General features: G+C 61.4%; 102 protein-coding genes and 4 pseudogenes (1 of these 106 running past the window's edge). 57 read left to right on the top strand and 49 right to left on the bottom strand.

Going from position 1 to position 115343, the window contains the following annotated elements; all coding sequences use genetic code 11:
- Positions 1–196 precede the first annotated feature (196 nt).
- Both GUY40_RS06560 and GUY40_RS06565 read right to left on the bottom strand, forming a co-directional pair.
- Entirely contained in the window at positions 197–1093 is an 897-nt protein-coding gene (locus tag GUY40_RS06560; protein ID WP_166568279.1) for a GlxA family transcriptional regulator, read from the bottom strand.
- A gap of 215 nt (positions 1094–1308) precedes the next feature.
- Positions 1309–2349 carry an NADP(H)-dependent aldo-keto reductase gene (locus GUY40_RS06565; protein ID WP_166568139.1) on the bottom strand — a complete coding sequence of 347 codons (1041 nt, stop codon included), beginning with the start codon at positions 2347–2349 and terminating at the stop codon, positions 1309–1311.
- 247 nt (positions 2350–2596) lie between these two features.
- Here GUY40_RS06565 and rplM point away from each other — a divergent pair, with 247 nt between their 5' ends.
- The 7 genes from rplM (at position 2597) to GUY40_RS06600 (ending at position 7552) form a co-directional block, all read left to right on the top strand.
- On the top strand, positions 2597–3025 hold the full coding sequence (rplM, locus tag GUY40_RS06570; protein WP_166568140.1) for a 50S ribosomal protein L13: 429 nt from the start codon (positions 2597–2599) through the stop codon (positions 3023–3025).
- Between the two features lie 14 nt (positions 3026–3039).
- Positions 3040–3432, top strand: coding sequence for a 30S ribosomal protein S9 (rpsI, locus tag GUY40_RS06575; RefSeq protein WP_166568141.1), 393 nt, complete (start codon positions 3040–3042; stop codon positions 3430–3432).
- 263 nt (positions 3433–3695) lie between these two features.
- The gene (petA, locus tag GUY40_RS06580) at positions 3696–4289 is read left to right on the top strand and encodes a ubiquinol-cytochrome c reductase iron-sulfur subunit (RefSeq protein WP_166568142.1); all 594 of its coding nucleotides are present in this window, start codon (positions 3696–3698) and stop codon (positions 4287–4289) included.
- The gene (locus tag GUY40_RS06585; protein ID WP_166568143.1) at positions 4289–5500 is read left to right on the top strand and encodes a cytochrome bc complex cytochrome b subunit; all 1212 of its coding nucleotides are present in this window, start codon (positions 4289–4291) and stop codon (positions 5498–5500) included. The genes petA and GUY40_RS06585 overlap by 1 nt, the downstream gene beginning before the upstream one ends.
- A complete protein-coding gene (locus tag GUY40_RS06590) occupies positions 5500–6282 on the top strand; it encodes a cytochrome c1 (protein WP_166568144.1) in 783 nt (260 codons plus the stop codon). Before GUY40_RS06585 ends, GUY40_RS06590 begins: the two co-directional genes overlap by 1 nt.
- Positions 6283–6487: 205 nt before the next feature.
- Positions 6488–7102: a glutathione S-transferase N-terminal domain-containing protein gene (locus GUY40_RS06595; RefSeq protein ID WP_166568145.1), complete on the top strand. Its 615-nt coding sequence runs from the start codon at positions 6488–6490 to the stop codon at positions 7100–7102.
- A 15-nt stretch (positions 7103–7117) separates the two neighbouring features.
- Positions 7118–7552, top strand: coding sequence for a ClpXP protease specificity-enhancing factor (locus GUY40_RS06600; protein ID WP_166568146.1), 435 nt, complete (start codon positions 7118–7120; stop codon positions 7550–7552).
- A 164-nt stretch (positions 7553–7716) separates the two neighbouring features.
- On the opposite strand, the gene GUY40_RS06605 is transcribed toward GUY40_RS06600, so the two are convergent.
- From GUY40_RS06605 to arcD (GUY40_RS06630), 6 genes are all read right to left on the bottom strand, one after another.
- Positions 7717–9225 (bottom strand): sigma-54-dependent transcriptional regulator, encoded by a 1509-nt coding sequence (locus GUY40_RS06605; protein ID WP_166568147.1) that lies wholly within the window; start codon positions 9223–9225, stop codon positions 7717–7719.
- Between the two features lie 209 nt (positions 9226–9434).
- On the bottom strand, positions 9435–9794 hold the full coding sequence (locus GUY40_RS06610) for a DUF5064 family protein (protein WP_166568148.1): 360 nt from the start codon (positions 9792–9794) through the stop codon (positions 9435–9437).
- A 58-nt stretch (positions 9795–9852) separates the two neighbouring features.
- Positions 9853–10782, bottom strand: coding sequence for a carbamate kinase (arcC, locus tag GUY40_RS06615; RefSeq protein WP_166568149.1), 930 nt, complete (start codon positions 10780–10782; stop codon positions 9853–9855).
- A 10-nt stretch (positions 10783–10792) separates the two neighbouring features.
- Entirely contained in the window at positions 10793–11803 is a 1011-nt protein-coding gene (locus GUY40_RS06620) for an ornithine carbamoyltransferase (RefSeq protein WP_166568150.1), read from the bottom strand.
- A 69-nt stretch (positions 11804–11872) separates the two neighbouring features.
- The gene (arcA, locus tag GUY40_RS06625; RefSeq protein ID WP_166568151.1) at positions 11873–13129 is read right to left on the bottom strand and encodes an arginine deiminase; all 1257 of its coding nucleotides are present in this window, start codon (positions 13127–13129) and stop codon (positions 11873–11875) included.
- A gap of 33 nt (positions 13130–13162) precedes the next feature.
- A complete protein-coding gene (arcD, locus tag GUY40_RS06630) occupies positions 13163–14590 on the bottom strand; it encodes an arginine-ornithine antiporter (RefSeq protein WP_166568152.1) in 1428 nt (475 codons plus the stop codon).
- 427 nt (positions 14591–15017) lie between these two features.
- Between arcD (GUY40_RS06630) and arcD (GUY40_RS06635) the strand changes: the two genes are divergently transcribed.
- Positions 15018–16445 carry an arginine-ornithine antiporter gene (arcD, locus tag GUY40_RS06635; protein ID WP_166568153.1) on the top strand — a complete coding sequence of 476 codons (1428 nt, stop codon included), beginning with the start codon at positions 15018–15020 and terminating at the stop codon, positions 16443–16445.
- A gap of 199 nt (positions 16446–16644) precedes the next feature.
- Here the strand turns inward: arcD (GUY40_RS06635) and GUY40_RS28710 are convergent, their stop codons facing one another.
- From GUY40_RS28710 to gap, 9 genes and pseudogenes are all read right to left on the bottom strand, one after another.
- Positions 16645–17400, bottom strand: a complete 756-nt coding sequence (locus tag GUY40_RS28710) for a methyl-accepting chemotaxis protein (RefSeq protein ID WP_371924737.1) — start codon at positions 17398–17400, stop codon at positions 16645–16647.
- 150 nt (positions 17401–17550) lie between these two features.
- Positions 17551–18846, bottom strand: a pseudogene (locus GUY40_RS28715) (chemotaxis protein); the annotation flags it as partial.
- A gap of 62 nt (positions 18847–18908) precedes the next feature.
- Positions 18909–19301, bottom strand: coding sequence for a YbaN family protein (locus tag GUY40_RS06645; RefSeq protein ID WP_166568155.1), 393 nt, complete (start codon positions 19299–19301; stop codon positions 18909–18911).
- A 162-nt stretch (positions 19302–19463) separates the two neighbouring features.
- On the bottom strand, positions 19464–20075 hold the full coding sequence (locus GUY40_RS06650) for a biliverdin-producing heme oxygenase (protein WP_166568156.1): 612 nt from the start codon (positions 20073–20075) through the stop codon (positions 19464–19466).
- A gap of 97 nt (positions 20076–20172) precedes the next feature.
- Complete coding sequence (locus GUY40_RS06655; RefSeq protein WP_166568157.1) at positions 20173–22782, bottom strand: TonB-dependent receptor; 2610 nt, start codon at positions 22780–22782, stop codon at positions 20173–20175.
- A 118-nt stretch (positions 22783–22900) separates the two neighbouring features.
- On the bottom strand, positions 22901–23866 hold the full coding sequence (locus GUY40_RS06660; protein WP_371924727.1) for a FecR domain-containing protein: 966 nt from the start codon (positions 23864–23866) through the stop codon (positions 22901–22903).
- Between the two features lie 111 nt (positions 23867–23977).
- Positions 23978–24514 carry a sigma-70 family RNA polymerase sigma factor gene (locus GUY40_RS06665; protein ID WP_166568158.1) on the bottom strand — a complete coding sequence of 179 codons (537 nt, stop codon included), beginning with the start codon at positions 24512–24514 and terminating at the stop codon, positions 23978–23980.
- A gap of 88 nt (positions 24515–24602) precedes the next feature.
- The gene (locus GUY40_RS06670) at positions 24603–25067 is read right to left on the bottom strand and encodes a methylglyoxal synthase (RefSeq protein WP_166568159.1); all 465 of its coding nucleotides are present in this window, start codon (positions 25065–25067) and stop codon (positions 24603–24605) included.
- 20 nt (positions 25068–25087) lie between these two features.
- Positions 25088–26089: a type I glyceraldehyde-3-phosphate dehydrogenase gene (gene gap, locus GUY40_RS06675; protein WP_166568160.1), complete on the bottom strand. Its 1002-nt coding sequence runs from the start codon at positions 26087–26089 to the stop codon at positions 25088–25090.
- 264 nt (positions 26090–26353) lie between these two features.
- On the opposite strand from gap, the gene edd reads away from it, so the two are divergent.
- The 11 genes from edd (at position 26354) to GUY40_RS06730 (ending at position 39751) form a co-directional block, all read left to right on the top strand.
- Complete coding sequence (edd, locus tag GUY40_RS06680) at positions 26354–28180, top strand: phosphogluconate dehydratase (RefSeq protein ID WP_166568161.1); 1827 nt, start codon at positions 26354–26356, stop codon at positions 28178–28180.
- Complete coding sequence (locus GUY40_RS06685; protein ID WP_166568162.1) at positions 28177–29154, top strand: glucokinase; 978 nt, start codon at positions 28177–28179, stop codon at positions 29152–29154. The genes edd and GUY40_RS06685 overlap by 4 nt, the downstream gene beginning before the upstream one ends.
- Positions 29155–29253: 99 nt before the next feature.
- On the top strand, positions 29254–30636 hold the full coding sequence (locus GUY40_RS06690; RefSeq protein WP_166568163.1) for a DUF2235 domain-containing protein: 1383 nt from the start codon (positions 29254–29256) through the stop codon (positions 30634–30636).
- Positions 30637–30712: 76 nt separating this feature from the next.
- Positions 30713–31438 carry a response regulator gene (locus tag GUY40_RS06695; RefSeq protein WP_166568164.1) on the top strand — a complete coding sequence of 242 codons (726 nt, stop codon included), beginning with the start codon at positions 30713–30715 and terminating at the stop codon, positions 31436–31438.
- Between the two features lie 19 nt (positions 31439–31457).
- Positions 31458–32885 (top strand): ATP-binding protein, encoded by a 1428-nt coding sequence (locus tag GUY40_RS06700; RefSeq protein ID WP_166568281.1) that lies wholly within the window; start codon positions 31458–31460, stop codon positions 32883–32885.
- Positions 32886–33014: 129 nt separating this feature from the next.
- Positions 33015–34277 carry an ABC transporter substrate-binding protein gene (locus GUY40_RS06705; RefSeq protein ID WP_166568165.1) on the top strand — a complete coding sequence of 421 codons (1263 nt, stop codon included), beginning with the start codon at positions 33015–33017 and terminating at the stop codon, positions 34275–34277.
- Positions 34278–34444: 167 nt separating this feature from the next.
- Positions 34445–35353 (top strand): carbohydrate ABC transporter permease, encoded by a 909-nt coding sequence (locus GUY40_RS06710; protein ID WP_166568166.1) that lies wholly within the window; start codon positions 34445–34447, stop codon positions 35351–35353.
- On the top strand, positions 35346–36191 hold the full coding sequence (locus GUY40_RS06715; protein WP_166568167.1) for a carbohydrate ABC transporter permease: 846 nt from the start codon (positions 35346–35348) through the stop codon (positions 36189–36191). Before GUY40_RS06710 ends, GUY40_RS06715 begins: the two co-directional genes overlap by 8 nt.
- 3 nt (positions 36192–36194) lie before the next feature.
- A complete protein-coding gene (locus GUY40_RS06720) occupies positions 36195–37355 on the top strand; it encodes an ABC transporter ATP-binding protein (protein ID WP_166568168.1) in 1161 nt (386 codons plus the stop codon).
- 57 nt (positions 37356–37412) lie between these two features.
- Positions 37413–38774 carry a carbohydrate porin gene (locus GUY40_RS06725; protein WP_166568169.1) on the top strand — a complete coding sequence of 454 codons (1362 nt, stop codon included), beginning with the start codon at positions 37413–37415 and terminating at the stop codon, positions 38772–38774.
- Positions 38775–38896: 122 nt separating this feature from the next.
- Complete coding sequence (locus GUY40_RS06730; protein ID WP_166568170.1) at positions 38897–39751, top strand: D-hexose-6-phosphate mutarotase; 855 nt, start codon at positions 38897–38899, stop codon at positions 39749–39751.
- Here the strand turns inward: GUY40_RS06730 and GUY40_RS06735 are convergent.
- Positions 39744–40604 (bottom strand): MurR/RpiR family transcriptional regulator, encoded by an 861-nt coding sequence (locus GUY40_RS06735; protein WP_371924738.1) that lies wholly within the window; start codon positions 40602–40604, stop codon positions 39744–39746. The two genes, GUY40_RS06730 and GUY40_RS06735, sit on opposite strands and share 8 nt — an antisense overlap.
- A 213-nt stretch (positions 40605–40817) precedes the next feature.
- On the opposite strand from GUY40_RS06735, the gene zwf reads away from it, so the two are divergent.
- Genes zwf through GUY40_RS06750 form a run of 3 tightly spaced genes read left to right on the top strand, consistent with a single transcriptional unit; the run spans position 40818 to position 43682 of the window.
- Positions 40818–42287: a glucose-6-phosphate dehydrogenase gene (zwf, locus tag GUY40_RS06740; protein ID WP_166568172.1), complete on the top strand. Its 1470-nt coding sequence runs from the start codon at positions 40818–40820 to the stop codon at positions 42285–42287.
- Complete coding sequence (gene pgl, locus GUY40_RS06745) at positions 42274–42987, top strand: 6-phosphogluconolactonase (RefSeq protein WP_166568173.1); 714 nt, start codon at positions 42274–42276, stop codon at positions 42985–42987. Before zwf ends, pgl begins: the two co-directional genes overlap by 14 nt.
- Before the next feature lie 17 nt (positions 42988–43004).
- Positions 43005–43682: a bifunctional 4-hydroxy-2-oxoglutarate aldolase/2-dehydro-3-deoxy-phosphogluconate aldolase gene (locus GUY40_RS06750; RefSeq protein WP_166568174.1), complete on the top strand. Its 678-nt coding sequence runs from the start codon at positions 43005–43007 to the stop codon at positions 43680–43682.
- Between the two features lie 323 nt (positions 43683–44005).
- On the opposite strand, the gene GUY40_RS06755 is transcribed toward GUY40_RS06750, so the two are convergent.
- Positions 44006–44236 (bottom strand): DUF3820 family protein, encoded by a 231-nt coding sequence (locus GUY40_RS06755; protein WP_166568175.1) that lies wholly within the window; start codon positions 44234–44236, stop codon positions 44006–44008.
- 202 nt (positions 44237–44438) lie between these two features.
- On the opposite strand from GUY40_RS06755, the gene GUY40_RS06760 reads away from it, so the two are divergent.
- The gene (locus GUY40_RS06760) at positions 44439–44894 is read left to right on the top strand and encodes a PA2169 family four-helix-bundle protein (RefSeq protein ID WP_166568176.1); all 456 of its coding nucleotides are present in this window, start codon (positions 44439–44441) and stop codon (positions 44892–44894) included.
- A gap of 386 nt (positions 44895–45280) precedes the next feature.
- Here GUY40_RS06760 and GUY40_RS06765 read toward each other — a convergent pair whose 3' ends face one another.
- Entirely contained in the window at positions 45281–48370 is a 3090-nt protein-coding gene (locus GUY40_RS06765; protein WP_166568177.1) for a multidrug efflux RND transporter permease subunit, read from the bottom strand.
- Positions 48367–49533 (bottom strand): efflux RND transporter periplasmic adaptor subunit, encoded by a 1167-nt coding sequence (locus GUY40_RS06770; protein ID WP_166568178.1) that lies wholly within the window; start codon positions 49531–49533, stop codon positions 48367–48369. The genes GUY40_RS06765 and GUY40_RS06770 overlap by 4 nt, the downstream gene beginning before the upstream one ends.
- Positions 49534–49637: 104 nt before the next feature.
- Here GUY40_RS06770 and GUY40_RS06775 point away from each other — a divergent pair, with 104 nt between their 5' ends.
- Positions 49638–50078 (top strand): hypothetical protein, encoded by a 441-nt coding sequence (locus tag GUY40_RS06775; protein ID WP_166568179.1) that lies wholly within the window; start codon positions 49638–49640, stop codon positions 50076–50078.
- A gap of 143 nt (positions 50079–50221) precedes the next feature.
- Here the strand turns inward: GUY40_RS06775 and GUY40_RS06780 are convergent, their stop codons facing one another.
- Both GUY40_RS06780 and norR read right to left on the bottom strand, forming a co-directional pair.
- Positions 50222–51121, bottom strand: a complete 900-nt coding sequence (locus GUY40_RS06780) for a chemotaxis protein CheV (protein WP_166568180.1) — start codon at positions 51119–51121, stop codon at positions 50222–50224.
- Positions 51122–51195: 74 nt separating this feature from the next.
- Entirely contained in the window at positions 51196–52749 is a 1554-nt protein-coding gene (norR, locus tag GUY40_RS06785) for a nitric oxide reductase transcriptional regulator NorR (RefSeq protein WP_166568181.1), read from the bottom strand.
- A gap of 153 nt (positions 52750–52902) precedes the next feature.
- Between norR and hmpA the strand changes: the two genes are divergently transcribed.
- The 9 genes from hmpA (at position 52903) to alaC (ending at position 62748) form a co-directional block, all read left to right on the top strand.
- Positions 52903–54084, top strand: a complete 1182-nt coding sequence (hmpA, locus tag GUY40_RS06790) for an NO-inducible flavohemoprotein (protein WP_166568182.1) — start codon at positions 52903–52905, stop codon at positions 54082–54084.
- Between the two features lie 134 nt (positions 54085–54218).
- Positions 54219–54734, top strand: coding sequence for a disulfide bond formation protein B (locus GUY40_RS06795; RefSeq protein WP_166568183.1), 516 nt, complete (start codon positions 54219–54221; stop codon positions 54732–54734).
- 551 nt (positions 54735–55285) lie between these two features.
- Positions 55286–56233, top strand: coding sequence for a ubiquinol oxidase subunit II (gene cyoA / locus GUY40_RS06800; protein ID WP_166568184.1), 948 nt, complete (start codon positions 55286–55288; stop codon positions 56231–56233).
- A gap of 3 nt (positions 56234–56236) precedes the next feature.
- The gene (gene cyoB, locus GUY40_RS06805) at positions 56237–58258 is read left to right on the top strand and encodes a cytochrome o ubiquinol oxidase subunit I (protein WP_166568185.1); all 2022 of its coding nucleotides are present in this window, start codon (positions 56237–56239) and stop codon (positions 58256–58258) included.
- A 3-nt stretch (positions 58259–58261) separates the two neighbouring features.
- Positions 58262–58885, top strand: coding sequence for a cytochrome o ubiquinol oxidase subunit III (gene cyoC, locus GUY40_RS06810; protein ID WP_166568186.1), 624 nt, complete (start codon positions 58262–58264; stop codon positions 58883–58885).
- Positions 58885–59217, top strand: coding sequence for a cytochrome o ubiquinol oxidase subunit IV (gene cyoD / locus GUY40_RS06815; RefSeq protein ID WP_166568187.1), 333 nt, complete (start codon positions 58885–58887; stop codon positions 59215–59217). The genes cyoC and cyoD overlap by 1 nt, the downstream gene beginning before the upstream one ends.
- 10 nt (positions 59218–59227) lie before the next feature.
- Positions 59228–60115: a heme o synthase gene (cyoE, locus tag GUY40_RS06820; RefSeq protein ID WP_166568188.1), complete on the top strand. Its 888-nt coding sequence runs from the start codon at positions 59228–59230 to the stop codon at positions 60113–60115.
- Positions 60116–60271: 156 nt separating this feature from the next.
- A complete protein-coding gene (locus GUY40_RS06825) occupies positions 60272–61402 on the top strand; it encodes a hypothetical protein (RefSeq protein WP_166568189.1) in 1131 nt (376 codons plus the stop codon).
- Between the two features lie 137 nt (positions 61403–61539).
- Positions 61540–62748 (top strand): alanine transaminase, encoded by a 1209-nt coding sequence (gene alaC / locus GUY40_RS06830; RefSeq protein ID WP_166568190.1) that lies wholly within the window; start codon positions 61540–61542, stop codon positions 62746–62748.
- A 128-nt stretch (positions 62749–62876) separates the two neighbouring features.
- Here the strand turns inward: alaC and GUY40_RS06835 are convergent, their stop codons facing one another.
- Genes GUY40_RS06835 through GUY40_RS06865 form a run of 7 tightly spaced genes read right to left on the bottom strand, consistent with a single transcriptional unit; the run spans position 62877 to position 69415 of the window.
- Positions 62877–63932 carry an ABC transporter substrate-binding protein gene (locus GUY40_RS06835; protein ID WP_166568191.1) on the bottom strand — a complete coding sequence of 352 codons (1056 nt, stop codon included), beginning with the start codon at positions 63930–63932 and terminating at the stop codon, positions 62877–62879.
- A 13-nt stretch (positions 63933–63945) separates the two neighbouring features.
- Positions 63946–65082 (bottom strand): FAD-binding oxidoreductase, encoded by a 1137-nt coding sequence (locus tag GUY40_RS06840; RefSeq protein WP_166568192.1) that lies wholly within the window; start codon positions 65080–65082, stop codon positions 63946–63948.
- Positions 65079–66434 carry an NAD(P)/FAD-dependent oxidoreductase gene (locus GUY40_RS06845; RefSeq protein ID WP_166568193.1) on the bottom strand — a complete coding sequence of 452 codons (1356 nt, stop codon included), beginning with the start codon at positions 66432–66434 and terminating at the stop codon, positions 65079–65081. Before GUY40_RS06845 ends, GUY40_RS06840 begins: the two co-directional genes overlap by 4 nt.
- The gene (locus tag GUY40_RS06850; RefSeq protein ID WP_166568194.1) at positions 66431–66721 is read right to left on the bottom strand and encodes a (2Fe-2S)-binding protein; all 291 of its coding nucleotides are present in this window, start codon (positions 66719–66721) and stop codon (positions 66431–66433) included. Before GUY40_RS06850 ends, GUY40_RS06845 begins: the two co-directional genes overlap by 4 nt.
- 1 nt (position 66722) lies before the next feature.
- Positions 66723–67517 carry an ABC transporter permease gene (locus GUY40_RS06855; RefSeq protein WP_166568195.1) on the bottom strand — a complete coding sequence of 265 codons (795 nt, stop codon included), beginning with the start codon at positions 67515–67517 and terminating at the stop codon, positions 66723–66725.
- Positions 67518–67520: 3 nt separating this feature from the next.
- Positions 67521–68390 carry an ABC transporter permease gene (locus tag GUY40_RS06860; RefSeq protein WP_166568196.1) on the bottom strand — a complete coding sequence of 290 codons (870 nt, stop codon included), beginning with the start codon at positions 68388–68390 and terminating at the stop codon, positions 67521–67523.
- Positions 68387–69415: an ABC transporter ATP-binding protein gene (locus GUY40_RS06865; RefSeq protein ID WP_166568197.1), complete on the bottom strand. Its 1029-nt coding sequence runs from the start codon at positions 69413–69415 to the stop codon at positions 68387–68389. The genes GUY40_RS06860 and GUY40_RS06865 overlap by 4 nt, the downstream gene beginning before the upstream one ends.
- 246 nt (positions 69416–69661) lie before the next feature.
- Between GUY40_RS06865 and GUY40_RS06870 the strand changes: the two genes are divergently transcribed.
- A complete protein-coding gene (locus tag GUY40_RS06870) occupies positions 69662–70489 on the top strand; it encodes an IclR family transcriptional regulator (protein ID WP_166568198.1) in 828 nt (275 codons plus the stop codon).
- Between the two features lie 4 nt (positions 70490–70493).
- Here the strand turns inward: GUY40_RS06870 and GUY40_RS06875 are convergent, their stop codons facing one another.
- The gene (locus tag GUY40_RS06875; RefSeq protein ID WP_166568199.1) at positions 70494–71543 is read right to left on the bottom strand and encodes an alkene reductase; all 1050 of its coding nucleotides are present in this window, start codon (positions 71541–71543) and stop codon (positions 70494–70496) included.
- Between the two features lie 66 nt (positions 71544–71609).
- The gene (locus GUY40_RS06880; protein ID WP_166568200.1) at positions 71610–71912 is read right to left on the bottom strand and encodes a helix-turn-helix transcriptional regulator; all 303 of its coding nucleotides are present in this window, start codon (positions 71910–71912) and stop codon (positions 71610–71612) included.
- Positions 71913–72068: 156 nt separating this feature from the next.
- Here GUY40_RS06880 and GUY40_RS06885 point away from each other — a divergent pair, with 156 nt between their 5' ends.
- On the top strand, positions 72069–72668 hold the full coding sequence (locus GUY40_RS06885) for an ACP phosphodiesterase (protein WP_166568201.1): 600 nt from the start codon (positions 72069–72071) through the stop codon (positions 72666–72668).
- Positions 72669–72811: 143 nt separating this feature from the next.
- On the opposite strand, the gene GUY40_RS06890 is transcribed toward GUY40_RS06885, so the two are convergent.
- The gene (locus tag GUY40_RS06890) at positions 72812–73597 is read right to left on the bottom strand and encodes a lysophospholipid acyltransferase family protein (protein ID WP_166568202.1); all 786 of its coding nucleotides are present in this window, start codon (positions 73595–73597) and stop codon (positions 72812–72814) included.
- Positions 73597–74352 (bottom strand): L-ornithine N(alpha)-acyltransferase, encoded by a 756-nt coding sequence (gene olsB / locus GUY40_RS06895; RefSeq protein WP_166568203.1) that lies wholly within the window; start codon positions 74350–74352, stop codon positions 73597–73599. Before olsB ends, GUY40_RS06890 begins: the two co-directional genes overlap by 1 nt.
- 132 nt (positions 74353–74484) lie before the next feature.
- On the opposite strand from olsB, the gene GUY40_RS06900 reads away from it, so the two are divergent.
- From GUY40_RS06900 to GUY40_RS06930, 7 genes and pseudogenes are all read left to right on the top strand, one after another.
- Positions 74485–75378: an acyl-CoA dehydrogenase gene (locus GUY40_RS06900; protein ID WP_166568204.1), complete on the top strand. Its 894-nt coding sequence runs from the start codon at positions 74485–74487 to the stop codon at positions 75376–75378.
- Positions 75379–75414: 36 nt separating this feature from the next.
- On the top strand, positions 75415–76509 hold the full coding sequence (locus GUY40_RS06905) for a serine hydrolase (protein ID WP_256675659.1): 1095 nt from the start codon (positions 75415–75417) through the stop codon (positions 76507–76509).
- The gene (locus tag GUY40_RS06910; RefSeq protein WP_166568205.1) at positions 76506–76820 is read left to right on the top strand and encodes an amidase; all 315 of its coding nucleotides are present in this window, start codon (positions 76506–76508) and stop codon (positions 76818–76820) included. The genes GUY40_RS06905 and GUY40_RS06910 overlap by 4 nt, the downstream gene beginning before the upstream one ends.
- Before the next feature lie 69 nt (positions 76821–76889).
- The gene (locus GUY40_RS06915; protein WP_166568206.1) at positions 76890–77471 is read left to right on the top strand and encodes a YceI family protein; all 582 of its coding nucleotides are present in this window, start codon (positions 76890–76892) and stop codon (positions 77469–77471) included.
- Position 77472: 1 nt separating this feature from the next.
- Positions 77473–78630 (top strand): phosphatidylserine/phosphatidylglycerophosphate/cardiolipin synthase family protein, encoded by a 1158-nt coding sequence (locus GUY40_RS06920; protein ID WP_166568207.1) that lies wholly within the window; start codon positions 77473–77475, stop codon positions 78628–78630.
- A 36-nt stretch (positions 78631–78666) separates the two neighbouring features.
- Positions 78667–79167, top strand: a pseudogene (locus tag GUY40_RS06925) (DJ-1/PfpI family protein); the annotation flags it as partial.
- Between the two features lie 9 nt (positions 79168–79176).
- Positions 79177–79299 (top strand): annotated as a pseudogene (locus tag GUY40_RS06930) (ribbon-helix-helix domain-containing protein); the annotation flags it as partial.
- A gap of 76 nt (positions 79300–79375) precedes the next feature.
- On the opposite strand, the gene GUY40_RS06935 reads toward GUY40_RS06930, so the two are convergent.
- Positions 79376–80899 (bottom strand): fumarate hydratase, encoded by a 1524-nt coding sequence (locus GUY40_RS06935; RefSeq protein ID WP_166568208.1) that lies wholly within the window; start codon positions 80897–80899, stop codon positions 79376–79378.
- 360 nt (positions 80900–81259) lie between these two features.
- On the opposite strand from GUY40_RS06935, the gene GUY40_RS06940 reads away from it, so the two are divergent.
- Together GUY40_RS06940 and GUY40_RS06945 are read left to right on the top strand one after the other, a co-directional pair.
- A complete protein-coding gene (locus GUY40_RS06940; RefSeq protein ID WP_166568209.1) occupies positions 81260–82366 on the top strand; it encodes a GGDEF domain-containing protein in 1107 nt (368 codons plus the stop codon).
- The gene (locus GUY40_RS06945; protein WP_166568210.1) at positions 82359–83273 is read left to right on the top strand and encodes an iron-sulfur-binding ferredoxin reductase; all 915 of its coding nucleotides are present in this window, start codon (positions 82359–82361) and stop codon (positions 83271–83273) included. The genes GUY40_RS06940 and GUY40_RS06945 overlap by 8 nt, the downstream gene beginning before the upstream one ends.
- Before the next feature lie 136 nt (positions 83274–83409).
- On the opposite strand, the gene pyk is transcribed toward GUY40_RS06945, so the two are convergent.
- Complete coding sequence (gene pyk / locus GUY40_RS06950) at positions 83410–84861, bottom strand: pyruvate kinase (protein WP_166568211.1); 1452 nt, start codon at positions 84859–84861, stop codon at positions 83410–83412.
- Between the two features lie 153 nt (positions 84862–85014).
- Here pyk and GUY40_RS06955 point away from each other — a divergent pair, with 153 nt between their 5' ends.
- The 3 genes from GUY40_RS06955 to sbcB all read left to right on the top strand — a co-directional run bounded on the left by GUY40_RS06955 (position 85015) and on the right by sbcB (position 87372).
- Complete coding sequence (locus GUY40_RS06955; protein ID WP_166568212.1) at positions 85015–85389, top strand: tetratricopeptide repeat protein; 375 nt, start codon at positions 85015–85017, stop codon at positions 85387–85389.
- A 120-nt stretch (positions 85390–85509) separates the two neighbouring features.
- Positions 85510–85869, top strand: coding sequence for a PilZ domain-containing protein (locus GUY40_RS06960; protein WP_166568213.1), 360 nt, complete (start codon positions 85510–85512; stop codon positions 85867–85869).
- A 72-nt stretch (positions 85870–85941) separates the two neighbouring features.
- The gene (sbcB, locus tag GUY40_RS06965; RefSeq protein ID WP_166568214.1) at positions 85942–87372 is read left to right on the top strand and encodes an exodeoxyribonuclease I; all 1431 of its coding nucleotides are present in this window, start codon (positions 85942–85944) and stop codon (positions 87370–87372) included.
- Positions 87373–87459: 87 nt separating this feature from the next.
- Here sbcB and mvaT read toward each other — a convergent pair whose 3' ends face one another.
- On the bottom strand, positions 87460–87837 hold the full coding sequence (gene mvaT, locus GUY40_RS06970; RefSeq protein ID WP_166568215.1) for a histone-like nucleoid-structuring protein MvaT: 378 nt from the start codon (positions 87835–87837) through the stop codon (positions 87460–87462).
- Positions 87838–88177: 340 nt separating this feature from the next.
- On the opposite strand from mvaT, the gene purU reads away from it, so the two are divergent.
- Positions 88178–89029, top strand: a complete 852-nt coding sequence (purU, locus tag GUY40_RS06975) for a formyltetrahydrofolate deformylase (RefSeq protein WP_166568216.1) — start codon at positions 88178–88180, stop codon at positions 89027–89029.
- Positions 89030–89290: 261 nt separating this feature from the next.
- Here the strand turns inward: purU and GUY40_RS06980 are convergent, their stop codons facing one another.
- From GUY40_RS06980 to GUY40_RS28725, 5 genes and pseudogenes are all read right to left on the bottom strand, one after another.
- Complete coding sequence (locus GUY40_RS06980; RefSeq protein WP_166568217.1) at positions 89291–90277, bottom strand: lysylphosphatidylglycerol synthase transmembrane domain-containing protein; 987 nt, start codon at positions 90275–90277, stop codon at positions 89291–89293.
- Positions 90274–91047: a DUF2334 domain-containing protein gene (locus GUY40_RS06985; protein ID WP_166568218.1), complete on the bottom strand. Its 774-nt coding sequence runs from the start codon at positions 91045–91047 to the stop codon at positions 90274–90276. Before GUY40_RS06985 ends, GUY40_RS06980 begins: the two co-directional genes overlap by 4 nt.
- On the bottom strand, positions 91040–92161 hold the full coding sequence (locus tag GUY40_RS06990) for a glycosyltransferase family 1 protein (protein ID WP_166568284.1): 1122 nt from the start codon (positions 92159–92161) through the stop codon (positions 91040–91042). Before GUY40_RS06990 ends, GUY40_RS06985 begins: the two co-directional genes overlap by 8 nt.
- A 129-nt stretch (positions 92162–92290) precedes the next feature.
- Positions 92291–93055 carry a methyl-accepting chemotaxis protein gene (locus GUY40_RS28720; RefSeq protein WP_371924739.1) on the bottom strand — a complete coding sequence of 255 codons (765 nt, stop codon included), beginning with the start codon at positions 93053–93055 and terminating at the stop codon, positions 92291–92293.
- A gap of 93 nt (positions 93056–93148) precedes the next feature.
- A pseudogene (locus GUY40_RS28725) lies at positions 93149–94180 on the bottom strand (cache domain-containing protein); the annotation flags it as partial.
- A 187-nt stretch (positions 94181–94367) separates the two neighbouring features.
- Here GUY40_RS28725 and GUY40_RS07000 point away from each other — a divergent pair.
- Complete coding sequence (locus GUY40_RS07000) at positions 94368–95855, top strand: helicase HerA-like domain-containing protein (RefSeq protein ID WP_166568220.1); 1488 nt, start codon at positions 94368–94370, stop codon at positions 95853–95855.
- 229 nt (positions 95856–96084) lie between these two features.
- On the opposite strand, the gene GUY40_RS07005 is transcribed toward GUY40_RS07000, so the two are convergent.
- Positions 96085–97557, bottom strand: a complete 1473-nt coding sequence (locus GUY40_RS07005) for an inorganic phosphate transporter (protein ID WP_166568221.1) — start codon at positions 97555–97557, stop codon at positions 96085–96087.
- Positions 97558–97912: 355 nt separating this feature from the next.
- Positions 97913–98113 (bottom strand): hypothetical protein, encoded by a 201-nt coding sequence (locus GUY40_RS07010; protein WP_166568222.1) that lies wholly within the window; start codon positions 98111–98113, stop codon positions 97913–97915.
- 690 nt (positions 98114–98803) lie between these two features.
- On the opposite strand from GUY40_RS07010, the gene pcaR reads away from it, so the two are divergent.
- The 7 genes from pcaR to pcaC all read left to right on the top strand — a co-directional run bounded on the left by pcaR (position 98804) and on the right by pcaC (position 105641).
- Positions 98804–99646 (top strand): pca regulon transcriptional regulator PcaR, encoded by an 843-nt coding sequence (gene pcaR, locus GUY40_RS07015; protein WP_166568285.1) that lies wholly within the window; start codon positions 98804–98806, stop codon positions 99644–99646.
- 335 nt (positions 99647–99981) lie between these two features.
- Complete coding sequence (locus GUY40_RS07020) at positions 99982–100839, top strand: CoA transferase subunit A (protein WP_166568223.1); 858 nt, start codon at positions 99982–99984, stop codon at positions 100837–100839.
- Positions 100836–101618 carry a CoA-transferase subunit beta gene (locus GUY40_RS07025; RefSeq protein WP_371924740.1) on the top strand — a complete coding sequence of 261 codons (783 nt, stop codon included), beginning with the start codon at positions 100836–100838 and terminating at the stop codon, positions 101616–101618. The genes GUY40_RS07020 and GUY40_RS07025 overlap by 4 nt, the downstream gene beginning before the upstream one ends.
- Positions 101615–102820 (top strand): 3-oxoadipyl-CoA thiolase, encoded by a 1206-nt coding sequence (pcaF, locus tag GUY40_RS07030; RefSeq protein ID WP_371924730.1) that lies wholly within the window; start codon positions 101615–101617, stop codon positions 102818–102820. The genes GUY40_RS07025 and pcaF overlap by 4 nt, the downstream gene beginning before the upstream one ends.
- Positions 102821–103071: 251 nt before the next feature.
- A complete protein-coding gene (locus GUY40_RS07035; RefSeq protein ID WP_166568226.1) occupies positions 103072–104436 on the top strand; it encodes a 3-carboxy-cis,cis-muconate cycloisomerase in 1365 nt (454 codons plus the stop codon).
- A gap of 10 nt (positions 104437–104446) precedes the next feature.
- Positions 104447–105238 (top strand): 3-oxoadipate enol-lactonase, encoded by a 792-nt coding sequence (pcaD, locus tag GUY40_RS07040; RefSeq protein ID WP_166568227.1) that lies wholly within the window; start codon positions 104447–104449, stop codon positions 105236–105238.
- Positions 105239–105248: 10 nt separating this feature from the next.
- A complete protein-coding gene (gene pcaC / locus GUY40_RS07045; RefSeq protein ID WP_166568228.1) occupies positions 105249–105641 on the top strand; it encodes a 4-carboxymuconolactone decarboxylase in 393 nt (130 codons plus the stop codon).
- A 99-nt stretch (positions 105642–105740) separates the two neighbouring features.
- Here the strand turns inward: pcaC and GUY40_RS07050 are convergent, their stop codons facing one another.
- The 4 genes from GUY40_RS07050 to GUY40_RS07065 all read right to left on the bottom strand — a co-directional run bounded on the left by GUY40_RS07050 (position 105741) and on the right by GUY40_RS07065 (position 113284).
- Positions 105741–106997, bottom strand: coding sequence for an OprD family porin (locus GUY40_RS07050; protein WP_166568229.1), 1257 nt, complete (start codon positions 106995–106997; stop codon positions 105741–105743).
- Between the two features lie 531 nt (positions 106998–107528).
- Positions 107529–108974, bottom strand: a complete 1446-nt coding sequence (locus GUY40_RS07055) for an AdeC/AdeK/OprM family multidrug efflux complex outer membrane factor (protein WP_166568230.1) — start codon at positions 108972–108974, stop codon at positions 107529–107531.
- The gene (locus tag GUY40_RS07060; RefSeq protein ID WP_166568231.1) at positions 108971–112123 is read right to left on the bottom strand and encodes an efflux RND transporter permease subunit; all 3153 of its coding nucleotides are present in this window, start codon (positions 112121–112123) and stop codon (positions 108971–108973) included. Before GUY40_RS07060 ends, GUY40_RS07055 begins: the two co-directional genes overlap by 4 nt.
- Before the next feature lie 3 nt (positions 112124–112126).
- On the bottom strand, positions 112127–113284 hold the full coding sequence (locus tag GUY40_RS07065; protein ID WP_166568232.1) for an efflux RND transporter periplasmic adaptor subunit: 1158 nt from the start codon (positions 113282–113284) through the stop codon (positions 112127–112129).
- Between the two features lie 244 nt (positions 113285–113528).
- Here GUY40_RS07065 and GUY40_RS07070 point away from each other — a divergent pair, with 244 nt between their 5' ends.
- On the top strand, positions 113529–114161 hold the full coding sequence (locus GUY40_RS07070; protein ID WP_166568233.1) for a TetR family transcriptional regulator: 633 nt from the start codon (positions 113529–113531) through the stop codon (positions 114159–114161).
- A 58-nt stretch (positions 114162–114219) separates the two neighbouring features.
- Here GUY40_RS07070 and GUY40_RS07075 read toward each other — a convergent pair whose 3' ends face one another.
- On the bottom strand, positions 114220–115343 hold the 3' portion of the coding sequence (locus tag GUY40_RS07075) for an MDR family MFS transporter (RefSeq protein WP_166568234.1). It continues 397 nt past the right edge of the window; only the last 1124 of its 1521 coding nucleotides appear in the window; its start codon lies beyond the right edge, outside the window; it ends in the stop codon at positions 114220–114222.

Below are 115343 nucleotides of genomic sequence, written 5' to 3' on the forward strand. Positions count from 1 at the left end.
GCTCAACCAATGTTGGCCAGAAGCCGAAGACGGCTTCCTCGAATAGGCCTGATACATAGATGCAAGCCGGGCAGCAGTGTTTGAAAGTGGGTTGACTGAGGAGGCGAGTCCATACATAGGAGCAGGGCTAGCCCGCGATGGGCTGCGAAGCAGACCCTGGGGCCGCTGCGCACCCCATCGCGGGCAAGCCCTGCTCCTACGCAGCCTGCACAAACTGCTGCCGATACCGGTTCGGCGACAGCTCGGTGTGCTGGCGGAACAGCCTGGCGAAGAAGCTGGCGTCGTCGTAGCCGACTTCATAGCTGATCGTCTTGATGCTCTTGCGAGTGCCCGACAACAAGCCTTTCGCCGTCTCGATACGCAAGCGCTGCAGGTAATGCAGAGGCTTGTCGCCGGTGGCGGTCTGGAAGCGACGCATGAAATTGCGGATGCTCATGCCGTGATCGCGCGCCACGTCTTCGAAGCGGAACTTGTCGGCGAAGTGCTCCTCCAGCCATTGCTGGATCTGCAGGATGATCAGGTCTTGATGCAGTTTCTGGCCACCAAACCCCATCCTTCCCGGCGTGTAGCTGCGCTGAACCTCGTAGAGGATGTCGCGGGCCACCGCCTGGGCGACGTTGGGGCCGCAGAAGCGTTCGATCAGGTAGACGTACAGGTCGCACGCCGAGGTGGTACCGCCCGCGCAATACAGGTTGTCGGCGTCTGTGAGGTGTTTGTCCTGGTTGAGCTGGACGTTCGGAAAGCGCTCTTCAAAGGTCTTGAAAAAGCGCCAGTAGGTGGTCGCTTCCTTGCCATCGAGCAGGCCAGCCTCGGCCAGCCAGAACACTCCGGTGGCTTCGCCGCAGAGCACCGCGCCGCGGGCATGTTGCTGGCGCAGCCAAGGCAGGACTTCGGGGTAGCGGCGGCACAGGGTATCGAAGTCTTCCCAGAAGGCCGGCAGGATGATCACGTCGGCATCGCCGAGCTCACCGTCGACCGGCAACACCACATCGCTGAAGCTGCGCACCGGTTCGCCGTCAGGGCTGACCAGGCGTGTTTCGAACATCGGTTTCAGGCCCTGGCCCGATTGCTTGCCGTACCGCAGGCTGGCCATGTGAAAGAAATCCTTGGCCTGCATGAGTGTGGAGGCGAACACTTTATCAATGGCCAGGATGCTGACGCGTCGCAGGGACGCCGTATTTGGATTCAACGTCATTTCTTTATTCTTATAGGGGATAGTGGTCAATGCACGGCTGGATCGTCTTATTTTTTGGCGCAAGTGTCCAGTGCCGATGCATCGAGGGGCCGTGGCCCCCGATAAACCCAGGCTTATGGCGCAGGGTTTGGCTGCTGCTGATGAATCGCCTCGATGGCGCTCAGCACTTCCTCTGACAGTGTGAGTTCGGCGCTGGCCAGGTTGCTCTCCAGCTGTTCGAGCGAGGTGGCGCCGATGATGTTGCTGGTCACGAACGGCTGGGCGGTGACAAACGCCAGCGCCATCTGTGCCGGGTCCAGGCCGTGCTCGCGGGCCAGCGCAACGTAACGGCTGCAGGCGGCTACCGATTGTGGGTTGGAGTAGCGCTGGAAGCGGCTGAACAGCGTCAGGCGACCCTGGGCCGGGCGGGCGCCGTTCTCGTACTTGCCCGAGAGCATGCCGAAGGCTAGTGGCGAGTACGCCAGCAAGCCGCATTGCTCGCGAATGGCGATTTCTGCCAGGCCCACCTCAAAGCTGCGGTTGAGCAGGTTGTAGGGGTTCTGGATCGACACCGCGCGCGACCAGCCACGGCTTTCGGCCAGCTGCAGGAATTTCAGGGTGCCCCACGGGGTTTCGTTGGACAGGCCGATATGGCGGATCTTGCCGGCCTTGACCTGCTCGTCGAGCACTTGCAGGGTTTCTTCCAGCGGCGTGAAGTCGGCGTCGGCCTGGTGCTGATAGCCCAGCTTGCCGAAGAAGTTGGTGCTGCGTTCCGGCCAGTGCAACTGGTACAGGTCGATCCAGTCGGTCTGCAGACGCTTGAGGCTGGCGTCCAGGGCTGCGACGATGTTGTGGCGGTCATGCTTGAGCTGGCCGTCGCGGATATGACTGATGCCGTTGCCGGGGCCGGCGACCTTGCTGGCCAGGATCCAGTCGGCGCGATCGCCGCGCTCCTTGAACCAGTTGCCGATGATGCGTTCAGTGCTGGCGTAGGTCTCCGGACGTGGCGGCACCGGGTACATCTCGGCGGTGTCGATGAAATTGATGCCGGCATCCTTGGCGCGCTCGATCTGGGCAAATGCCTCGGCCTGATCGTTCTGCTCGCCCCAGGTCATGGTGCCCAGGCACAAGGCGCTGACGGAAAGATCGGTGCGACCCAGCGTGCGGTAGTCCATTTGCATCTCCCTAAAGGCAAAAGCTCATAAAAGCAGGTTGATATTTTTTCCGCAATCTGGATAATCGTGCAGCTCTCTGTGGTGGGAGTGATGCCCCGCCTCAAGAAGAATCTTGCCGTGTATTGGACGCGCTGACCCGAGCCCCCGATAGCGTCTGTATCCGGCTGCCTTTGACTTGTCAAAGTAAGCACTATTCAGTAAGATCCGCCGTCTTAATTTTGCTGGGCGGCCCCTGAGGCTATAGAGAATGAAAACTTTTACTGCTAAACCGGAAACAGTAAAGCGCGACTGGTTCGTCGTTGACGCTGCTGGTCAGACCCTGGGTCGTCTGGCCACCGAAATCGCCAGCCGTCTGCGTGGCAAGCACAAGCCTGAGTACACCCCTCACGTTGACACCGGCGACTACATCGTCGTGATCAATGCCGAGCAGGTACGTGTTACTGGTGCCAAGACCACTGACAAAATGTACTACTCCCACTCCGGTTTCCCAGGTGGCATCAAGGAAATCAACTTCGAGAAGTTGATCGCCAAAGCCCCTGAGCGCGTGATCGAGACCGCGGTCAAAGGCATGCTGCCTAAGAACCCGCTGGGTCGTGACATGTACCGTAAGCTGAAAGTCTATGCGGGCGCTGCTCACCCTCACGCTGCTCAGCAGCCCCAAGAACTGAAGATTTAACGGAATAGTTCATTATGTCGGCGACTCAAAATTACGGCACTGGCCGTCGCAAGACTGCAACCGCACGCGTTTTCCTGCGTCCGGGCACTGGTAACATCTCCATCAACAACCGTTCTCTGGACGTGTTCTTCGGTCGCGAAACTGCCCGCATGGTAGTTCGTCAGCCGCTGGAACTGACTGAAACCGCTGAGAAGTTCGACATCTACGTCACCGTTATCGGTGGTGGTGTCAGCGGTCAAGCCGGTGCGATCCGTCACGGTATCACCCGCGCACTGATGGACTACGACGAAACCCTGCGTAGCGCACTGCGCAAAGCTGGCTTCGTGACTCGCGACGCCCGTGAAGTAGAGCGTAAGAAAGTGGGTCTGCGTAAAGCGCGTAAGCGTCCGCAGTACTCCAAGCGTTAATTCGCTGCTACATTCAAAAGAGCCCGATTCTGAAAAGAGTCGGGCTTTTTTTATGGGCGATGGAAATTATCTTCAATTTTACTGTGGCAACTTGCCGCAGGCTCGCAAGCCAAGTGCTATAAGGGGTGCAGCCGTTCGTCTCAGGTAATTACCTTGTCAAAACAAGGGCTTTTATTTACCATTCGGCAGATTTTATGCAGTTCCGGCAATTACCAAGTAGATGCCTGTTTTAACAGGCCACAAAGCTGATGGGAGAGGACTGAATGAGCAATGACGGCGTGAATGCAGGCCGACGTCGCTTCCTCGTGGCAGCCACGTCCGTGGTGGGTGCTGCAGGAGCGGTGGGGGCTGCGGTCCCGTTCGTGGGGTCATGGTTCCCGAGTGCCAAGGCAAAGGCTGCTGGTGCACCGGTGAAGGTCAACATCAGCAAGATCGAGCCGGGACAGCAAATGATTGCTGAATGGCGCGGTCAGCCGGTGTTCATTGTTCGTCGAACCGAAGAGATCCTCACCAACCTGGGCAAGATCGAAGGTCAACTGTCCGATCCCGAGTCAAAGAGTTCAGTCCAGCCTGAGTATGTCGACCCCAAGGTCCGCTCCATCAAGCCACAAGTCCTGGTACTGGTCGGTCTGTGCACCCACTTGGGCTGCTCGCCGACCTTCCGTCCGGAAGTGGCGCCCGCGGACCTGGGCAAGGATTGGGTCGGTGGCTATTTCTGCCCGTGCCACGGCTCCCACTATGACCTTGCAGGTCGCGTCTACAAGTCGCAGCCGGCGCCCCTGAACCTGCCGGTTCCTCCGCACACTTACGAGTCGGATGACCTTGTCGTCATCGGCGTCGATCAGGAGAAAGCGTGATGAGCAAGTTCATGGATTGGGTCGACGCCCGCTTCCCGGCGACCAAAATGTGGGAAGACCACCTCAGCAAGTATTACGCCCCCAAGAACTTCAACTTCTTCTACTTTTTCGGCTCCCTGGCCCTGTTGGTGCTGGTCAACCAGATCGTAACGGGCATCTGGCTGACCATGAGCTTCACCCCCTCGGCGGAAGAGGCGTTCGCCTCCGTCGAGTACATCATGCGTGACGTCGAATACGGCTGGATCCTGCGCTACCTGCACTCCACCGGCGCTTCGGCGTTCTTTGTCGTGGTGTACCTGCACATGTTCCGCGGCCTGCTGTACGGCTCCTACCAGAAGCCGCGCGAGCTGGTGTGGATCTTCGGCATGTTGATCTACCTGTCATTGATGGCCGAAGCCTTCATGGGTTATCTGCTGCCGTGGGGCCAGATGTCCTACTGGGGCGCCCAGGTGATCATCTCGCTGTTCGGGGCCATTCCGGTGATCGGTGGCGATCTTACCCAGTGGATCCGCGGTGACTACCTGATTTCCGGCATTACCCTGAACCGCTTCTTCGCCTTGCACGTGATCGCGCTGCCGATCGTGATCCTCGGTCTGGTCGTGCTGCACATCCTGGCGCTGCACGAAGTGGGTTCGAACAACCCCGATGGCGTCGACATCAAGAAGCACAAGGACGAAAACGGCGTCCCGCTCGACGGCATTGCCTTCCACCCGTACTACACCGTGAAAGATATCGTCGGTGTCGTGGTGTTCCTCTTCGTGTTCTGCGCAGTCGTGTTCTTCTTCCCGGAAATGGGCGGCTACTTCCTCGAAAAACCGAACTTCGAGCAGGCCAACGCCTTCAAGACCCCTGAGCACATTGCGCCGGTCTGGTACTTCACGCCGTTCTACGCCATCCTTCGGGCGATTCCGGACAAGCTCCTTGGCGTGATCGCCATGGGCGCCGCGATTGCCGTGTTGTTCGTGCTGCCATGGCTGGACCGAAGCCCGGTCAAGTCCATGCGCTACAAGGGCTGGCTGAGCCGAATCTGGCTGGTGGTGTTCTGCATTTCCTTCGTCATCCTGGGCATTCTCGGTGTACTGGCACCGACTCCGGGTCGTACGTTGCTGTCGCAGGTCTGTACCTTCCTGTACTTCGCCTACTTCATTCTGATGCCGTTCTATACCCGGCTCGAGAAGACCAAACCGGTTCCGGAAAGGGTGACTGGCTGATGAAAAGACTATTAGCAGTTCTGATGCTTGCAGTGATGCCTGCCCTGACTTTCGCCGCCGGCGAACACGGTGTTGAACTGGACAAGGTCGATATCGACCTGGCCGACAAGGCCGCCATGCAGGATGGCGCACGTACCTTCGCCAACTATTGCATGGGCTGTCACAGCGCCAAGTTCCAGCGCTATGAGCGCGTGGCCGATGACCTGGATATCCCCCATGAGCTGATGCTGGAAAAGCTCGTATTCACGGGGGCCAAGATCGGTGAGCATATGAATATCGGCATGCAACCGGGCGATGCCAAGGCCTGGTTCGGCGCTGCGCCGCCCGACTTGACCCTGGTGGCGCGGGTGCGGGGCACTGACTGGCTGTACAGCTACCTGCGTTCTTTCTATGAAGACCCGTCGCGCCCGTGGGGTGTGAACAACAAGGTGTTCCCGAACGTCGGCATGCCTAACGTGCTGGTGGACCTGCAGGGTCGCCAGGTGGTGGGTTGCAAGCAAGTGCAGATCGTCGCTGATGGCAAGAAGCAATATGACCCCCTGACCGGTACCCCATTGACCCACGAGGCGTGCGATCAGCTGACCATCGTGCCGAAATCCGGTACCCTGACCGAGGATCAGTTCGACGAGAAGGTCAAGAACCTGGTGACCTTCCTGGCCTATTCGGCCAACCCGGTCAAGCTGCAGAGCCAACGCATCGGCACCTACGTGCTGCTGTACCTGGCTTTCTTCTTCGTATTCGCTTATCTGTTGAAACGCGAGTACTGGAAAGACGTACACTGATCAGGTTGTAAGATGTGCTGTTGATTGCACGCGCCCTGGGGCGTCTCTGAACAGTAGCGAGCCTGGAACAGGCAAGTGGGCCGTACCGGAGTGATCCGGCTCGGCCCATTTGGCAATCTGGACCGGCAATTCGTTACATGAGGAGCGCCCGCAGGGCGCGTTTGTATTTGGGTTTTCATAATTTCTATACGCGAGGAGGACCGCCATGGGCGTGACCAAGTTGGCCTGTTACTCCGACCCCGCCGACCACTATTCTCATCGGGTGCGCATCGTTCTCGCCGAGAAGGGTGTCAGCGCTGAAATCATCGATGTGGCCGCGGGTGCTCAGCCGCGCAAACTGATCGAAGCCAATCCTTATGGCAGCGTACCGACCCTGGTCGATCGCGACCTGGCGTTGTACGAGTCCACGGTCGTCATGGAATACCTGGACGAACGGTATCCACATCCGCCATTGTTGCCGGTGTACCCGGTGGCGCGCGCCAATAGCCGGTTGCTGATACACCGTATCCAGCGCGATTGGTGCGCACTGGTGGATCTGATTCTTGATCCCAGAACCAAGGAAGCGGCCCGTGTCCAGGCTCGCAAGGAGCTTCGGGAAAGCCTGACTGGCGTCTCGCCGGTGTTTGCCGAGAAGCCTTTTTTCCTCAGCGATGAGCAAAGCCTTGTGGATTGTTGTCTATTGCCAATCCTTTGGCGTTTGCCCAAGCTTGGCATTGAACTGCCGCGGCCAGCCAAGCCGCTGCTTGATTACATGGACCGTCAGTTTGCGCGTGAGGCCTTCCAGGCGAGCCTCTCTGCAACTGAACGTGACATGCGTTAGGTTTTAGGAGCCAAGATGAACTCCAGTCGTCCCTATCTGGTGCGCGCGCTCTACGAGTGGATCGTAGACAATGATTGCACCCCGCACATGCTGGTCAATGCTGAATACCCCGAGGTGCAAGTGCCCCAGGGGTTCGCCAGCGACGGCCAGATCGTGCTGAACATTTCGCCCACCGCCGTGCGTCAATTGCACATGGACAACGAAGCGGTCAGCTTCGAAGGTCGCTTCGGTGGCGTCACTCACTCGCTCTATGTGCCAAGCGCTGCGATCCTGGGCATCTACGCCCGGGAAAACGGCCAGGGCATGGTCTTCGAGCTGGAACCGCCGATCAGCGATGATGACGAGATCTACGAGGAAGACGATGGCCAGGGTGATGATGACACCGAACCGCCGTCCGGAAGCGAGCCTCCACGTCCAAGCGGCCGTCCAAGCCTCAAGGTCGTGAAGTAAGCGAGCCAGGTCCTGCGGCCTGCCCAGGTTGCTGACTAACCCTTTGTGGGAGCGGATTTAGCCGCTAATAAAGGCACCGCAGTCTACCTGATACCCCGCGGTGCCTGAATTCGCGGATAAATCCGCTCCCACATTAGTCGATCCCAGCAGAGATTTGGGGTTTGTCAGCTCTTGCTGGTGATCCCGTACTTGCGCAGTCGATGGGCAATGGCCGTGTGCGAGGTTTGCAGGCGGCTGGCCAATTGGCGGGTCGAGGGGTAGCTGGCGTAGAGCTTTTCCAGCAGTGCCTTCTCGAAGTTCTCCACAGCCTCCTCCAGGCTGCCGACTTCGCCGTCGTTTTCGCGGGCCACCGATGTGCCGGCGATATCCAGATCCCCAATATCAACCAGGCTGCTTTCGCAAATCGCGGCGGCGCGGAAAATCACGTTCTGCAATTGCCGTACGTTGCCGGGCCAGCGATTGCCCAGCAGCGCAGGGTAGGTCCCGGGGGCCAGGCGGCAGACCGGGCGCTGGATCTGGGTGCAGGCCTGCTGCATGAAATAACGCGCCAGCATCAGGATGTCCTGGCCACGCTCGCGCAGGGGCGGTACTTGCAGGTTGAGGACATTGAGGCGATAGAACAGGTCTTCACGAAAGCTGCCTTCGGCGACCATCTTTTCCAAGTCACGGTGCGTGGCGCTGAGAATCCGCACATTGACCTTGATCTCGCGATCGCCGCCCACCCGGCGGAAACTGCCGTCATTCAAGAAGCGCAGCAGCTTGGCCTGAAGGTAGGGCGACATCTCGCCGATTTCATCGAGGAACACGGTGCCTTCGTTGGCCAGTTCCATCAGCCCCGGTTTACCGCCGCGCTGGGCGCCGGTGAAGGCGCCGGGGGCGTAACCGAACAGCTCGCTCTCGGCCAGGCTTTCGGGCAGCGCCGCGCAGTTCAGGGCCAGAAAGGGCGCGCTGTGGCGGGCGCTGATGGCGTGGCTGGCGCGCGCCACCAACTCTTTGCCGGTGCCGGTCTCGCCATGGATCAATAGCGGTGCATCCAGGGTGGCCACGCGCTGGGCGCGGGCCTTGAGGGTACGAATGGGGATCGAATCGCCCAGCAGCGCATCGAAGCCTTCAGCGTGGTCGTGGCGCAAGGCCGACAGCCGTTCGCCGATGCGATTGGGCGGGTACAGGGTCAGCAGGGCCCCGGCGTCGGTGATCGGGGTGGCGTCCAGCAGCAGCGTCTGGCCATTGAGCACGACTTCGCGCATGGGCAAGTGAAAGCCGTGTTCGAGCAAGGCTCCGAGCAAGTCCGGGTCGGCAAACAGTTCGGCCACCGGGGCCCCGGCAGGCTCTCGGCCGTACAGCGCAATCAGCGCCGGGTTGGCCAGCAGCACATTGCCTCGACTGTCCAGCGCCAGCACCGGGTCGGTCATGGCCGCCAGCAAGGCCTCCAGCTGCAGGTGACGACGCTGTCCGGGCAGAATGTCGACCACCGTCACCGCTTCTACGCCGCGCACGCTGAGTAGCGCATCATGCAGCTCCTCAAGCACTAGCGGGCTCAGGGTCGGGGCGTCGATATAGACGTTCGGCGGGACCATCTCCACCGCGTCCAGGTTGAGATTGCGCGCACCCAGCAGGGCGAGCACTTCCTGGGTGATACCGACGCGGTCGATGAAGCTGACGTGGATACGCATGGGGTGCTACGGGTTCCGGACAGCAGGGGCGGCAAGTATGCCTTGTCCGGGTTGATTGGTGAATTGATCCGGGTGTGATCAACGGGAATCAGATATTCCAGATACTGAGTCATATCTATGTGGGAGCGGATTTATCCGCGAATAGCGTCACTGCGGCCCTTCTGAAACACCGTGGTGAAGCGATTCGCGGATAAATCCGCTCCCACAGTTTATTCGAGGTGTTCTGGTTTTACCGGATCGCCGGATTTGACGTCGAGTTGCACGCGGACATCTTCGAACATCGCATCGTAGTACTTGTGCACCGAACCGATGCTGGCGGTTTTCGGCAGGCCGTATTTCTGCGCGATGCGGGTGGCGTGACGGGCAAAATCGAAGGCCTGGTCCTTGGGCAGGAAAAAGCTTTCGTCCACAGTCTTGTCTTCAACGCTGCCGTGCAGGCGAAATTGCATGCCTTTGCCTTCCTTCGGGTCCTGAGCCACCTCGTAGTCGATGCGTAGGTTGTAGGTGAAGTCGTCCTTGTTCAGCGCGTGGCGCTCGATATGCAGACGACCGGGTTCGAACTGGGCCATGGCCTGTGCTCCTCCAGCGAATGAGGGAGGGCAGGCCGCGAGCGACCTGCCCAAAGATTCAACGATAGCTGATTCCGGCCTTGGCGGTGCTGACGCGGGTACCAGCGGTCCCTTTGACGATCTCCTCGATGTCCGCCAGCGAGCCAATCACCGCGACCTTGCCGGTGTTGCGGGCAAATTCGCAGGCCGCCTGGACTTTCGGCCCCATGGATCCGGCTGCAAAGCCCAGCCGTTCAAGCTCGTCGGGGTGCGCCTGGGTGATGGCTTTCTGGGTTGGCTTGCCCCAGTCGACAAAAGCCGCTGCCACGTCGGTGGCGATCACCAGCAGGTCTGCGTCCAGCTGCTCGGCCAACAGCGCCGAGCACAAGTCCTTGTCGATCACGGCTTCCACGCCTTCGAGCTTGCCGGGCTGGCCGTAGAGGGTGGGAATCCCGCCGCCGCCGGCGCAGATCACGATGCTGCCCTTTTCCAGCAACCATTTGATCGGGCGAATCTCGAAGATGCGCTTGGGTTTCGGGCTGGCCACCACGCGGCGGAACTTGTCGCCATCGGCAGCAATGGCCCAGCCCTTTTCCTTGGCCAGCCGTTCGGCGTCTTCCTTGCTGTAGACCGGGCCGATGGGCTTGGTCGGGTTCTGGAAGGCCGGGTCCTTGGCGTCCACTTCCACCTGAGTCAGCAGCGTGGCGAAAGGCACCTCGAAAGCCAGCAGATTGCCCAACTCCTGCTCGATCATGTAGCCGATCATGCCTTCGGTTTCTGCCCCCAGCACGTCGAGCGGGTAGGGGCTGACCGAGGTGTAGGCGGCGGCCTGGAGCGACAGCAGCCCGACTTGTGGGCCATTGCCATGGGCCACCACCAGTTGGTTGCCGGGGTGGATCTTGGCGATCTGTTCCGTGGCGATGCGGATATTGGCGCGCTGATTGTCAGCGGTCATGGGCTCGCCTCGGCGCAGCAGGGCGTTACCGCCCAATGCAACAACGATACGCATGAGGATGTCCTTACAAGTCGGCCAGGGTCGAGACCAGGATGGCCTTGATGGTATGCATGCGGTTTTCCGCCTGCTCGAAGGCGATGCAGGCCGGCGATTCGAACACGTCGTCGGTGACTTCAATGCCGTTCTTCAGGTGCGGATACTGCTCGGCTATCTGTTTGCCGACCTTGGTGTCGGAGTTGTGGAAGGCCGGCAGGCAGTGCATGAACTTGGTCCGCGGGTTGCCGGTGGCTTTCATCATCTCGGCGTTGACCTGGTAAGGCAGCAGTTGCTGGATGCGTTCGCCCCAGGCTTCGACCGGTTCACCCATGGACACCCAGACGTCGGTGTGGATGAAGTCCACGCCCTTGACCGCCTGTTTCGCGTCTTCGGTCAGGGTGATGCGGGCGCCGCTTTCTTCTGCGTATTGCTTGCAGCGTGCGACCAGGTCGTCATGGGGCCACCGGGCCTTGGGCGCGGCGATGCGCACATCCATGCCGAGCTTGGAGCCGACCAGCAGCAGCGAGTTGCCCATGTTGTTGCGGGCATCGCCCAGGTAGGCGTAGCTGATTTCATGGATCGGCTTATCGGCGTGCTCACGCATGGTCAACACGTCGGCGATCATCTGGGTCGGGTGGTATTCGTCGGTCAAGCCGTTGAATACCGGCACGCCGGCAAACTTGGCCAGCTCTTCGACGACTTCCTGCTTGAAGCCACGGTATTCGATGGCGTCGTACATGCGCCCAAGCACCCGTGCGGTGTCCTTCATGCTCTCCTTGTGGCCGATTTGCGAGGAGTTGGGGTCGATGTAGGTGACGTTGGCGCCCTGGTCATAGGCCGCCACTTCGAAGGCGCAGCGGGTTCGGGTGGAGGTTTTTTCGAAGATCAGGGCAATGTTGTTGCCCTTCAGGTGCTGTTGTTCGGTGCCGGTGTATTTGGCCCGTTTCAGGTCGCGGGACAGGTCCAGCAGGTAGCGCAACTCGCGAGGGGTATGGTGTTCCAGGCTCAGCAAGTTACGGTTATGAATGTTGAACGCCATGATGATTCTCCTTGAATTCGGTGATCGCCCCGCTGGCGTCGGATAGAGGCCAGCGGGGTGTATGGTCGTTTAGTAGTCGATCGGGTCGCGGATGATCGGGCAGGTCATGCAATGGCCGCCGCCCCGACCCCGGCCCAGTTCGCCGGCGCTGATGGTGATGACTTCGACCCCGGCCTTGCGCAGCAGGGTGTTGGTGTAGGTATTGCGGTCGTAGCCGATGACCACGCCGGGCTCCAGGGCCACCACGTTGTTGCCGTCATCCCATTGCTCGCGTTCGGCGGCGAAACTGTTGCCGCCGGTTTCCACCACGCGCAGTTTTGGCAGGTTCAGGGACTCTGCGACCACCTCGATGAAGGACTTGTTCTCGCGGCGCACGTCCATGCCATAGGGCTTGCTCTCGTCCTTGCGGATCACGAACGGGACAATTTCCTTGACCACTTCCGGGAAGACCGTGACCAGGTCGCGGTCACAGAAGCTGAACACGGTGTCCAGGTGCATCGCCGCGCGGGATTTCGGCAGGCCGGCGACCACCACTTTTTCCACCGCGCCCTTGGCGAACAGCGATTGGGCCAATTGACCGATGGCCTGGCGGGAAGAACGCTCGCCCATGCCGATCAGCACCACACCGTTGCCGATCGGCATGACGTCGCCGCCTTCGAGGGTGGCCGAGCCGTGGTCCTTGTCCGGGTCGCCGTACCAGACTTCAAACTCGGCCTGGGTGAACGATGGATGGAACTTGTAGATGGCGCTGGCCAGCAGCGTTTCCTGGCGGCGCGCAGGCCAGTACATCGGGTTGAGCGTCACGCCGCCGTAGATCCAGCAGGTGGTGTCGCGGGTGAATTGGGTGTTGGGCAGAGGCGGCAGCAGGAAGCTGGAATGGCCCAGGTAATCGCGGTACATCTTGATCACGCTGGCGCCTTCACTTTCCGGCAGGTCTTCACCGGCCACGCCGCCGATCAGGAACTCGGCCAGCTTGCGCGACTCCAGGCCTTCGATCCAGCTGCGCACTTCATTGGTCAGGCCGACGCCGACACTGTCGGGGGTGATCTTGCGGTCGAGAATCCATTTCAGGGCTTCGGGGTTCTGGACGGTTTCAGTCAGCAGGTTGTGCATCTCCAGCACTTCCACGCCACGCTCACGCATCTTGGTGACGAAGTCAAAATGGTCGCGCTTGGCCTGGTTGACCCAGATAACGTCGTCGAACAGCAGCTCATCGCAATTGCTGGGCGTCAGGCGCTGATGCGCCAGGCCCGGAGAGCAGACCATCACTTTGCGCAGTTTGCCGGCTTCGGAATGGACGCCGAGCTTCACTTTTTCCGTGGACATTTTTCATCTCCTCCAAAGTGTCGAAAACGGGGGTTACAGCGTTAAAAAGCCGTCGTAAAGGCCGTAGGCCGCCACCAGAGCGCCCACCACCACGGCGGCGAAGATCAACTTCTCCACGTTGGTAAAAATCGGTTGGCCCAACTCACGCTTGGCCTTGGCGAACAGGATGGCGCCAGGGGCGTAGAGCAGGGCGGATAACAGCAGGTATTTGACGCCACCGGCGTACAGCAGCCAGATCGCATAGATCAGAGCGATGGCACCGATCACCAGGTCTTTCTTGCGCTCGGCCAGGGCTTGTTCATAGGTTTCCGAGCGCAGCGCCAGCAGGAAGGCATAGGCCGCCGACCACAGGTAAGGCACCAGGATCATCGAGGTGGCGAGGTAGATCAGCGACAGGTAGGTGCTGGCGGAAAACAGCGTGATGATCAGGAAAACCTGCACCATGGCGTTGGTCAGCCACAGGGCGTTGGCCGGCACCTGGTTGGCGTTTTCCTTGCGCAGGAAGGCCGGCATGGTGTGATCCTTGGCGGCGGCAAACATGATCTCGGCGCACAACAGCACCCACGACAGCAGGGCACCGAGCAGCGAGATAATCAAGCCGACGCTGATCAGCACCGCCCCCCAGTGACCGACCACATGTTCCAGCACGGCGGCCATCGACGGGTTCTGCAGCTTGGCCAGTTCCGGTTGGGTCATGATCCCCAGTGACAGCACGTTGACCAGCACCAGGAACAACAGCACGGTGATAAAGCCGATGACGGTGGCCTTGCCGACGTCCGAGCGTTTTTCAGCACGGGCGGAGAAGATGCTCGCGCCCTCAATGCCGATAAACACCCAGACGGTCACCAGCATCATGTTACGAACCTGATTCATCACGCTGCCCAACTCGGGGTTCATCGAGCCCCAGATGTCAGCGGTGAAGATATCCAGCTTGAAGGCAAACAGCGCGATCAGGATGAACAGCGCCAGCGGTACGACCTTGGCCACGGTGGTGACCAGGTTGATGAACGCCGCTTCCTTGATCCCGCGCAGCACCAGAAAGTGCACGCCCCACAATAGAATCGATGCGCCGAATACAGCCGCCGGTGTATTGCCTTCGCCAAAGATCGGGAAGAAGTAACCGAGGGTGCTGAACAGCAGCACGAAGTAGCCGACGTTGCCCAGCCAGGCGCTGATCCAGTAACCCCAGGCCGAGGAAAAACCCATGTAATCGCCGAAACCGGCCTTGGCGTAGGCATACACCCCGCCATCGAGGTCGGGTTTGCGGTTGGCCAGGGTCTGGAACACAAAGGCGAGGGTTAACATACCGACGGCGGTAATTGCCCAGCCAATTAAAACAGCACCGACATCGGCACTTGCGGCCATGTTTTGCGGCAGCGAAAAGATACCGCCGCCAATCATCGAGCCCACAACCAGGGCTACCAGAGCTCCGAGCCTTAGTTTTCCGGGTGATTCTGTCATTACCTAACTCCAGTCCAGGAGAAGTGAGACTTCAGACTACGTCTGTGAGGCAATTCGCTAGATGACTCAGATCAATTCATACGACATTCCGTTGTAGATGAATGAATAGAGGTGTGGCTATTTGATGGCGTTGAAGGACCCGGTTTTATTAACCCTCTGGTGAGTTTTAGAGCAATAGCTCGGTTGGGCTTGCGAACTTTCACGCTAGACACTTTTGACCCAGATGCAAATTTTTGCCGAGAAAAAGCCCTGTTAATGTGCTTTAGTTCAAATGCGCATAAGAATTCACCGTTTAGTTCGCCTCTTATAGATGGGCTGGCGATGAAAAAGTATTCAGACGGCAACTTTCATACTATCCATCCCAGGCAGACGACTCTATTTGGCGATGCCACTAACAGTGCCACCGAATAATCAGGGAGTTGTCAGGATGAGCGAAGGCGGGCAGAAGCTGAAACTGGGTGCACTGATTGCTTTGGTTGTGGGCTCGATGATGGGTGGCGGTATCTTTTCGCTGCCGCAGAACATGGCGGCACGCGCCGACGCGGGCGCAGTGTTGATCGGCTGGGGGATCACCGCGGTGGGCATGCTGGCGCTGGCGTTCGTCTTTCAGATGCTCGCCAACCGCAAGCCGGAACTGGATTCGGGGGTGTATGCCTATGCCAAGGCCGGTTTCGGCGATTACATGGGCTTCTCGTCGGCGTGGGGCTACTGGATCAGCGCCTGGCTGGGCAACGTCGGCTATTTCGTGTTGCTGTTCAGCACATTGGGCTTTTACTTTCCGATCTTTGGCGAGGGCAACACACCGGTGGCCATTGGTTGCGCCTCGTTGCTGCTGTGGGCGGTGCATGTTCTGGTGATGCGCGGCATCAAGGAAGCGGCCTTTATCAATCAGGTCACCACCGTGGCCAAGATCGTGCCGTTGATCATGTTTATCGTGATCGCTGCCGTGGCGTTCAAGGCGGATATTTTCACGCGTGATATCTGGGGCCAGAGCAATCCAGAATTCGGCAGTGTCATGGACCAGGTCCGCAACATGATGCTGGTGACGGTGTTCGTGTTTATCGGCATCGAAGGGGCGAGCGTGTATTCGGGCAGGGCCCAGCGCCGCTCGGATGTGGGCAAGGCCACGGTGCTCGGCTTTCTTGGCGTGCTGGCCTTGCTGGTGCTGGTCAACGTGTTGTCGCTGGGGGTGATGAGCCAGCCGGAACTGGAGAAACTGCAGAATCCTTCGCTCGCCTCGGTGCTGGAGCATATCGTTGGCCCGTGGGGCGGGCTGTTGATCAGCATTGGCCTGGCGGTGTCGCTGTTGGGGGCGTTGCTGTCCTGGGCGCTGCTGTGTGCCGAGATTCTTTTCGCCACGGCGAAGGACCAGACCATGCCGCGCTTTCTGACCCATGAGAACGCCAATCACGTGCCGGTCAATGCGCTGTGGATGACCAACATCATGATTCAGCTGTTCTTGCTGATCACCCTGGTATCCGCAGGCACATATACCAGCCTGATCTACCTGGCCTCGTCGATGATTCTGGTGCCGTATCTGTGGTCGGCGGCCTATGCCGTGCTGCTGTGCGTGCGTGGGGAAAGCTACTCGGGGCAGAGTGCGGAGCGCTGGAAAGACCTGGGTATCGGCCTGCTGGCGCTGGTGTATGCCATCTGGCTGCTGTACGCCGGTGGCGTCAAATACCTGCTGCTCTCGGCGCTGTTGTATGCGCCAGGGGTGCTGCTGTTCGCCCGCGCCAAGCATGAACAGGGCAAGCCGCTGTTCACCCGTTGGGAGAAGTTGATATTTGCCGGCGTGGTGGCAGGCGCACTGCTTGCGGCCTATGCGCTCTACAGCGGCTTGTTGACGCCGTAGGAGCCGGGCTTGCCCCAATGCCGGTCAGTTAAGGATTGGAGCGCCGAAACCTGTGGGAGCGGATTTATCCGCGAATTCAGACACCGCGGTTTTTCAGGCATTGCGCGGCGCCTTCATTCGCGGATAAATCCGCTCCCACAGGGTTTGTGTCGTCCAATGCCTTAACTGACTGGCATTGGGGCAAGCCCGGCTCCTACGATCAAACCCGGAACTGGTCCATCAGCTTGAGTTGCTGGGAAGAGAGGTTGTCCAGTTGGCTGCTCACCTGAGCGGCTTGCGCGGCCTGCCCGGTGAGGGTTTCGGTCACGCCGCGGATGGCCGAGACGTTGCGGTTGACCTCCTCTGCCACCGCACTTTGCTGCTCGGCAGCGCTGGCGATCTGCAGGTTCATGTCGCTGATCACGGTGACCGCTTCGCTGATCTTGTCCAGCGCCTGCACCGCCTGGTTGATCTGTTCGGCATTGGCCTGGGCCTTGCCGTGGCTGGAGTGCATGGTCGCCACCACCCCGCGGGTGTTGCCCTGAATGCGCTCAATCACCTGGCGGATTTCTTCTACCGAATCCTGGGTGCGACGGGCGAGGTTGCGCACCTCATCGGCGACCACGGCAAAGCCGCGCCCGCTTTCACCGGCACGAGCGGCTTCGATGGCGGCGTTCAAGGCCAGCAAGTTGGTCTGTTCGGCGATGCTGCGGATCACTTCCAGCACCGAGCCGATCTGTTCGCTGTTGACCGCCAGGGTCTCGACTTCGACGACTGCCTTGCTGACCTCTTCGGCCAGCTGTTTGATGTCGCGGGTGCTGCGCTCGATGATCGCCATGCCATCGCGGGCCGACTGGTCGGCGCCGCGGGCAGCGCTGGCGGCATTCGAGGCGCTGTTGGCAACGTCATGGGCGGTGGCGCTCATTTCGTTGGAGGCGGTGGCCACTTGATCGATTTCGCGGAACTGGATCTGCATGCCATCGCTGGTCTTGCGTGCGATCAGCGAAGACTGGTCTGCCGTGGCTCGCGCTTCGGTGATGCTTTGCTTGATCTGGGCAATGGTCGGTTGCAGCTTGTCGAGGAAGCGGTTGAACCCGCCGACCAGCTCGCCCAGTTCATCGCGCTTGCTGTAATTGAGGCGCTGGGTCAGGTCGCCTTCGCCACTGGCGATGTCCTTGAGCATGGCCGCCACACGGTTGATCGGCCGCGTCACGCCCGACGCGGTCAGCCACATCAGCAGCACGCCACCGAGGCCTGCGAGGGTCGCCAGCAAAATGGCTTTGAGCGTACCGGCAGCCTGGGCCTTATCGAGCATGCCCTGCAGCTTGACCGAGTCAGCCAGCAGCACCTGCTCGGGCAGGTCGATGACGATGCCCCAGGTCCGGCCGCCAGGGATCGGTACCACCGGGTAAATCGCGCGGATGATCTCGCCCTGCTTGAGGATGCTTGGCGCACCGTTGCTCAGGGTTTGCAGGGCTTGTTTGCCGTCGCTGCCCAGCACCTGTTCGATGCCTTTGCCGACGTTGCTGGCGTCATTGCTGTTGGCGGCCAGCAACCCGGAGCTGGCGACGATCAGCATGTGCCCGGCACCGTCGAAAAGTGCTTGCTGCGAGGCCCGGGAGGTGGCTTGCAGGCTGTCGAGTGACAGGTCGATACCGGCCACGGCGATGACTTTGCCAGCGGCCAGCACGGGCACGGCGATGCTGGTCATCAATACGGTCTTGCCGCCCACGGTATCGGAATAAGGTTCCATCAGACACGCTTGAGCACTGTTGCGCGCGCAGGTGTACCAGACGTTGTACGGCGTGCCGCTGAGGTTGAGTTCGGTCTTGGTCAGGTCGGCCTCGACGATCGGCGTGTTCAGCGAGGTTCCCTGGGCACGGCTCCAGTAGCTGCCGAAGCGGCCCGAGTCATTACCGCGCAGGCCGTCGCCTTTGAACTCGGCGTCTTTGCCATCCAGCGCATTGGGCTCGGAGGCCATCCAGATCCCCAGTACGCCCGGGTTGCGATCGAAGGTGGTCTTCAGGCTGCGATTGATTTCTTCACGCAGGGCGCCGGCGTCTACGCCACGGTTCTGGCCGAGGGTGCGCAGATCTTGGATGTGATCGGCGAGGGCAGTGACCACCAGCAGGCTTTCGTTGAATGTCTTCTGCATTCTCACGGCGTTTTCCGCCGCTTTGGCCTGCAGCAGGTTTTCTACGCTGCTGGTCAGCATCTTCGAGCTGGCCTGGCTGACCAGTTCATTGTTCTGCCGGGTTTGATAAAGGTTTATCCCCTCCACCAGGGCAACCACGCCGAGCAGGCACAGGCCAGAGAGCAGGACGATTTTCAGGCGAATCGAAAGCGTGTCGAACATGGGTGTTCTCGCAAATGGATGGGCCGAAAGGTGGGGAAGCGTCGAGCCTCCAATCGCCAGATCCATTTAGCGCCGTCAGGGCATCGGCCAATTCAGACAGAACCTGAATTTGTGCCGATGAGCGGTCTTCAGCTGTTTAGCGCGGGGGTTTCCGGGCGTGACCAGATCCACAGGTTGCCCAGCAGCATGCCGCCAATGGCGGCCAGCATCGTCCAGTGGTGTTCCAGCAGCGTCAGCATGATTCCGGCGCAGATCAGCATGCTGAGGGTGGCGCTGACCTTGGCTTTGCGAGCGATGACTTTGCCGTTGCGCCAATTGAACAGCATGGGGCCGAACAGCCGGTGATTTTCCAGCCAGGCGCTCAGGCGCGGCGAGCTGCGGGTCGCGGCCCAGGCAGCGAGGAGGATGAATTCGGTGGTGGGCAGGCCTGGAACGACGATGGCGATCAGGCCGATGGCGAGGCTTGAGTAGGCGAGCAGGCCGAAAAGCAGGCGGGAGAGTTTTGAGCGTTGTTCAGGCATGTTTCAACCGTTCTCTGCCGCCGTGCTTGTGCTTTTGATCTTGCTTTTGATCTTATGTGGGAGCGGATTTATCCGCGAATCGCTGCGGTGTGTCAGGCAAACAGCTGTGAAGCTATTCGCGGATGAATCCGCTCCCACAAGGACCGCGTGCGTCTGACTGAATCAGACTGGCTCTGCCTGAGCGGGTGCGTACACCTGTTCAAGCAACACGGTAAACCGCTCGAACGCCGCTACGGCACCGCGCTCGACATCAGCCTCTTGCTGCTCGTTGAATGTCAGCCCGTCGAGGGTGCGGATGAACTGTTTCCAGCCTTCAGCGCGGCCACCCGCCGGCTCGCCCAGGTGGCGGGCACCGAAGGTCTCGCTCAGTTCCAGGGCCACAGCGCGCTTGATCAAAAAGGCGGCGCCCAGTTTGGAGCCTTCGGAAACGAAAATCCAACCCAGTGCTTCGGCAATCGACGGCTGTTGCACCGCGCCTGGCACGGCAGGAGGCACTTCGGTGCCGAGGTCCGCGAGGTCGGCCCTGGCCTGTTCGGCGCGGCAACGCTCTGGCAGATCCGGGACGATGGCGGCCAGTTGCGGGTCGTTGTACAGCGCTTGCAGCTCGGATTGGAACAGGTACTGGGCAACGACGAAGAGAGCGAAGTTTTCGCGGGTTTCGAACGGTGCGTGCGACTTCACCAACTGATCGAGTTTCCCGTGCGGGGCGTGAGTCAGCTGGTTCAGGCGTTGCGAGCGCAGGCTGGCGCGTTCGGCGGAGGAGTGGGCGGTCATGGGCAATCCTTGAGGTATTCGGGGCGCTTTGTGACTAGACGTTTGAGCCGCAAAGCAGCGTAAAAAAACACGGCAGCCGTGACCGCCGTGTTGTCGGTCAGATATCCCAGACCACGTTGACGGAGAAGTTGCGGCCCGGCTCTGTCAGGCGATCGAGGTTGGCCGGGTTGACCGTGCCAGCCTCACCGACGCCGTCGTAGCCGCGCACGTCATCCCACAGCCAGTATTTCTTGTCGGTCACGTTGTAGAGACCGGCGTTGACGGTCACATCGTCGGTGACTTTGTAGTAACCGGTCAGGTCAAGCACGCCAAAGCCCGGGGTCTTGAACTGGCTGCTGGTGCCGTCCGGGGCCTTGAAGGCGCTGTCGTCGACGCGGTCCTTGCGCTTGACCAGGGTCCAGCTGGCCAGCGCGCCGTAGTTCGCCTGTTCATAGCCCAGGCCAAATACGCCAGTGAGCGGGTTGATGCTGTTGATCGGCTCGCCGGTGTCGTTGTTGCGACCGTACAGGTAAGAGACCGAACCCCGGGTGTAGAGGCCTTGCGGCGCGCCGAAGGTGTCCAGGTTCAAGCGGCCCTTGAGCTCGACGCCCTTGATGGTGGCGTGCTTGATGTTGTTGGTCTGGAACACGGTGGCCAGGGAGCCTGGGGCGACAGCGTCTTCGTTGATGAAGTCGCGGTACTTGTTATAGAACACCGCCACGTCGAAGTTGCCGGCGTCGAAGTTGCCGCGCAGACCGGTTTCATAGCTTTTGCTTTTTTCCGGCTCCAGGTCCGAGTTGGGCTCGACCACGTAGCCTGCATCAAGGTTTTCGAAGCGGCCATACAGCGCCTTGGCCGATGGCGTGCGGAAGCCTTCGGCGTACTGCCCGTAAGCGGTGTAGTTGTCGTTAAAGGTGTAGGTCACGCCGAACTTGGGCGAGAGGCGGTGCCAGGTCTTGCTGTCGTCGTTGACGTCGTAGGCATTGTCCGGGTTGACGGTACGCAGGAACTCTTCAGTCAGATGGGGCTTGAGTTCGGTGTAGTCGTAGCGTGCGCCCGGCATGAAGGTCCATTGGTTCCAGCGGATTTCGTCCTGGGCGAACAGGCTGTAGGTGTTGATGGTCGGGTCCGGGAAGTCACTGGATTTTTCCAGGCGGTCGCTGGGGCTGTCGGCGCCCGCGCCGGTGCAACCGACGCCGGCCTTCACGCAGGTACCGGCACCGCTGCGCGAGCCCGTCACTTTTTGCTGTTTCAGGGTCGTGCCATAGGTCAGCAGGTGGTCGGTGCCTTCAATGCTGAAGGCTTTGTCCAGTTGCGCGTCGAAGACCCACTGACGGTCCTTGTAGGTGGTATCGCGGGTGCGCAGCACTTCCCGCACGAACGGCGAATACAGCTCTTCGGTGGACTGGTCGGTCTTGCCGATCTGGTAGTTCAGGCTCCACTTCATGTGGTCGGCGAACGGGCTGCTGAAGGCAAAGTCGTGTTCGAGGCCGAAGCGCTCGCGGGTCACGGTTTCATTGCCGGTGCGCGACTTGTACATGCCCAGCCCGCGGCCGGAGGTGAACGGGCCACCCACGGCGCTCAACTGATCGGAGTCGCGATCATCCTTGTAGTTTTCGTAGGTGAAACCCAGGCGCGCATCGTCGGCGTAGTTCCAGCCCAGCTTGGCCAGCACGTTGGTGGTGCGCACATCTTGCGGGTTGGCCTCGGTGCGGGCCAGCCCCGTGCCACCGGTGCTGCCATAGGATTCGGTCTCGTGGCCGGTGCGCTGGCTCAGGTGCAGCAAGCCGTCGAAGTAGTCCAGCCGGCCGGCGACAGTCGCCGATTTCAGCCAGCTGTCATCGGCCCAGCTGTAGCCGGTCTTGAGCCGTGCGCCAACGTCCTGGCCCGGCTTGATGATGTCGGAGGGGTTGAGGGTGAAGTAGCTTACGGCGCCGCCGATGGCGCTGCTGCCGTAAAGCACCGAGGCCGGGCCGCGGAGAATTTCGACGCGTTTGACGATTTCCGGGTCGACGTAATTGCGCTGGGTCTGGGCGTACGGGCCGTTGAAGAAGCTGTCCGGTACCGACACCCCGTCGATCTGGGTCAGGATCCGGTCGCCATCGATACCGCGGATGTTGTAGCCGTTCAGGCCGCTGCGCTGGCCAGTGCCGGCCACCGAGACGCCGGGCTCATAGCGCACCAGATCCTTGATGTCATTGACGTTCTGGCGGTCCAGCTGCTGGCGCTCGACCACCGTCACGGTGGCGGGCACCTGGTTGATGTCCTGAGCCTGGCGGGTGGCGCTGACGGTCATTTGTTGCAGGTTGATCGCGGCGCTCGAAGTGCGGCGCTCCAGCACCACGTTGTTGCTGCCGATCTTGCGGTAGCTCAGTTGCGTACCGACCAACAGGTGCTCAAGGGCTTTCTCGGGCGCGAGCGAGCCCTGTACGCCCGGCGAGGCAACACCTTCAGCCAGTTCCGCCGGCAGCCCCACCTGCCAGCCGGTCACGGCAGTAAAGGCGTTCAGCGCGGACACCAGCGGCTGCTGGCTGATGGCGAAGCGGTAGTCGCCCATCTTGCGCGTCGCGGCTTCCTGGGTTGCCATCACCGGCATCGCGGGCAGCATGGCCGTGGCAATGGCCAGCGCCAGCAGCGACGCGGGAGCGGCCCTGGTCTTGAAGGGTCGGCTGTTGGCGCTGGTTTCAGCGCAGGTGTGGCTCGATTGACGATTGCAACCTGTGGACATCAAAAGCGTTCCCTGTGGCGCGAATGTTAGAGTGATGCGCTGACTCAAAATGCGAATCAGTTGCATTGGCTGTAACGAGACGAACCAACCGGGACAATCGCGTAAAAAAACTTTCGAATCAGTTGAGAATGACCAGCGCTGGATATTCCTGCAGCCTGGCCGAGGTGATGTGCGCCAGCGAGCGGACCACGTCCAGCGGTTGGTCGAGGCGATAGTTGCCGGTGACGGCGACGTTTTGCAGTGTGTCGTTGGTGTTGATGATCCAGCCCGGGTAATAGCGCTGCAGCTCGGCCAGCACCTGGCTCAACGGGCAGTTCTCGAACACCAGGCGACCCTTGACCCAGGCCAGGTCCTTGGCCGGGTCGAGCCGTTCGCGCTGGCTGAAACCGTCGGGCCCGACGCGGATGCTGTCGCCGGCGTTCAGGCGGATGCGCTGGTCGGTGTTGGCGTGCAACTCGACATTGCCGCGCTGCACGCGCACCTGCGCCTCGCCGTCGAGAAAGCGCACGGCAAAATCGGTGTCGTGCACGCTGGCGCGAACCGGGCCGGCCAGCACTTCCAGCGGTTGCTGGCGGCTGTCGTCGACTTCGAAGAACGCTTCACCCTGGTACAGCCGAGCCTTGCGTTGCCGGGCGTCGATCTGGCTGGAGAACGCCGAGTTGGTGTTGAGCAGCACCTTGGAGCCGTCATCCAGCTGCAAGCGCTGGCGCTCGCCCACCACGGTCAGATGGTCGGCTTGCAAGCGCATCGGCACATTGCCGAAGCTGACCAGCCCGAGCACCAGCAGCGCGGCGGTGGCCAATGGCTTCCAATGTGGGCGCAAGCGCCGCAGCAGGGTGGAGCGGTGGTTCTGTTGCAGGGTGAGCGCGGCTTGCTGTACCGGCACGCCGTTCCAGAGGGCGTCGGCCTGAGCGAAGGCGAGCGCATTGGTGGGGTCGGCGTCAAGCCAGTGTTCGAAGGCTTCGCTATCGCTGGGGGTCGGGCACTGCAGCCGAATCAGCCAGTCCATGGCCTCGTCCATCGCGCGCGCGTTAGCGACGAGCGGGTCCGGGACCTCTGGTCGTGATGGGGCGTTATCGGTCACGGGTGTTCCTTGGCAGTGTCTGTGCACTTTCTTGTTGTGTTTTGGGTTACCGGAAATGGCAAAAGATTATCAACGCCAGGCGCGCAGGCGGGAAGCAAAACGATGGTCGGTTTATTCCGGCTTGTTCCCGGCAGCAGGGTCCAGGCGATCGGCCACGCCCATACAGATGGCCATGATCAGCTTGAGTTCCTTCTGCACGGTGCTGGCGGAAACCTGAAGCTGTTCGGCGATCTCCAGGTAACTGGCGCCCTGAAGGCGGCTGAGGATGAAGATTTGCTGCTGACGCGGGGTCAACTGCGACAGGCTTACGCTCAGGCGTTTGAGCAGCTGTTCGGCATGAGCGGCGTCTTCGGGAGTGTTGGCCGGTGCGGCCACGCTCTGGACGATTTCCGTCGGCACGTCCTCGACCATGGTCCGCGCATGCAGGCGGCGGGCGCGCAGGTGATCGAGCGCCAGATTGCGCGCGGTCTGGAATACGAAAGGTTCAAGATGATCGATGGATCGCTCGCCGAGGGCCCGGGTAACCCGCAGGTAGGTTTCCTGCAGGAGGTCTTCGGCGGTGCTGGGGTTTTGCACCATGCGTTGCAGCGTGCGCAGCAGGCTCAAGCGTTGGGCGAGAAAAACAGTGTTGAAGTGTGACTGACTCACAGCGATACCTGACCCGTTATGAGCTAATGATAATGCTTATCATCCGTGTCATTGGTCAAGCATTCTCTGTGAGTCAGCCTCAAAGGCCTCAGCGACGTGCGTTCAGATAGGCGTCGTAATCCGGGATCCGATAGTCGTGGGCCTGGTCCAGCAAGGCGCTGGCAAGCAGGTAGCCGGCGGTGGCTTCGTTAGTGGCCATCGGAATGTTCCAGACCGCCGCCACCCGCAGCAACGCCTTGATATCCGGGTCGTGGGGCTGCGGTTCGAACGGGTCCCAGAAGAACACCAGCATGTCCACCGTTCGCTCGGCGATGCGTGCGCCGAGCTGTTGGTCGCCGCCCAGCGGGCCGCTGAGCATGCTTTCGATCGGCAGCGCCAGGCGCTTTTCCAGCAGCTTGCCGGTGGTGCCGGTGGCCAGCAGGTGATGGCGGGCCAACTGCTCGCGGTGGCGCGTGGCCCAGTCGAGCAAAAAGCCCTTGCAGTGATCGTGGGCCACCAGCGCGATGCGCTTGCGCGCCGGCAAGGTGGCGGTGGTGAAGGTGATACCGATCATGGGTGTTCCAGGCGTGGTGGTCATTGGGCGTTGCACAGCGCCAGGCAGTTATCCAGCATGCGGTTGGAGAAGCCCCACTCGTTGTCGTACCAGGCCAGTACCTTGAGCAGCTTGCCGTTGGCTTTGGTGTGGCTGGCATCGAAGATCGATGACAGCGGGTTGTGGTTGAAGTCGCACGACACCAGCGGCAGGGTGTTGTAGCCGAGGATTTTCGAGTGCTTGCTGGCTTCCTTGAGCAGCGCGTTGACCTCATCGGCGGTGGCCTGCTGCTTGAGGTTGACGGTCAAGTCCACCAGCGACACATTGATCACCGGCACCCGCACGGCCATGCCGGTGAGTTTGCCGGCCAGTTCCGGCAGCACCAGGCCAACCGCTTCGGCGGCGCCAGTCTTGCTCGGGATCATCGACTGGGTGGCCGAGCGGGCGCGGTACGGGTCGGTGTGGTAAACGTCGGTCAGCCCCTGATCGTTGGTGTAGGCATGAATGGTGGTCATCAGGCCTTGTTCGATGCCCAGCTCGCGGTGCAGGACCTGGGCCACCGGCGCCAGGCAGTTGGTGGTGCAGGAGGCATTGGAGATGATCCGGTGCGATTGGCGCAGAATGTCGTGATTGACGCCATACACCACGGTGGCGTCGGCACCCTTGGCCGGGGCCGAGATGATCACTTTGCGCGCACCGGCAGTAAGATGCGCGGCGGCTTTGTTGCGATCGGTGAACAGCCCCGTGCATTCGAACACCACATCAACGGCTTCGGCTTTCCACGGCAACTCTGCCGGGTTGCGAATGGCGCTGACCGCAATCCGGTCACCATTGACCGTCAGGCTCTCCTGGTCGAACTCTACACTGGCGTCGAAGATCCCATGCACACTGTCGTACTTGAGCAGGTGGGCATTGATTGCGCTGTCGCCCAGGTCATTGATGGCGACGACTTGCAGGTCTTGACGGTAGCCTTGGGTATAGAGTGCGCGAAGGACGTTGCGGCCAATGCGGCCAAAGCCATTGATAGCGATACGAAGCGTCATACGGGTACCTCATGTCGGATCGGTGAGCCCTGAAGCAGGGAAAACCCTCACTGAATCTGATTTTGTTGTTGGAATTACAAGATTATTCGTAAAAAAATAGAAAACAAGCCTTTTTAGTGGCAATATTTTGTTCAACAAACAACGAGTGACCGACTGGTCGGCCCCCTCGGTCGACTCGGACCCCTTGTCTTGAGCCTAGGCGGCGAAAGGCAGAAAGGGAAACCCGTGCCGAAAAGGTCACCCCCATAGCCTGGAGTTCAACACATGCATCCCCGCGTTCTTGAAGTCACCGAACGGCTGATCGCCCGTAGTCGCCAGACGCGTGAGCGTTACCTGCAACTGATTCGCGGCGCTGCCAGCGACGGTCCGCAACGCGCCAAGCTGCAATGTGCGAACTTCGCCCATGGCGTGGCCGGATGCGGATCGGAAGACAAACAGACGTTGCGTCTGATGAACGCGGCGAACGTTGCAATTGTTTCGTCATATAACGACATGCTCTCGGCGCATCAGCCGTACGAGCATTACCCCGAACAAATCAAGCACGCCCTGCGCGAGATCGGCTCGGTAGGCCAGTTCGCCGGTGGCGTGCCCGCCATGTGCGATGGCGTGACCCAGGGCGAGCCAGGCATGGAGCTGGGGATTGCCAGCCGCGAAGTGATTGCGCTGTCCACCGCCGTGGCGCTGTCGCACAACATGTTCGACGCCACCCTGTGCCTGGGCATTTGCGACAAGATCGTGCCGGGCTTGTTGATGGGCGCACTGCGCTTCGGCCATCTGCCGACCCTGTTTGTACCGGGCGGGCCGATGGTGTCGGGCATTTCCAACAAGGAAAAGGCCGACGTGCGCCAGCGCTATGCCGAGGGCAAGGCCAGCCGCGAAGAGCTGCTGGAGTCGGAAATGAAGTCCTACCACAGCCCGGGCACCTGCACCTTCTACGGCACCGCCAACACCAACCAGCTGTTGATGGAAGTGATGGGCCTGCACTTGCCGGGCGCGTCCTTCGTCAACCCGAACACGCCGCTGCGTGACGCACTGACCCGCGAAGCCGCGCACCAGATCACGCGCCTGACCAAGGCCAGCGGCAACTTCACGCCGTTGGGCGAGATCGTCGATGAAAAGGCCTTGGTCAACTCCATCGTTGCCCTGCATGCCACCGGCGGTTCCACCAACCACACCCTGCATATGCCGGCCATCGCGATGGCCGCGGGCATTCAGCTGACCTGGCAGGACATGGCCGACCTCTCCGAGGTGGTGCCGACCCTGTCCCACGTCTATCCGAACGGCAAGGCCGACATCAACCACTTCCAGGCCGCAGGCGGCATGGCGTTCCTGATTCGCGAACTGCTCGAAGCCGGCCTGCTCCACGAAGACGTGAACACTGTCGCCGGCCATGGCCTGAGCCGTTACACCCGCGAGCCGTTCCTTGAGGATGGCGAGCTGGTGTGGCGCGATGGCCCGATCGAGAGCCTGGACGAAGCTATCCTGCGCCCGGTCGCCCGGCCGTTCTCGCCAGAAGGCGGGTTGCGGGTGATGGAAGGCAACCTCGGCCGCGGCGTGATGAAAGTCTCCGCCGTTGCCGAAGAACACCAGGTGGTCGAAGCGCCGGCGCGGGTCTTCCAGGATCAGCAAGAGTTGGCCGATGCGTTCAAGAACGGTGAACTGGAACGGGATTTCGTGGCTGTGATGCGCTTCCAGGGGCCACGCTCCAATGGCATGCCGGAGCTGCACAAAATGACCCCGTTCCTGGGCGTGCTGCAGGACCGTGGCTTCAAGGTGGCGCTGGTGACCGACGGGCGCATGTCCGGTGCGTCGGGCAAGATCCCGGCGGCCATTCACGTTTGTCCGGAAGCCTACGACGGCGGCCCGCTGGCCCGCGTGCGCGATGGCGACATCGTGCGGGTGGACGGCGTCCACGGCACCTTGCAGGTGCTGGTCGAGCCGGCTGAGCTGGCGGCCCGTGAGCTGGCGGTGACCACGGTCGACAGCAGCGTCGGCTGTGGTCGCGAGCTGTTCGGTTTCATGCGCATGGCCTTCAGCTCCGCTGAAAAGGGCGCCAGCGCCTTCACCGGCGGCCTTGAGGTGCTGAAATGAAATTGGCATTGGTCGGCGATATCGGCGGCACCAATGCTCGTTTTGCGCTGTGGGAAGACGACCGGATGCATTCGGTTCGGGTCTTCGCCACGGCTGACTACACCAGCCCAGAGCAAGCGATCCAGGCCTATCTGGATGGCCTGGCGCTGGCCAGGGGCGCCATCGGTTCGGTTTGCCTGTCGGTGGCAGGCCCGGTGAGCGGCGACGAATTTCGGTTTACCAACAACCACTGGCGCTTGAGCCGCAAGGCGTTCTGCAAAACCTTGCAGGTCGATGAGCTGATGTTGGTCAACGACTTCTCGGCCATGGCCCTGGGCATGACCCGGCTGCAGCCGGACGAGTACCGGACGGTGTGCGAAGGCACGCCGGACGCGACCCGCCCGGCGGTGGTCATCGGGCCCGGCACGGGCCTGGGCGTCGGTACGCTGCTGAACCTGGGCCACCAGCACTGGCTGGCGTTGCCGGGCGAGGGCGGGCATGTGGATTTGCCGGTGGGTGATGCCCGTGAGTCCGCCATTCGCCATGAGATCGAAAAAAAGATCGGCCACGTCAGTGCCGAAACCGTGCTCAGTGGCGGTGGCTTGCTGCGTCTGTACCAGGCCATCTGCGCGCTTGACGGTGTGATCCCGACACTGCAAAGCCCGGCCGACATTACTGAAGCTGCGTTGGCCGGCGAGCCTGTAGCACTGGCGGTGATCGATCAATTCTGCCGGTTTCTCGGCCGGGTCGCCGGCAACAACGTACTGACCGTGGGCGGCCGCGGCGGGGTCTACATCGTCGGCGGTGTGATTCCGCGTTTCGTCGAGCTGTTCCTGGCCAGCGGTTTTGCTGCCAGCTTTGCCGACAAAGGCTGCATGAGCGGCTACTTCGACGGCATCCCGGTGTGGGTGGTAACGGCCGAGTTCAGCGGCCTTGTGGGGGCCGGCGTGGCCTTGCAGCAAGCCTGGGCGCAGGGCTCGCAACATCCTGCGTGAAGGGTTGAATAATCCCTGGGGTCGAGGCCGTTTGGCTGATTGGCGGGGTGAGGTAAACGCGGTGCGATAGCTCCTTGTTTGCGCATAAGGAGATGCACCGTGTTTGAGTTCCTCACATCCCAACCGTTACACCAGCCTGACTCCGCCAGCCGTTCGATCACCTTGCGTCTGGGGGTGTTCTTCGACGGCACCGGCAACAACCTCGGCAACAGCGAGTCCGGGGCGCAATGTGCCGGTGGCAGCTACGACAATGACCCGAGCAATATCGCCCGCCTGTACGCGTTATACCGCGATCAGGCGGACGTACCCTTGCCGGTGGATGCCACCCAGGCATGCCTGGCGATCTACGTCGAGGGCATCGGCACCCGCACCGGCCAGGCCGACGCCTTGTTTTCCCAGGGTACTGGCCGTGGCAGCGAGGGCGTGCTGGCGCGGGTGGAGCAGAGCGTCGGACTGATCCATGCGCGGATGCAGCAACTGCTCGCGCACAATCCCGATATTGACGTGGCCCGATTGGAGTTCGACTTGTTCGGCTTCAGCCGTGGCGCGGTCGCAGCCCGGCATTTTGCCAATGATTTGAACAAGGGTTCGCGCAGCTTGCTGGCTCAGGCGTTGCCAGCAGGTTCGCGGTCGCTGAGGGCGGGCTTTGCCTGGCGCCAGCAGGTTGATCTGGCGATCAACTTCATCGGCCTGTTCGACAGCGTGGCCGCCTTCGTCGCGCCGCTTCGAGGTGACTTCGACCCTTCCAACGCCCGTTACCACGGCATCAACGTGGGCCTTGCGCCGGGCATCGCCGGCAAAGTGGTGCAGTTGGTGGCACGCGACGAGCGGCGGCACAACTTTCCCTTGATCTGCACCGATAACGATATCGTCCTGCCCGGCGTGCATTCTGACCTGGGCGGCGGTTATCGGCCGTGCGTGCAAGAGCGCCTGTTGCTGCACAAACCGGTGCATTGCCTGGTGGCGCAAACCTTGCCGGACGAACAGAGCACAGCGTTTGTCGACGCTCAGGCGGGCCTTGAGCAGGCACGTGCGCAGTGGCAGGCCTATGGTTTTGTGCTGCAGGTCGCCCATTGGTCCAGGGATCAACCTTATGACCGTCACCGCGACCTGCACCCGGAAAAGCGGGTCTATGCTGCCCTGCAGGGTGAGCGGCAAGTGCAGGGTGACTTGTCGCGGGTTTACCTGGCGATCATGCGTGAGCTGGCGCTGCGTGAGCAGGTGCCGTTGGTCGAGATCAGCCCGCCATTGGCGCCCTGTGAGGCCTTGCAGCCGATCGCCGCCAAGTTGATGGGCTTCGCCTTGGGCGACACCGGCACTGCGGCGCTCAGTGAGGCAGAAGAAGCCCTGCTCAAGCGCAACTACATTCACCTCTCGGCCCACTGGAACGCCGCCAAGGGCCTGAACAGCAGCGCCCTGGATGCCGCCTTCCTCAACCGCCCCAGCGCCACGGGGGTTCGTCAGCGGCACCCCAACCAATAGCTTGCCGCCAGCCTCGGCGTGCAGGTTTAATGGGCAAAGCGGGCGGCACGACCCGCGTCGCCAAGGATGAACAGCATTGAGCACTGCCAGCAAATCAATCCTGCTCGTCGATGACGACCAGGACATTCGCGAACTGCTGGAAACCTACCTGAGCCGGGCGGGTTTCCAGGTGCGAAGCGTTGCCGATGGTCGCGGCTTTCGCCAGGCGCTGGACGAGCAGGGCTGCGACCTGGTGATCCTCGACGTGATGCTGCCCGACGAGGACGGCTTCAGCCTCTGCCGTTGGGTGCGCCAGCATCCGCGCCAGGCACGGGTGCCGATCATCATGCTGACCGCCAGTTCCGACGAGGCAGACCGCGTCATCGGCCTGGAACTGGGCGCCGATGATTACCTGGGCAAACCCTTCAGCCCTCGGGAGCTGCAAGCCCGCATCAAGGCGTTGCTGCGCCGCGCCGGTTTTGGCCAGGAGTCGGCGGCAGGCGAGGTGCTGGTGTTCGAGGACTGGCGCCTGGACACGGTCAGCCACCGGCTGTTTCATGCCGACGGCGAAGAGGTGATTCTCTCGGGTGCCGATTTCGCGCTGCTCAAGCTGTTTCTCGATCATCCCCAACAGATTCTCGACCGCGACACCATCGGCAATGCCACCCGTGGCCGCGAGCCGATGCCGCTGGACCGCATCGTCGACATGGCCGTCAGCCGCCTGCGCCATCGCCTGCGTGACACCGACAAGCCACCGCGGCTGATCCGCACCATACGTGGCAGTGGTTACCTGCTGGCTGCCCATGTCTCGCCCGCGCACTGAGTCGCGCTGGCGCCTGCCCGTGCCGCACTCGTTGCTGGGGCGGATGCTGCTGCTGACCTTGCTGGTGGTGTTGCTGGCCCAGGCGCTGTCCAGCGTGATCTGGCTGTCGCAATTGCGCGCCAGCCAGCTCGAAGGCCTGGTGGCCAGCGCCCGCAGCCTGGCGCATTCGATGACGGCCAGCGTCAGCTACTTTCGCTCCTTGCCGCTGGCCTATCGGCCGGTGGTGCTCGACCAGCTGCGCAGCATGGGCGGTACCCGCTTTGTGGTCTCGCTCAACGAGAGGCCGCTGGACATGCAGGTGTTGCCCGCGACACCGCGCAAGCAGGCCGTGATCGAGGCGGTTGATCAGGTGCTGCATCAGCGCCTGGGGGCGCAGATGGACATTTCCGTGCAGTTTGTCAGCCCCGCTGACTTGCGCCTGTTCAACAGCGGGCTGAAGCTCGATGAGCTGCCGCGCTCCTGGGCGCATTATGCGCTGACGCTGGAGCCGGTGAATCCACCGGTACTGGTGACCCAGATTCGCCTGGCCGAAGGCGAGTGGCTGTACATCGCTTCGCTGTTGCCCGAGCCCTATACCAGCCTTGAGGAAGAGGGCCTGCCGAACCAGCAGCTGTGGTTCATCCTCTTGACCAGCTCGTTTTTGCTGTTGTTCATCGGCTTGCTGGTGCATTGGCAAAGCCGGCCGCTCAAGCGCCTGGCGCGGGCGGCGCGGGACTTGTCACTGGGTGCCGAGGTTGAACCGGTGGTTGAAGGCGGCGGCAGCGAAGTGGTCGAAGTGGCGCGCGCGTTCAATACCATGCGCGAGCGGATCAGTCGCTACCTGCTGGAGCGCAGTCAGCTGTTCAGCGCCATTTCCCATGACTTGCGTACCCCCATCACGCGGCTGCGACTGCGGGTCGAACTGCTCGAAGACGAGGCCCTGCAGGCCAAGTTCGGCCGTGACCTCGACGAGCTGGAACTGTTGGTCAAGGGCGCGCTGCAATGCGTGAAAGACACCGACATCCACGAGAACATCGAAAGCGTCGACCTCAACCAGATTCTCGACTGTCTGGTGGAGCCCTGGCTGGCGCCGGACGGCAACGGCCGGGTCACCCTCGATGGCGCTGCCCAGTGGCCGTACCGCGGCAAGCCGCTGGCGCTCAAGCGCTGCATGGGCAACCTGATCGATAACGCCCTCAAGTACGGTGAGCGCGCGCACCTGGTGATCGAAGACGATGCCAAGGCCTTTGTCCTGCACGTCGATGACGAAGGCCCCGGCGTTCCTGAGCAGCGACTGGAGCAGGTGTTCGAGCCCCATGTGCGCCTGGCCGGGCACCAGCAGGGCTACGGGCTGGGGCTGGGCATCGCGCGCAATATCGCTCACAGCCATGGCGGCGAAGTGAGCCTGCAGAACCTGCGCGAAGGCGGCCTGCGGGTGACCTTGGTACTGCCACGTACCGCCGACTGAGGGAATGTCACCAACCGGTGACATTCCTGCATCCCTTCGTTACCTCCGGCGCTCAGCCCTCTGATTAGACTCTTATGCAACGCAAGCACCTCGACTTGCACCGCATAACAACAAGAAAGGTCACTCTCGATGAATGCGATCAATCGCCTCACCGCTGTCATTTCCCTCGCCTCGTTGTTACCCCTGAGCGCACTCGCTGCCGAAACCGGTACGGTTGAAGTCCTGCACTGGTGGACGTCCGGCGGTGAAGCCAAGGCCGTTGAAACCCTGAAAGAGCAAGTGAAGAAAGACGGCTTCGTCTGGAAAGACAATGCCGTGGCCGGTGGTGGCGGTGCGGCGGCCATGACCGTGCTGAAAACCCGCGCCATCTCCGGCAACCCGCCGGCAGCCGCGCAAATCAAGGGCCCGGATATCCAGGACTGGGGTGCGCTGGGCCTGTTGACCGACCTCGACGACGTGGCGAAGGCCAACAACTGGGATGCGCTGCTGCCGGCAAAAGTCGCCGACATCATGAAGTACGACGGCAACTATGTTGCCGTGCCGGTGAACATCCACCGGGTGAACTGGCTGTGGATCAACCCGCAGGTATTCCAGAAGGCCGGTGCCAAGGTCCCGACCACCCTCGATGAATTCTTCGTTGCCGCCGACCAGCTCAAGGCCGCGGGCTTTGTGCCGCTGGCCCATGGCGGCCAGCCGTGGCAGGACAGCACGGTGTTCGAAGACCTGGTGCTGAGCATTCTCGGGCCCAAGGGGTATCACGCCGCCTTCGTCGAGTTGGACGAGAAAACATTGACCAGCGACAAAATGGTCGAGGTCTTCACTACCCTCAAGCGCGTGGGCACCTACATGGACGCCAACCGGGCTGGACGCGACTGGAACATTGCCGCTGCCGAGGTCATCAACGGCAAGGCCGGCATGCAGATCATGGGCGACTGGGCCAAGAGCGAGTGGACGGCTGCCGGCAAGGTTGCCGGCAAGGACTACGAGTGCGTGCCGTTCCCGGGCACCCAGGGCAGTTTTGCCTACAACATCGATTCGCTGGCGATGTTCAAACTCAAGAAAGAGGAAGACATCAAGGCCCAGGCCGACCTCGCCAAGATCGCCCTGGAGCCGGCCTTCCAGACCGTGTTCAACCAGAACAAGGGCTCCTTGCCGGTGCGCCAGGACATGGACATGAGCGCATTCGACGCCTGTACCCAGAAGTCGGCGGTCGACTTCAAGGACGCCGAGAAGGGTGACGGCCTGCAACCGAGCATGGCCCACAACATGGCGACGACCCTGGCGGTGCAAGGAGCGATCTTCGACGTGGTCACCAACTTCCTCAACAACCCGAGCGCGGACCCGACCAAGGCCACTGCGCAGCTGGTGTCGGCGATCAAGTCGGCGAAATAACCCGCGCCACCGATGGGCTTTCTGTAGGAGCAGGGCTTGCCCGCGATGGGCTGCGAAGCAGACCCTGGGGCCGCTGCGCACCCCATCGCGGCGGTGCGGCGATCCGACAAGCCCTGCTCCTACATGAGATATCCCGACATTATTCGTACTTCATGAGAGAAACCGTCATGAGCTCTGTTGCCGTGTTCAACAAAGCCTCACCCTTCGACGCGCTCCAGCGCTGGCTGCCCAAGCTGGTGCTGGCGCCGAGCATGTTGATCGTGCTGGTGGGCTTTTATGGCTACATCCTGTGGACCTTCGTCCTGTCGTTCACTAACTCAAGCTTCATGCCCAGCTACAAATGGGTCGGTCTGGCCCAGTACGCCCGGCTGATGGAAAACGATCGCTGGTGGGTCGCGAGCAAGAACCTGGCGCTGTTCGGCGGCCTGTTCATCGCCATCAGCCTGGTGATCGGGGTGCTGCTGGCGGTGCTGCTCGACCAGCGGATTCGTCGCGAAGGCTTTATCCGCACCGTCTACCTGTACCCCATGGCATTGTCGATGATCGTCACCGGCACCGCCTGGAAATGGCTGCTCAACCCTGGCCTGGGGCTGGACAAGATGCTGCGTGACTGGGGCTGGGAAGGCTTTCGGCTGGACTGGCTGGTGGACCCGGACCGCGTGGTCTACTGCCTGGTGATTGCGGCTGTGTGGCAGTCCTCCGGGTTCGTCATGGCGTTGTTTCTGTCCGGGCTGCGCGGCGTCGATCAATCGATCATTCGTGCCGCGCAAGTCGATGGCGCGAGCCTGCCGAGCATCTATTTGCGCATCGTCCTGCCGAGCCTGCGCCCGGTGTTTTTCAGTGCGCTGATGATCCTCGCCCATATCGCGATCAAGAGCTTTGACCTGGTGGCGGCGATGACCGCGGGCGGGCCGGGTTATTCCTCCGACCTGCCGGCGATGTTCATGTATTCCTTCACCTTCAGCCGTGGCCAGATGGGCATGGGCTCGGCCAGTGCCATCCTGATGCTGGGCGCGATCCTGTCGATTCTGGTGCCTTACCTGTATTCGGAACTGAGGAATAAGCGCCATGACTGATCGTCTGCTCCGACCTTCGTTCAGCGTCAGCCGAGTGGCCATATACGCGACCTTGCTGCTGGCCTGCGCCGTGTACCTGATCCCGCTGATCGTGATGTTGCTGACCAGCTTCAAGTCGCCGGAAGACATCCGCACCGGCAACCTGCTGAGCTGGCCCGAAGTGGTCACCGGTATCGGCTGGATCAAGGCCTGGGATACCGTGGGTGGTTACTTCTGGAACTCGGTGAAGATCACCTTGCCGGCGGTGTTCATCTCGACCTTGCTGGGGGCCTTGAACGGCTACGTGCTGTCGATGTGGCGCTTTCGCGGCTCGCAGCTGTTCTTCGGGCTGCTGCTGTTCGGCTGCTTCCTGCCGTTCCAGACCGTGCTGCTGCCGGCCTCGTTCACCCTTGGCAAACTGGGCCTTGCAAGCACCACCACAGGCCTTGTGCTGGTGCACATTGTCTATGGCCTGGCCTTCACCACGCTGTTCTTTCGCAACTACTACATGAGTGTGCCGGACGCCCTGGTGCGCGCGGCGCGGCTGGATGGCGCGGGGTTCTTCACGATTTTTCTGAAGATCCTTTTGCCGATGTCGATCCCGATCATCATGGTCTGCCTGATCTGGCAGTTCACCCAGATCTGGAACGACTTTCTCTTTGGTGTGGTGTTCGCCAGTGGCGATGCACAACCGATTACCGTGGCCCTGAACAACCTGGTCAACACCAGCACCGGGGTCAAGGAATACAACGTCGACATGGCGGCGGCGATGATCGCCGGATTACCGACCCTGTTGGTCTATGTGCTGGCTGGCAAATATTTCTTGCGTGGGCTCACGGCCGGCGCGGTCAAGGGGTGAATCATGGCAACGCTTGAATTGCGCAACGTCAACAAGACTTACGGCAGCGGCCTGCCGGACACCTTGAAAAACATCGAACTGAAAATCGACTCGGGTGAGTTCCTGATCCTGGTCGGCCCGTCCGGCTGCGGCAAGTCGACCTTGATGAATTGCATCGCAGGGCTGGAAAACATCAGCGGTGGGGCGATCCTGGTGGATGAGGCCGACATCAGCGGCATGAGCCCCAAGGACCGGGACATTGCCATGGTGTTCCAGTCCTACGCGTTGTACCCGACCATGACCGTGCGCGAGAACATCGCCTTCGGCCTGAAGATTCGCAAGATGCCGGCGGCGGCGATCGAGGAGGAAGTGGCGCGGGTCGCCAAGTTGCTGCAGATCGAGCATCTGCTGGCGCGCAAGCCGGGCCAGCTTTCCGGTGGCCAGCAGCAGCGCGTGGCCATGGGCCGAGCACTGGCGCGGCGGCCGAAGATTTATTTGTTCGACGAGCCGCTGTCCAACCTCGACGCCAAGTTGCGGGTCGAAATGCGCACTGAAATCAAGTTGATGCACCAGCGCCTGAAGACCACCACCGTCTACGTCACCCACGACCAGATCGAGGCGATGACCCTGGGTGACAAAGTGGCGGTGATGAAAGACGGGCTGATCCAGCAGTTCGGCACGCCTGCGCAGATCTACAACGATCCGGCCAACCTGTTTGTGGCGAGCTTCATTGGCTCGCCGCCGATGAACTTCATTCCATTGCGCCTGCAACGCCAGGAAGGCCGCCTGCTGGCGCTGCTCGACAGCGGCCAGGCGCGCTGCGAGCTGCCGCTGGGCATTAGCGAGGCCGGGCTTGAGGAGCGCGAAGTGATCCTCGGCATGCGCCCCGAACAGATCATGCTGGCCTCGGCCGAGCTCAACGGCCTGCCGACCATTCGCGCCGAAGTGCAAGTGACCGAGCCGACCGGGCCGGACACGCTGGTATTCGTCACCTTGAACGGGACCAAGGTCTGCTGCCGCCTGGCCCCGGATATCGCGCCGCAGGTGGGGGAGACCCTGACCTTGCAGTTCGATCCGGCCAAGGTGTTGCTGTTCGATGCCAAGAGCGGCGAGCGCCTGGGGGTTGCTGCCGTTCCCAAGGTCAGCGCTCTGGCTGACAACGTTGCCCAGTTCAAGGGTCGCTGAGATTTTTCCAACACAAGCCGCTTCACACCAAATAAAAAGAAAACGAGGACACAAGGGATGAACAAGCACATAGCCGCAACGCCGATCAGCTGTCGGTTGCTTCGTCAGTTGGCGGTACTCGGCGCGCTGGGCCTGGCCGGCAGCGCTCACGGCGCAGGGGCCTTCGATCCCGAGTCGAAATGGATGACCGGCGACTGGGGCGGCACCCGCACCGAGCTGCTGGGCAAGGGCTACGACTTTTCCCTGGAGTATGTCGGCGAAGTGGCCGGTAACCTCAAGGGCGGCTACAACGACGACAAGACCGCCCGCTACAGCGACCAGTTTGCCCTCGGCGTGCAGATGGACCTGGAAAAAATCCTCGGCTGGCACGATGCCGAATTCAAGCTGGCAATTACCGAGCGCAGTGGTCGCAACCTCTCCAACGACCGCATCAGCGATCCGCGCGCCGGGCAGTTCAGCTCGGTTCAGGAAGTCTGGGGACGCGGCCAGACCTGGCGCTTGACGCAGATGTGGGTCAAACAGAAATACTTCGACGGTGCGCTGGATGTGAAGGTGGGGCGCTTCGGCGAAGGCGAGGACTTCAACAGCTTCCCCTGCGACTTCCAGAACCTGGCCTTCTGCGGCTCGCAAGTGGGCAACTGGGTCGGTGGCATCTGGTACAACTGGCCGGTCAGCCAGTGGGCGATGCGGGTCAAGTACAACATCACGCCCGAGTTCTTCGCCCAGGTCGGGGTGTATGAACAGAACCCCTCCAACCTGGAAACCGGCAACGGCTTCAAGCTCAGCGGCAGCGGCACCGAAGGCATGATTCTGCCGGTCGAGCTGGTGTGGTCGCCGACCGTCAACTCGCTGCCGGGCGAATACCGCCTGGGTTACTACTACAGCACCGCCAAGGCCGACGATGTGTTCGAGGACTTCAATGGCCAGCCGCAACCGATCACCGGCAATGACTTCAAGTCCCACAGCAGCAAGCATGGCTGGTGGGTGGTCGCGCAGCAGCAAGTCACCGCGCATGACGGTGACGCCAGCCGCGGCCTGAGCCTGTTCGCCAACTTCACCGTGCACGACAAGGCCACCAACGTGGTCGATAACTACCAGCAGCTGGGCATGGTCTACAAAGGCGCCTTCGACTCGCGGCCCAAGGATGACATCGGTTTTGGCGTGGCCCGTATCCACGTCAACGACGATGTGCAAAAGCGTGCGCAGTTGGTCAATGACCTGAGCGGCATCACTGACTACGAAAATCCGGCCTTCGTCCCGGTACAGGACACCGAATACAACGCCGAGCTGCATTACGGTTTCCATGTCACCAACTGGCTGACCGTACGTCCGAACCTGCAGTACATCCGTCACCCCGGCGGCGTGGATGAAGTGGACAGCGCGCTGGTGGCAGGCCTGAAGGTTCAGTCGAAGTTCTGATCGGCGGTAGGGATTGGCCGATTATGGCGCTACAATTCGGCCCCCTCTTCCCCGGGAAGAGGTGTGGGGTGGAGGTCACTTCACTCCACCCTACAAAAAAAAGATTCTCAGGACCGCATTACATGCCAGAGCACCCCCTCCAGCGCTTCTTCAAATCGCTGCGCCAGCGCCCGACGTTTGAATGGGCACGCTATCAGCTGCGCGATGTGCTGATCATTGACCATCCGCGTTGCCAGGCGGTTTTCAGTCGTCAGGGCGCCCAGTTGCTGCACTTCCAGCCGCGTGGCCAGCGCCCGTGGTTGTGGTGTGCCGCGCAGTGGCCGCAGGCCGGCGCGATTCGCGGGGGTGTGCCGGTGTGCTGGCCCTGGTATGGCCGTCACCCCAGTGAAGGCATGTTGCCGGCCCATGGCTGGGCGCGGCTGGTGGACTGGAAGCTGGCCGACAGCAGTGAAGACGAGGAGGGCGTCAGCCTGACCTGGCGTTTGCAGCTGTGTGATTGGCAGGTCGAGCTGCACGCTCGGCTGGGCGAAAACATGGAACTGCAGCTGACCACCGAGCATCAGGACAGCCTCCCTTGCCAGTTGAGTCATGCTCTGCTGGCTTACTGGCGTATTAGTGACGTTTCCGAGATAGCGCTGTCTGGGCTAGAAGGGGCGGAGGGTTACGACCATTTGAACCGCCAGGCCTGCCGGCAAAACGGTGCGCTGAAGGTCAATGGCGGTGTCCAGCGTGCCTTTCAGCACGAAGGCAAAGTGCAGCTGCAGGACCGCGCCTGGGAGCGCAAGTTGAGCATCGACACCGGGGACAGCCCCGACACGGTGGTCTGGCATCCCGGCAGTCGGCCCTTGATGGGGGTCAGCGGTATCGAGTCACAAGGCTTTGTCTGTGTCGAAGCCGCCAGCGGCAGCAGTGACAGCCTCAAGCTGGCGCCCGGTGAGCGGGCACACTTGCGCTTGCAGGCCAGTCTGCTTAATTGAACTCGTCGTCGACCGGGTAACGGCTGGCGTTGAGGCTTTCCTTGATCTTGCGCAGGTGCGGCTGGAAGTCCACGCCCCGGCGCAGGGTCATGCCGGTGGCCAGCACGTCGAGCACGGTCAGCTGGATGATGCGCGAGGTCATCGGCATATAGATATCGGTGTCTTCGGGCAGCGGGATATTCAGGCTCAGGCTGCAGGCCTTGGCCAGCGGCGAGTCGGCTGCGGTGAGGCCGAGCACCGAGGCGCCGTTTTCCCGGGCCAGGCGGGCGACTTCCACCAGCTCGCGGGTGCGCCCGGTGTAGGAAATGATCACAAACAACTCACCGGTGTGGGCGACCGAGGCCAGCATGCGTTGCATCAGCACGTCGGCATGGGCCGATACCGCCAGGTTGAAGCGGAAGAACTTGTGCTGGGCATCCAGGGCCACCGGGGCCGAGGCGCCGAGGCCAAAGAAGTGGATCTGCCGGGCCTGGATCAGCATGTCGACGGCGCGGCTGATCAGCGCCGGATCGAGTTGCTGGCAGGCGCTGTCCAATGAGGCGATGGCGCTGCCGAAGATTTTTTGTGTGTAGGCCGCCGGATCATCGTCGGCTTCCACTGCGCGGCTGACGTACGCCGCGCCGCTGGCCAGGCTCTGGGCCAGTTGCAGCTTGAGTTCGGGGTAGCCGCTGACGCCGAACGAGCGGCAGAAGCGATTGACGGTCGGCTCGCTGACGTCGGCAGCGCGGGCCAGGGCGGCGATGCTGAAACGGGTGGCTTGCTGGGGGTTTTGCAGGATGGCTTCAGCGACTTTGCGCTCGGCCTTGTTCAGCTCTTCAAGACGGCCCTGGATATGCTCCAGGAGGTTGCGCACGCGGTCCATGTCAGGTCCTTGGGTCGAGGATGCAGCCGGCGGCAGGCGCGGCAAGGCTGTTTTTCACGGGTGGCCTATCGTACTGATGGCGTGGTTGCTTAACCACTCGAATCTACCGACGGGGAAAAATGTTGTGGTTATTACTACATTTTCCCTTGAAAGGTCGCTTTAAAAAAGGTATTTCTACTCTAACTTGATAAAAGAACAAACATCATGCCATCGATAACCGTTGAACCTTGCACGTTTGCCCTGTTCGGGGCGTTGGGCGATCTGGCGCTGCGCAAACTGTTCCCGGCGCTCTACCAGCTTGATCGCGCCGACCTGCTGCACGCTGACACGCGCATCCTGGCGCTGGCTCGCGAGCCGGGCGAGATCGACCAGCACCTGGCGACCATCGAACAGCAGCTGCGGGGTTACGTATCGGCGGCGCAACTTGAAGAAGCCTCCCTGCAGCGTTTTCTGGCGCGCCTGACGTACCTGCGTGTGGATTTCCTCCAGGCCGATGACTATTGCGCGCTGGCTGAAACCGTGGGTGCCAGCCAGTCGCTGATCGCCTATTTCGCCACGCCCGCGGCCGTTTACGGCGGCATCTGCGAGAACCTCTCCAGGGTCGGCCTGGCCGAGCGCACCCGCGTGGTGCTGGAAAAGCCCATCGGTCACGACTTGGCGTCGTCGCGGCGGGTCAATGATGCGGTGGCGCAGTTCTTCCCGGAAAACCGCGTTTACCGGATCGACCACTACCTGGGTAAGGAAACGGTCCAGAACCTGATTGCCCTGCGGTTTGCCAACAGCCTGTTTGAAACCCAGTGGAACCAGAATTACATCTCCCACGTGGAAATCACCGTGGCCGAGAAAGTCGGCATTGAAGGGCGCTGGGGTTATTTCGACCAGGCCGGGCAACTGCGCGACATGATCCAGAATCACCTGTTGCAACTGCTGTGCCTGATCGCCATGGACCCGCCGAGCGACCTGTCTGCCGACAGCATTCGTGACGAGAAGGTCAAGGTGCTCAAGGCGCTGGCACCGATCACGGCCGAAGGCCTGACCACCCAGGTAGTGCGCGGTCAGTACATCGCCGGTTACAGCGCAGGCAAGCCGGTGCCGGGTTACCTGGAGGAAGAAAACTCCAACACCCAGAGCGACACCGAAACTTTCGTCGCCCTGCGTGCCGACATCCGCAACTGGCGCTGGGCCGGCGTGCCGTTCTACTTGCGAACCGGCAAGCGCATGCCGCAAAAGCTGTCGCAGATCGTTATCCACTTCAAGGAACCGCCGCACTACATCTTCGCCCCCGAGCAGCGCTTGCAGATCAGCAACAAACTGATCATCCGCCTGCAACCGGACGAAGGTATTTCCTTGCGGGTGATGACCAAGGATCAGGGCCTGGACAAGGGCATGCAGCTGCGCAGCGGCCCGCTGCAACTGAATTTCTCCGACACCTACCGCAGTGTGCGCATCCCTGATGCCTACGAGCGGTTATTGCTGGAAGTGATGCGCGGCAATCAGAACCTGTTTGTGCGCAAAGACGAAATTGAATACGCATGGAAATGGTGTGACCAGTTGATCGCCGGCTGGAAAAAAGCCGGTGATGCGCCCAAGCCTTACGCGGCGGGCTCCTGGGGACCCATGAGCTCCATTGCATTGATTACCCGAGATGGGAGGTCCTGGTATGGCGATATCTGATCTGCAACTGCCGCCGGCCGTGCATGCGCACGACTTCGCAAGCCCCGCGCTGCTGGCTCAGGCACTGGCGACCCGGGTGGCCGACCAGCTGCGTGAAGCGATTGGCCGTCAAGGCGTCGCGACCCTGGTGGTGTCTGGCGGGCGCAGCCCGGTGGCGTTTTTCCAGAGCCTGGCGCGTGAAGCGTTGGACTGGTCCCGCGTGGTGATCAGCCTCGCCGACGAGCGCTGGGTGCCGACCGAGCACCCGGACAGCAACGCTGGCCTGCTCAAGCGCTACCTGTTGGTGGGGCCGGTGGCCAAGGCGCGCTTTATCGACCTGTACCGCTCCACCGTGTCTCAGGAGGACGCTGCGCAACAGGCCGACCGCTTGCTCGCCGAGTTGCCGCCGATTGATGTGCTGGTGCTGGGCATGGGCGACGACGGCCATACCGCGTCGCTGTTCCCCGGCAGCCCGAACCTGGCTGAAGCCTTGCGTGCCGATGGTACGCAGCGCTGTCTGCCGATGATGGCGCCGACGGTGCCGCGTCAACGCCTGAGCATGACGCTCTCGCTGCTGGCATCGGCGCGTTTGAAAGTTCTGTCCGTGTCGGGGCAGGGCAAGTTGACCACCCTGCGCACCGCGCTGGCCGGCGAGGATATTGCCCAGATGCCGATCCGCGCGTTTCTTCATACCCCTTTAGAGATTTACTGGTGCCCATGAGCCAAGGATCAGCCGCTATGACGACGCTCGACAACAAACAGCCGGTACAAGACCGCATGGCGGAAAAGACTGCCCGGATCGACGCAATCTGCGCCAAGGCGCGCATTTTGCCGGTGATCACCATTGCCCGCGAAGAAGACATTCTACCGCTGGCCGATGCCTTGGCCGCCGGTGGCCTGACCACGCTCGAGATCACCCTGCGCTCGGAGTACGGGCTCAAGGCGATCAGCGTACTGCGCGAGCAACGCCCGGAACTGTGCATCGGTGCCGGCACCGTGCTGGACCGCAACATGCTGGCGGCGGTCGAAGCGGCTGGCGCGCAATTCGTCGTGACCCCAGGTTGCACCCAGGACATGCTGGAGGCGGGTGTCGAAAGCGCCTTGCCACTGTTGCCGGGTATCAGCAGTGCCTCGGAAATCATGATGGGTTATGCCCTGGGTTATCGTCGCTTCAAGCTGTTCCCGGCGGAAATCAGCGGCGGCGTGGCTGCGATCAAGGCCTTTGCCGGCCCGTTCGGCGAAGTGCGCTTCTGCCCAACCGGCGGGGTCAACCCGGGTAACCTGAAAAACTACATTTCGCAGCCAAACGTCATGTGCGTGGGCGGTACCTGGATGTTTGAAAGTGCCTGGGTGAAAAACCGCGACTGGGCACGTATCCAGGAATGCAGCGCCGAAGCGTTGGCCTTGTTTGACTGATACCTGAATTGTTGTGTGCTTTACGGCTTTAACGGTGCGCTTGGTCGGTGCACCGTTTTTTTTGCCCGGGATTTACGTTGCCCGCATGTTTTTGGTAGGAGCGGAGCTTGCTCGCGATGCGGTGTATCTGGCAGACCGCGGTGTGGCCTTCGCAGGCAAGCCTCGCTCCTACAAGTTCAAACGCAATCCGGGCGGCTATCTCGGTTTAGCCTGCCAACTCTTTCAAGGCTTTCACCAACGCCTCGATATCCGCCAGTGCTCTTCATCACGGGCCAGCAGGAAGGCATCGGTCATGGCAGCAGTCATGGCATGGGCTCGCTTTTTCAGGGGTGTTTTCGGGCATGCCTGCGGCGAAGCGGGTCGAGTAACGCCGACAATCCGTTGTGGTCGATTTCCTGCATCAAGGCCAGCAGCCCACCCAGTTCGCCGTGAGGGAAGCCTTGGCGGGCGAACCAGTTCAAATACTCGCCCGGCAGGTCTGCAATGACACGGCCCTTGTATTTGCCGAACGGCATTTCGCGGGTCAGCAGCAGTTCGAGTTTTTCCGGGTTCATGGACGACAACCTTGCAAGCGACAGATGGAAACCTACATGCATTCTGCACGAAGGCCAATTGACAGTTCATGCATAAAGAACGAGTACAGTCTTTTATGAATAACTTAACGCATTGAAAATATTAATAATTTAGTTATTTCAAAAGCTGGCACAAACCCTGCTCCTTCCTGATGTACCTCTCTCAATCGGAAGGAATGCAATCATGGCCGATCTTAATAAAGAAGTGATCTCCGTACTCAATGACCTGATCGAAGTGAGCAAGGATGGAGAGAAAGGCTTCCGTACTTGCGCAGAAGACATCAAGAACCCTGAGCTCAAAACCCTGTTCATCGGCCGCTCGCAAGGCTGTGCAACTGCCGCGGCTGAGTTGCAGGCCGAAGTCCGCGCCTTGGGTGGTGATCCGGAAACTTCCACCAGTATCAGCGGTGACCTGCACCGCCGTTGGGTTGACATCAAGTCGATGGTCACCGGTAAAAGCGAAGAAGCCGTGCTCAATGAAGCCGAACGAGGTGAAGACCATGCGCTGAAGCATTACAAGAAAGCGCTGGAAAAAACCTTGCCGGCTAATGTGCGTGGGTTGATCGAGCGCCAATACCATGGCGTGCAAAGCAACCACGATCAAGTCAAGGCACTGCGCAATATCGCCCGCACACAGTGAAGACCCGCGTTGCCTTATGCCGTACAGACTGCTGACAGGATTCGACTGTAGGAGCCGGGCAAGCCCCAATGCCAGTCAGTTAAGGCACTGAACGACACAAACCCTGTGGGAGCGGATTTACCGGATCGCCGGACCGCCGCGAATGAAAACGCCGCGGTTTATCAGGCATTGCGCGGCGCCTACATTCGCGGATAAATCCGCTCCCACATGCTCTGCGCCTTAACTGAGCCCGCGATGCCGGCGCCGCTGTGCTCCTGATATAACGCGGCGCCTGCATCGCGGGCAAGCCCGGCTCCTACAGGGGGGGACATTTGAACGGACCTTCTTGCGAGGCAAGTGCTATTAGGTCCGACAAAAGTAATCAATTTCTGCTGTTCAAAAAACAGTCATTGCTGCGGCAACGGTTGCCCGGCGTTCCGGCGCTGGTGAAACAGCCGCTCCAGTGCCAAGTATATGACCGGCGTAGTGAACAGCGTCAGAGCCTGGCTCACCAGCAGCCCGCCCACCACGGCAATGCCGAGCGGCTGGCGCAGCTCGGCGCCGGCGCCTTGGCCGAACATCAATGGCACGGCGCCAAGCATGGCAGCGAGGGTGGTCATGATGATCGGCCGAAAGCGCGTCACGCAGGCCTGATGGATGGCGTCTTCGGGCGACAGGCCCTGCTGGCGCTGGGCATCAAGGGCGAAGTCGATCATCAGGATGCCGTTTTTCTTGACGATACCGATCAGCAGCACCACCCCGATCAGCGCCATGATCGAGAAATCCTGGCCCCACATCCAGAGCAGCAGCAAGGCACCCAGCCCGGCGGACGGCAGGGTGGAAATGATCGTCAGCGGGTGGACAAAGCTTTCATAGAGCACCCCGAGAATGATGTACACCGCCACCAGTGCGGCCAGGATCAGCCACGGCTGGCTCGACAGCGAACTCTGGAACGCCTGCGCCGCGCCCTGGAAGGTGCCGATGATCGAGTCGGGCATGCCCAGTTCGGCCTTGGTCTGGTTGAGGATGTTCACCGCGTCACCCAGCGCCACGCCGGGCGCCAGGTTGAAGGACAGGTTGGCGGCCGGGAACAGGCCATCGTGGCTGATCGACAGCGGGCCCATGCTCGGCGGGTCGACCCTGGCCAGCGCCGACAGCGGCACCATCTCGCCACTTTGTGGTGAGCGCAGGTAGAAGTAATTGAGGCTTTCGGCCTTGCCGCGTTGCTTGGCATCCAGCTCCAGGATGACCTTGTATTGATTGGTCTGGGTCTGGAACTCGCTGATCTGGCGCTGGCCGAAGGCATCGTAGAGGGCCTGATCGACATCGGTGGTGGTCAGGCCGAAACGGGCGGCGGCCTGGCGATCGATGCGGATATGGGTCACGCTGCCGCCCAGTTGCAGGTCGTTGGAGAGGTCGCGAAAGGCCGGGTTGGCGCGCAGGCGTTCGGTCAGGCGCTGGGTCCAGAGGTTGAGCGCATCGCCGTCGTTACTCTTGAGCACGTACTGATACTGACTGCGGCTGGGGCCGGAGCTGAGGTTGATGTCCTGGCCGGCACGCAGGTAGAGCACGATGCCCGGGACCTTGGCCAGCCTGGGCCGCAATTGGTCAATGAATTCGCTGACCGACACGTCGCGCTCGCCCCGATCTTTCAGGGTGATCCAGAAGCGGCCATTGGCGATGGTCTGGTTGCTGCCGGTGACGCCCACGGCGTGGGAAAACGCCTGTACCGCCGGGTCGGCGCTGACGATCTCGGCCAGTTGCTTGTGCTTGGCCACCATGGCCGGGTACGACACATCGGCCGCCGCCTCGGTGGTGCCGAGCACGAAGCTGGTGTCCTGCATTGGGAAGAAGCCCTTGGGGATGGCGATGTAGCCGATCACGGCCAGGCTCAGGGTCAGGCCGAACACTCCCAGCATCAGTTTGTGGTGCGCCAGGGCGCGGACCAGCAGGCGCTCGTAGCTGCGCACCAGGCGTTCGCCAAAGGCCGGGCCCTGGCTGTGGCCGGTGTTGCGCATGAACCGTGCGCAAAGCATCGGCGCCAAGGTCAGGGAAACCAGCGCCGAAATCAAAATGGTCGAAGTAGCGGTCAGGGCGAACTCCTTGAACAGCCGCCCAACCACACCGCCCATGAACAGCAAGGGGATAAACGCCGCCACCAGCGAAAAGCTGATCGACAACACGGTAAAGCCAATCTCGCCGGCGCCCTTGATGGCGGCGGTGCGCATATCGTCGCCGGCTTCCAGGTACCGGTGGATGTTTTCCACCACCACGATGGCGTCATCGACCACGAACCCCACTGCGATCACGATCGCCACCAGAGTCAGGTTGTTGAGGCTGAAGCCGAACAGATACATCAGGGAAAAACTCGAGACCAGCGAAACGCCCAGCACGCTGGTGACGATCAGGGTTGCCGACCATTGGCGCAAGAACAGCGCCATCACCGCAATCACCAGCAGCACGGCGATCATCAAGGTCAGCTCGACTTCATGCAGCGAGGCGCGGATGGTCTTGGTACGGTCGTTGAGGACCGAAACCTGCACCGAGGCCGGCAGCATTTCCTGCAATTTGGGCAACGCGTTCAGTACTCGATCGACGGTCTCGACGATATTGGCACCGGGCTGGCGGAACACCACAAGGTTCAAGCCTTGTCGATCACCCGACCAGGCTTTGACGTAGGCGTTTTCAGCGCCATGGATGACGTGTGCGACATCCTTGAGGTGCACCGGCGCACCGTCGCGGTAGGAGACGATCAGGCGTCCGTAGTCTTCTGGATGAAACAGCTGGTCGTTGGTCGACAGGGTCGAGACGCTGCTCTGGCCATACAGCGCACCTTTGGCCAGGTTGAGGCTGGTTTGTTGAATGGCCAGGCGCAGGTCGGCGAGGGTCAGGCCGATGGCGGCGAGCTTTTCCGGTGCCGCCTGGACCCGAATGGCCGGCCGTTGCTGGCCGGTGATGTTGATCAGGCCAACGCCGTCGATCTGGCTCAGTTGCCGCGCGAGCAGGGTCTCGGTGTAGTCGCTCAACTCATTGGCTGGCATTTGCGCGGAGCTGACGGTCATGATCAGTACCGGGCTGTCGGCCGGGTTGACCTTGCGCCAGGTCGGCAGGTTGGGCATGTCCTGGGGCAGACGCCCGGCGGCCGTGTTGATCGCGGCCTGGACTTCCTGGGCGGCGGTGTCGATGCTTTTGTCGAGGGTAAATTGCAGCGTCAGGTTGGTCGAGCCCAGGGCACTGCTGGAGGTCATCTGGGTCATGCCCGGGATGGCGCTGAACTGCACCTCAAGCGGTGTCGCCACCGAGGAGGCCATGGTTTCCGGGCTTGCGCCGGGAAGCTGGGCGCTGACTTGTATGGTCGGGAACTCCGCTTCCGGCAGCGGCGCCACCGGCAGCCGCACAAACGCCAGTGCCCCGAGCAGCACCAGGGCGAGGCTCAGCAGGCAGGTGGCAACCGGGTGATCGATGCACCAGGCCGAGACCGAACCCTCGCCTCTCATGGGCGCCCCCGGGTGGCGGCGACTTCTTCGCTGTTGGCAGGCTCGCCGGTAATGTCAATGCGCGCGCCCGGCTTGAGGCGCGACTGGCCGTCGATGACCAGCACATCACCGGCGCTGACGCCAGCGATGATGTTCTGATCGCTGTCCTGATACAGCACCTTGACCGGCACCGACTCGACCTTATCGCCCTGTACCCGGTAGACGAAATGCTGGTCGATCCCCCGCTGCACCACCTGCGGCGGCACCACCAGCGCCGCCCGTTCAAGCGCGGTCTGGATTTTCACGGTGACCAACTGGCCCGGCCAGAGTTTGGCCTGGGGGTTGCTGAACTCGGCCTTGACCCGAATAGTCCCGGTAGTGGCGCTGACCTGGTTGTCGATCAGGCTCAAGTGGCCTTCAGCCAGCAGCGAATCTTCGTCGGAGCCATCGCCACCCAGATAGGCCTTGACCACCGCCGGCGATTTGGCGGCGATCAGCTTTTGCAGGGTCGGCAGCAGCTGTTGCGGCAACGAGAACTCGACACCGATCGGGTCGATCTGGGTGACGCTGAACAGCCCCGCGGTGTCCGCCACCCGCAACAGATTTCCCTCATCAACGTTGCGGATACCGACGCGACCGGTCACGGGAGAGCGAATCTGGGTGTAGGAAAGTTGCACCTGAGCGGCGGCAATTGCCGCCTGATTGCCTTGTATCGTGGCGTTCAGTTGATTGACCAGCGCTTGTTGCTGATCGAGGGTCTGGCGGGAGATGCCGTTGTCCTGGCTCAACAGGCGGTAGCGCTTCAGGTCGACGCCGGCCACTTGCAGCTGCGCCTGGCTCTGGCTGAGCTGGGCTTGCGCCTGGGCGAGGCTGGCACGAATCGAGCGGTCGTCGATGGTGGCCAGCAGGTCACCTTCCTTGACCCACTGGCCCTCCTTGACCAGCAGGTTGGTCAGCAGCCCCTCGACCTGGGGTCGAATCATCACGCTGTGCAGCGACAGCACGGTGCCGATGCCACTGGCATAGCGGGGGACATCGTGTTGGCTGACTTCGATGACGCGAACTGGAATGGCCGCTGCACTGGCAGGCCTGGAGGTGGTGGGGCGCTCAGTGACCCAATAGGCCAGGGCCGCGACAACGACCAGGGTGGCAATGATCAACGGGATTCTGAATGGGCTACGCATGGAGGCAGGCGCCGAGTAGGGGGTTGACGATACACACGTATAACCCTCGGCGCCGGTCACCAGCGTGACGGCTAACTGACGGGGCTGTCAGTTAGCGTCTGATCTTGAACTACTGCCGTCAAGGTAAATACGGCCAGTGCCGCGGCGAGAGTGGTGATTTCTTTCAGCCAATTCCTACTCATACGCCGGAAATGGCCAATAGAGACGGACACAGCGACTGGAGAAACTTGCTCAATTCTCTATCAGCCATAGAACAAGGCGGCCTCTTGACTAGCCTGATGCACAAAAATTTGCTGAAAGTGTTGCTGGTGCTTGTCCCGCTCGTACTGCTGTTGACATCGCCCTTGCTTAGAGGTGTGCAGGGCTATCTGGCCGTGCTGCCCTGGGGGCTTTTTACCGTTGCGGCAGTCTACAGAAGCGACCCGGTCATCCGCTGGGCGATCGTCACCAGCGTGCTGATCAGCGTTCTACTGCTGGGCAGCCTTTATGACGCCCCGGTGCTGGGTGCGCTTATTGCCGGGTTGAGTTTCTTCATCTGCCTTTGATTCTGGTCGGCGGGTGATTGTCAAGGCTCACTCGGTGACAAAACAGTGGGCTGATTATGCCGCAGCCATACAGATGCGCAAATCGTTTGCGCGGCTGTCTGGTAACAGTCTGTATCCTCACCTTGGCCGAGAGCTGCCAGGCCTCATTCTGCCAAGGGCGCTACGGCACGCGCGGCGCGGATCAGGCACTCGGTCAGTTCCGGTGAGGAAAACTTGGTCAACACCGCATCGGCGCCGGCGGCCTTGGCTTTCTCGCTGTTCATGGCGCTGTCCAATGAGGTGTGCAGCAGCACATAGAGGTGCTTGAAGTCCGGCGTGTCGCGCAGCGTGCGAGTAAACGCATAGCCGTCCATCTCCGACATCTCGATGTCCGACACCACTACGTTGATCTGCTCGGGTGTGCCCTGCAGCTCCAGCAGGGTCGCGATCGCTTCTCTGGCACTGCGCGCGGTATGGCATTCGATACCCAGGGTGCGCAAGGTCAACAGGGACTGCTGCAGCGCCACCTGGCTGTCGTCCACCACCAGAATATTGGCGTGGCCCAGCAGATCGGCTTCTTCCATGCTCAGTTCCGATGGCACGCCCTCGTCAGCGTTGGGGGCGATGCCGTGGATGACCTTTTCAATATCCAGCACTTGCACCAGCGCACCGTCGACCTGAGTCACGCCGGTGATGAACGAGCGTGCGCCGGCACCATAGGGTGGTGGGCGGATGTCGGTGCTCAGGCAATGAATGATCTTGCTCACCGCTTGTACGTGCAGGCCCTGTTTGGAGCGGCTGATGTCGGTGACGATCAGGCAGCCGCCATTGGGGTCGAGCAACGGCATTTCGCCGATGGCCCGGCTCAGGTCGATGACCGACAGCGCCGCGCCGCGAAGGGTGGCGACGCCTTTGACGTGCGGGTGTGATTCAGGCAGGCGCGTGAGGGCGGGGCAGGGGATGATCTCGCTGACCTTCAGCAGGTTGATCGCCATGAGCTTGCCGCTGCGCAAGGTAAACAGCAGCAAGGACAACGAGTCTGCGCGGGCATTGTTGGAAGCCATGAAAACCTTCTGGGTCAGAGCATTAAATAGAGGCAATGCCGGGTTATCGACCTCACCAGCGCGGGCTTTAGCAATTACTTCAGGCCCAGGCGCCGTGCCAGTCGGCTGAGGTTGGCGCGGTCCAGGCCCAGCTCGCGGGCGGCGCTGGCCCAGTTGTGTGCATGGCGCTCCAGGCAGGCCTCGATCAACTGGCGCTGATAACGGTCCAATGCCTCGCGCAGGTCGCCGCCGGGCAGTGAGTCAGCAAGCTGGGCGGGTTCGGCGGCGGGTGAGGTGTTGATGCCGGGTGTGGGCAAGTCCAGATCTTCGGCACTCAAGCTCAGGATGCGCGGGCGATCAGTGTGCCGGCCCAGTGCTTTGAGGGCCGAGCGACCGATCAGGTGTTCCAGCTCGCGTACATTGCCCGGCCAGTCGTAGGCCAGCAAGGCGGACTGGGCATCCGGGGTCAGGCGCAGGCTGCCCAGGCCCATCCGCGAGCGGTTGTGCTCCAGGAAGTAACCGGCGAGCAGCAGCACATCGCGGCCACGCTCGCGCAGCGGCGGAATCTGCAGCGGATAAACACTCAAGCGATGGTAGAAGTCGGCGCGGTAGCGGCCGCTGCGCACTTCTTCGGCCAGGTCGCGGTTGGTCGCGGCGATCAGGCGCACATCGACGTGGTGATCCTGATCCGAGCCCAGGCGTTGCAGTTGGCCGCTCTGCAGCACACGCAACAGTTTTGCCTGAACCTGCAGTGACAACTCGCCCACTTCATCCAGAAACAGCGTGCCGCCGTTGGCCAGTTCGAACTTGCCACGCCGCTCGCTGGTTGCCCCGGTGAAGGCGCCGCGTACATGGCCGAACAGTTCGCTTTCGACCAAGGTGTCGGGCAGTGCCGCGCAGTTAAGGCTGATCAAGGGGTTATTGGCCCGGCTGGACGCCGCATGCAGGGCCTGAGCGACCAGCTCCTTGCCGACCCCGGTTTCACCGGTGACCAGCACGGTCAGGTCGCTGGAGCCGACCAGGCCAATTTCTTCCAGCAAGCGTTTATGCGGCTTGCTCTGGCCGATCAGTTCGCGAGCCTGCTGGCCGCTGGCCTGGCGATAGACCTCAGCGCGCTGGTGTTCGTCTTCGGCCTTGATGGCCAGGTGTTCGATGCGCGCGGCAACAGTGACCGTGGCAGCAGCCAGGCTGGCGAACGCTTGCAGCACATCCAGCTCGATGGCGTCGAAGCGCTCCGGCGTCAGGGCATCAAGGGTCAGCAGCCCCCAGGGGCGTTCATCGACATACAGCGGACAGCCCAGGCAATCATGCACCTCCAGATGCTGGTGCAAACCTTCGACCAAGCCGTCGTATGGGTCCGGCAGCTGGCTGTCACTGGCAAAACGCGTGGGCTCCCGGCTGGCCAGCAGAATTTCGAAGCGAGGGTGTTCGCTGACCTTGAAGCGCCGCCCCAGTGTGTCGTCGCTCAGGCCATCGACGGCCAGGGGCACCAGCCATTCGCCGTCCAGACGCAGCAGGGCGGTGGCGTCGCAGGGCAGCAGGGTGCGCAGGGCTTCAAGCAGGCGGCGGTAGCGCTCGCGTTCAGGGAGGTCGCGGGACAGGTCGCTGACCAGCGGGAGCATCGCAGTAAGCAAGGGTTTAGCGGTCATAATGACTCCATGGTGTCTTAATGACTCTATTCCAGGAATAGTCATAATGACCAGTTAAATTTTAACTTATTGATATTTATAGATTTTATTGTTGGCACGAATACTGATAACTCTCCAGCATCTTTAGTAAGCCTAGCGGCTGAGGAGTCACCCATGCTTAGTGCCCAGGACCGTGCCATCGTCAAAGCGACTGTTCCCCTGCTGGAGAGCGGCGGCGAAGCACTGACCACTCACTTCTATAAATTGATGCTGCGTGAATACCCTCAGGTGCGCCCCCTGTTCAACCAGGCGCACCAGGCCAGTGGCGACCAGCCTCGAGCCCTGGCCAATGGTGTCTTGATGTACGCCCGTCACATTGACCAGCTGGACCAACTGGGTGGCCTGCTGGCACGCATCATCAACAAGCATGTGGCCTTGCAGATCCTGCCGGAGCATTACCCGATCGTTGGCAGCTGCCTGCTGCGCGCTATTGAAGAGGTGCTGGGCAGCGAGATCGCCACGCCTGAAGTGCTTGGCGCCTGGGGTGCGGCTTACCAGCAACTGGCCGATATCCTGATTGAGGCCGAAGGCGGCGTGTACGAGGAGAAGGAAAACGCCAAGGGCGGCTGGCGTGGTGCGCGCAGCTTCCAGGTTGCCGAGCGCGTGGTGGAAAGCGCAGAGATCGTGTCTTTCTATTTTGCCCCGGTCGATGGCGGTGAGATTCTCGAGTTCCAGGCGGGCCAATACATCGGCTTGAAACTGAACATCGATGGCGAGGAGCATCGGCGCAACTACTCACTGTCGGCGCTGGCCGACGAGGGGATGTACCGCATCAGCGTCAAGCGTGAGCCCGAAGGCAAGGTCTCCAACTACCTGCATGACTACCTGGAAGTCCACGACACCCTTGAGCTGTTCCCGCCGTCAGGTGACTTCACGCTCAGCGAGGGCGACAAACCGCTGGTGCTGATCAGCGGCGGTGTCGGTATCACACCGACCCTGGCGATGTTGCAGGAGGCGCTGAGCAGCGGTCGAGTCGTTCACTTCATTCATTGCGCACGCAACGGTGCGGTGCATGCCTTCCGTGACTGGATCGACGACCTGGCGGCGCGCCACCCGCAACTCAAGCGCTTCTATTGCTATGCCGAGGATGATGGCGTCAGTCCACCCGCCGATGCCCTGGGTCTGTTGAGCCAGGAGCAGTTGGGCCAGTGGCTGCCGACGCAGCGTGATGTGGATGCCTACTTCCTGGGGCCTAAACCCTTCATGGCGGCCGTCAAGCGCCACCTCAAGGCGTTGGGCGTGCCGGAACAGCAGAGCCGCTACGAGTTCTTCGGTCCGGCTTCGGCGCTGGAATAACATCTGCTCCCACACTTGATCGCGTTGATCCGAATGCAGGTGCAGTGGCTGTTAATGTTCTGTTAAGCAAACACTTATATAGCCTGGTGTAGAATTGCTCACTGTTGAGCCAACACCTCTATTAAGGAACGCAAATGACTGAACAATTGCTGCGCCTGAGCCGTGAGAGGCGCTTTCTCGTTCTGCTCGGGGTGATATGCCTGGCCTTGATCGGCGGTGCCTTGTACATGCAGGTCGTGCTGGGTGAGGCGCCATGCCCGCTGTGCATCCTGCAGCGCTATGCCTTGCTGCTGATCGCTGTGTTCGCCTTTATCGGTGCCGCCCTGCGTGGGTCGCGCGGCATCACGGTCTGCGAGGGCCTGGTGGTGCTCAGCGCCATCGGTGGCATCGCTGCGGCAGGGCGGCATGTGTACATTCTGGCCAATCCGGCCGTCAGCTGCGGTGTCGACACGCTGCAGCCCATCGTCGATGGCCTGCCGTTGGCGTCGGTCTTGCCGCTGGTGTTCCAGGTCGAGGGGTTTTGCGCGACGCCTTACCCGCCCGTGCTGGGTTTATCGCTCGCGCAGTGGGCGCTGGTCGCCTTTATATTGACGGCGATACTGGTGCCGTTGGGCATCTACCGAAACCGTCGCGGCACCCGACCTTTGTAGGGTGCAAAACACAATCCACCGCGGGCGCGGAACTTTTTTGAGGTGCGACCTGTTTTACCGTAGGGAGGGGGTAAAACCCCTCTAGGTCGGGGTTTTCAGGCGATGAGTGCGGGTGCGACAATGTGTCGCGAAGCTGCCCGAAACAGGCCGATTGTTACACATCCTGTAAAGAACTGTTGCTAAATTAGTCATAGTCAAGGGTAGGCGACCTCACTACAATCGCCCCCAATTTCCGTTCGGCACCGCTTGCGAGTCGCAGAATCGAGTGAGCTTCAAGCTCCCTTCTGGCTGACTCGGACGAGCATCGCCTGCGGCGATGCCGGGCTGACACCCCTCCCGTTTCCACGCCAAATGGATTTGGTCTGAATACAGGCGCCTTGCCTACGAAGTCAGAATAATAAGCACCGCACTACACAGGCCTTGCCGAGCAGCCGCAGCTGATTTCTGGGCATGCCCGTACTCAATTCCGATAAATGCTAACGCTTGGCAGGATGAAGTGTTGGCGATCAAAACACAATTGCATTGAAGCAAGCTGCTTTAGAGGTCCTGAGATGAGTAAAAAGCGTTACCCCAGACTGTTTGGCATTTTGCCCTTTTTAGGCATGCTTTTTCTCAGCGGGTGTGAATACACGCTGCTGGACCCTAAAGGGCAAGTCGGCATTGAGCAAAAAAACCTGATCCTGATCGCTACCGGCCTGATGTTGCTGGTGGTGATTCCTGTCATTTTCATGACCATCGCGTTCGCCTGGAAGTACCGTGCTTCCAACAAGGCCGCTACCTACACGCCTGACTGGTCGCACTCGACCAAGATCGAAGTGGCGGTCTGGACCATTCCCGTCCTGATCATCATCGCGCTGGGCTACTTCACCTACGTCTCCACCCATGAGCTGGACCCGTACCGTCCGCTGGAATCCGACGTGAAGCCGGTGACCATCGAAGTGGTCGCCATGGACTGGAAATGGCTGTTCATCTACCCGGAACAAGGCATTGCCACGGTCAACAAGATCGTTTTCCCTGCCAACACCCCAGTCAACTTCAAAGTCACTTCCGACTCGGTGATGAACTCGTTCTTCATCCCGGGCCTGGGCGGCCAGATCTACGCGATGGCCGGCATGACCACCAAGCTGCACCTGATCGCCAACGAAAATGGCGTGTTTGACGGTATCTCCGCCAACTACAGCGGCGCCGGTTTCACCGGTATGAAATTCAAAGCGATCGCCACGTCTCAGGAAGATTTCGACGCCTGGGTCAGTGAAGTCAAAAAGGCACCTAAACAGCTTGAAAAAGCTGAATACGACGCCTTGGCCAAACCTAGCGAAAACAACCCGGTCGAGCTCTACAGCGTGGTACCGGCGAACCTGTTCCAGACCATCGTCGACAAGTACGAAGGCATGAACCGTGGCAAGCCGCACCACAAAGCCGAGCACGAAGGCAAAGACGTCGCCGGGATGGAAGGAATGGACATGAGTATGCATTCAGCTGCTGGGGCAGAGGAGTAAAAGATGTTCGGTAAATTAAGTCTGGACGCGATACCGTACCACGAGCCGATAGTCATGGTGACACTCGCCATGATCGCGCTCGGCGGTCTCGCGTTGGTCGGTGCGATCACCTATTTCCGCAAGTGGACCTACTTGTGGACCGAGTGGTTGACCAGTGTCGACCACAAGAAAATCGGGGTGATGTACATCATCGTCGCGATGATCATGCTGCTGCGCGGCTTCGCCGACGCCATCATGATGCGTTCGCAACTGGCCATGGCCACCGGCGGTAGCGAAGGCTATCTGCCACCCGAACACTATGACCAGATCTTCACCGCCCACGGTGTGATCATGATCATCTTCATGGCGATGCCATTCTTCACCGGCCTGATGAACCTTGCAGTGCCGCTGCAGATCGGCGCCCGTGACGTTGCCTACCCGTTCCTGAACTCCCTCAGCTTCTGGCTGCTGGTGTCGGGCGTGGTGCTGGTGAACGTGTCCCTGGGTGTTGGCGAGTTCGCCAAGACCGGTTGGGTTGCGTACCCGCCACTGTCGGGCATTGCCTACAGTCCTGGCGTGGGTGTGGACTACTACATCTGGGCGCTACAGATATCGGGTCTGGGGACGACGCTAACGGGCGTCAACTTCCTGGCCACCGTTCTGAAAATGCGCGCACCAGGCATGAAACTGATGGACATGCCGATCTTCACCTGGACCTGCACCTGGGCAAACGTTCTGATCGTGGCTTCGTTCCCGATCCTGACCGCTACCCTGGCAATGCTGACGCTTGACCGTTACATGGATTTCCACATTTTCACCAATGAACTTGGTGGCAATCCGATGATGTACGTCAACCTGTTCTGGGCCTGGGGTCACCCTGAGGTTTACATCCTGATCCTGCCGGCCTTCGGCGTGTTCTCGGAAGTGATCTCGACCTTCACCGGCAAGCGCCTGTTCGGCCACAAGTCGATGATCTACGCCAGCGGCGCGATCAGCGTACTGGGCTTCGTGGTTTGGCTGCACCACTTTTTCACCATGGGTTCGGGTGCCAGCGTCAACGCCTTCTTCGGATTGGCGACCATGCTGATTTCCATCCCGACGGGTGTGAAGCTTTTCAACTGGCTGTTCACGATCTACCAGGGCCGTCTGCGCTTCACCGCGCCAGTGCTCTGGACCCTGGGCTTCATGATCACCTTCTCCATCGGTGGCATGACCGGCGTACTGCTGGCCGTTCCAGGTGCTGACTTCGTGCTGCACAACAGCCTGTTCGTGATCGCGCACTTCCATAACGTGATCATCGGTGGTGCTGTCTTCGGTTACATCGCAGGTTTCGCGTTCTGGTTCCCGAAAGCGTTCGGTTTCACCCTGAACGAGAAGTGGGGCAAGGCAGCGTTCTGGTTCTGGATCTCCGGTTTCTACGTGGCCTTCATGCCGCTGTACGCGCTGGGCTTCATGGGCATGACGCGTCGTCTGAACACCTCCGATAACCCACTGTGGGAAACCTACCTGTACGTCGCCTTCGGTGGTGCCGTGCTGATCCTGCTGGGTATCGCCTGCCAGCTGATCCAGATCTTCGTCAGTATCCGTGATCGCAAGCAGAACATGGACGTGACCGGTGACCCGTGGAACGCCCATACCCTGGAATGGTCGACTTCGTCGCCACCTCCGTTCTACAACTTCGCTCACCTGCCGGTCGATGCGGGTCTGGATGCGTTCACCGAAGCCAAGCGCAACGGTACCGCGTACAAGGTCCCTGGCAAGTACACCGCGATCCACATGCCTAACAACACCAGCACCGGTGTCTACATGGGCGCGCTGATCACTGTGTTCGGTTTTGCCATGATCTGGCACATCTGGTGGCTGGCTGCTGTCGGCCTGGTTGGCACCATCGCTGTCTTCGTTGCTCACGCTGCACGTGACGACCAGGGCTACATGGTTCCTGCCGAAGAAGTTGCACGCATCGAAGGCGAGCGCCGCAAGTCCATGGGCCTGGCGACCGGTGTGCCGGCGCATGCCGCACCTGTCGCAACGTTGGAACGGGTTTAATCAATGTCCAGTCACGTAATTAATGCTGATGCTGCTCATGGTCACGACCATGGGCACGACGAACACCACGACACCGGCGGGATGACCGTATTCGGTTTCTGGATCTACCTGATGACCGACTGCATTCTGTTTGCGTCGATCTTCGCGGCCTACGGCGTGCTGGCCAACAGCTTCGCCGGTGGTCCATCGGGTCATGACATCTTCGAACTGAACTACGTTCTGGGCGAAACGGCACTGCTGTTGCTGTCCAGTATCACCTTCGGCTTCGCCATGCTCGCTGCCTACAAGGGCAAGAAAGCTGGCGTGCTGGGCTGGCTGGCCGTGACCTTCCTGCTGGGCCTGGGCTTCATCGCGATGGAAATCAATGAATTCCATCTGCTGATCTCCGAGGGCTACGGCCCTCAGCGCAGCGGCTTCCTGTCGGCGTTCTTCACGCTGGTCGGCACCCACGGTCTGCACGTGACCAGTGGCCTGCTGTGGATGGGCGTGATGATGTACCAGATCCAGAAGAAGGGTCTGACCGCCACCAACATGACGCGCATGAGCTGCCTGAGCCTGTTCTGGCACTTCCTGGACGTGGTCTGGATCTGCGTCTTCACCGTCGTTTACCTGCTGGGGGTTATGTAATGGCTAACGCACATAGCAGCCACGATTCGGGCAGTCACGGTAGCGTGAAGTCCTACATGATCGGCTTTGTACTGTCGATCATCCTGACCGCGATTCCGTTTGGCCTGGTGATGTACCCATCGCTGTCCAAGGAACTGACTCTGTTCATCGTCGTTGCATTCGCGGTGATTCAGATTCTGGTCCACCTGGTGTACTTCCTGCACCTGGACCGCTCTGCTGCACAACGCCAGAATGTCTGGGTATTCGCCTTTACCGTGATGGTCATCGCGTTCCTGGTCGTCTTGTCGCTGTGGATCATGTTCAGCATCCATCAAAACATGATGGCGCACTGAGGAACACTGCATGTCCCTTAAGCACTTTATCCAAATCACCAAACCGGGGATCATTTTCGGTAACGTGCTTTCGGTGGCAGGTGGTTTCTTCCTGGCCTCGCAAGGGCATGTGGATTTCGCCCTGTTCCTGGCTGCGGTGATTGGCACTTCGTTGGTGGTGGCGTCCGGTTGCGTGTTCAACAACTGCATCGACCGTGACATCGACCTGAAGATGGAGCGCACCAAGAACCGTGTGATGGTTCAGGGAGCCATGTCTCTGAAGGTAGCCCTGGCCTACGCCACCCTCCTGGGGGTGGCGGGCCTGGGGCTGCTGTACCAGCAGGCCAATCCGCTGGCAGCCCTGTTCGGGTTGATCGGCTTCGTCATCTACGTGGGTTTCTACAGCCTGTACCTGAAGCGTAAATCGGTGCACGGCACCCTGGTTGGCAGCCTGTCCGGTGCCATGCCTCCGGTGATCGGCTACTGCGCCGTGAGCAACAGCTTCGACCTGGCTGCGCTGACCCTGCTGGTGATGTTCAGCCTCTGGCAGATGCCGCATTCCTATGCCATCGCGATCTTCCGCTTCAACGACTACCTGGCTGCAAGCATTCCGGTTCTGCCGGTCAAGCGCGGTATCGTTGTGGCCAAGAAGCACATCCTGTTCTACATCCTGGCCTTCCTTTTGGCGACCCTGATGCTCACCATCGGCGGTTACGCCGGCATGAGCTACCTGGCCGTCGCGGCAGCCATGGGCATGTACTGGTTGTACATGGCCTGGACTGGTTACAAGGCTGTGGACGATCGGGTCTGGGCGCGCAAGCTGTTCGTGTTCTCGATCTTCACCATCACCGCCCTGAGCGTGATGATGTCGCTGGACACCAAGGTCCCGACCGAGTTGTTGCTGACCTACGCGCATTGATCCTGACGCGCTGAAACACCCAACGCCCCGAGCCGAAAAGCCCGGGGCGTTTTTATTTGCGCGGGTTTGATCGTTGCCGGGGAGGGGCTCCCCTCTGAACGCAGGCCCGAAGCGTTGATAGCGTGCCGGGCTCATTCACAGCAACGAGACAGCACCATGAGCGTACTGACGGTTTATTTCTGCGGCACCGGCTCCCACCGTTTCGATGACACCAACCCCAACTTCTGGAATGGCGAACTGGTCTCGACCCTGGCGGCCAATGACCAGGGCCGGGAGTTTGCCCATTGGGTGGCCATCGACGGTCCCGGCAGCGGCAACCTGCAAGCCGATGACCTGTTCGTGAAAACCCCGGCCTACGGGCTGACCGGCACCTTGTTCGGCAAGGGTTGGGAAGAGAACGTCCAACATGCCTTGCAGATCATCAAGGGCCGTTGCGATTGGCAGCGCCTTGAGCTGACGGAGAAGGAATACTACGCGCTCAAGGCGGCGGGTGTGCCGATCGAGGACATGAACGCGACCGGGTCATGGCTGTGGCGCCGTTACCACTACGGCAACCGCCTGGTCACGCCGCAACAGCTGCAGGAACAGATCATCAAGATCTTCCGCAAGGATGGCATCATCCCGACCCAGGTCAATCTGGTGGGATGGAGCCGTGGCGGCATCAGCTGCCATATGCTCGCCAATGCCATGGCGCAAGACCCGCAGCTCAAGCACATCCCGGTGAACATCTTCGCTGTGGACCCGGTGCCAGGGCTGCTCAACTTTCAGGCCCACCGCGTCAGCCTGGGCCAGAACGTCAAAGAATATGTGAGCTTCTATTCGCGTGATGAACGCTCAAAAGGCTTTGCCTGCGTGATTCCTTCGACCTGGGCCAGCACCCGCACGCACATCTACCCGATGCCGGGTCGCCACGCGACGCTGGTCGGCAATGCCGCCGCCGATGGCGCAGCCGGCAAGCCGGAATTGATCGAGCCGGGGCAAATCGTTCGGCACTTTGCCGAGTGTTGTTTGACGCGCTGGGGCGTCAAACTGGATAAGCAACTCAAACTCAGTGACGCCCAACTGCACGCCTGTCATCAGGCATTGCTCAATCACGAGCCCCGGTACGTTGCGATGCGCAAGCACTCCTACACGCTGCTCACCGAGTCGAACAAGGGTGAACGAGCTGTCTCGTTGGGCAGCCAAGGCGTGCATTTCAGCGGAGTGAAAGGTGGGCCGCTGAAACCGGCCGAAGGCTTGGCGGCAGCGGTGAAGTGGGATGCATCGGCGTACAAGGACATTCGCTGACCGCTGGCAAACAGGAAGACGTGGCGTTCAATTTTTGCTGGACAACACGTCCTTCCTCCCACTATCTTCGCCCCACGGCCACCGCAGTGGCCGGCGTCGCTCGGACGGTTCCGGGCGCTTACGTTTGCGAGAACACCATGGCCGAACAAGGTTCGCCGCGCCGCTTTGCGCGCATCGATCGACTCCCCCCTTACGTTTTCAACATCACTGCCGAGCTCAAGATGGCTGCGCGTCGCCGTGGCGAAGACATCATCGACCTGAGCATGGGCAACCCCGACGGCGCCACCCCGCCGCACATTGTTGAAAAGCTCGTGCAGGTCGCCCAGCGCGAGGACACCCACGGCTACTCCACCTCTCGCGGTATTCCGCGCCTGCGCCGCGCCATTTCGCGCTGGTACAAGGAACGTTATGAGGTGGACATCGACCCCGAAGACGAAGCCATTGTCACCATCGGCTCGAAGGAAGGCCTGGCGCACTTGATGCTCGGCACCCTGGACCACGGCGATACCGTGCTGGTGCCCAACCCCAGTTATCCCATTCACATCTACGGTGCGGTGATCGCCGGAGCCCAGGTGCGTTCAGTGCCGCTGGTACCGGGCGTGGACTTCTTCAATGAGCTGGAGCGGGCGATTCGCGAGTCGATCCCCAAGCCGAAGATGATGATTCTCGGCTTCCCGTCCAACCCGACCGCGCAGTGCGTGGAGCTGGACTTCTTCGAGCGCGTGGTGGCCCTGGCCAAACAGTACGACGTGCTGGTGGTCCACGACCTGGCCTACGCCGACATCGTCTACGACGGCTGGAAAGCGCCTTCGATCATGCAGGTGCCGGGCGCCAAGGACATCGCGGTGGAGTTTTTCACGCTGTCCAAGAGCTACAACATGGCCGGCTGGCGAATCGGTTTCATGGTCGGCAACCCCGAGCTGGTCAGCGCGCTGGCGCGGATCAAGAGCTACCACGATTACGGCACCTTCACGCCGTTGCAGGTCGCGGCCATTGCGGCGCTGGAAGGCGACCAGCAGTGCGTGCGCGATATCGCCGAGCAGTATCGCCAGCGCCGCAACGTGCTGGTCAAGGGCCTGCACGAGATTGGCTGGATGGTGGAAAACCCCAAGGCCTCGATGTACGTCTGGGCCAAGATTCCGGAGCAGTACGCTCACCTGGGGTCGCTGGAGTTTGCCAAGAAACTGCTGGCCGAGGCCAAGGTCTGCGTGTCGCCGGGGATCGGGTTTGGTGACTATGGTGACGACCATGTGCGCTTTGCGCTGATCGAAAACCAGGACCGGATTCGCCAGGCATTGCGCGGGATTCGGCAGATGTTTCGGGTGGATGGGGTGAAGCCGGCCTGATACGGTTTGAGCCCTTGGGGCCGCTGTGCGGGCCATCGCGGCCAGGTCCCCTCCTACAGATTACGCGGTGCCTATGTAGGAGCGGACCTGGCCGCGATGGGCTGCGAAGCAGCCCCAAAATATAACGTCTAGCGCTCGATCGAACGACTCCACCGCGCGTTCCACGCCGGCCGCTGCTGATTGACCAAATCCCAATCCACCGCAATCGCCGTTTCCAGATACTGCTCCATGGCCTTCACCTGCGCACGAGTCTTGTCGGTGGTCGGGGTGTTGGGGTTGGACGGAATCTGGTCACCTTCCTCCAGCGCCGGCGCCTGAGCTTCAGGGGTCAACAAATAGGCCGCCAGCTTCTGCGCCAGTTCCGGTTGGTCATTGTTGGCGATAGCGCACTCGGTGAAATTGAGCACCACGGCGCCTTCCTTCGGTTGCGCATATTCCACCGGGATACCGCGTAGCTTCAGCGCCGTGACCTGGGTCGGGGTCAGCGGGAACAAGGCGGCTTCGTCGGTCTGCACCATTTCGGAGATTTTCGCGGAACTGGCGATATATTCCAGCACGTTCGGCCCGACTGTTTTCGGCCACGCCTTGAAGCCCGGCTCGACGTTGCTTTCATCACCGCCCTGGATGCGGTTGAACATCAGAAAACCGTGCAGGCCGAACGTCGAAGAGGCGAGGGACTGGAACACCAGTTTGTCCTGATAGCGCGGGTCGGCCATGTCCATCCATGACGTTGGTGCACTCCAGCCTTTCTCCTTGAACAACCGCGTGTTGTAAGCCAAGCCCGTCACGCCAAGGCTGACGGCCACCGCCTGCTCCTTGAGGCGTGCCTTGGCCGGGATCTGATCCAGCGCCGCGCTGGGCTGCAACTTCTCGCACAGGCCCATGGAAATGGCCCGGTACATGATGCCGTCATCCAACAGCATCACATGCATTTGTGGCCGGTCTTTGTTGGCCTGGACCTTGGCAAGAATATCGGCCGAAGTGCCCGGTACGATCACTACCTTGACGTTGTTGGCCTTCTCGAAAGCAGGCAGGACTTTATCGGCATACAGGCGCTCCATGGTGCCGCCGTTCATGCCCAGGTACAGGGTCGGCGTGGCCGCCTGGGCGACGGTAGTGTTGAGCAGCGCGGCCAGGGGCAGGCAAGACAAGCCGGTGCAGACGATACGTTTGACGTTCTTCATGGGGCGACTTCCTCTAGGCAATGGATTGACGGTCTTGGGCGACCTGGAAACGACGGATGGAAAAAGCTTCGATCGGTTGTTGGCTTTTGCCTTCGCAGACCAGTTCGGCCAGGGCCTCACCGACCGCGGGGCCGATCTGGAAACCGGCGCCGGCAAAACCGAAGCCGTGGAGCAGACCGGGTTGAGTGCTGCTGGGGCCGATCACGGGCTCACCGTCAGGCAAGTAGCCCTCGGTGCCGCTCCAGGTACGGATGGCCTGGGCGCCGGCAAGAAACGGGTAGAGCTCAACCGCGTTGCGCAATATCTCCAGCACTGCAGCCTGACCCGGACGTGCGCGGTTCGCATCGAGGGCAAAGCCGCGCCCACCACCGAGTACGCAATTGCCGCGCGCCACCTGACGGGCATAGATGCCACCGCCTTCGACGCCAGTGCTGGCGTCCATCACCAGCGGCAGCGGTTCGGTGACGAGCATGGCCGGATGCCGTGATTCCATCGGCACCGGCTCGCCAAATTGTGCGGCCAGGTTCGCAGCCCACGCCCCGGCGCAATTCAACAGCCACGGAGCACGAACTTGAACGCCGTTGCTGGTGTTCACCAGGAAACGCTGACCATCGTGCTCGACGCTGCTGGTGCCCGCCTGCTCGATCACTTGTGCGCCCTGCCATTTGGCCGCACGGGCAAAGGCTGGCGAGACCAGGCGTGGATTGGCATGCCCGTCGTCCGGGCAGAACGAAGCGCCCACGGCCACATCACCGACCCAGGGAAAGCGCGCACGCAAGGCGCTGCGGTCGAGCAATTGCAGGCCCAGGCCGAACCCGCGGCTTGCGTCGGCATAAGTGCGCAGTGCCCCGAGATCGGCGTGGCTGCGGGCAAGTTTCAGGTGACCGGAGCGCACGTACTCGCCGTCGATGCCGATCAACTCGGGCAACTCGCTCCAGATTTCATGGGCACGCTGGGACAGCGGCAATTGATGCAATGGGCGGCCCTGGCGACGCACGCCGCCATAGTTCACGCCGCTGGAATGCGAGCCGCAGAAATCTCGCTCCAGCAACACCACTGAGCGTCCGCGCCGGGCCAGCGCCAGGGCGGCCGAGGCGCCGACAATGCCACCGCCGAGCACGATGACGTCTGCTTCGATCCAGGGCTTCATGCGTCGAACTCCACGCCAAAGGGCAGCGGTTTGATCGGTGCCTGCGCGCGCAAACGGCCGACGCAATCGACCGAACGGCCGCTGTGCGCCGCGACGATTTCCGCCGCCGCCGCGCCGCACATGCGGCCCTGGCAACGGCCCATGCCGACCCGGCAGTGGGCCTTGACCCGATTCATCTCCCAATGACCTTCGCGGACCACCGCGCGCACGTCACCGGCGCGCACTTCTTCGCAGCGGCAGACCACCAGGTCATCTGGCGCCTTTTCCGCCCAGTCGGCAGGGAAGGGGAAGGCAGTCTCCAGGCCTTGGCGAAAGCGAGCGATGGCCGCCAAGCGTTTTTCCAGTTGGCGACACCGAGAGTGATCAACGCGCTGGCCGAGGTCTTCAAGCAAGGCCAGGGCGGCTCGCTCGCCGGCCATTTCGGCGGCATCGGCGCCCATGATCCCGGCACCGTCGCCCGCCAGATAAATGCCAGCGACACTGCTGCGCCCAGCGGCGTCGCGGTCGGGCAGCCAGGCGCGATTGAGCGGGTTCCAGGCAAATTCGCAGCCGAGCAGATCGGCCAGTTGGGTTTCGCTGCGCAGCGCGTGAGCGAAGGCCAGCGCGTCGCATTCGAGCTGATGTCGATGCTCGCCCTGACGCCAGATGGCGGTCTGAACGCGCTGGTCCCCCTCGATGCGTTCAAGGCTGGCGCCCTGTTGCACAGGGATACCGTGAGCGCTGAGCCAGGCGCGGTAATACACGCCTTTGGCAAGGGTCGCCGGTTGCCCGAGCAAGGTTGGCAACGCCTGACACTGGGCGCTGAACGGCGCGCTGTCGAGCACCGCCACCACCTTGGCACCGGCCTTGGCGTACTGATAGGCCACCAGGTACAACAGTGGCCCGCTGCCACAAAACAAAACCCGCTCACCGATGGCGCAGCCCTGATACTTCAAGGCGATCTGGGCCGCACCCAGGCTGTAGACGCCGGGCAAGGTCCAGCCCGGCACCGGCAATACTCGGTCGGTGGCGCCGGTGGCGACAATCACCTGGGTAAAATCCAGCTGCCCGGCGCGGCCGTTGTTCAAGGTGTCCAGGCGACCGTGTTCGGCGTTCCACACCAGGGTCTCGGGGCGGTAGTCGATCTGCCCGGCCAAGTCATCAAGCGCTTGGTGCACGGCCGTCGCCTTGCCCGCTTCAAAGCCGTACAGCTGCTCGGGCGGGCGCTGAAAATTGGCCGGTTGGCGGCGATAGATTTGCCCGCCGCCACGGCTGGCCTCATCCACCAGGCAAGGGTGCAGACCATGGGCCACCAGGGTTTGCGCGGCGCGAATACCCGCCGGGCCGGCACCGACGATCACAGGCGCGCTCATACTCGCCGCCCCGGTTCGCGCTCGACCTGTTGGCCGGCTTCGAGCAGCGTCGAGCAGGCCCGCACCCGTCGACCGTCACCCAGGCGCACCCAGCAGTCCTGGCAGGCGCCCATCATGCAGAAACCGGCGCGCGGTTCGGCGCTGAAATCGCTGCCGCGCAAGTGTTCGCCACAGGTCAGCAGCGCGGTCAGCAGGGTATCGCCGAGCAGGCCGCTGGCCGGGCGGCCGTCGAGGGTGAAGTCCAGTGCGGGCCGTTGCTGTTCCGTCAGCCGTTTGAATAGAGCCATGTCAGTGTTTCCCTACCAGAACCCGATCCAGGCCGTAGACCCGGTCGAGCAGAATCATGGTCGCTGCGGTCAGCGCGATCACCAGAGCGGACACCGCGGCCATCATCGGATCGATGGACTCGGTGGCGTAGACGTACATGCGTACCGGCAAAGTCTGGGTAGCCGGTGAGGTGACGAAGATCGACAGGGTCACTTCGTCGAAGCTGTTGATGAATGCCAGCAGCCAGCCTCCGGCCACACCCGGCAGGATCATCGGCAAGGTGATCTTGCGAAACAGCGTGAAGCGACTCGCACCCAGCGACTCCGCCGCTTGTTCGGCGCTGCGGTCGATGCCGATGGCTGCCGCGATCACCAGCCGCAACACGTACGGCACGATCACCACCACGTGGGCCAATACCAGCCAGCTGAAGCTGCCGTTGACCCCGAGCAGGGCAAACAGGCGCAGCAGCGCCACGCCCAATACCAGGTGCGGAATGATGATCGGCGACAAAAACAGCACATTGAGAAAGTCGCGGCCGGGGAACTGATAGCGGGTGATCGCCAGGCCCGCCGGCACGGCGATGGCGGTGGCCAGCGTCGCGGCCAGGAAGGCCAGGCTCAGGCTATTGCGAAACGCCTCGATGAAATCCGCACGTTCGAACACGGCTTCAAACCAGCGCAGGGAGAAGCCCGCGGTGGGCAGGCTCAGGGTGTTTTCCGGGGTGAAAGCCACCAGGCACACCACCACCAGCGGGGCGAGCATGAACACCACCACCAGCAGGTGAAAACTCAGGGCAAGAGGACCGTTCTTCGACATGATTTACCCCAGCGATTTCTTGTAGCGGCCTTCGACCATGCGGTTCCACGACAGCATGATCAGAAGGTTCGCCAGCAACAGGACCACGGCGATGGTGGCGCCCATCGGCCAGTTCAGTTCAGACAGGTATTGGTCGTAGACCACGGTGGCGACCATCTTCAGGCGGCGCCCGCCCAGCAGGCCGGGGATGGCAAAGGAGCTGGCGGCCAGGCCGAAGACGATCAGGGTGCCGGACAGCACGCCGGGCATGACTTGCGGCAACACCACCAGGCGCATCACCTTGGCCTGGCTTGCGCCCAGCGACAGCGCCGCTTGTTCGGCGGCCGGGTCGAGTTTCTGCAACGAGGTCCAGACCGGAATGATCATGAACGGCAGCATGACGTGGACCAGCGCGATGACCACCGCGAACGGGGTGTACAACAGCTTCATCGGTGCGCCGCCCAGCGCCTGGATCGCCTGATTGACCAAGCCATCGGCGCCCAGCAGCAAGCTCCAGCCGAAGGCTCGGACCACCACCGAAATCAGCAGCGGGGTGAGAATCACGATCAGGAAAATCGAGCGCCACGGGGTGCCCATGCGGCTGAGGATGTAGGCCTCGGGTACGCCGATCAGCACGCACAGAAAGGTCACCAGCGCGCTGATCCAGAAGGTCCGCCAGAAGATCTCGAGAAAGTAGCTGTCGCCGAACAGGCTCAGGTAATGGCTCAAGGTCCAGGCATCGCTCTTGACCCCGACTTCATAGTCAAAGACGTTGAACGACAGCACCAGGGTCAGGCCCAGCGGCAACACCAGCAGACCGATAAACAGGGCCAGCGCCGGGGCCGATAGCAGATAGCCGCGCAGGTCGAGGCGAGCAGTGCTGGCGGTACTCATGCGCTCACCTCATCCACGGCAAGTACGCGCAGCAGGGTCGGTTGCCAGTCGAGGCCGACGGCTGTGCCTTCGTCGAGCGGGGCGCTGCCATCGTTGCGGCGTACCACGGTCAATTCACCCAGGCCGGTGTTGACCCGGTACAGCCACTGGCTGCCGAGAAAGTAGCGAGTGACGATGCGGCCTTGCAGGCGACCGCTGCCGGCGGCCAGGAGGTCGATCTTTTCCGGGCGCAGGCTCAAGGTCAGGCTGGCATCGCCGTGGGCGTGACGCACTTGCGGCGCGCCACCGGCGTCGAGGTCGCCGGGCAACAGGTTGGCCTTGCCGACGAAGTCGGAAATAAAGCGGGTGCGCGGGTGTTCATAGAGTTTGTACGGCTCGTCGATCTGGGTCACCCGGCCAGCCTGCATAACCACGACGCGGTCGCTGATCGACAGGGCTTCGGCCTGATCGTGAGTGACCATCAAGGTGGTGATGCCGACTTCGCTTTGAATCCTGCGGATTTCGAACTGCATCTCTTCACGCAGGTTGGCGTCCAGATTCGACAGCGGCTCATCGAGCAGCAATACCGGCGGCTCGATCACCAATGCACGGGCCAGGGCCACGCGCTGACGCTGGCCACCGGACAGCTCGCGCGGGTAGCGCTCGGCATGCTGGGCAAGGCGCACCAGGGCCAGCACGGTGCTGACTTTGCGCTGGATCTCGGCCTCGGCCACCTTGCGCATGCGCAGGCCAAAGGCGACGTTGTCCTGCACGGTCATGTGCGGGAACAGCGCATAACTCTGGAACACCACGCCCAGGCCACGGCTGCTGGGTTTGGCATGGGTGATGTCGCGGCCGTCGAGCAGAATGCGCCCACCGGTGGCATCGACAAAGCCTGCGATCATTTGCAGGGTGGTGGTTTTGCCGCAACCGGATGGCCCGAGCAGGGAGACGAATTCTCCCTTTTCTACCGCCAGGTTGGTGGCGACCACGGCGTCGACGGCGCCATAGCGTTTGGAAAGGTTTTCGAGCTGCAGAAAGGCCATAACTGCGTTCCACCTGTAGTTATCGGGCGTGCGTGTTCACGCTTTTTGTATTGGGCAGATGCGAAGGGGGACATCGATTGATGGGTGCTCACCCTGGGGTGGCGACCGGCGTGTTATTCGATTTGTTTGTCCCGGTGGACGCAGAGTAGGCCGAAGAATAGGATGGGCTCAATGCTGAATTTCACTGAGAGATGGACTATTTTCAATTTTATTCGGCTAGTGAAATTTTAATTAGGAATTATAAAAATGGATTCCACTGATCGGAATAGTGATCCTCAGGAAGTTGGCGTCAGCGCCGTCTCACGGCTGTTCGCCATCCTCCGGGTGCTGGGTGAGGCGCCGGTAGAAGGCATGCGGGTGACCGAGCTGGCGCAGCAGGTGGGTCTGTCGCAGCCGACCACTCATAGGTTGGTGCGTGGGCTGGTGGAAGAGGCGATGGTCGAGCAGGATGCGCGCAGCAAGCGTTATCGCCTCAGCCTTGAGTTCTTCGCCCTGGCGGCGCGCGCCGGCAACAGCGGCAACCTGCGCGACCTGGTGCGGCCAAGCCTGTTGCGGCTGTCGTCATCGCTGGGGGATTCACTGTTTCTGCTGGCACGCAGTGGCTTCGATGCCATCTGCCTTGACCGCAGTGAAGGGCCGTACCCGATCCGCACCTTTACCGGTGATATTGGCGGGCGCGTGGCGTTGGGAGTGGGGCAGGGCAGCCTGGCGATCCTGGCTTTTCTGCCGGAAGAGGAGCGGGAAACCGTGATCCGTCACAACCTGCCGCGGCTCAAGGATTTCCATCTGTACGATGAGGTCTTTCTGCGCTCGGAAGTGGAGAACGTCCGCCGCCTGGGCTATGCCGCCCGCAATACCGGTGTGCTGCCGGGCATGGCGGGCCTGGCCGTGCCGATTCTGGATGGCAACGGGCATGCCGTCGCCGCCTTGAGCGTCGCCACCATCAGCGACCGGCTGGGGCCGGAGCGCTTGCCGATGGTGGTCGAACTGCTCAAGCGCGAAACGGCGGCGATCGGGCCGAAGATCAATCCCTTCGACCCGACCCTGCGCCGCCCGTCGCACATTTTCGGCTGAGGGGTTACAGGGGCGGGTAGTCGATGTAACCGACCGGGCCTTTGGCGTAGAAGGTCTCGGAGTGTGGCGCGTTCAGCTCGGCATCGGCCTGCAGGCGAGCCGGCAGGTCGGGGTTGGCGATAAACGGAACCCCGAAGGCCACCGCGTCCGCCTTGCCGCTGGCCAGCGCGGCATTGGCGCTGTCTTTGGTGAAGCGCTCGTTGACGATGTACGGGCCGCCAAAGGCTTCCTTGATCAGCGGGCCAATGCTGTCATCGGCTTCTTTTTCACGGGAGCAGATGAAAGCGATACCGCGCTTGCCGAGCTCGCGAGCGACGTAGGTGAAGGTTTCGGCGCGGTTGTCGTCGCCCATATCGTGGGAGTCGGCGCGGGGTGCCAGGTGTACGCCCACGCGGTTGGCGCCCCAGACGTCGATGGCCGCGTCGGTCACCTCCAGCAGCAGGCGGGCACGGTTTTCCAGCGAGCCACCGTACTGGTCGGTACGCTGGTTGGTGCTGCTTTGCAGGAACTGGTCGAGCAGGTAGCCGTTCGCGCCGTGGATTTCCACGCCGTCAAAACCGGCGGCCTTGGCGTTCTCGGCACCGGTGCGGTAGGCCTCGACGATGTCGGCGATTTCAGCGGTTTCCAGCGCGCGCGGGGTGACGAACTCGGTGATCGGGCGCACCAGGCTGACGTGACCCTTGGGTTGGATCGCGCTCGGTGCGACCGGCTGTTCGCCGTTCAGATACGTGGGGTGGGAGATGCGGCCTACGTGCCACAGCTGCAGGAAGATCCGCCCACCGGCTGCATGCACGGCCTTGGTGACGTTGGTCCAGCCGCGGACCTGGTCGTTGGACCAGATGCCCGGGGTGTCCGGGTAGCCCACGCCCATCGGGGTCACGGCGGTGGCTTCGCTGAGGATCAGGCCGGCGCTGGCGCGTTGCACGTAGTATTCGGCCATCAGCGCATTGGGTACCCGGCCTTCATCGGCGCGGCAGCGGGTCAGCGGGGCCATGATGATGCGGTTGGGCAGTTCGAGGTCGCCGAGTGTGATGGGATCGAAAATCGTCGTCATGTGAATAGCCTCGTCGGTATCAGTTGGCAGTGGCCAGCTCGGCGTCGGCGCCGCGCTGGATTCCTTTCAGAGCTCTTGGTTCATTTGCTTGAGGAAGGCCTGGATGGTTTCCTCGTTGCGTTTGAAAAAATGCCACTGCCCGACCTTCTGACTGGTGATCAGGCCTGCCCGTTGCAAGGTCGCCAGGTGCGCAGAGACGGTCGACTGCGAGAGTCCGCAGCGTTGGTCGATCTGCCCGGCACAGACACCGTGCTCGGTGCTGTGGTACTGGTCGGGAAACTGCACGGCAGGGTCTTTCAACCAGTTGAGGATTTCTCGTCGGACCGGATGGGCCAGGGCTTTTATTATTTCGTCGAGATCAAGAGGCATGACAGGGCTCGGTAGTGGCTAATAACGCTGTATCGCGATGGGGCGAAATGTATATCGATATTTCGCGATATACAAATATGATCTTGTTCTAGGTCAAGTCCGGATCGCTATATCGCGTTATAACGATATGTGTGCGGCAATGCTAAGCTTCGCCTCATGAACTATCTCGCGCACCTGCACCTTGGCGGCCAGGCTCCCCAGCAATTGCTGGGCAGCCTCTATGGCGATTTCGTCAAAGGCCGCATCGAAGGCCAATTCCCCGAGCCACTGGCGGCGGCGATCCAGTTGCATCGTCGCATCGATGCCTTCACCGACAGCCACCCGCTGGTGCTTAACGCTCTGGGGCGTTTCCCCAAGGAACGGCGGCGTTATGCCGGGATCATTCTCGACGTGTTTTTCGACCATTGCCTGGCGGTGAATTGGCAGGACTATGCCGAGCAGCCGTTGGAGCAATTCACGGCCAATGTGTACCGGGTGCTGGCTGCCGAACCGGCCCTGCCGGGGCAGCTGGCACGGATTGCGCCATACATGATGGCGGATGACTGGTTGGGGGCTTACCGCGAGTTTGGTGTGTTGGAGCAGGTGTTCAACGGCATCGCCCGACGCTTGTCGCGACCGGAAGGGATGGCGGGGGCGATGGCGGAAGTGGAAGCGTTGTATGAGCCGCTGATGGGAGATTTTCGGGTGTTTTATCCTGAACTACAGGTGTTTGCGCAGGAATACCTCACGCGCGGTCAAATGTGCAGAACTCTGTAGAAGATTCCCATTACTGAGGTATGCCTCTGTGGGAGCGGATTTATCCGCGAATAGCTTCACCATGGTGTGTCAGTCAAACCGCAGTGCACCTATTCGCGGATAAATCCGCTCCCACATTCCCCGCTTAGCAGTTATGTAAGGGCTCAGGCCGCTGCCCTGGCCCTGCGTATCACCACCGGCTCACCTTCACCAAACAACGCCACCTGCACGGCCTGCTGTGCCTGGAATGCCAGCACCGCCCGTTCTTGCCCGGCACTCTGGATTGGCGCCAGCAGGTGAACTTCCACTTCGCTCGGGTCATTGGCAAACAAACGCATCAAGTGCGAGAGCAAGTCATCTTCACCAATAAACGGCGCAATCGGATCGGTCTCTCCGTTACGCAGGTAGCGCAAGGCCACTGGCTGCAACGGCACGCCGGCATCGATGGCGCCGGCCAGCAGGCGACCATGGAAAGTGCGCAGGTCGCGCCCGTCCGTGGTGGTGCCTTCGGGGAAGATCAGCAGCGACTGCCGATCCTGCAAGTGGCCGGTGATTTGTCGACGCAGCAGTTGGCTGTCTCCGGCACCTCGGCGGATGAACAGGGTACCGGCCTTTTGTGCCAGCCAGCCGGCAATCGGCCAGGTCCGTACTTCGGCCTTGGACAGAAACGACAGCGGCGCCAGCATGCCCAGCAACGGAATGTCGGTCCACGACACATGGTTGCTGACCCACAGCACCGGCTGGCTCGGCAGGCTGCCATACACTCGGACCTTGAACGGCAGGGCGCAGCTCAGGCGGGTCATGAAGAACCGCGACCAGCGCTGGCGCCGGTCCGTGGCGTTGTGGATACCCAGCCGCTCATACAGGGTGAATGTGGCAGCCATGCTCATGCCCAGCATCACCACCAAAAGCACCCGGATCACGCGCCCATACGCGCGCAGCCGCTTCATCAGGCCGCCGCCTTGAAGTGGCGGGCGTAGCGCGGGCAGAGTTCGTCGCGCTTGAGCAGGATAAACACGTCGGCCACCTGAAAATCCTCGTCCCAGCACGGCTCGCCGCAGACCTTGGCGCCCAGGCGCATGTAGGCCTTGAGCAGCGGTGGCATTTCGGCGATCACATCGCCTGGGACATCCAGCGCAGGCAACGGCTTTTTCGGCTCGGCCCGCAGGTAGTCGGTGCACAGATGGCGCTCGCGCAGCCGCTGCATGATGGCCTGGGCTTGTACGCCGCCATCCTGCATCGGGATGCTGGCGCAGCCCATCAGGTAGCGGTAGTGGCCTTGGTTGAGCACCTCGGCCAGTTCACCCCAGAGCACGGCGATGGTGCCGCCGTTGCGGTAGTCGGGGTCGACGCAGGTGCGACCGATTTCCAGGATCGGCCCCTGCAAGTGGCCAAGGCCATGCAGGCTGAATTCTTCTTCGCTGTAGAACTGGCCCAGGCCGTGGGCCGCCTGGTGATCGAGCAAGCGCGTGGTGGCGACCAGACGACCGGTATTGAGGTCGCGCACGCCGATATGGCTGCAGTGCACATCGTAATCATCCATGTCCAGGCCCAATTCTGCGCCCTTCAGGCGGGCGTTGAATTCGCCGCTGAACACGTTGAAACGCAAGGCCTGGGCTTCGCGCAAGGCGGCGGGGCCTACCAGGCGTTCGGCTTGTAGACGGCGTTCAGTGCTGTTGTCGCCAGAGCGAGCGATTCGAGTCATTGCGAGTCTCCTGAAGCCAGCCATGGGTTGCGGCCGGTCGACTTTGTTGTGCAATCTCAGCCTATGTAGCCCCAGTGTCATCGCCATGAAGTTTCGGTGATGCTTGTATGACAGCCCTCAAGGAGTGATTCGATGCCCTGGCTTGAACGACTCAATCTGCGTGAACGCCTTACGGTCGCAAACTCGCTGAGCGACACCTATGCCGCCTTGCTGGAGCAGCTGGGCGCGGTGACACCGTTTGAACTGGCGGTGCTCGGTGGGCGAGCGGTGACCACCCCTGGGCTGGCGTTTCTGGTCGGCTACCAGGCGGCGCTGCGGGCGCTCTGGCCCAGTGCGCCGGCCAGTCTCGGCGCGCTGTGTGCGACCGAGCAACACAGCGTGCGCCCGGCGGACATGCGCACGCGCCTGGACGATTTGCGCCTGACCGGGAGCAAGGATTTCGTCACTGCCGGCCACGCCGCCGAATGGCTGTTGGTGGCGGCCCGCAGTGAAGCCAGCGGGGCGGCGGTGCAACTGAGCCTGGCGGTGGTCTATGTCGGCGAGCCGGGGGTGCGCCTGGAAACGCTGCCGGTACTGCCGCTGATACCGGACATCGGTCACGCCAGCGTGCAGCTGGACAACGTCTTGTGCGAGCGCCTGGCCGGCGATGGTTGGGATGCCTACGTGAAGCCGTTTCGCTCGCTGGAAGACTTGTATGTACTGGCGGCGCTGTCGGCCTGGCTGTATGGCGTGGGCCAGGAATGTGACTGGCCGCAAAGCCTGCAGCTGCGTTTGATCGGCGTGCTCGCCGGCTGTGCCGAGGCCAGCCGGCAGAGCGTCGACCAGCCCACCAGCCACCTGTTGCTGGGTGGCTTGTTCGAACAGTTTGCCCAGCTCAAGCAGCCGTTGGACGAGGCGTTTGCCACAGGCCCCGTACACTGGGCGCAGCTGTGGCAGCGCGATCAGGACGTGCTTGAAATAGCCAGTGCGGCCCGGGCCAAACGCCTGGAAGAGGCTTGGCGCAGAGTTGTCACGCGCGGTTGCTAAGCTTGCAGAACGGAACGCTCGTTTCAGGTCGTCTCAATGGTCAACGCAATGCTGGTGTCCATTCTTTTGCTGATGTGGGGCGCCGTCGCGCAGGCGCAAACCTGGCCCGGTGATGATTGGCAAACCCAGCCATCCCCGCCCAGCTCGGCCCTCCAGGCGCTGGAGAGCTACGCATTCGCGCCGCGTCACGACGAGAGTCGCGAGGGCATCCGCACCGATGCCTTGCTGGTGGTCCGTGACGGCACGGTGATCTACGAACGCTACGCGGCGCCGACCACCCAGGCGACCGCGCACCTGACCTGGTCGATCAGTAAAAGCGTGCTCGCCACCGTGCTCGGCGTCGCCTACGGGCAGGGCCGATTTCAGTTGCAGGACCCGGTCGCGCGTTTCTACCCACCCTTTGCGGTGCACCCGGCCGTGCACATCGAAGACCTGCTGTACTGGGCGTCCGGGCTGGACTGGCAGGAAGACTACGAGTTCGCCCCGCTCAAATCGTCCGTGGTGGCCATGCTCTACACCCGTGGCCGCGCCGACATGGCCGGCTTCACGGCCGCGCACAAGGCATTCGCCCAGCCGGGGCAACGCTTTCGCTACTCCAGCGGTGACAGCAATGTGCTGGCGGCGGCCTTGCAGCAAATGGTCGGCGCCGCGGACTATGCCGATTACCCCTGGCACGCCCTGTTCGAGCCGCTGGGCATACGCAGCGCCGTCTGGGAGACCGACGCCAATGGGATTTGGGTCGGTTCGTCGTATGCCTACATGACCGCCCGCGACCTGGCGCGGATCGGTCTGCTGATGTTGCGCGAGGGACGCTGGCAGGACCGTCAGTTGCTGCCGGCCGAGTGGGTCGCGCTCAATCGCACGCCGTTTGCCAAGGCCAACGCTGCACCGGGTGAGGCAACACCAGGCGGGCATTGGTGGTTGAACCAGCCCGTGGCGGGCGCACCACGGCCCTGGCCGGATGCGCCCGCAGACGCATTCGCCGCGCTTGGCCATTGGGGCCAGGCGCTGTACATCGTCCCCAGCGCGCAGTTGGTGATCGTGCGCTACGCCGATGATCGCGATGGCAGCTACGCTCACAACGAACTGCTCAAGCGTGCGCTGGCAGCGTTTGCCGGGGCGCGGCCATGATCCGTCGAGTGTCCTGGGTCCTGCTGATGGCCCTGCTTGCCCTGATCGTCTGGGGATGGCGCGAGCGGGTCGCGTTGCAGGCGTTTCCCGGCATCCTCAGCGCCTACTCGGCCAAGGAATACTGCTCATGCCGCTATGTCATGCAGATGCCGGGCGACTACTGTGCAGGTTATGTGAAGCAATACCTGCCGCTGAGCGCATTGCGTGACGACCCGGCCTTGCGTCGGGTGACGGCCTCGGGCCTGGGTCGCAGCAACAGTGCCATCTGGGTCGGCGAGCGCCAGGGTTGCCGCTTGCTGCCGGTGCCCTGACAGCCGTCAGGTTTGCCAGCCATCCGGCAGCCGGTTAAGGTTGACGGCTAACGTGTTTCAGGAATTTTCATGCGCCGCTCGAAGCGACTTCTGCTGGCCCTGCTCGGGGTCTTGGCACTCCCGGTACAGGCCAACTGGTATCTGGACAACGAGTCATCACGACTGTCATTTGTCACCACCAAAAATGTTGAGATCGCTGAGGTGCAGCGCTTTCTGGTCCTGCATGGCAAGGTCGACCGCAAAGGCGTGGCCGAGCTGCAAATCGAAATGGACTCCGTCAACAGCGGGGTTCCATTGCGGGATGAGCGCATGCGCAAATCCTTGTTCAACGTCAAAACCTTCCCCCAAGCCCAGGTGCAGGCGCAGATCGACCTGCAACCGATCAATGACCTGGCGCCCGGCGCTCAACTGGAACTTCGCCTGCCGCTTGACGTGACGCTGCACGGCAAGACCCAACGTTACAACGCCGAGCTGTTGGCCACTCGACTGGACGACCGGCGCTTTCAAGTCGTGACCCTGGAGCCGCTGGTGCTGCAGGCCGAAGACTTTGACCTGGCGCCCGGCGTAGCCGCCTTGCGCAAGCTGGCCGGGCTCAAGTCCATCAGCCTTGCCGTGCCGGTGGGTGCGGTGCTGATCTTCACGGCGCGCTGACATGGCCGGGCCGATCTTTCCGTGGCGTAGCGGCAACCGCTTCGAGTTACTGATCGACGGCCCCCAATTTTTCCCGCGCATGCTGACGGCGATTGTCCGGGCCCAGCGTCAGGTCGATCTGGAGCTGTACCTGGTCGAAGCCGGTGCCTGCGCCGAAGCCATGGTCCAGGCGCTGGTACAGGCGGCCGGGCGTGGCGTGCAGGTGCGCTGCCTGTTCGACGACTATGGCGCCCTGGCCTTCACCTTGAGCCTGCGCCAGCGCCTGCTGGAGGCCGGCGTCGAGCTGCGCTGGTACAACAGGGTCAGATGGCGGCGCGGGCTGCGTAATCTGTACCGCGATCATCGCAAGATCCTGCTGGTCGATCAGGAATGGGCGGTGGTCGGCGGCACCGGCGTGACCGATGAGTTTTGGCGCCCGGGCGAGGAGGTCAGTGAGTGGCATGAAGCGATGGTTGCCATGGAAGGGGCGCTGGTGGCCGACTGGCAAATGCTCTTCGACCGCCAGTGGCGCGCCAATGAACGCCGCACCGCCTGGCGACCGCCCACGCACTTTGGATTGCCACGCCTGCCGCGCGTCCCCTTGACCGGCGCGGGCCTGGGTCGGGTGGCCTATGCCGATGCCCGTCAACACCGGGATATCCTGCAATCGTTGGTGCGGGCTCTGAACAGCGGGCAGAGGCGCATCTGGCTGGCCACGCCGTACTTTCTGCCGACCTGGAAAGTTCGCCGTTCACTGCGCCGTGCTGCCGCCCGCGGTATCGATGTGCGCCTGCTGCTGACCGGCCCGCGCACCGATCACCCCTCAGTGCGCTACGCCGGCCACCGCTACTACCCCAGATTGTTGCGCGCAGGCGTGCGCATCTTTGAATACCAGCCGTGCTTTTCGCACCTGAAAATGGTCCTGATCGATGACTGGGTCAGCATCGGCTCTTGCAACTTCGACCACTGGAACCTGCGCTTCAACCTGGAAGCCAACGTTGAGGCCATCGACCCGCCGCTGACCCTGGCCGTGGCCGAGAGCTTCGAGCGCGACTTTGCTCGCAGCCTGCAGATAGACCTCGATCTGTGGCGGGTGCGTCCGTTCTGGCGTCGGGTGCAACAGCGGCTCTATGGCTGGCTCGACCGGGTGGTGGTGAACCTGTTCAAATCCCGCAACTGAGGCTGTCCGGGTGTAGGAAATATCTCTAAGTAGTATCTGGTCGGTCATACCGTGCACGCGGTGTGCCCGGGCAAGGTCAGCGGCCAGTCGGTGCGTACGGCGATTCACGATTTCGAGGGCGACCAGACGTACAGCGAAAAACCGGGGCATAACTTTGCCCTCAACTTCGATTTTGCCAAGGTCCGCGCCGAGGACTATGACGCGCTGGTCATTCCCGGCGGCCGAGCGCCGGAATACCTGCGCTTGAACGAGCAGGTGCTGCAACTGGTGCAGGCTATCGACACGGCCGGCAAGCCGATTGCGGCCGTCTGCCATGGCGCCCAACTGCTGGCCGCCGCTGGCGTGCTGGAAGGGCGCGAGTGCAGTGCTTACCCAGCCTGTGCCCCGGAAGTCCGCCTGGCGGGCGGGCAGTACATCGACATCGAAGTCAGCCAGGCCCATGTCCAGGGTAATCTGGCGACTGCTCCGGCCTGGCCGGCGCACCCACAGTGGCTGGCCGGTTTCCTGGGCCTGCTGGGGACCAAAATCACGCTTTGAGGGCGGTGTATGTGCGAGCTCTACGTCAAGGCCGACCCGATCCTGTACGAATCGCGCTCGCGCTCGCTGCGCATTTGCGGGGTGGTGACGACTTTGCGGCTGGAGAACCAGTTCTGGGACATCCTACAGCAAGAGCGAGTTGAATCAGCAGTTTTGGTAATAAAAAAGGCGACCCGTTGAGGTCGCCTTTTTTGTGCTGCAGTAACGCTTACTTCACTTCCACCGCCAGGCTTTCGGCGATTTTCTGTTGCCAGATCGCAGGCCCGGTGATGTGAACCGACTCACCCTTGCTGTCGACAGCAACGGTCACCGGCATGTCTTTGACGTCGAACTCGTAGATGGCTTCCATCCCCAGTTCCGCGAACGCCACGACCTGCGACTTCTTGATCGCCTGGGCCACCAGGTAGGCAGCACCACCAACGGCCATCAGGTACACCGCCTTGTGGTCCTTGATCGCGTCGATAGCGGTCGGGCCGCGCTCGGACTTGCCGATCATGCCCAGCAGGCCGGTCTGGTCGAGGATCTGGCGGGTGAACTTGTCCATCCGCGTGGCGGTGGTCGGGCCGGCTGGGCCAACCACTTCTTCGCGAACCGGGTCAACCGGGCCGACGTAGTAGATGAAGCGGTCTTTCAGGTCGACCGGCAGGGTTTCACCCTTGTTCAGCATCTCGACCATGCGCTTGTGCGCGGCGTCGCGGCCGGTGAGCATCTTGCCGTTGAGCAGGATGGTCTCGCCTGGCTGCCAGCTTTGCACTTCTTCCGGGGTCAGGGTGTCGAGGTTGACGCGGCGAGCCGACGGGCCGGCTTCCCAGACGATTTCCGGGTAGGCGTCCAGGTCCGGTGCTTCCAGCTCCGCCGGGCCCGAGCCGTCGAGCACGAAGTGCGCGTGACGGGTGGCGGCGCAGTTGGGGATCATGCACACCGGCAAGGAGGCGGCGTGGGTCGGATAATCCATGATCTTGACGTCAAGCACGGTGGTCAGGCCGCCCAGGCCCTGGGCGCCGATGCCCAGTTGGTTGACCTTCTCGAACAGCTCCAGGCGGATCTCTTCGATGCGGTTTTGCGGGCCACGGGCCTTGAGCTCGTGAATGTCGATGGATTCCATCAACACTTCCTTGGCCATGACCGCGGCTTTCTCGGCGGTGCCGCCGATGCCGATGCCCAGCATGCCTGGAGGGCACCAGCCAGCGCCCATGGTCGGAACGGTCTTCAGCACCCAGTCAACGATCGAGTCGGACGGGTTGAGCATGGCCATTTTCGACTTGTTTTCGGAGCCGCCGCCCTTGGCCGCCACGTCCACTTCCACGGTGTTGCCGGGAACGATGGAGTAGTGGATGACCGCCGGGGTGTTGTCCTTGGTGTTTTTACGTGCGCCGGCCGGGTCGGCCAGGATGGAGGCACGCAGGACGTTTTCCGGCAGGTTGTAGGCGCGACGCACGCCTTCGTTGATCATGTCGTCCAGGCTCATGGTCGCGCCATCCCAGCGCACGTCCATGCCCACGCGGACAAACACGGTGACGATACCGGTGTCCTGGCAGATCGGGCGATGGCCGGTGGCGCACATGCGCGAGTTGATCAGGATCTGGGCGATCGAATCGCGTGCGGCAGGCGATTCTTCACGCAGGTAGGCCTCGTGCATGGCCTGGATGAAATCAACGGGGTGGTAGTAGGAAATGAACTGCAGTGCGTCGGCAACGCTCTGAATCAGGTCGTCTTGCTTGATCACGGTCATGCGGCGCGCTCCTCTTAAAGACGGGAACATTCAATAAGGTATTCCAACAAGGTCGAGCCGACTCGTCGAAAAGACTTTTCAGGCGCGCCGACGAGTGACATCGACGCAAAAAAGGCGCCGCAGTATACCTTGCCTCGTGCGCGGGTACACGTGCCGGTGGACAAACGAAGGTCGAGCGCCGTTCGGCACTGATCTTGCGCTACCGCCATGACCCCTGCCGTGCAGGGGTGTGCCATAGTTGTACAGGCGCTGGAGAATTGAATCGTTATTTGAGACGCCAGGTTGGGCGATGGCTTAAAGCCATCTACTCTGCGTGGCGATCTCCCGACAAGAGTCCTTTCGAACACCGTGAATCGACAAGTGACCAGAAATGCCCTTCAGAAACTGCTGATCAAACGCTTCCTGCTGGCAGCCGGGACCTATGCCCTGTTGCTGCTGCTGGTGTGGGTGGCGATTCTCGGCGGTTACTTTCACGGCTCGCTGACCACGGCGCTGATCAGCACCGCGCTGGTGATTCTGTGCCAGGGCGCCTTGGCCTGGGTGTTTTTCAGCGGCCGTAACAAGCGTTTCGCTGACCCCGGCCTGACCGAGTTTCAGGTCCTGCTGGCGCTGGGATGGCACACCTGGTTGCTGGCCAATCTGCAGCAGGCTCGCGGCACCTTCCTGATGTTCTATGCACTGATCCTGATGTTCGGCCTGTTTCACCTGCGAAGGCGGGTGCTGGTGCGCTGCGCCGTGCTGGTGTTTTTCAGCTTCGGTGCGCTGAACCTCTGGGAGGCCTGGCAGCAGGCGCTGCCCGACCCGGGGCTGGCGGCCATTCAAGTGTGCGCGTTGTTGGTCATCCTGACGTGGCTGTGCCTGTATGCCAGTTATGTCCAGGTGTCCCGCTTGCGCATACGCAAGCGCCGCTTTGCCCTGCAGGCGCATCAGGACACCCTGCGCGGCATGATGCAACAGCTTGAAGACCTGGTGGCGACGGACGAGTTGACCGGGCTGTACAATCGCCGCCACTTCTTGCGCCTGGCCTCCAATGAGCTGACGCTGATGCGAGCGGATCAGCGTCACGGCCTGGCGCTGATTGATCTGGATAATTTCAAGCGCATCAACGATCGCCACGGCCATGCAACGGGCGATCAAGTGTTGCAGGTGTTCGCCGCAGTCGCTGGCGCGTGCCTGCGTGAGGGCGATGTATTGGCCCGTTACGGCGGCGAAGAATTTGTCCTGTTGATACCTGAATCCAACGCCGAGCGTTTTTCGGCCTGCTGCGAGCGATTGCGCCTGGCCTTCGCCAGTGCGGAGCTGGCCGGGCTGGTCGGTTCCAATTTGAGCTTGTCGGTGGGGATGACCTTGATTTCGATGAACGACGGCCTGGATGAAGCGCTGCACCGCGCCGACCAGGCCTTGTACATGGCCAAGCGCGATGGCCGCAACCGCTGTGCGGCGGCCTGGGAGGGCACCGATGCCTGACTTGGCGGTGGGCGCTCGACGCTGGGCGGTCGAGCCTGGCAGCAATCTGCTCGATGCCCTGAACGCGGCTGGCTTTGCGGTGCCGTACAGCTGCCGGGCGGGCAGTTGCCATGCCTGCCTGGTGCGCTGTGTCGAGGGCGAACCCCTGGACATCAACCCCACGGCGCTCAATGCGCAAAAGCGCGAGCAGGGCTGGCGCCTGGCCTGCCAGTGCCGGGTCGAGAATGACTTGAGCGTGGCGGTCTTCGACCCCGCCCGGGATGGCGTGCCGGCCGAGGTGATTGGCTGTGACTGGCTGGAGGGCGACGTGCTGCACCTGCGCCTGGCGCCAGAGCGACCGTTTCGCTACCAGGCCGGTCAGCACCTGGTGCTCTGGGCCGGTGGCGTGGCTCGGCCGTATTCCTTGGCCAGCCTGCCGCAGGACGACCCGTGGCTGGCGTTTCATATCGATTGCCGCTACCCCGGTGCCTTCAGTGATGCGGCGCGGGCTTTGCAGATAGGTGATCCGGTGCAACTGGGGGAGTTGCGCAGTGGCGCCTTGCATTACGACCCGGACTGGCAGACCCGACCGCTTTGGCTATTGGCGGCCGGCACGGGGCTGGGGCCGTTGTGGGGGATCTTGCGCGAGGCGTTGCGTCAGGAGCATCAGGGGCCGATTCGGTTGGTGCATTGCGGTGTGCAGTACTGGCGTGAACCCTTGGAGGAGATGGCGCGATGCCACCCGCCATTGCAGGTCGAAGGGTTCGAAGCGGGGGAAGTGCCGTCCATGCGCTTGCAGTCTCGGCAGACGATGGCGTTGCTGTGCGGGTCGCCCGCGAGTGTCGAGATGTTTTCCCGGCAGTTGTATCTGGCGGGGTTGCCGCGCAACCAGATGCTGGCGGATGTGTTTGTGGGGCGTAGCGTCTAAAAGCCTGGGGCTGCTTTGCAGCCCATCGCGAGCAAGCTCGGCTCCTACAAAAGCCCCCGATTACACACCGATGTGGAGCCGGGGATGTGGGAGCCGGGCTTGCCCGCGAAGGCCGCGCCGCGGTGTTCCTGCTGGATCAGACCAGCGGATCACCCACGTGCAGGATCTTCATGCCATTGGTGCCGCCAATCGTGTGATAGCTATCACCCTTGGTCAGGATCACCCAATCGCCTTGCTTGACCACGCCACGCTTGAGCAGCTCGTCGACAGCGGCCTGGCTGACCTTGTCGGCCGGCAGGGCGGCAGGGTCGAACGGCACGGTGTAGACGCCGCGGAACAAGGCTACACGGGCCTGGGTTTCGCGGTGCGGCGAGAACGCGAAGATCGGGATCGAGGAACGGATCCGCGACATGATCAGCGGGGTGTAGCCGCTTTCGGTCAGCGCGATGATCGCCTTCACACCCGGGAAGTGGTTGGCGGTGTACATGGCGGCCAGCGCGATGCTCTCGTCGCAACGCGTGAACTGGGTGCCCATGCGGTGGCTGGAGGTCTTGCTGGTCGGGTGCTTCTCGGCACCGACGCAGATGCGCGCCATGGCCTGGACCGCTTCGATCGGGTAGGAGCCGGCAGCGCTCTCGGCCGAGAGCATGACCGCATCGGTGTAGTCCAGCACGGCGTTGGCCACGTCGGAGACTTCAGCGCGGGTCGGCATCGGGTTCTGGATCATCGACTCCATCATCTGGGTCGCGGTGATCACGGCCTTGTTGTGGCGGCGTGCATGCAGAATGATTTTCTTCTGGATGCCGACCAGCTCGGCGTCGCCGATTTCCACACCCAGGTCGCCACGGGCAACCATCACCGCATCACTGGCGCGGATCAGGCCGTCGAGGGTTTCGTCGTCGGCGACCGCTTCGGCGCGTTCGATCTTGGCCACCAGCCAGGCAGTACCGCCGGCTTCGTCGCGCAGGCGACGGGCGTATTCCATGTCGGCGGCATCACGCGGGAAGGAGACGGCCAGGTAGTCCAGCTCCATCTCGGCGGCCAGCTTGATATCGGCCTTGTCTTTCTCGGTCAATGCCGGTGCGGTCAGGCCGCCACCACGGCGGTTGATGCCTTTATGGTCCGACAGCGGGCCGCCGATCAGTACCGAGCAGTGCAGGGCATCGTCGGTTGCGGTTTCAACGCGCATGACCACGCGACCGTCGTCGAGCAGCAGTTCGTCGCCGACACCGCAGTCCTTGACCAGGTCCGGATAGTCGATGCCGACAATGTCCTGGGTGCCGTCGGTCAACGGATGGGCGGTCGAGAAGGTGAAGCTGTCGCCAACCTTGAGTTCGATACGCTTGTTGGTAAATTTGGCGATACGGATTTTCGGGCCTTGCAGGTCACCGAGCAGCGCGACATGGCGGCCATGTTTGGCAGCGGTATCGCGGATGAGCTTGGCGCGTGCCTTGTGCTCATCGGGTGTGCCGTGGGAGAAGTTCAGGCGGGCAACATCCAGGCCTGCGAGGATCAGTTGCTCGAGAACTTCCGGCGAGTTGCTGGCGGGGCCAAGCGTGGCGACAATTTTGGTACGACGAACGGTCATGCACAGACTCCTTTAGTGAAGCGCAGCGAAAGGCTACTCCTCAATCTTGCTGTAGTCATTGTTACCGTTCACTACTTTTGCCGGCTTGCCTTGGTGCAACGACTTCAGTTTTCTCCACCGGTGCCGATAGGAAACCCAGCACAGGAGATTGTCATGCGAGCCTTGATCGTTTTAGCCCTGGCGACCAGTGTCGTCGGCTGCACCCGTTGGTCGATGGATCACCATCTGAACAACGCCTACCGCGCCTACGACCGGGGCAATTGCGAGCGGGTGATGCTTGAACTGTCCGAGGTCGATCGCGCCAGCCGTTCGCGGCGCTTTATCCAGCCGGAAGTCTCGATGCTGCGCGGCCTGTGCCTGGAGCGCCAGAAGCTCTATCTGGACGCTGCGCAAACCTATCACTTTATCCTCGAGCAATACCCGTCCAGCGAGTACGCTTACCGGGCTCGTGCGCGGCTGCAAATACTCCAGCAGCTGGGTCACTACCGTGGCGCAGAAGCGGCGCTGACCAGACCCGCGCCGCTCTGATTAATACTAAAGAGAGGCGTCGGATTATGACTGTAGGGCCACATTGCGCTAATCTTGCTATTGAAGCACCCAATCAAGCTACTAGTGCGGCCATACTCAATGGGCCTGGACAGTGTCAGCATGTTTACCGAACGTCGCATCGAGCGTCACCAGCTCCCTTACTTTCTCAAGGTTTTCAATCGCTACACCGATCAACCGATCGGCTACTTGGGTAATGTCTCCGAATCAGGGCTGATGCTGATCAGCTCGTTGCCGCTGCTGGTCGGACCGGACTTCGAGCTGCAACTCAAGGTGCCGGGCCGTGATGGTGTGATCCATCTCATCAACCTGACCGCCAGTTGCCTGTGGTGTCACGAAGATGAAACGCCGGGCCACTATGATTCCGGCTTCATGCTCCTGCAGGCCCCGCGGGAATACGAGCAGTTGGTCAGCGCGTTGCGCGACTATTTCAGTTTCTATCCGTTGAACGCATCGGCCTGAGCCTTCAGGTCGTTCAGACTGCTGGGTGATGTGCGCTAGACTGCCCTGAACTTGATTCAAGGACAGCGCCCTGTGAGTTCCAGCCTCTTCTGGTACGACTACGAAACCACCGGTATCGACCCGCGCAGCGATCGCCCGCTGCAAGTCGCGGGTATCCGCACCGACCTGGATCTCAATGAGATCGAAGCGCCGGTCAATCTCTACAGCAAGCTCAGCGACGATATCCTGCCGCATCCAGCCGCTTGCCTGATTACCGGCATTACCCCGCAACGCCTCGCCGAACAAGGCCTGGATGAAGCGCACTTCATGACCCGTGTGCATGCCGAACTGGCAAGGCCGGGGACCTGCGGCGTGGGCTACAACACCTTGCGCTTTGACGATGAAGTCACCCGTTACAGCCTCTATCGGAATTTCTTCGACCCCTATGCACGCGAGTGGCAGGGCGGTAATAGCCGCTGGGACCTGATTGATGTGGTGCGTGCTGCCTACGCACTGCGCCCCGATGGCATCGTCTGGCCGCAGGTTGAAGGCCGTACCAGCCTGAAGCTCGAATTGCTGACGGCGGCCAATGGCATTGATCACGGGCAGGCGCACGATGCACTGTCCGATGTCAGGGCAACCATTGGCCTTGCGCGTTTGATTCGCCAACAACAACCGCGTTTGTATGACTGGTTATTTCAACTGCGCAGTAAACATAAGGTGGCCGAGCAAATCCGTTTGTTGCAGCCGTTGATACATATCTCCGGACGTTTTTCTGCAGAGCGTCATTATCTGAGTGTGGTCTTGCCGTTGGCCTGGCATCCGCAAAATCGAAATGCCTTGATTGTCTGTGACCTGCACCTGGATCCTGCGCCACTGCTGGAAGAGCCCGCGGATGAATTGCGCCAGCGCTTATACCGGCGGCGCGAGGAGTTTGCCGAGGGAGAATTACCGGTGCCGCTCAAGTTGATTCACATCAATCGTTGCCCGGTACTGGCGCCCTTGAGCGTTCTGCGTGCAGAAGATCAACAGCGGTTGGGTTTGTCTTTGGATGATTATTTGGCACAGGCAAGGCGGCTTATTGACGCCCAGCCGTGCTGGGCGGACAAACTGGCGGGTATTTATGCCACTGAAGAATTCGCCCCCACTGAAGACCCGGAGCAACAGTTGTATGCGGGCTTTCTCGGTGAACGTGACCGGCGTTTATGTGAACAGGTGCGCAACCTCGACCCACAACAATGGGCAGGTTCACAATGGATGTTCGATGATGAGCGTTTGCCGGAATTGTTGTTTCGTTACCGCGCGCGTAACTTTGCCGATACCTTGACTGACGAAGAGCAGCAGCGCTGGCGCCTGTTCTGCCAGCAACGCCTGACGCAGCCCGCGCTGGGAGCGCCCAATACCCTGGCGCAGTTCAACCAGGCGCTGGCCGAGCATGGCGTGAATGCAGACCCTGCACAGCAGCAAGTGTTGGAGCAATGGCAGGTGTATGCGCAAGACCTCGCGAGACGCCTTGGCGTATAACCCTGCAATATGAAGTGGAATAAAAAAACGCCAGCAAGGCTGGCGTTTTTTTATGGCAGGCATCGCCCTGGGTGGGCGGCGGCTAAATTAGCCCAGCAGAGTTGCCCAGCCTTCAACCACATCGCCACCCCACTTGGCTTTCCATTCTTTCAGGGTTTTGTGGTTGCCGCCTTTGGTTTCGATGACTTCGCCGTTGTGCGGGTTCTTGTATTGTTTGACCTTGCGCGCGCGCTTGGTGCCGGTGGTTTTCACGGCGCCACGTGGAGCCTTGTTTACTTTGGCTTCAGGGTCCAGAAGAGCAATGATGTCGCGCAGCGATTTGGAGTATTCGCCCATCAGGGTGCGCAGTTTGCCTTCGAACTCCAGTTCGGTTTGCAGTTTGTCGTCTTGCGACAGGTTCTTCAGGCGAGCTTGCAGTTCTTTGATAGCTTCTTCTGTAGCGCGATATTCGTTGATCAGCGACATGGTGATGACCTTATCCAGAAAGGGTGACGGGGAGACAGTGCGGCAATAATAGTCAGACGGTTTGTTCAAGTAAACATTAAATAGGGCAGCGGGACAAATTACTTTTAATTCAAGTGCGCGCGGCGCTGCCCGAATTAGATATTTAAGCGGGCTGTCGGTTTTGGCGCGGTTGTTCCTGCGTCACTGTCTGACACCTGAAATACATCCTGCATGTGGGCCTTTCCCAGTGTTTTGTGGGACAGGTCGCCGTGCCGGTTGGCGCCTACTCTGCAAGGAATACTGCAGATCCGCCCCGCAGTCGCTAGAATGGCGCCTTTGCGAAGTTCTTGGAGTTTCCTACATGCGCACCTATCGGCTGGTGATTGCCTGCCCTGACCGCGTTGGCATCGTCGCTAAAGTCAGTAATTTCCTGGCGTCCTACAATGGTTGGATTACCGAAGCGAGTCATCACTCTGATGACTTGAGCGGTTGGTTCTTTATGCGTCACGAGATCCGTGCCGACACGCTGCCCTTTGGCATCGAGGCATTTCGCGAAGCCTTTGCGCCGATCGCCGAAGAATTCTCGATGGTGTGGCGCATTACCGACACCGACCAGAAAAAACGCGTGGTCTTGATGGCCAGCCGCGAGTCCCACTGCCTGGCTGATTTGCTGCACCGCTGGCACAGTGACGAACTCGATTGCGAGATCGCCTGTGTCATCTCCAACCACGACGACCTGCGCAGCATGGTCGAGTGGCACGGCATTCCGTACTTTCATGTGCCGGTCAACCCGCAGGACAAGCAATCGGCGTTCGCCGAGGTCTCGCGCCTGGTCAAGCAACACGACGCCGATGTGGTCGTGCTGGCGCGCTATATGCAAATCCTGCCGCCGCAGCTGTGCCAGGAATACGCAGGCCAAGTGATCAACATCCACCACAGCTTCCTGCCGTCGTTCGTCGGCGCCAAGCCTTACCACCAGGCGTCGCTGCGCGGGGTCAAGCTGATCGGTGCGACCTGCCACTATGTCACTGAAGAGCTGGACGCAGGCCCCATCATCGAGCAGGACGTGGTGCGTGTCAGCCACAGCGACAGCATTGAAGACATGGTGCGCTTCGGTCGCGACGTGGAAAAAATGGTGTTGGCCCGTGGCTTGCGCTACCACCTGGAAGACCGCGTGCTGGTACATGGCAACAAGACGGTGGTCTTTAACTGACGCCGTTCTGGTAGGAGCCGGGCTTGCCCGCGATGAACGAAGACGCGCAACCCCTGAAAAAACGCGGTGTCCTCTTTCGCGGGCAAGCCCCAATGCCAGTCAGTTAACGCATAGATTCTGTGGGAGCGGATTTATCCGCGAATGAACGATGACGCGCAATGCCTGAAAAACCGCGGTGTATTCATTCGCGGATAAATCCGCTCCCACAGGGGTTGTGTCGTTCAATGCCTTAACTGACCGGCATTGGGGCAAGCCCGGCTCCTACCGGTTTTGCAGTTTGTGCAGCAGTGGGCGCCCCAGCATCAGCAGAAACACTGGCCCGCCAGCGATCAGATAGAAGTAGTAGGTCACCGCCCGCCAAATCAGAATGGCGGCTGCCGCTGTGGATTTGCCGACCATCGGTGCGAGCAGGGCTGCCGAGGTCAACTCGGCCGCTCCGGCGCCCCCAGGCAACAGGCTCAGCTGTCCGGCACTGAGCGACAGCATCTGAATCAGAAAACTCCAGCCCCATTGCAGGTCGACGCCCAGGCCTTTCAGAGCCAGGTACAGCACGCTATAGCGCAGGCCCCAGTGCAGGCAGGTCAAGGCGAAGACCTTGAACAGCACCCGCCTTGGCAGGGTGCAGGTATCGCGAAACGCCTCGAGAAAGTGCAGCAGCTTGCGCGCCCAACGCCGCCGTGTCGGCGGGGCAACCTTGAGCCAGTGCAGCAGGCGGCCATTGATGCGGATCAGGTGCCGATGGAAGCGCATGACGGCCAGGCACAGGCAAATCCCTGCGGCCATCAGCAGGGCGCTGCTGAGCAGCAGCGATTCCTGATTGCGGCTGAGGTTGTGCAGCAACGCATAAAGCAGAATGCCGAGCAGGGCGCAGAGAAAGAACACCAGATCGCTGAACTGGTCCATCGCATACACCGCGCTGCTGCGCGCCGGGCGCACGCCACTGCGCGCCAGTAGCGCCATCAGGGTCAGCGGGCCGCCACTGCCACCGGGCGTGGCGCAAATGGCGAACTCGGTCGACATCACCACCCCTATGCTGCGCAGGCGTCCCAACCGGCCGACGTGATCACCCAGCAGCAGGCGCAGGCGTAAGGCGTTGATCAACCAGCAGGTGCTGATCATGCCGAACATGATCAACAGCAGGGTGAGGGGAAAGCGCTGCAAGCGTGGCCAGATATCGCTGCCGCCAACCCACAGCGGAATCATCGCAGCGACCAGTATGGCGATCACTAAGCCGATCAAGCGCCTCATGCGCGGGCCTGGCTTGCCAGCCAGGCGACCTTGGTCATGGGCTGGCGCCCCTGTGCCAACAGGCGTTGCAGCAATGTCAGCCAGTAGTCTCGGGAGAAGTCATGGCGCATGTCCACCGGGTGCAGGCCGAGGCGGATCGTCGATGCGTGCCGCCAGTGCGCTTCCCGGGCATCGTTGGCCAGTCGAGACAGTCCACGCCGCCAGCGGCTGCGCGCGCTCCAGACCAGCCCCGGTGCTGGCACCGCGGTGAAGTCGGGCAGCCGGAACAGCGTCTGCGGGGCACTGGTGTAGCTTAGAGGCAACTGACGCAACGCCTCGCGGGTGCCTTCGCTCATCAGCCACGCCGGCGCGACAAAACCGTGCAGTGGCCAGCCGTGGCGCTCAAACAGCCTGATGCCAGCGAGCAGGCGCTCCAGAGCCTGATCACGGCTCAGATTGTAGAATTCGCCCTCCCGGGTGTAGACCCGACGCATGAAGTACTCGCCAGGTGTAAGCGGCGGCGGGCCTTCATCGGCATGACAGTAGCCGTGCAGCGCCAACTCATCGCCGCGGGCCAGGCGCCGCTCCAGTTGCTGTCGAAAACAGACATCGGCATCCAGGGCATAGCGCCGATGAAAGTCCGGCACCACCAGCAAGGTCATGGGGATCGAGCCGAGCGCGTCCACGGCCTCGACAAAGGGTTGATAGTCGGCCCAGGTGTGCGGCGCGACATCATGCAACACCAACAGCAGGCTGGGCTGCCCGGGGGAGCTGGCGACTGTCTCAGGCATGAACGTGCAGCGCCAGATTGCTGCCCAGGACGGCTCGGTAGTGGGCGAGCAAGCCGTTGACGACGCTGTCCCAGGCATAGTGTTGTTCGGCATGCTGGCGCGCCGATTGGCCAAGTTGCAGCGGGTCGCCTTCAAACAGCTCGTGCACCTTGCGGGCCATGGCCAGGCCGTCGTTGGGCGCGCACAAAAGCCCGCAGTCCGGCTGAACGATCTCGTTGAATGCACCTGCCGCCACGGCCACCACGGGGATGCCGCTGGCCATGGCTTCGAGGATCACCAGGCCGAAGGTCTCCTGGTCGCCGGCATGCACCAGGGCATCCGCGCTGGCCATCAGGAGGGCGACTTCATGTGTCGGGCAGAAATGATCGATCACCGTGACGTTGTCCGGGGTGCCGGTCGGCATGTGCGAGCCCACCAGCAGCAGATGGTACGGCTTGCCGAGGCGCTTGATGCAGTCGAGCAGGATCGGCAGGTTTTTTTCCTTCGAGCCGCGACCCGCAAAAATCAGCAGGCGGCTGTCCTCGGGGATTCCCAGTTGTGCCTTCAGGCCCGGCTCGCGCAGGCTGGGGTTGAAGGTCGCCAGGTCCACACCCAGGCGTTGCACGTGCACATTGCTGATGCCAAGGCTGCGCAGCTTGTCGGCCATCACTTGGCTGGGCGCCAGCACCCGGTCGAAATTGCCGTACAACTTGCTCACATAGGCTTCGACGTTGGGGGTGAACCAATTGCCCATGCGGTTGCTGACCAGCAGTGGCAGGTCGGAGTGATAGAAACCAATCACCGGCACATCCAGTTGCCGGCGCGCATCCAGAGCGGCCCAGGCCGTCAGGTACGGGTCGCCCACTTCAATCAGGTCGGGTTGCAGGTCGTGCAAGACATTGCGCCAGGGCGCCAGCCGCAGCGGAAAGCGGTAACCATTGCCGAAGGGCAGGGCGGGGGCAGGGACTTCGTAAATCCCGTTTTGCCGGGTGAGATTGGCACCGGGGATCAAAAGGCTGTGGCGTACACCCGGATGCAGGCCCAGGCGACGGTGTTTGGCATCAAGATAGGTCCGCACTCCGCCACTGGCAGGGGCGTAGAACATGGTGATGTCAGCGATATGCACGATCAGCATCCCTCCGAGGTCGTCATCCACTTGGTTGACCTCTATGAAGAATAGATGTTCGATCGCTTGCTTGAGGGGTGCTTCGCAGCCCATCGCGGCTCGGGCCGCGATGGGCCGTGCAACGGCCCCAGGTCAGGGTCAGATTCGGAAGCTGCCCACCAGCTGCTTGAGCCGGCTGGCCTGTTGCTCCAGGTCCGAACAGGCACGCAAGGTAGCCTGCAGGTTTTCCACGCCTTCCTGGTTGAGGGTGTTGATCTCGTTGATGTCCATATTGATCGCTTCCACCACTGCGGTCTGCTCCTCGGTGGCGGTCGCGACCGACTGGTTCATCCCGTCAATCTCGCCGATGCGCAAGGTAACGCTGCCCAACCGCTCGCCGGCCTGGTTGGCAATCGACACACTGTCCTGGCTGTGGCGCTGGCTTTCGCCCATGGTGCTGACCGATTCGCGGGCACCCACCTGCAACTCTTCGATCATGTTCTGCACTTGCTGCGCCGATTCCTGGGTGCGATGTGCCAGGTTGCGCACCTCATCGGCCACCACCGCAAAGCCACGCCCGGCTTCACCGGCACGGGCAGCCTCGATGGCTGCGTTGAGGGCGAGCAGGTTGGTTTGTTGGGAGATGCTGGTGATCACTTCCAGGATCTGGCCGATATTCACGGTTTTGCTGTTCAGGGTCTCGATGTGTGAGCTGGAGGTGCAGATCAGGTCCGATAGCCGGTTCATCGCATCAATGCTGCGCTCGACCACTTGCTGGCCTTCTTCAGCCAGGTGCCGGGCGCTGCCGGCCTGTTGCGAGGCCTGGGCGGCGTTGTGGGCAATCTCCTGGGCGGCGGCGCCCAGTTCGTTAATGGCGGCGGCCACGCTGTTGGTGCGGTTGGCCTGCTCGTCAGAGTTGAGCATCGAGGAGTTGGAGGCGCTGACCACCCGCAAGGCGACTTCGTTGACCTGCTCGGTGGCAGAGGACACCTCGCGGATCGAGCCATGAATACGTTCGACAAAGCGGTTGAAGGCGTTGCCCAGAATCCCGAATTCATCCTGGGTATGAATCTGCAGGCGCTTGGTCAGATCGCCTTCACCTTGGGCGATGTCTTCCATGGCACGGCTCATGGTGTGCAGCGGCTGCATCAGCAGGCGAATCAGCATGCCCAGCAGGGCGATGATAAAGATCACGGCAATGAGGGTCGCTACCACCGCCGAGGTTCGGAACTCGCTGAGCATCGAGTAGGCCTTGTCCTTGTCGACGGACAGGCCAATGTACCAGTTCACCGATGGCAGGCCTTTGACCGGAGTAAAGGTGACAATGCGGTGGTTGCCGTCGGCCTCGACCTCGCTGATGTCGGTGCTGATGCGCGGGGTGTTGTGCGGATACAGGTCCGACAGGGATTTCATGACCAGATTTTTGTCCGGGTGGACCAGGATCTTGCCGTCGGCGCTGACCAGGTAGGCGTAGCCCATGCCATCGAAGTTCAGCGCGCTGATGATCTCGATCAGCACATCCAGGCTCAAGTCGCCGCCCACCACGCCAAGGTTGCGCCCGGCCTTGGTGGTGGCCGCGACAATGGAAATCACCAGCTTGTTCGACGCCATGTCGATATAGGGCTCGGTCAGGGCCGGACCGCTGCTGGCCTGGCCGCTTTTGTACCAGGGACGGGCGCGTGGGTCGTAGCTTTCCGGCATCTTGGCATCCGGGCGAATCACGAACTGGCCGTCGGTGTCACCCAGATAGATACCCAGGAAACTCGATGCCAGCGTTTTTTGTTCCAGTAATGCAGCAACGTTTGTGCGATCAGGATTAAGGGCAACGTTTTCGGCGAGGTTTTCTACTAACAGAGTGCGCCCGTCAAACCAGTTCTTGATGTTCGCCGCGGTGACTTCTCCCATTTCGTGCAGATAGTTATCCAGGTCTGCGCGAATGGCATTACGCTGAAGGTAGTCGTTATACAGTGTAAAAAGTGAAAAGGCGGCGATTACGATAAGGGACGCCGCAAGCAGGATCTTGTGGCTGAATCGCAAAGTATTGTTCATGGCGTGTTGTGTCCGCTAAGGTCTTGGAGTCCGTTTGCATCAACAATGGTTTGCACGAAAGGCCAGCCGCTTCGAAGTTGAGAGCCCTCTGTCCCTATGAGGTCTATCTAACCGGCCTTTCAGAAAACGCTTGTTACTTCCATCGGTATCGACTGCGTTGCCGCAAAGCTTAATCAAGGGTGAAAAAATGTCTGATTTCGCACAACTTGTACTGGGAGCGGATCTGCAGGCACAGCCTGTCGCCCAGGATTGGCGCCTGGCCAATCGCCATGGCCTGATTGCCGGCGCCACCGGTACCGGCAAGACCGTTACCTTGCAGCACATGGCCGAAGCCTTCAGTGATGCCGGGGTGGCGGTGTTTGCCGCCGACATCAAGGGTGACTTGTGTGGCCTGGGTGCAGCGGGCAACCCCCAGGGCAAGGTGGCCGAGCGCATCGCCGGCATGCCGTGGCTGAACCATCGCCCGCAGTCCTACCCGGTGACCTTGTGGGACATCAACGGTGCAAGCGGCCATCCCTTGCGCACCACCATTAGCGAAATGGGGCCGTTGCTGCTGGGCAGCCTGCTGGAGTTGACCGACAGCCAGCAGGCGGCGTTGTATGCCGCGTTCAAAGTGGCGGACCGAGAAGGGCTGCTGTTGCTGGACCTGAAGGACCTCAAGGCACTGCTCAATCATCTCAAGGACAATCCGCAGCTGCTGGGCGAAGACAGCGCGTTGATGACCACGGGCTCCAGCCAAGCCCTGTTGCGTCGGCTGGCGACGCTGGAGCAGCAAGGTGCCGAAGCGCTATTTGGCGAGCCGGCCTTGCAACTTGAAGACATTCTCCACCCGACGGCCGAAGGGCGTGGGCGCATCCACCTGCTCGATGCCAGCCGCCTGGTGCATGAGGCGCCCAAGGTCTATGCGACCTTCCTGTTGTGGCTGCTGGCCGAGTTGTTCGAGCAGTTGCCCGAGCGCGGCGATGCGGACAAACCTCTGCTGGCGCTGTTTTTCGATGAGGCGCATCTACTCTTTGCAGGTACACCCAAGGCCTTGCAGGAGCGTCTGGAGCAAGTGGTGCGGTTGATCCGCTCCAAGGGCGTTGGGGTGTATTTCGTGACCCAGTCACCCGCCGACCTGCCGGATGATGTGCTGGCGCAGCTGGGGCTTCGTGTCCAGCATGGCTTGCGCGCTTTTACCGCCAAGGAGCAGAAATCGCTGCGGGCGGTGGCCGAAGGGTTCCGGCCGAACCCGGCGTTCGATTCGCTGGCCGTGCTCACCGAGCTGGGGATTGGTGAAGCGTTGGTGGGCACGCTGCAGGACAAGGGCACACCGGCGATGGTCCAGCGTGTGCTGATCGCCCCGCCGCAATCGCGCATCGGGCCGTTAAGCGATGCCGAGCGCAGAGCATTGATCGCCCAGTCGCCGTTGCAGGGCCGTTATGACCAGGCAGTGGACCGGGAGTCGGCGTATGAAATGCTTACCGCGCGAGCGCGCAAGGGCCAGGCTGCTGAAGAATTGCCGGAAAAATCCACGCCCGCCGAAGAGAGTTTTGGAGACAAGGCCGGTGAGTTTCTCGGCAGCGTTGCCGGGCAGGCGTTGAAGTCGGCCATGCGCCAGGCCGCGAATCAGATTGGCCGGAATTTGGTGCGGGGCTTGATGGGGTCGTTGCTGGGGGGTAGCAAGCGGCGGTAAACCTCGGGCACAGACGTCCATGTAGGAGCGGACCTGGCCGCGATGGGCTGCGAAGCGGCCCCGGCGATTCCGAAACCGCCCGCACCCCTTGGGCTTGTCGTAGATATCACCTGCCTCGGGGGCTGCTGCGCAGCCCATCGCGGCCAGGTCCGCTCCTACAAAGTCGGGTCTGAGCCAGGTTGAAAAAAGTAAGGCGCCCATCAGGCGCCTTCCTTATATATAGCAGGGATCAAACCAGCGCTTTGCTCGCCAGCCAGAACAGCCCGGCCGACAGGCTTATCGTCGCAGGCAGGGTCAGTACCCAGGCCAACAGGATGGTCTTGACCGTGCCGCCTTGCAGGCCACTTTTGTTCGCAACCATGGTGCCGGCCACGCCCGAGGACAACACATGGGTGGTGGAAACCGGCAGGCTGAACACGTTGGCCATGCCAATGGCGCAGGCGGCGGTGATCTGCGCCGACATGCCTTGGGCATAAGTCATGCCTTGCTTGCCGATCTTCTCGCCGATGGTCAGCACCACGCGCTTCCAGCCGACCATGGTACCGATGCCGAGGGCCAGGGCCACGGCGAGAATCACCCAGAATGGTGCGTATTCAGTGGTCGCGGTCAGGTCTTTGCGCAGCTTCTCGAGGTCGGCTTTTTCACGCGCCTCAAGGCCCTTCAGCTTGCCGACTTTCTTCGCCGTGTCATCCAGGCAGAGCAGGTAGCGACGGACTTCGATGCGCTTTTCAGCGGGCAGCGAATGGTAGTCGGAAACACCTTTGAGCGTACCGAGCAAGGCTTCAATCGTCGGTTCAGTCTGCTGCGGGTTGCAGCTGAACTGCTCCGGCAGGTCGCTTTCGCGGGACTTGCCCAGGGCCAGGAATTCGCCCAGGGTTGCACTGTTGCGCTGGTAGAACTGGCTCAGGTGCAGGGTCGCGTCACGGGTACGCTCGATCTGGTAGGTAGTGCTGTTCAGGTCGAGAACGAACTGGGCAGGCACGATACCGATCAGCACCAACATGATCAGGCCGATGCCTTTCTGACCGTCGTTGGAACCGTGAACGAAGCTCACGCCCATGGCCGAGATCACCAGGACCAGACGGTTCCAGAAAGGTGGGTGCTTTTTATCGTCCAGCTGGCGGCGCTGTTCCGGGGTCTTGTGCATCTTCGACAGCGGACGCCACCATTTAAGGCCCAGCAACAGCAGTGCGGCAACGGCAAAGCCGGCCATTGGCGAAATCACCAGCGAGGCGGCGATATCAATCGCCTTCTGCCAGTTGACGCCATCGCCCAGCGGAATGTCGCTCAGCAGGGCGTTGGCCAGGCCCACACCCAGGATCGAACCGATCAGCGTGTGCGAACTGGAAGCCGGAATACCGAAGTACCAGGTACCCAGGTTCCAGGCGATCGCTGCTGCCAGCAAGGAGAAGACCATCGCCAGGCCGTGGCCGGTGTTCACATTGATCAGCAATTCGACCGGCAGCAGGTGAACGATGGCGTACGCAACGCCAACCCCTCCGAGCAACACGCCGAGAAAGTTGAATACACCGGAAAAGAACACGGCCAGGTGCGGCGGCATTGCTTTGGTGTAGATGACAGTCGCTACCGCGTTAGCGGTGTCATGAAAGCCGTTGATGAACTCGAAGGTGAGGACAAAGGCCAGGGCGAGCAGAAGGCTCACAAGAACCCAAGCGTCGAGCCCGCTGAATAAATCGATCATGAAGGTTTTCTGACCCGGTCATAAGGGGGCGCGATTATGCCAGAAATCACTTCTAATCAATGCACTAGCTTCCGACCGGTTGCACCTCGAATCAGGGGGGAGGAGAACGAGGGTGCGTGCGGAAATTGCGGTAAATTTCAGAAAAATCCGAGAAATTTGCCGCTAACGCCTGAGAAAAATGCATTCAAACGTATGAAGGAAATATTTCAAACGCTTGTATGAAATTTGTGTGATTCAGTAACCGGGTATTTTCATGTGGCGGGCCAGGTGTCCGATCAGACAAAAAAATACCCTGTTCGGTTCACTGCCGAATCCGCAAATTTGCACCGGTGAAAGGTTAGCCGCACGGCACAGCTCAAGGCTGTTCGGCCTTGAGCTCCTTTTCCATTTTTTCCAGTTCCTGGGCAAATACCTGGTCTTGAACGGTGGCTCGCTTGCGCCATGGCTTGCGTTCCGGTTCGGGTTGGGCGGCATAGGTGGTGACTTCGCCACCGTAGACTTCCTTGTAGCGTTGTTCCTGGCGCTCAAGTTCGGCGCGCAGTTCTTCTTTGGTCACAGTGTTACCTTAAAAGTTGGAGGAACATCCGGTGATTACGTGCAGCCACTTCCAGGGTTCGCGTGTTTCGCCAACGAACACATCGGGCGAACAGGCGATAACAGGGAAAGCGCACGGCCACGGCACCAGACAACAATAGCTGTCGTAGCAACAGACTTCCGATATGCAGGCCTCAAGGAGGGCAAATGTATTGCTTGCGGCGTTGAGCCTGCCTCTGGACGGGCACTGCCAATGTGCATCATCCAGTATGAGAACACCCAGTCAGAGAAAGAGCGTTCGTCAATGTGTTCGATTATAGCGGTTTGACGCCATAACACTATCTCGCTTCATTAACATGATGCAACTTTCAGTCGGCGTTTTGTTACATGCACAGCACCGGGCAACTCAAGAGGGCCCGGCGCACAGAAGCATCGACAGTGTGGTCTGACACATCGAAAAAAGGTTCAAGCAGATTTTTTGACGGCGGGTCGAAGAAAAAACGGCCTCGCTTCGTGGGCAAGGCCGTGCCGGGGACTTCTTCGGTGGGTACCTGACCAAGATCTCCAAGAAGCCACGTTGTGGCCAGGGAAAGGTATAAGCAACGCGGCAAATGGTCAATTGCGATTATCGGTCGATGGTTCGATAATCGAACTCGGTTGTATGTTTTCGAGGTGAGTCATGAGTCAAGATCAACGCCCTGGCGGCCCGGGTTTGAACGACCAGCTGCGTAATTCCTTCACGTCGCTGGCGCCACCGATCGTCGCCTCGCCGGCCAAGCGCATCCAGGCGTTTACCGGCGATCCGGATTTCATGACCTCACTGGCGCGTGGCCTGGCGGTGGTGCAGGCGTTTCAAGAGCGCAAGCGCCACCTGACCATTGCCCAGATCAGCCACCGCACCGAAATCCCCCGTGCGGCCGTGCGTCGGTGCCTGCACACGCTGATCAAGTTGGGCTACGCCACGACTGACGGGCGCACCTATTCGCTGCTGCCCAAAGTGCTGACCCTGGGCCATGCCTATTTGTCGTCCACGCCACTGGCCGTCTCGGCCCAGCCTTATCTGGACCGCATGAGCGAGCAGCTGCATGAGGCCTGCAACATGGCAACGCTGGAAGGCGACGACATTCTTTATATTGCCCGTTCGGCCACCACCCAGCGGTTGATCTCGGTGGACTTGTCAGTCGGCGGCAGGCTGCCGGCCTATTGCACCTCGATGGGCCGTATCCTGCTGGCGGCACTCGACGACGCGACCCTTGAGGAATACCTCGACCACGCTGACCTGCAGCCCAAGACCAGCCGTACCATCATCGAGGCCGGTGCGTTGCTCGAATGCCTGCAGCTGGTGCGCCAGCAAGGCTGGTGCATCGTCGACCAGGAGTTGGAGCAGGGGCTGCGTTCTATCGCCGTACCGGTCTACGACGCCTCGGGCCAGGTGCTTGCCGCCTTAAACGTCAGTACCCATGCCGGCCGGGTCAGTCGCAGTGAGCTGGAGCAGCGGTTTTTGCCGATCATGCTGACCGCCAGCCGTGACCTGAGTGCACAATTGTTTGCGTAAACCGTTTGGTATGTTCCTGTTCGATAAGCGCACAGATATGCGTTTATCGAATTGACGCTGTTTCTCCTGCCTCATTAATGTCGCTCACATCGGCACGACTGCACCGGCCACATAATAAAGAGGCCTGAGTCCGTGATGTTTACGTTTGAAAAAAAGGCCACGCCCCGACCCGGGCATGGCCTTTTTTACAGGTGACATTTGGTTCGATAATCGAACGGATAGTCGATTATCGGATTGTGCGGCACCAATCCCAAGCTTAATCTGGCTTCAATTCGGCGCCGCCCGAGCGTCTCTCAATCCCCCTGCAATCGGCGCAGTGAATATAGGAGTCTCCCATGGCTGAAATCCTCTCGCTCCACGACGCAGTGAAGCAATTCATCAACGATGGCGATACCGTCGCACTTGAAGGCTTCACGCACTTGATCCCGACCGCTGCCGGTCACGAAATCATTCGTCAGGGCAAGAAGGACCTTACGCTTGTGCGCATGACGCCTGACCTGATCTACGACCAATTGATCGGATCCGGTTGCGCCAGGAAACTGATTTTCTCCTGGGGCGGTAACCCGGGCGTCGGTTCGCTGCACCGTCTGCGTGATGCAGTCGAGAAGCAGTGGCCGCACGCGATGGAAATCGAAGAGCACAGCCACGCCGACCTGGCCAACGCCTACGTTGCCGGTGCATCGGGCCTGCCGTTCGCCGTACTGCGCGCTTACGCCGGTTCCGACCTGCCCAAGGTCAACCCGCTGATCAAGAGCGTCACCTGCCCCTTCACCGGTGAAGTGTTGGCCGCTGTACCGTCGGTACGCCCGGACGTCACCGTGATCCACGCACAGAAAGCCGACCGCAAGGGCAACGTACTGCTCTGGGGCATCCTGGGGGTACAGAAAGAAGCCGCACTGGCCGCCAAGCGCTGCATCGTGACCGTGGAAGAAATCGTCGACGACCTGCAAGCCCCGATGAACGCCTGCGTGCTGCCTACCTGGGCACTCTCGGCCGTTTGCCTGGTACCGGGTGGTGCACACCCGTCCTACGCCCACGGTTACTCCGAGCGTGACAACCGTTTCTACCAGGCTTGGGACCCGATTGCCCGCAGCCGCGAGACGTTCACCGCCTGGATCGACGAATACGTCCGTGGCACCAGCGACTTCAACGAATTCAGGGCGAAACTGGCCAGCGCTTCGGAGGCTAAATAATGACTTACTCCACCAATGAAATGATGACCGTGGCGGCCGCCCGTCGCCTGAAGAACGGTTCGGTCTGCTTCGTCGGCATCGGCTTGCCGTCCAAGGCTGCCAACCTGGCGCGCCTGACCTCGTCGCCTGACGTGGTACTGATCTACGAATCCGGCCCGATTGGCGCCAAGCCAAGCGTGCTGCCGCTGTCCATCGGTGACGGTGAGCTGGCTGAAACCGCCGATACCGTTGTGCCGACCGGCGAAATCTTCCGCTACTGGCTGCAAGGTGGCCGCATCGACGTGGGCTTCCTCGGCGCTGCGCAGGTTGACCGCTTCGGTAACATCAACACCACCGTGGTGGGCGACTACCACAACCCGAAAGTCCGTCTGCCAGGTGCCGGTGGCGCTCCGGAAATCGCCGGCTCCGCCAAGAGCGTGCTGATCATCCTGAAGCAGTCCAACCGCGCCTTCGTCGACAAGCTGGACTTCATCACCTCCGTCGGTCACGGCGAAGGCGGCGACTCGCGCAAGCGTCTTGGTCTGCCGGGTGCAGGCCCGATCGGGATCATCACCGACCTGTGCATCATGGAGCCGGAAGCCGGCAGCAATGAATTCGTTGTCACGTCCATCCACCCTGGCGTGACCCGTGAGCAGATCGTCGCCGCTACCGGCTGGGCGATCCGCTTTGCCGACAACGTGGCTGCAACCGCTGAGCCGACCGAAGTTGAACTGACCGCCCTGCGCGATCTGGAAGCTCGCACGGCGGCCGCCCATGGCCAGGCACCAGGAGAAGCGTGATGCGTGAAGTCTTTATCTGCGACGCGATTCGCACCCCGATCGGCCGTTTTGGCGGTGGTTTGTCCGGCGTGCGCGCCGACGACCTGGCTGCCGCGCCGATCAAGGCGTTGATCGAGCGTAACCCGTCGGTCCGTTGGGAAGAGCTGGACGAAGTGTTCCTCGGCTGTGCCAACCAGGCCGGCGAAGACAACCGTAACGTCGCCCGTATGGCGCTGCTGCTGGCCGGTCTGCCGGAAGGCGTGCCGGGCGTGACCCTCAACCGTCTTTGCGCTTCGGGCATGGACGCAGTCGGCACCGCGTTCCGCGCCATTGCCAGCGGCGAGATGGAGCTGGCGATTGCCGGTGGCGTCGAGTCGATGTCGCGCGCGCCGTTCGTGATGGGCAAGGCAGATGCGGCGTTTTCCCGCAACATGAAGCTGGAAGACACCACCATCGGCTGGCGTTTCATCAACCCATTGATGAAAGCCCAGTACGGCGTTGATGCAATGCCGCAAACCGCCGACAACGTGGCGGATGACTACAAGATTTCCCGCGAAGACCAGGACGCCTTTGCCCTGCGCAGCCAGCAGAAGACGGCAGCCGCGCAGGCAGCAGGCTTCTTCGCTGAAGAAATCGTGCCGGTGCGCATTGTCCACAAAAAAGGCGAAACCGTGGTTTCCCAGGACGAGCATCCGCGTGCTGACACCAGCCTGGAAACCCTGGCCAAGCTCAAGCCGGTCAATGGTCCGGACAAAACCGTCACCGCCGGCAACGCCTCAGGCGTCAACGACGGTGCGGCCGCGCTGATCCTGGCCTCGGCCGAAGCGGTCAAGAAACATGGCCTGACCGCCCGCGCCCGGGTCCTGGGCATGGCCAGCGCCGGTGTTGCTCCGCGCGTGATGGGCATCGGCCCGGTGCCTGCGGTGCGCAAACTGACCGAACGCCTGGGCATTGCGGTCAGCGATTTTGACGTCATCGAGCTCAACGAAGCGTTCGCAAGCCAGGGTCTGGCGGTGCTGCGCGAGCTGGGCCTGGCTGACGATGCTCCGCAGGTGAACCCAAACGGCGGCGCGATCGCCTTGGGCCACCCGCTGGGCATGAGCGGTGCGCGCTTGATCCTGACCGCTTTGCATCAGCTGGAGAAAACCGGCGGTAAAAAAGGTCTGGCGACCATGTGTGTCGGTGTCGGTCAAGGCCTGGCCCTGGCAATCGAACGCGTATGACCCTGAAGGCCGCGGTTTACGGGCCTTCCTGTTGAACCCTTTGCCCGAAACACAGACGCCCTCCACGCCAGGCTGTCGGTGTTTCGGGTTTTGGCCTGCGGAACGGGATTGTTTCCGAGGGTGTCTAGATTCAGGTATGTCCCCAGGAGTGAAACAATCATGACCTCGACCGTCCGTTCCTGGCGTTTGTGCTGATCACCCGATCCATTCGGGCGCGTCGGTAGCGGCGCGCCATTCAAAAGGATGTTTTCATGAGTCAAAGACCGGGCAATCAGCTGTTCGATGCCTACTTCACGGCCCGCAGCATGCGTGAGGTGTTTTCCGACCATGGCCGCGTGCAGGGCATGCTCGATTTCGAGGCAGCGCTGGCGCGGGCCGAAGCCAGGGTCGGAGTGATTCCGGCCGAGGCCGTTGCGCCGATCAGCGCCGCCTGCCGGGCAGAGCTGTATGACTTTGCGGCGCTGGGCGAAGCCATCGCCACGGCGGGCAACTCGGCGATCCCGATGGCCAAGGCCCTGGGGCGCGAAATTGCCCGCAACAATCCTGAAGCCGAGCGTTATGTGCATCTGGGCGCTACCAGCCAGGATGCCATGGACACCGGCCTGGTGCTGCAACTGCGTGCAGCACTGGCGTTGATCGAGGCTGATCTGGCGCGCCTGGGCGATGCCCTGGCCGTGCAAGCCCAGCGTTATGCCGACACGCCGCTGGCGGGCCGCACCTGGTTGCAGCACGCAACGCCGGTCACCCTGGGCATGAAGATCGCTGGCTGGCTGGGCGCGGTAAGCCGTAGCCGCCAGCGCTTGCAGGAACTGGCACCACGCTTGCTGACCCTGCAGTTCGGTGGTGCGTCCGGCACCCTGGCTGCGCTGGGCAATCAAGCCTTTGCGGTGGCCGAAGCGCTGGCCGATGAGCTGAACCTGAGCTTGCCGGAGCAGCCGTGGCACACCCAGCGCGACCGTTTGGTGGAATTCGCCTCGGTGCTGGGCCTGATCGCCGGCAGCCTGGGCAAGCTCGGCCGCGATGTCAGCCTGTTGATGCAGACCGAGGCCGGTGAAGTGTTTGAACCGGCAGCGCCTGGCAAGGGCGGGTCTTCGACCATGCCGCACAAGCGCAACCCGGTAGGCGCTGCCGTGCTGATCGGCACCGCGACCCAAGTGCCCGGTTTGTTGGCCACACTGTTCAGCGCCATGCCGCAGGAACACGAGCGCAGCCTGGGCCTGTGGCATGCCGAATGGGAAACCTTGCCGCAGATTTGCTGCTTGGTGTCCGGCGCCCTGCAGCAAGCCTTGTTGATCGCCGAGGGCATGGAAGTGGATGCCGCGCGCATGCGCCGCAACCTCGAACTGACCCAGGGCCTGGTGCTGGCCGAAGCGGTCAGCATTGTCCTGGCACAGCGGCTGGGCCGTGATGCGGCCCATCATTTGCTGGAAACCTGCTGCAAGCGTGCGGTGGCCGAACAGCGCCACCTGCGTGCGGTGTTGGGTGACGAGCCCACGGTGACCGCCGAGCTTTCGGCAGACGAACTTGATCGTCTGCTCGACCCTGCCCATTACCTCGGCCAGGCCACCACCTGGGTCGAGCGTGCGGTGGCAGAACATACCCGTCTGAGTGTCTAAGGAGACTGCTGTGGGAAGCGTACAACTCGCCGATGGCGAACTGAACTACCAGATCGATGGCCCGCAAGACGCACCCGTGCTGGTGCTGTCCAACTCGCTGGGCACTGACTTGCATATGTGGGATACCCAGATCCCGGCCTTCGCCGAGTATTTCCGCGTCGTGCGTTACGACACCCGTGGTCATGGTCGTTCGCTGGTCACGCAAGGGCCTTACAGCATCGAGCAGCTGGGCCGCGATGTGCTGGCACTGCTGGATGCGCTGCACATCGAACGCGCCCATTTCTGCGGGCTGTCGATGGGCGGCCTGATCGGCCAATGGCTGGGCATCAACGCCGGTGAGCGCCTGAACCGCCTGATCGTCTGCAACACTGCGGCCAAGATCGGCAACCCGGACGTTTGGAACCCGCGCATCGAAATGGTCCTGCGCGACCGCCAGGAAGCCATGATCGGCCTGCGTGATGCCTCGATTGCTCGCTGGTTCACCCCGGGTTATTCGGCCGAGCACCCTGATCAGGCCAAGCGCATCACCGACATGCTGGCCGCCACCTCGCCAGAAGGTTATGCCGCCAACTGCGCGGCCGTGCGCGATGCGGATTTCCGTGAGCAACTGGGTACCATCAAGGTCCCGACCCTGGTGATTTCCGGTTCTGAAGATGCGGTCACACCGCCGTCTGGTGGGCTGTTTATCCAGGAGCACGTCAACAGCGCCGAGTACGCCGAGTTCTATGCGGCGCACCTGTCTAACGTTGAAGTCGGCGAGCCGTTCAGCCGCCGTGTCATCGACTTTTTGCAAGCGCGTTGAGGAGTCATTCGTGGACGAGAAAGAGCGTTACGCCGAAGGCATGAAAGTTCGCCGCGCCGTGTTGGGCGAGGCCCATGTCGATCGCAGCCTGAAGAACCTGAATGACTTCAACGGCGAGTTCCAGGAAATGATCACCCGTCATGCCTGGGGTGACATCTGGACCCGTCCGGGCCTGCCACGGCATACCCGCAGCCTGATCACCATCGCCATGCTGATCGGCATGAACCGCAACGACGAGCTCAAACTGCACCTGCGCGCCGCCGCCAACAACGGCGTGACCCGTGACGAAATCAAGGAAGTGCTGATGCAGAGCGCGATCTACTGCGGCATTCCAGCAGCCAACGCCACCTTTCACCTGGCCGAGTCGGTGTGGGATGAGTTGGGGGTTGAGTCGCGCGGGTGATGTAAACCGATTCGCGGATAAATCCGCTCCCACATGTCATGCGCATGACATGTGGGAGCGGATTTATCGGATCGCCGCACCGCCGCGAATGAGGTCGGGTTAGAGAATACTGATCGGATAGCTGATGATCAGGCGGTTCTCGTCGAACTCATTGGTGCTGTAGTCGCGACGGATGCTCGAGTTCCGCAGTTTCAGCGACAGGCCCTTCAGCACGCCGGACTGCAGTGCATAGGCCAGTTCAGTCTCCCGTACCCATTCCTTGCCATCGGTAATCACGCCGGTGTGCACATTGCTGCCGCTGATGTAGCGGTTCATCAAGGTCAGGCCCGGTACACCCAGCCCCGCGAAGTTATAGTCATGGCGCACCTGCCAGGATTTTTCCCTGGCGTTGTCGAAGCTGGAGTTGTAGCTGTCGTTGGCCAGAGTCCCGCCGCTGGTGCCGTTGACGCGCATCCAGGCGTTGTCGCCGGTCACTTTCTGCAAGCCGACATAGAAGGTGTTGCCGCCATATTTGGCTGACAGCAGCGCTGAAGCGGTCTTGTTGTCCAACTCGCCAGCCAGTGCGCTGCCGTCTTCCTTGCCGATGAAGTAGCCCAGGTTCGCGCCCAGGGTCCAGGCGCCCAGTGGCTGGCTGTGTACCAGGTTGATGTACTGCTGGTTGTAGATGTCCTTGAGCTCGGCATTCCACAGGCCGATCATCGTGCGCTTGTCGTTGAAGGTGTATTCACCGCCGACAAAGTTGAAGCGGTCGGAGGTGAAGGCTGCTTTGCCGTTCATGGACATGTCTTCCATGCTGGCATCGTTGCGCGGGCTGTTGGCGCGGAACTGGCCGCCATAGAGGGTCAGGCCGGCGATTTCCTGAGAGGTGATCTGGCCGCCGCGCAAGGTTTGCGGCAGCGAGCGGCCATCGTCGGAACGCAGGATGGGCAGTACCGGCATCCATTCACCGACCTTCAATTCGGTCTTGGAAATTTTGGCCTTCAGGGCCACGCCCAGGCGACCGAAGTCGTCGGCCGGGTGACCACCGTCATGGATCGGCAGCAATTGGGTGCCGCCGGTGCCTCGCCCGCCATCGAGCTTGACCGAGTACAGACCCAACACGTCCACACCGAAACCGACCACGCCTTGAGTGAAGCCGGAACGGGCATCAAGAATGAAGTTCTGCGTCCATTCTTCCGCTTTGCCCTGGGGGTGAGACGGGTTGGTGAAGTTGCGGTTGATGTAGAAGTTACGCAAGTTCAGACCGACTTTGGCATCTTCGACAAACCCGGATTCAGCCGCCAGGGTGGGCAAACTCAGGCCGGTCACTGCCAGGGCCAGCAGGTTGGGAAGAGCAGGGCGGATAAGAGTATTCATTATTGGTCTGTCTCTCGTGTAAACAATGGGCAACAGCAGGCCGCTGCGACGAACCAGGGTCGCAGTCGTGGAGCTTGGTTGGGGTCGATCGGGTGCGAACAGGCCAGCACTTCCTGCGCGAGCGAGGTCGTCAGGAACGTCAGCCGGAAAGGGGGGCGCGTGAGTACATAGGGGAACCTGTTTTTATTGGTTTTGGTCGGGGTGGGCAATTTGCCTTGAGGGCGATGTTGCTGGCTTGGAAGGTGTGAATCAATTCGTTAAAGACTAATTTGTGCGATAAACGAACACTAACTGACTAGTTACTTCATTTTTGATTTGGATTTTGCTGCGGCCAAAAGCTTCGCGGGCAAGCCCGGCTCCTACAAAGTCCGTAGGAGCCGGGCTTGCCCCAATGCCAGTCAGTTAAGGCGCAGAACATGTGGGAGCGTATTTATCCGCGAATGTAGGCGCCGCGCAATGCCTGATAAACCGCGGCGTTTTCATTCGCGGATAAATCCGCTCCCACAGGGTTTGTGTCTGTGTCCCGCTGAATCAACCCTTGGGCGTAGTGCTCGCCGGCGTTTGCGCCGTCTGCTCGTACCAGCCGCCACCCAGGGCCTTGTACAGATTGACCTCGCTCACCAGCTGCGAGAGGCGGTCGCTGATCAGTGATTGCTGGGCGCTGAACAACGAGCGCTGGGCATCGAGGAAGGTCAGGTTGCTGTCGACGCCGATACGATAGCGACGCTCGGCCAGACGGTAGTAGTCCTGGTTGGCGGCGACCAGATCACGCTGCGCCTGCAACTGATCGTTGAAGGTCTGGCGCGCGGCCAGGCCATCGGAGACTTCCTGGAAGGCGGTCTGGATGGTCTTCTCGTACTTGGCAATGTTGATGTCTTTCTGGATTTTCGAATAATCCAGGCTGGCCTTCAGGCTGCCGGCGTTGAAGATCGGCAAGCTGATTTGCGGCTGGAACAACCAGGTTCCCGAACCACCCTTGAACAAGCCGCCCAGGTCCGGGCTCAGGGTGCCGGCATTGGCAGTCAGGCTGATGCTCGGGAAGAACGCTGCACGGGCGGCACCGATGTTGGCATTGGCGGCCTTGAGCAGATGTTCGGCTTCAAGGATGTCCGGGCGACGCTGCAGCAGGTCAGACGGCAGGCCGGCGGGCATTTCGCGCAGCAGGTCGGCGTCCAGCGGTTGGGCCGCCGGCAGATTGCCTGGCAAGCCAGTGCCGACCAGTACGGTCAGGCTATTCAAGTCCTGGGCCACCAGGCGTTGGTACTGGGCCAACTTGACCTTGGCGCCTTCGACCGAAGTGCGTGCCTGGCTCACGTCCAGCGCCGATGCCACGCCGACTTCGTTGCTGCGCGAGGTCAGCTTGTAGCTTTGCTCGTAGGTTTTCAGCGTGTCCTGGGTCAGCTTCAGCAGGGCCTGGTCGGCCTGCCAGGTGAAGTAGGCATTGGCGACGCTGGCGACCAGACTGATCTGCGTCGAGCGGCGTGCTTCTTCGCTGGACAGGTAGGTTTCCAGGGCCTGTTCGCTCAGGCTGCGGACGCGGCCAAACAGGTCCAGCTCATAGGCGCTGACGCCCAGGGTCGCCGAATACTGGCTGCTGATGCTCGACTCGCCGGTGGTCGACAGGTTGGCCGGGAGCCGTTGGCGACTGCCGCTGGCATCGGCGCTGACGGCCGGGAACAGGTCGGCGCGCTGGATGCGGTACTGGGCACGGTAGGCGTCGATGTTCAGCGCCGCGACCCGCAGGTCGCGGTTGTTGACCAGCGAGGTCTGGATCAGTTGCTGCAGCGCCGGATCCTGGAAGAACTGGCGCCAGCCTTGCTCGGCTGCCGCGATATTGGCCGCTTCGGTCGGCGAGTAGGCCGGGCCTTGTGGCCACTGCGCCGCCACCGGCGACGCAGGCTGCTGGTAGTCGGGTATCAGCGAGCAACCGCTGAGTACAAACGCGGCTACCGTCAGGGACAATAGGGACTTGCTCATTCGCCAGCCTCATAACGTGGAGTTTGTGCGGTGTCTTTCTCGTCGGCTTTCTTGCTGCTGAACCGCGAAGACACGGCCACGAAGAACAGCGGTACCCAGAAGATTGCCAACACCGTTGCCGTCAGCATACCGCCGATTACGCCCGTACCGATTGCATGTTGGCTGCCGGAGCCTGCACCGGTGGAAATCGCCAGCGGAACCACACCCAGCACGAACGCCAGCGAGGTCATGATGATTGGACGCAGACGCATGCGGCAGGCCTCGATGGCGGCGTCGACGAGACTGCGGCCCTGCTCATGCAGCTCCTTGGCGAACTCGACGATCAGAATGGCGTTTTTTGCCGCCAGACCAATGGTCGTCAACAGGCCGACCTGGAAGTACACGTCATTCGAGAGCCCGCGCAGGCTGGTGGCCAGCAGCGCACCGATGATCCCCAACGGCACTACCAGCACGACGGCGATCGGGATCGACCAGCTTTCGTACAAGGCTGCCAGACACAGGAATACCATCAGCAGGGACAATGCATACAGCGCAGGGGCCTGAGAGCCGGACAAGCGTTCTTCGTACGACAGCCCCGTCCACGAGTAACCGATACCCGCCGGCAGTTTCGCGACAATCGCTTCGACTTCAGCCATGGCCTCACCGGTACTGTAACCAGGCGCCGGTGCACCGAGGACCTCCATGGCTTCGACACCGTTGTAGCGCGACAGCTTCGGTGGCCCGTAAATCCATTCGCCGCTGGCGAAGGACGAGAACGGCACCATCTCGTTGTTGCTGTTGCGTACGTACCACTTCTTCAGGTCTTCAGGGTTCATCCGCGCGCCTGGCTGGCCCTGGATGTACACCTTCTTGACCCGACCACGGTCGATGAAGTCGTTGACGTAGCTGGCACCCAGAGCAATCGACAGGGTGTTGTTGATATCGGCGATGGTCACGCCCAAGGCACTGGCGCGCTCGTCATCGATGGTCAACTGATACTGCGGTTCATCGTTCAGGCCGTTCGGACGCACGGCAGACAACACCTTGCTTTGCGCGGCCATGCCGAGGAACTGGTTGCGAGCTTCCATCAGCTTGGCGTGGCCGACGCCGGCCCGGTCTTGCAGGTACACGTCGAAACCGGTGGCGTTACCCAGCTCCATTACCGCAGGCGGGGCGAAGGCAAACACCATCGCATCGCGGAAGCTGAAGAAGTGCTGCTGGGCTCGGGCTGCCAGGTTGAACACGCTGTTTTCGGTCGAGCGCTCGTCCCACGGCTTGAGCATGATGAACGCCATGCCGGAACTCTGGCCGCGACCGGCGAAGTTGAAGCCGTTCACGGTAAATACCGAGCTGACGGTGTCTTTTTCCTTGTCGAGCAGATACTCGCGCATCTCATCGACCACCGCCTGGGTCCGCTCGGCAGTCGAGCCGGCCGGAGTCTGGACCTGGGCAAAAAGTACGCCCTGGTCTTCTTCCGGAAGGAACGCCGTCGGGATGCGGGTGAACAGCCAGCCCATGCCGATCACGATCACCAGGTAGGCAATCAGGTATGGCGTCTTGTGCCGCAGGATATTGCCGACACCGCGCTCGTAGCCGCGCACGCTGCGGTCAAAGTTGCGGTTGAACCAGCCGAAGAAGCCACGCTTGGGTTGACCGTGCTCGCCAGCCGGGATGGCCTTGAGCATGGTGGCGCACAGGGCAGGGGTGAAGATCAGGGCGACCAGAACCGACAGCGCCATGGCCGAAACGATGGTGATCGAGAACTGCTTGTAGATCACACCGGTCGAGCCGCCGAAGAACGCCATGGGCAGCAGTACCGCCGACAGCACCAGGGCGATACCGACCAGCGCGCCCTGGATCTGGCCCATGGACTTCTTGGTCGCTTCCTTGGGTGACAAGCCTTCTTCGGCCATCACCCGCTCGACGTTCTCCACCACAACGATGGCGTCGTCCACCAGCAAGCCGATGGCGAGCACCATACCGAACATGGTCAGGGTGTTGATGCTGAAACCGAAGGCCGCGAGGATACCGAAGGTGCCCAGCAATACCACCGGCACTGTCATGGTGGTGATCACCGTGGCGCGGAAGTTCTGCAGGAACAGATACATCACCAGGAACACCAGCACGATCGCTTCGATCAGGGTGTGAATAACCCCGGAAATCGATTCGGTCACCACCGGCGTGGTGTCATACGGGAACACCGCTTTCATGCCCTGCGGGAAGAACGGTTCCAGATCGGTGATGGTCTTGCGCAGCGCCTTGGCCGTGTCCAGGGCGTTGGCACCGGTGGCCATCTTGATCGCCAGGCCCGACGCGGGCTTGCCGTTGAACTGCGCGCTGACGGCGTAGTTCTCGCCACCCAGGCCGACGTCCGCGACATCACCCAGGCGTACCTGGGAACCGTCGCGGTTGACCTTGAGCAGGATGTTCTTGAACTGCTCGGCGGTTTGCAGGCGGGTCTTGCCGATAATCGTGGCGTTCAGTTGCTGGCCGGCAACGGCAGGCAGGCCGCCCAGTTGGCCGGAAGACACCTGGACGTTTTGCGCAGCCACGGCGGTCTTGACGTCAACCGGGGTCAGCTGGAATTTGTTCAGCTTGGCCGGGTCGAGCCAGATTCGCATGGCGTATTGCGCACCGAACACCTGGAAGTCACCGACACCGGCGGTACGCGAGATCGGGTCCTGCATGTTGGAGACGATGTAGTTGGCCAGGTCGTCCTTGGTCATGCTGCCGTCTTCGGACACCAGGCCGATCACCATCAGGAAGTTCTTCACCGCCTTGGTCACGCGGATCCCCTGTTGCTGCACTTCCTGCGGCAACAGCGGGGTGGCCAGGTTCAGCTTGTTCTGCACCTGGACCTGCGCGGTATCGGGGTTGGTCCCCTGGTTGAAGGTCGCGGTAATGGTCATGCTGCCGTCGGAGTTACTTTCCGAGGAGACATAACGCAGGTTGTCGATACCGTTGAGCTGTTGCTCGATGATCTGCACCACGGTGTCTTGCACGGTTTGCGCAGAGGCACCCGGGTAGCTCACGGCGATAGCGATCGCAGGCGGCGCAATGCTCGGGTATTGGTTGATCGGCAATTTCAGGATGGAGAGCGCGCCGACCAGCATGATCACCAGGGCGATCACCCAGGCAAAAATGGGGCGGTCGATAAAGAATTTCGACATGGTTTACTTCCCTTTCGCGCCAGCGGCGGCCGACGCATTGGCCGGGACACCCGGTGTTGCCGGCTTGACGTTGGTGGCTTCGGTCACCTTGACCTCGACGCCAGGTTTGACGAACTGAAGGCCTTCGGTGATCAGGCGATCACCCGGGTTCAGGCCATCTTCGATCAGCCATTGGCTGCCGACGGTGCGGCTGGCCTTGAGCTGGCGCAGTTCAACCTTGTTCTCCTGGTTCACCACCAGAGCGGTCGGTAGGCCTTTGAGGTCACGTGTCACGCCCTGTTGCGGTGCCAGAATCGCCGAGCTGTGAACGCCGGCGTTCAAGCGAGCGTGCACGAACATGCCGGGCAGCAGGTTGTGATCCGGGTTGGGGAATACCGCCCGCAGGGTGACGGAACCGGTGGTTTCGTCGACCGACACTTCCGAGAACTCAAGCGTGCCTTCGTGGACATAGGGGCTGCCGTCTTCCAGCTTGAGGGTGACCTTGGCGGCATTCGCGCCGGCCTTCTGCAGCTGGCCGCTTTCCAGTTCACGGCGCAGTTTGAGTAGTTCAGCCGAGGACTGCGTCACATCGACATAGATCGGGTCCAGTTGCTGAATAACGGCCATGGCGTCGGTCTGGCCATTGCTGACCAGCGCACCTTCGGTGACTGCCGAACGGCCGATACGGCCGGAAATCGGTGCCAGTACCTTGGTGTAGCGCAGGTCGATCTGGGCGCTCTTGAGCGTGGCTTCGGCTTGCAAACGTTTGGCCTGCGCATCGTCGTATTCCTGACGGCTGACAGCCTGTTCGGCTACCAGCTGCTTGTAACGATCGGACAGGGATTTGGTCGATTGCAGGTTGGCCTGGGCGCTGGCCAGGGTCGACTCATAGATCGAAGGGTCGATCTGATAGAGCTGCTGGCCGGCTTTCACTTCGCCGCCTTCCTTGAACAGGCGCTTGAGAATGATGCCGTTGACCTGAGGGCGTACTTCAGCGATGCGGAACGCGGTGGTGCGCCCTGGCAGCTCGGACGTCAGGGTGTATGCCTGGGGTTGGAGGGTGACCACGCCGACCTGAGGGGGTTTAGCGACTGGCGCCGCTTCTTCCTTTTTACAGCCGCTGAGCAGCGTAGCCAGGGCGACGGCGGAAACCAGAGCGGTAACAGCTGGCTTGAATTGCATGAAGATCCTCGGTCGTAAGCGCGAACGCTCAAGAATAATGAAAAGGTGAAAAATTGTTTCGATAAGTAGCTTGCTAATGAATATACTTACATTCATGCTTGTTTGTAAATACCCGTGTCTGCGTCCTGCTGACGCGACAAGCCTTAAACTAAACCGTCATGAATGCGCTGATACCGGCGTTCTGACTACGATTCCGGGCGGCGTCAGTGCCGACCCGGGACTGCCTGATGGAGGTCGCACTGCCATGGTTCGCCGCACCAAAGAAGAAGCCCAGGAAACCCGCAAGCAGATTCTCGATGCTGCACAGAAGGCTTTTTATGAGCGCGGTGTGGCGCGAACCACCCTGGCGGATATCGCGACCCAGGCGGGGGTGACCCGGGGCGCTATTTATTGGCATTTCGAGAACAAGGCCGACCTGGTACAGGCCATGCTGGATACCTTGCATGAGCCGCTGGATGCGTTGGCCCGCGCCAGCGAAAGCCAGGACGAACTCGACCCGCTGGGCTGCCTGCGACAATTGATGGTCCAGTTGTTTCAGCAAGTGGCGCTGGACCCGCAGACCCGGCGCATTAACGAAATTCTGTTCCATAAGTGCGAATTCACCGATGAAATGTGCGATTTGCGCCGTCAGCGACAAGTCGCCACCCTGGATTGCAACGTCCGCATCGAATTGTCGCTGCGCAATGCCGTCAACCGCGGACAGTTGCCGCATGACCTGGATACCGCCCGGGCAACGCTCACGCTGCATGCCTACGTCGACGGCATGCTGGGCCAATGGCTGCTGTTGCCGGACAGTTTCGAACTGCATGAAACTGCCGAGCGGTGGGTCGACACTGGGCTGGATATGCTGCGCCTGAGCCCGGCACTGCGCAAATGAAGGTTTGAATCGGGGTGTGTCTCCCGAAACTTGCTGTAAAAGTTACGCGATTATCGCGCTACCTCGAGCCCTTGAAGATGACGTTTTCTTCACGTCCGCGCAGGATTCGGTTGGGCATGGCAATGGCGGCTGCCAACCCCAGTAGCGAGACGGCGGCACTGCCGAGCAGCAGATGGCGGAAGGTGATCAGAAGCTCCGCGCGCAACGCCAACTGTTCGGCGCCGTTGGTCGCATTCAGGCCATCGAGCAGGGGATTGCCTGACGTACCTTCGCCGATGGCCATGCTGCCCAGGTGAGCGAGACTCGAGTGTTCGAGCATCGCCAGCAGCAAGGCTGACATACAGGCTACACCCATGGCGCCGCCCAGTGAGCGAAACAGATTGGTGGTGCTGGTTGCCACGCCGATATCCCGCGCTTCTACTGCATTCTGTGAGCCCACCAGTGAGGTGGGGAACTGCAACCCGCAGGCAATCCCGGTCAGCACCATGAACAGCCCGCTGAGCAGCATCGACTGCGGCGGGCTGAAGGCCATGCCGACAATGGCGACCGGCATCAGCAGTGCGCCAGCGAGAATCTGTGGCTTGAAGCGGCCGGTCAGGGAAGTCATGCGCCCGGCGAAATAAGCACCCATCGGTAAGCCCATGGCCAGCGGCAGCAGGTGCAAGGCGGCACTGTCAGCCCCGGCACCGGTAACGGTCTGATAGCGCATCGGCATCAATACTGTCAGGGAAATTGTCTGGAAGCTGGTGAAAAACACCGTGCACCAGCACAGCGTGGCGTTGCGGTTGGCGAACAGCTGCATTGGCAGCAAGGGCTCAGGCACCCGCAGCTCATACCAGGCAAACACGGCCAGGGTCAGCACGCCGGACAGCAGCAATGCGCATACGGCCGGATCGCGCCAGGAATAACCTTGACCGATCTGGGTGATGCCCAGCAGCAGGGCGGTCAGGCCGATGATCAGCAGGACTGTCCCCAGGTAGTCGATCACCACCGTGCGTTGCGGGATCTTGAGGCTGCGCAGGGTACGGCGGGAAATCGCCCAGGCGGCGAGACCCAGCGGCAGGTTGAGCCAGAACACCCAGCGCCAGGACAGAAACTCGGTCAGATAGCCACCCAGCACCGGGCCGGCGACACTGGCCAGCGCGTACATGCCACTGAAATACCCTTGGTAGCGGCCGCGTT

Source organism: Pseudomonas sp. R5(2019), from assembly GCF_009905435.1.
Lineage (GTDB): Bacteria > Pseudomonadota > Gammaproteobacteria > Pseudomonadales > Pseudomonadaceae > Aquipseudomonas.

Excerpts from the sequence above, each read along its gene's own strand:
- petA (WP_166568142.1), top strand. The coding sequence starts at position 3,696 with ATGAGCAATGACGGCGTGAATGCAGGCCGACGTCGCTTCCTCGTGGCA.
- GUY40_RS07055 (WP_166568230.1), bottom strand. The coding sequence starts at position 108,974 with ATGAGCAAGTCCCTATTGTCCCTGACGGTAGCCGCGTTTGTACTCAGC.
- GUY40_RS06875 (WP_166568199.1), bottom strand. The coding sequence starts at position 71,543 with ATGACGACGATTTTCGATCCCATCACACTCGGCGACCTCGAACTGCCC.
- GUY40_RS06770 (WP_166568178.1), bottom strand. The coding sequence starts at position 49,533 with ATGCGTAGCCCATTCAGAATCCCGTTGATCATTGCCACCCTGGTCGTT.
- GUY40_RS06685 (WP_166568162.1), top strand. The coding sequence starts at position 28,177 with ATGAAATTGGCATTGGTCGGCGATATCGGCGGCACCAATGCTCGTTTT.
- GUY40_RS06560 (WP_166568279.1), bottom strand. The coding sequence starts at position 1,093 with ATGGCCAGCCTGCGGTACGGCAAGCAATCGGGCCAGGGCCTGAAACCG.
- GUY40_RS06900 (WP_166568204.1), top strand. The coding sequence starts at position 74,485 with ATGCCCTGGCTTGAACGACTCAATCTGCGTGAACGCCTTACGGTCGCA.
- GUY40_RS06765 (WP_166568177.1), bottom strand. The coding sequence starts at position 48,370 with ATGAGAGGCGAGGGTTCGGTCTCGGCCTGGTGCATCGATCACCCGGTT.
- GUY40_RS07060 (WP_166568231.1), bottom strand. The coding sequence starts at position 112,123 with ATGTCGAAATTCTTTATCGACCGCCCCATTTTTGCCTGGGTGATCGCC.
- GUY40_RS06910 (WP_166568205.1), top strand. The coding sequence starts at position 76,506 with ATGATCCGTCGAGTGTCCTGGGTCCTGCTGATGGCCCTGCTTGCCCTG.
- edd (WP_166568161.1), top strand. The coding sequence starts at position 26,354 with ATGCATCCCCGCGTTCTTGAAGTCACCGAACGGCTGATCGCCCGTAGT.
- olsB (WP_166568203.1), bottom strand. The coding sequence starts at position 74,352 with ATGACTCGAATCGCTCGCTCTGGCGACAACAGCACTGAACGCCGTCTA.
- GUY40_RS06865 (WP_166568197.1), bottom strand. The coding sequence starts at position 69,415 with ATGGCCTTTCTGCAGCTCGAAAACCTTTCCAAACGCTATGGCGCCGTC.
- arcD (WP_166568152.1), bottom strand. The coding sequence starts at position 14,590 with ATGACAGAATCACCCGGAAAACTAAGGCTCGGAGCTCTGGTAGCCCTG.
- GUY40_RS06725 (WP_166568169.1), top strand. The coding sequence starts at position 37,413 with ATGAACAAGCACATAGCCGCAACGCCGATCAGCTGTCGGTTGCTTCGT.
- arcD (WP_166568153.1), top strand. The coding sequence starts at position 15,018 with ATGAGCGAAGGCGGGCAGAAGCTGAAACTGGGTGCACTGATTGCTTTG.
- GUY40_RS06840 (WP_166568192.1), bottom strand. The coding sequence starts at position 65,082 with ATGAAGCCCTGGATCGAAGCAGACGTCATCGTGCTCGGCGGTGGCATT.
- GUY40_RS06835 (WP_166568191.1), bottom strand. The coding sequence starts at position 63,932 with ATGAAGAACGTCAAACGTATCGTCTGCACCGGCTTGTCTTGCCTGCCC.
- GUY40_RS06715 (WP_166568167.1), top strand. The coding sequence starts at position 35,346 with ATGACTGATCGTCTGCTCCGACCTTCGTTCAGCGTCAGCCGAGTGGCC.
- GUY40_RS07070 (WP_166568233.1), top strand. The coding sequence starts at position 113,529 with ATGGTTCGCCGCACCAAAGAAGAAGCCCAGGAAACCCGCAAGCAGATT.
- GUY40_RS07050 (WP_166568229.1), bottom strand. The coding sequence starts at position 106,997 with ATGAATACTCTTATCCGCCCTGCTCTTCCCAACCTGCTGGCCCTGGCA.
- GUY40_RS07005 (WP_166568221.1), bottom strand. The coding sequence starts at position 97,557 with ATGATCGATTTATTCAGCGGGCTCGACGCTTGGGTTCTTGTGAGCCTT.
- GUY40_RS06985 (WP_166568218.1), bottom strand. The coding sequence starts at position 91,047 with ATGCCTGAGACAGTCGCCAGCTCCCCCGGGCAGCCCAGCCTGCTGTTG.
- GUY40_RS06645 (WP_166568155.1), bottom strand. The coding sequence starts at position 19,301 with ATGCCTGAACAACGCTCAAAACTCTCCCGCCTGCTTTTCGGCCTGCTC.
- cyoB (WP_166568185.1), top strand. The coding sequence starts at position 56,237 with ATGTTCGGTAAATTAAGTCTGGACGCGATACCGTACCACGAGCCGATA.
- GUY40_RS07035 (WP_166568226.1), top strand. The coding sequence starts at position 103,072 with ATGAGTCAAAGACCGGGCAATCAGCTGTTCGATGCCTACTTCACGGCC.
- GUY40_RS06755 (WP_166568175.1), bottom strand. The coding sequence starts at position 44,236 with ATGAACCCGGAAAAACTCGAACTGCTGCTGACCCGCGAAATGCCGTTC.
- rplM (WP_166568140.1), top strand. The coding sequence starts at position 2,597 with ATGAAAACTTTTACTGCTAAACCGGAAACAGTAAAGCGCGACTGGTTC.
- GUY40_RS06880 (WP_166568200.1), bottom strand. The coding sequence starts at position 71,912 with ATGCCTCTTGATCTCGACGAAATAATAAAAGCCCTGGCCCATCCGGTC.
- GUY40_RS06600 (WP_166568146.1), top strand. The coding sequence starts at position 7,118 with ATGAACTCCAGTCGTCCCTATCTGGTGCGCGCGCTCTACGAGTGGATC.
- GUY40_RS06915 (WP_166568206.1), top strand. The coding sequence starts at position 76,890 with ATGCGCCGCTCGAAGCGACTTCTGCTGGCCCTGCTCGGGGTCTTGGCA.
- GUY40_RS28720 (WP_371924739.1), bottom strand. The coding sequence starts at position 93,055 with ATGCTCAACTCTGACGAGCAGGCCAACCGCACCAACAGCGTGGCCGCC.
- mvaT (WP_166568215.1), bottom strand. The coding sequence starts at position 87,837 with ATGTCGCTGATCAACGAATATCGCGCTACAGAAGAAGCTATCAAAGAA.
- GUY40_RS06605 (WP_166568147.1), bottom strand. The coding sequence starts at position 9,225 with ATGCGTATCCACGTCAGCTTCATCGACCGCGTCGGTATCACCCAGGAA.
- arcA (WP_166568151.1), bottom strand. The coding sequence starts at position 13,129 with ATGTCCACGGAAAAAGTGAAGCTCGGCGTCCATTCCGAAGCCGGCAAA.
- GUY40_RS06710 (WP_166568166.1), top strand. The coding sequence starts at position 34,445 with ATGAGCTCTGTTGCCGTGTTCAACAAAGCCTCACCCTTCGACGCGCTC.
- pyk (WP_166568211.1), bottom strand. The coding sequence starts at position 84,861 with ATGACCGTTCGTCGTACCAAAATTGTCGCCACGCTTGGCCCCGCCAGC.
- GUY40_RS06730 (WP_166568170.1), top strand. The coding sequence starts at position 38,897 with ATGCCAGAGCACCCCCTCCAGCGCTTCTTCAAATCGCTGCGCCAGCGC.
- rpsI (WP_166568141.1), top strand. The coding sequence starts at position 3,040 with ATGTCGGCGACTCAAAATTACGGCACTGGCCGTCGCAAGACTGCAACC.
- GUY40_RS06720 (WP_166568168.1), top strand. The coding sequence starts at position 36,195 with ATGGCAACGCTTGAATTGCGCAACGTCAACAAGACTTACGGCAGCGGC.
- purU (WP_166568216.1), top strand. The coding sequence starts at position 88,178 with ATGCGCACCTATCGGCTGGTGATTGCCTGCCCTGACCGCGTTGGCATC.
- GUY40_RS06585 (WP_166568143.1), top strand. The coding sequence starts at position 4,289 with ATGAGCAAGTTCATGGATTGGGTCGACGCCCGCTTCCCGGCGACCAAA.
- GUY40_RS06780 (WP_166568180.1), bottom strand. The coding sequence starts at position 51,121 with ATGGCTTCCAACAATGCCCGCGCAGACTCGTTGTCCTTGCTGCTGTTT.
- GUY40_RS28710 (WP_371924737.1), bottom strand. The coding sequence starts at position 17,400 with ATGCAGATCCAGTTCCGCGAAATCGATCAAGTGGCCACCGCCTCCAAC.
- GUY40_RS06590 (WP_166568144.1), top strand. The coding sequence starts at position 5,500 with ATGAAAAGACTATTAGCAGTTCTGATGCTTGCAGTGATGCCTGCCCTG.
- GUY40_RS06990 (WP_166568284.1), bottom strand. The coding sequence starts at position 92,161 with ATGCTGATCGTGCATATCGCTGACATCACCATGTTCTACGCCCCTGCC.
- GUY40_RS06825 (WP_166568189.1), top strand. The coding sequence starts at position 60,272 with ATGAGCGTACTGACGGTTTATTTCTGCGGCACCGGCTCCCACCGTTTC.
- GUY40_RS06905 (WP_256675659.1), top strand. The coding sequence starts at position 75,415 with ATGGTCAACGCAATGCTGGTGTCCATTCTTTTGCTGATGTGGGGCGCC.
- GUY40_RS06945 (WP_166568210.1), top strand. The coding sequence starts at position 82,359 with ATGCCTGACTTGGCGGTGGGCGCTCGACGCTGGGCGGTCGAGCCTGGC.
- GUY40_RS06855 (WP_166568195.1), bottom strand. The coding sequence starts at position 67,517 with ATGTCGAAGAACGGTCCTCTTGCCCTGAGTTTTCACCTGCTGGTGGTG.
- GUY40_RS06610 (WP_166568148.1), bottom strand. The coding sequence starts at position 9,794 with ATGGCCCAGTTCGAACCCGGTCGTCTGCATATCGAGCGCCACGCGCTG.
- GUY40_RS06890 (WP_166568202.1), bottom strand. The coding sequence starts at position 73,597 with ATGAAGCGGCTGCGCGCGTATGGGCGCGTGATCCGGGTGCTTTTGGTG.
- GUY40_RS06960 (WP_166568213.1), top strand. The coding sequence starts at position 85,510 with ATGTTTACCGAACGTCGCATCGAGCGTCACCAGCTCCCTTACTTTCTC.
- cyoA (WP_166568184.1), top strand. The coding sequence starts at position 55,286 with ATGAGTAAAAAGCGTTACCCCAGACTGTTTGGCATTTTGCCCTTTTTA.
- arcC (WP_166568149.1), bottom strand. The coding sequence starts at position 10,782 with ATGCGTATCGTTGTTGCATTGGGCGGTAACGCCCTGCTGCGCCGAGGC.
- zwf (WP_166568172.1), top strand. The coding sequence starts at position 40,818 with ATGCCATCGATAACCGTTGAACCTTGCACGTTTGCCCTGTTCGGGGCG.
- GUY40_RS06935 (WP_166568208.1), bottom strand. The coding sequence starts at position 80,899 with ATGACCGTGATCAAGCAAGACGACCTGATTCAGAGCGTTGCCGACGCA.
- GUY40_RS06870 (WP_166568198.1), top strand. The coding sequence starts at position 69,662 with ATGGATTCCACTGATCGGAATAGTGATCCTCAGGAAGTTGGCGTCAGC.
- GUY40_RS07020 (WP_166568223.1), top strand. The coding sequence starts at position 99,982 with ATGGCTGAAATCCTCTCGCTCCACGACGCAGTGAAGCAATTCATCAAC.
- GUY40_RS06760 (WP_166568176.1), top strand. The coding sequence starts at position 44,439 with ATGGCCGATCTTAATAAAGAAGTGATCTCCGTACTCAATGACCTGATC.
- GUY40_RS07000 (WP_166568220.1), top strand. The coding sequence starts at position 94,368 with ATGTCTGATTTCGCACAACTTGTACTGGGAGCGGATCTGCAGGCACAG.
- cyoC (WP_166568186.1), top strand. The coding sequence starts at position 58,262 with ATGTCCAGTCACGTAATTAATGCTGATGCTGCTCATGGTCACGACCAT.
- GUY40_RS06955 (WP_166568212.1), top strand. The coding sequence starts at position 85,015 with ATGCGAGCCTTGATCGTTTTAGCCCTGGCGACCAGTGTCGTCGGCTGC.
- GUY40_RS06705 (WP_166568165.1), top strand. The coding sequence starts at position 33,015 with ATGAATGCGATCAATCGCCTCACCGCTGTCATTTCCCTCGCCTCGTTG.
- GUY40_RS06595 (WP_166568145.1), top strand. The coding sequence starts at position 6,488 with ATGGGCGTGACCAAGTTGGCCTGTTACTCCGACCCCGCCGACCACTAT.
- GUY40_RS06860 (WP_166568196.1), bottom strand. The coding sequence starts at position 68,390 with ATGAGTACCGCCAGCACTGCTCGCCTCGACCTGCGCGGCTATCTGCTA.
- cyoE (WP_166568188.1), top strand. The coding sequence starts at position 59,228 with ATGTCCCTTAAGCACTTTATCCAAATCACCAAACCGGGGATCATTTTC.
- GUY40_RS06850 (WP_166568194.1), bottom strand. The coding sequence starts at position 66,721 with ATGGCTCTATTCAAACGGCTGACGGAACAGCAACGGCCCGCACTGGAC.
- GUY40_RS07065 (WP_166568232.1), bottom strand. The coding sequence starts at position 113,284 with ATGCAATTCAAGCCAGCTGTTACCGCTCTGGTTTCCGCCGTCGCCCTG.
- cyoD (WP_166568187.1), top strand. The coding sequence starts at position 58,885 with ATGGCTAACGCACATAGCAGCCACGATTCGGGCAGTCACGGTAGCGTG.
- GUY40_RS06845 (WP_166568193.1), bottom strand. The coding sequence starts at position 66,434 with ATGAGCGCGCCTGTGATCGTCGGTGCCGGCCCGGCGGGTATTCGCGCC.
- GUY40_RS06670 (WP_166568159.1), bottom strand. The coding sequence starts at position 25,067 with ATGATCGGTATCACCTTCACCACCGCCACCTTGCCGGCGCGCAAGCGC.
- hmpA (WP_166568182.1), top strand. The coding sequence starts at position 52,903 with ATGCTTAGTGCCCAGGACCGTGCCATCGTCAAAGCGACTGTTCCCCTG.
- GUY40_RS06920 (WP_166568207.1), top strand. The coding sequence starts at position 77,473 with ATGGCCGGGCCGATCTTTCCGTGGCGTAGCGGCAACCGCTTCGAGTTA.
- norR (WP_166568181.1), bottom strand. The coding sequence starts at position 52,749 with ATGACCGCTAAACCCTTGCTTACTGCGATGCTCCCGCTGGTCAGCGAC.
- GUY40_RS06620 (WP_166568150.1), bottom strand. The coding sequence starts at position 11,803 with ATGGCGTTCAACATTCATAACCGTAACTTGCTGAGCCTGGAACACCAT.
- GUY40_RS06650 (WP_166568156.1), bottom strand. The coding sequence starts at position 20,075 with ATGACCGCCCACTCCTCCGCCGAACGCGCCAGCCTGCGCTCGCAACGC.
- GUY40_RS06750 (WP_166568174.1), top strand. The coding sequence starts at position 43,005 with ATGACGACGCTCGACAACAAACAGCCGGTACAAGACCGCATGGCGGAA.
- GUY40_RS06980 (WP_166568217.1), bottom strand. The coding sequence starts at position 90,277 with ATGAGGCGCTTGATCGGCTTAGTGATCGCCATACTGGTCGCTGCGATG.
- GUY40_RS06795 (WP_166568183.1), top strand. The coding sequence starts at position 54,219 with ATGACTGAACAATTGCTGCGCCTGAGCCGTGAGAGGCGCTTTCTCGTT.
- gap (WP_166568160.1), bottom strand. The coding sequence starts at position 26,089 with ATGACGCTTCGTATCGCTATCAATGGCTTTGGCCGCATTGGCCGCAAC.
- GUY40_RS06565 (WP_166568139.1), bottom strand. The coding sequence starts at position 2,349 with ATGGACTACCGCACGCTGGGTCGCACCGATCTTTCCGTCAGCGCCTTG.
- GUY40_RS06655 (WP_166568157.1), bottom strand. The coding sequence starts at position 22,782 with ATGTCCACAGGTTGCAATCGTCAATCGAGCCACACCTGCGCTGAAACC.
- pgl (WP_166568173.1), top strand. The coding sequence starts at position 42,274 with ATGGCGATATCTGATCTGCAACTGCCGCCGGCCGTGCATGCGCACGAC.
- alaC (WP_166568190.1), top strand. The coding sequence starts at position 61,540 with ATGGCCGAACAAGGTTCGCCGCGCCGCTTTGCGCGCATCGATCGACTC.
- GUY40_RS06885 (WP_166568201.1), top strand. The coding sequence starts at position 72,069 with ATGAACTATCTCGCGCACCTGCACCTTGGCGGCCAGGCTCCCCAGCAA.